Annotated in this window: 97 protein-coding genes (2 of these 97 cut by a window edge); 82 read left to right on the plus strand and 15 right to left on the minus strand. The window is 48.2% G+C overall.

All coding sequences use genetic code 11. The annotated features are described in order from the left end of the window. On the minus strand, window positions 1-1,182 hold the 5' portion of the coding sequence (locus CXK86_RS18560) for an endo-beta-N-acetylglucosaminidase (protein ID WP_076253240.1). Its footprint begins 1,641 nt before the window's first position; only the first 1,182 of its 2,823 coding nucleotides appear in the window; the start codon lies at window positions 1,180-1,182; the stop codon falls past the left edge of the window. A gap of 212 nt (window positions 1,183-1,394) precedes the next feature. Here CXK86_RS18560 and CXK86_RS18565 point away from each other — a divergent pair, with 212 nt between their 5' ends. The 11 genes from CXK86_RS18565 to dnaI all read left to right on the plus strand — a co-directional run bounded on the left by CXK86_RS18565 (window position 1,395) and on the right by dnaI (window position 22,828). Then, complete coding sequence (locus CXK86_RS18565) at window positions 1,395-3,224, plus strand: sensor histidine kinase (protein ID WP_076253241.1); 1,830 nt, start codon at window positions 1,395-1,397, stop codon at window positions 3,222-3,224. 1 nt (window position 3,225) lies between these two features. Continuing rightward, window positions 3,226-4,740 (plus strand): response regulator transcription factor, encoded by a 1,515-nt coding sequence (locus tag CXK86_RS18570; RefSeq protein WP_076253242.1) that lies wholly within the window; start codon window positions 3,226-3,228, stop codon window positions 4,738-4,740. Window positions 4,741-5,021: 281 nt separating this feature from the next. Further along, entirely contained in the window at window positions 5,022-6,494 is a 1,473-nt protein-coding gene (locus CXK86_RS18575) for an ABC transporter substrate-binding protein (protein ID WP_036605779.1), read from the plus strand. Between the two features lie 77 nt (window positions 6,495-6,571). Beyond that, window positions 6,572-7,501 carry an ABC transporter permease gene (locus CXK86_RS18580; RefSeq protein WP_036605780.1) on the plus strand — a complete coding sequence of 310 codons (930 nt, stop codon included), beginning with the start codon at window positions 6,572-6,574 and terminating at the stop codon, window positions 7,499-7,501. 23 nt (window positions 7,502-7,524) lie between these two features. Next, a complete protein-coding gene (locus CXK86_RS18585; RefSeq protein ID WP_036605781.1) occupies window positions 7,525-8,445 on the plus strand; it encodes a carbohydrate ABC transporter permease in 921 nt (306 codons plus the stop codon). Between the two features lie 36 nt (window positions 8,446-8,481). After that, on the plus strand, window positions 8,482-10,836 hold the full coding sequence (locus CXK86_RS18590; protein ID WP_076253243.1) for a glycoside hydrolase family 3 N-terminal domain-containing protein: 2,355 nt from the start codon (window positions 8,482-8,484) through the stop codon (window positions 10,834-10,836). Window positions 10,837-10,840: 4 nt separating this feature from the next. After that, window positions 10,841-14,047 carry an alpha-mannosidase gene (locus tag CXK86_RS18595; protein ID WP_076253244.1) on the plus strand — a complete coding sequence of 1,069 codons (3,207 nt, stop codon included), beginning with the start codon at window positions 10,841-10,843 and terminating at the stop codon, window positions 14,045-14,047. A gap of 292 nt (window positions 14,048-14,339) precedes the next feature. Further along, window positions 14,340-15,659: a glycoside hydrolase family 125 protein gene (locus CXK86_RS18600; protein WP_076253245.1), complete on the plus strand. Its 1,320-nt coding sequence runs from the start codon at window positions 14,340-14,342 to the stop codon at window positions 15,657-15,659. After that, window positions 15,656-18,835: a beta-galactosidase gene (locus CXK86_RS18605; protein WP_076253246.1), complete on the plus strand. Its 3,180-nt coding sequence runs from the start codon at window positions 15,656-15,658 to the stop codon at window positions 18,833-18,835. Before CXK86_RS18600 ends, CXK86_RS18605 begins: the two co-directional genes overlap by 4 nt. After that, complete coding sequence (locus CXK86_RS18610) at window positions 18,832-21,615, plus strand: alpha-mannosidase (RefSeq protein WP_076253247.1); 2,784 nt, start codon at window positions 18,832-18,834, stop codon at window positions 21,613-21,615. Before CXK86_RS18605 ends, CXK86_RS18610 begins: the two co-directional genes overlap by 4 nt. Window positions 21,616-21,877: 262 nt before the next feature. Continuing rightward, window positions 21,878-22,828 carry a primosomal protein DnaI gene (gene dnaI, locus CXK86_RS18615; protein ID WP_036605787.1) on the plus strand — a complete coding sequence of 317 codons (951 nt, stop codon included), beginning with the start codon at window positions 21,878-21,880 and terminating at the stop codon, window positions 22,826-22,828. 180 nt (window positions 22,829-23,008) lie between these two features. Here the strand turns inward: dnaI and CXK86_RS18620 are convergent, their stop codons facing one another. Continuing rightward, the gene (locus CXK86_RS18620) at window positions 23,009-23,164 is read right to left on the minus strand and encodes a hypothetical protein (RefSeq protein WP_017692450.1); all 156 of its coding nucleotides are present in this window, start codon (window positions 23,162-23,164) and stop codon (window positions 23,009-23,011) included. Window positions 23,165-23,426: 262 nt separating this feature from the next. Between CXK86_RS18620 and trxA the strand changes: the two genes are divergently transcribed. Together trxA and uvrC are read left to right on the plus strand one after the other, a co-directional pair. Further along, window positions 23,427-23,744, plus strand: a complete 318-nt coding sequence (gene trxA / locus CXK86_RS18625) for a thioredoxin (RefSeq protein WP_036605788.1) — start codon at window positions 23,427-23,429, stop codon at window positions 23,742-23,744. Between the two features lie 511 nt (window positions 23,745-24,255). Then, window positions 24,256-26,343, plus strand: coding sequence for an excinuclease ABC subunit UvrC (gene uvrC / locus CXK86_RS18630; RefSeq protein ID WP_076253248.1), 2,088 nt, complete (start codon window positions 24,256-24,258; stop codon window positions 26,341-26,343). Here the strand turns inward: uvrC and CXK86_RS18635 are convergent. Continuing rightward, a complete protein-coding gene (locus tag CXK86_RS18635; RefSeq protein ID WP_076253249.1) occupies window positions 26,312-28,009 on the minus strand; it encodes a CPBP family intramembrane glutamic endopeptidase in 1,698 nt (565 codons plus the stop codon). The genes uvrC and CXK86_RS18635 overlap by 32 nt on opposite strands. Window positions 28,010-28,530: 521 nt before the next feature. Between CXK86_RS18635 and CXK86_RS18640 the strand changes: the two genes are divergently transcribed. Together CXK86_RS18640 and CXK86_RS18645 are read left to right on the plus strand one after the other, a co-directional pair. Next, on the plus strand, window positions 28,531-29,850 hold the full coding sequence (locus tag CXK86_RS18640; RefSeq protein WP_076253330.1) for a TrkH family potassium uptake protein: 1,320 nt from the start codon (window positions 28,531-28,533) through the stop codon (window positions 29,848-29,850). Window positions 29,851-29,904: 54 nt separating this feature from the next. Further along, complete coding sequence (locus CXK86_RS18645; RefSeq protein ID WP_017692455.1) at window positions 29,905-30,576, plus strand: potassium channel family protein; 672 nt, start codon at window positions 29,905-29,907, stop codon at window positions 30,574-30,576. Window positions 30,577-30,630: 54 nt separating this feature from the next. On the opposite strand, the gene CXK86_RS18650 is transcribed toward CXK86_RS18645, so the two are convergent. Further along, the gene (locus CXK86_RS18650; RefSeq protein ID WP_036673385.1) at window positions 30,631-31,560 is read right to left on the minus strand and encodes a LysR family transcriptional regulator; all 930 of its coding nucleotides are present in this window, start codon (window positions 31,558-31,560) and stop codon (window positions 30,631-30,633) included. Between the two features lie 295 nt (window positions 31,561-31,855). On the opposite strand from CXK86_RS18650, the gene CXK86_RS18655 reads away from it, so the two are divergent. The 7 genes from CXK86_RS18655 (at window position 31,856) to CXK86_RS18685 (ending at window position 38,357) form a co-directional block, all read left to right on the plus strand. Further along, window positions 31,856-32,524, plus strand: coding sequence for a succinate dehydrogenase cytochrome b558 subunit (locus CXK86_RS18655; protein ID WP_036605792.1), 669 nt, complete (start codon window positions 31,856-31,858; stop codon window positions 32,522-32,524). Between the two features lie 43 nt (window positions 32,525-32,567). Further along, a complete protein-coding gene (sdhA, locus tag CXK86_RS18660; RefSeq protein WP_036605793.1) occupies window positions 32,568-34,310 on the plus strand; it encodes a succinate dehydrogenase flavoprotein subunit in 1,743 nt (580 codons plus the stop codon). 61 nt (window positions 34,311-34,371) lie between these two features. After that, window positions 34,372-34,605: a hypothetical protein gene (locus tag CXK86_RS18665; protein ID WP_076253250.1), complete on the plus strand. Its 234-nt coding sequence runs from the start codon at window positions 34,372-34,374 to the stop codon at window positions 34,603-34,605. Between the two features lie 247 nt (window positions 34,606-34,852). Next, on the plus strand, window positions 34,853-35,617 hold the full coding sequence (gene sdhB / locus CXK86_RS18670) for a succinate dehydrogenase iron-sulfur subunit (protein WP_036605794.1): 765 nt from the start codon (window positions 34,853-34,855) through the stop codon (window positions 35,615-35,617). Window positions 35,618-35,792: 175 nt separating this feature from the next. Then, complete coding sequence (locus CXK86_RS18675; protein ID WP_101314226.1) at window positions 35,793-36,767, plus strand: metallophosphoesterase; 975 nt, start codon at window positions 35,793-35,795, stop codon at window positions 36,765-36,767. Window positions 36,768-36,824: 57 nt separating this feature from the next. After that, window positions 36,825-37,556: a metallophosphoesterase family protein gene (locus CXK86_RS18680; protein ID WP_036605796.1), complete on the plus strand. Its 732-nt coding sequence runs from the start codon at window positions 36,825-36,827 to the stop codon at window positions 37,554-37,556. A gap of 168 nt (window positions 37,557-37,724) precedes the next feature. Beyond that, entirely contained in the window at window positions 37,725-38,357 is a 633-nt protein-coding gene (locus tag CXK86_RS18685) for a GNAT family N-acetyltransferase (RefSeq protein WP_101314227.1), read from the plus strand. A gap of 472 nt (window positions 38,358-38,829) precedes the next feature. Here CXK86_RS18685 and CXK86_RS18690 read toward each other — a convergent pair whose 3' ends face one another. Continuing rightward, complete coding sequence (locus CXK86_RS18690) at window positions 38,830-39,639, minus strand: histidinol-phosphatase (protein ID WP_101314228.1); 810 nt, start codon at window positions 39,637-39,639, stop codon at window positions 38,830-38,832. Between the two features lie 30 nt (window positions 39,640-39,669). Then, window positions 39,670-40,572 carry a LysR family transcriptional regulator gene (locus CXK86_RS18695; protein ID WP_036605798.1) on the minus strand — a complete coding sequence of 301 codons (903 nt, stop codon included), beginning with the start codon at window positions 40,570-40,572 and terminating at the stop codon, window positions 39,670-39,672. Window positions 40,573-41,029: 457 nt separating this feature from the next. On the opposite strand from CXK86_RS18695, the gene CXK86_RS18700 reads away from it, so the two are divergent. From CXK86_RS18700 to CXK86_RS18720, 5 genes are all read left to right on the plus strand, one after another. Beyond that, entirely contained in the window at window positions 41,030-41,488 is a 459-nt protein-coding gene (locus CXK86_RS18700) for a chemotaxis protein CheX (protein WP_036605799.1), read from the plus strand. Window positions 41,489-41,544: 56 nt separating this feature from the next. Further along, window positions 41,545-42,318 (plus strand): SDR family NAD(P)-dependent oxidoreductase, encoded by a 774-nt coding sequence (locus CXK86_RS18705; protein WP_036605800.1) that lies wholly within the window; start codon window positions 41,545-41,547, stop codon window positions 42,316-42,318. A gap of 434 nt (window positions 42,319-42,752) precedes the next feature. Beyond that, window positions 42,753-44,126 carry a DEAD/DEAH box helicase gene (locus tag CXK86_RS18710; protein ID WP_047841268.1) on the plus strand — a complete coding sequence of 458 codons (1,374 nt, stop codon included), beginning with the start codon at window positions 42,753-42,755 and terminating at the stop codon, window positions 44,124-44,126. Between the two features lie 27 nt (window positions 44,127-44,153). Next, window positions 44,154-44,906: an ABC transporter ATP-binding protein gene (locus tag CXK86_RS18715; RefSeq protein WP_036605802.1), complete on the plus strand. Its 753-nt coding sequence runs from the start codon at window positions 44,154-44,156 to the stop codon at window positions 44,904-44,906. Window positions 44,907-44,908: 2 nt separating this feature from the next. After that, entirely contained in the window at window positions 44,909-46,126 is a 1,218-nt protein-coding gene (locus tag CXK86_RS18720) for an ABC transporter permease (RefSeq protein ID WP_101314229.1), read from the plus strand. A 169-nt stretch (window positions 46,127-46,295) separates the two neighbouring features. Here the strand turns inward: CXK86_RS18720 and CXK86_RS32440 are convergent, their stop codons facing one another. The 3 genes from CXK86_RS32440 to CXK86_RS18730 all read right to left on the minus strand — a co-directional run bounded on the left by CXK86_RS32440 (window position 46,296) and on the right by CXK86_RS18730 (window position 48,736). After that, window positions 46,296-46,424, minus strand: coding sequence for a hypothetical protein (locus CXK86_RS32440; RefSeq protein ID WP_017692471.1), 129 nt, complete (start codon window positions 46,422-46,424; stop codon window positions 46,296-46,298). A 217-nt stretch (window positions 46,425-46,641) separates the two neighbouring features. Next, window positions 46,642-47,940 carry an aminotransferase class I/II-fold pyridoxal phosphate-dependent enzyme gene (locus CXK86_RS18725; RefSeq protein ID WP_101314230.1) on the minus strand — a complete coding sequence of 433 codons (1,299 nt, stop codon included), beginning with the start codon at window positions 47,938-47,940 and terminating at the stop codon, window positions 46,642-46,644. Between the two features lie 178 nt (window positions 47,941-48,118). Continuing rightward, the gene (locus CXK86_RS18730; protein ID WP_101314231.1) at window positions 48,119-48,736 is read right to left on the minus strand and encodes a pyridoxamine 5'-phosphate oxidase family protein; all 618 of its coding nucleotides are present in this window, start codon (window positions 48,734-48,736) and stop codon (window positions 48,119-48,121) included. 155 nt (window positions 48,737-48,891) lie between these two features. Between CXK86_RS18730 and pdxR the strand changes: the two genes are divergently transcribed. Then, complete coding sequence (gene pdxR, locus CXK86_RS18735) at window positions 48,892-50,349, plus strand: MocR-like pyridoxine biosynthesis transcription factor PdxR (protein ID WP_101314232.1); 1,458 nt, start codon at window positions 48,892-48,894, stop codon at window positions 50,347-50,349. Between the two features lie 182 nt (window positions 50,350-50,531). Further along, window positions 50,532-51,317 carry an AraC family transcriptional regulator gene (locus CXK86_RS18740; RefSeq protein ID WP_036605807.1) on the plus strand — a complete coding sequence of 262 codons (786 nt, stop codon included), beginning with the start codon at window positions 50,532-50,534 and terminating at the stop codon, window positions 51,315-51,317. 347 nt (window positions 51,318-51,664) lie between these two features. On the opposite strand, the gene asd is transcribed toward CXK86_RS18740, so the two are convergent. Together asd and CXK86_RS18750 are read right to left on the minus strand one after the other, a co-directional pair. Beyond that, a complete protein-coding gene (asd, locus tag CXK86_RS18745) occupies window positions 51,665-52,456 on the minus strand; it encodes an archaetidylserine decarboxylase (RefSeq protein WP_036605808.1) in 792 nt (263 codons plus the stop codon). A gap of 85 nt (window positions 52,457-52,541) precedes the next feature. Beyond that, window positions 52,542-53,672: a YheC/YheD family endospore coat-associated protein gene (locus CXK86_RS18750; protein ID WP_101314233.1), complete on the minus strand. Its 1,131-nt coding sequence runs from the start codon at window positions 53,670-53,672 to the stop codon at window positions 52,542-52,544. A 514-nt stretch (window positions 53,673-54,186) separates the two neighbouring features. On the opposite strand from CXK86_RS18750, the gene CXK86_RS18760 reads away from it, so the two are divergent. Continuing rightward, window positions 54,187-59,400: a WIAG-tail domain gene (locus CXK86_RS18760; protein WP_101314235.1), complete on the plus strand. Its 5,214-nt coding sequence runs from the start codon at window positions 54,187-54,189 to the stop codon at window positions 59,398-59,400. A 171-nt stretch (window positions 59,401-59,571) separates the two neighbouring features. On the opposite strand, the gene CXK86_RS18765 is transcribed toward CXK86_RS18760, so the two are convergent. Together CXK86_RS18765 and CXK86_RS31880 are read right to left on the minus strand one after the other, a co-directional pair. Further along, complete coding sequence (locus CXK86_RS18765) at window positions 59,572-61,137, minus strand: M4 family metallopeptidase (protein ID WP_047841259.1); 1,566 nt, start codon at window positions 61,135-61,137, stop codon at window positions 59,572-59,574. Window positions 61,138-61,181: 44 nt separating this feature from the next. Next, window positions 61,182-61,499 carry a hypothetical protein gene (locus CXK86_RS31880; RefSeq protein WP_144029806.1) on the minus strand — a complete coding sequence of 106 codons (318 nt, stop codon included), beginning with the start codon at window positions 61,497-61,499 and terminating at the stop codon, window positions 61,182-61,184. Between the two features lie 397 nt (window positions 61,500-61,896). Here CXK86_RS31880 and CXK86_RS18770 point away from each other — a divergent pair, with 397 nt between their 5' ends. The 30 genes from CXK86_RS18770 (at window position 61,897) to CXK86_RS18920 (ending at window position 93,426) form a co-directional block, all read left to right on the plus strand. Next, window positions 61,897-62,862, plus strand: coding sequence for a glycosyltransferase family 2 protein (locus CXK86_RS18770; protein ID WP_257467918.1), 966 nt, complete (start codon window positions 61,897-61,899; stop codon window positions 62,860-62,862). A gap of 41 nt (window positions 62,863-62,903) precedes the next feature. Next, window positions 62,904-64,016 carry a glycosyltransferase family A protein gene (locus CXK86_RS18775; protein ID WP_180361795.1) on the plus strand — a complete coding sequence of 371 codons (1,113 nt, stop codon included), beginning with the start codon at window positions 62,904-62,906 and terminating at the stop codon, window positions 64,014-64,016. Then, on the plus strand, window positions 64,016-64,789 hold the full coding sequence (locus CXK86_RS18780) for a glycosyltransferase family 2 protein (RefSeq protein WP_101314238.1): 774 nt from the start codon (window positions 64,016-64,018) through the stop codon (window positions 64,787-64,789). The genes CXK86_RS18775 and CXK86_RS18780 overlap by 1 nt, the downstream gene beginning before the upstream one ends. Beyond that, window positions 64,786-65,517: a sugar phosphate nucleotidyltransferase gene (locus CXK86_RS18785; RefSeq protein WP_036605812.1), complete on the plus strand. Its 732-nt coding sequence runs from the start codon at window positions 64,786-64,788 to the stop codon at window positions 65,515-65,517. Before CXK86_RS18780 ends, CXK86_RS18785 begins: the two co-directional genes overlap by 4 nt. A gap of 899 nt (window positions 65,518-66,416) precedes the next feature. Then, window positions 66,417-67,064, plus strand: coding sequence for a GT-D fold domain-containing protein (locus CXK86_RS18790; RefSeq protein ID WP_255319776.1), 648 nt, complete (start codon window positions 66,417-66,419; stop codon window positions 67,062-67,064). 66 nt (window positions 67,065-67,130) lie between these two features. Beyond that, window positions 67,131-68,858, plus strand: a complete 1,728-nt coding sequence (locus tag CXK86_RS18795) for a glycosyltransferase family 2 protein (RefSeq protein WP_257467905.1) — start codon at window positions 67,131-67,133, stop codon at window positions 68,856-68,858. A 352-nt stretch (window positions 68,859-69,210) separates the two neighbouring features. Beyond that, window positions 69,211-69,489 (plus strand): glutaredoxin family protein, encoded by a 279-nt coding sequence (locus CXK86_RS18800; RefSeq protein WP_036605813.1) that lies wholly within the window; start codon window positions 69,211-69,213, stop codon window positions 69,487-69,489. Window positions 69,490-69,811: 322 nt separating this feature from the next. Further along, on the plus strand, window positions 69,812-71,155 hold the full coding sequence (locus CXK86_RS18805) for an LLM class flavin-dependent oxidoreductase (protein ID WP_047841256.1): 1,344 nt from the start codon (window positions 69,812-69,814) through the stop codon (window positions 71,153-71,155). Window positions 71,156-71,284: 129 nt separating this feature from the next. Beyond that, window positions 71,285-72,928 (plus strand): ABC transporter substrate-binding protein, encoded by a 1,644-nt coding sequence (locus CXK86_RS18810; protein WP_101314239.1) that lies wholly within the window; start codon window positions 71,285-71,287, stop codon window positions 72,926-72,928. Between the two features lie 261 nt (window positions 72,929-73,189). After that, window positions 73,190-74,122 (plus strand): ABC transporter permease, encoded by a 933-nt coding sequence (locus CXK86_RS18815; protein ID WP_036605816.1) that lies wholly within the window; start codon window positions 73,190-73,192, stop codon window positions 74,120-74,122. A gap of 60 nt (window positions 74,123-74,182) precedes the next feature. Further along, a complete protein-coding gene (locus tag CXK86_RS18820; RefSeq protein ID WP_101314240.1) occupies window positions 74,183-75,100 on the plus strand; it encodes an ABC transporter permease in 918 nt (305 codons plus the stop codon). A 123-nt stretch (window positions 75,101-75,223) separates the two neighbouring features. Continuing rightward, the gene (ssuE, locus tag CXK86_RS18825; RefSeq protein WP_036605818.1) at window positions 75,224-75,772 is read left to right on the plus strand and encodes an NADPH-dependent FMN reductase; all 549 of its coding nucleotides are present in this window, start codon (window positions 75,224-75,226) and stop codon (window positions 75,770-75,772) included. A gap of 69 nt (window positions 75,773-75,841) precedes the next feature. Continuing rightward, the gene (locus tag CXK86_RS18830) at window positions 75,842-76,714 is read left to right on the plus strand and encodes a LysR family transcriptional regulator (RefSeq protein WP_036673424.1); all 873 of its coding nucleotides are present in this window, start codon (window positions 75,842-75,844) and stop codon (window positions 76,712-76,714) included. Between the two features lie 54 nt (window positions 76,715-76,768). Continuing rightward, entirely contained in the window at window positions 76,769-77,830 is a 1,062-nt protein-coding gene (locus CXK86_RS18835; protein ID WP_101314241.1) for an LLM class flavin-dependent oxidoreductase, read from the plus strand. A gap of 50 nt (window positions 77,831-77,880) precedes the next feature. Further along, window positions 77,881-79,107 (plus strand): amidohydrolase, encoded by a 1,227-nt coding sequence (locus CXK86_RS18840; protein WP_257467906.1) that lies wholly within the window; start codon window positions 77,881-77,883, stop codon window positions 79,105-79,107. Between the two features lie 331 nt (window positions 79,108-79,438). Continuing rightward, the gene (locus tag CXK86_RS18845; RefSeq protein ID WP_101314242.1) at window positions 79,439-80,299 is read left to right on the plus strand and encodes a histidine racemase CntK family protein; all 861 of its coding nucleotides are present in this window, start codon (window positions 79,439-79,441) and stop codon (window positions 80,297-80,299) included. 43 nt (window positions 80,300-80,342) lie between these two features. Continuing rightward, complete coding sequence (locus CXK86_RS18850) at window positions 80,343-81,137, plus strand: class I SAM-dependent methyltransferase (RefSeq protein WP_101314243.1); 795 nt, start codon at window positions 80,343-80,345, stop codon at window positions 81,135-81,137. Between the two features lie 66 nt (window positions 81,138-81,203). Next, window positions 81,204-82,490: an opine metallophore biosynthesis dehydrogenase gene (locus CXK86_RS18855; protein ID WP_101314244.1), complete on the plus strand. Its 1,287-nt coding sequence runs from the start codon at window positions 81,204-81,206 to the stop codon at window positions 82,488-82,490. 245 nt (window positions 82,491-82,735) lie between these two features. Continuing rightward, a complete protein-coding gene (cntA, locus tag CXK86_RS18860) occupies window positions 82,736-84,364 on the plus strand; it encodes a staphylopine-dependent metal ABC transporter substrate-binding lipoprotein (RefSeq protein ID WP_257467907.1) in 1,629 nt (542 codons plus the stop codon). Window positions 84,365-84,377: 13 nt separating this feature from the next. Next, window positions 84,378-85,310: a nickel/cobalt ABC transporter permease gene (gene opp1B / locus CXK86_RS18865; protein WP_101314245.1), complete on the plus strand. Its 933-nt coding sequence runs from the start codon at window positions 84,378-84,380 to the stop codon at window positions 85,308-85,310. Next, window positions 85,310-86,206: a staphylopine uptake ABC transporter permease subunit CntC gene (cntC, locus tag CXK86_RS18870; protein WP_101314246.1), complete on the plus strand. Its 897-nt coding sequence runs from the start codon at window positions 85,310-85,312 to the stop codon at window positions 86,204-86,206. The genes opp1B and cntC overlap by 1 nt, the downstream gene beginning before the upstream one ends. Next, a complete protein-coding gene (gene cntD / locus CXK86_RS18875; protein ID WP_101314247.1) occupies window positions 86,187-86,996 on the plus strand; it encodes a staphylopine uptake ABC transporter ATP-binding protein CntD in 810 nt (269 codons plus the stop codon). The genes cntC and cntD overlap by 20 nt, the downstream gene beginning before the upstream one ends. Beyond that, entirely contained in the window at window positions 86,997-87,749 is a 753-nt protein-coding gene (locus tag CXK86_RS18880) for an ABC transporter ATP-binding protein (RefSeq protein ID WP_101314248.1), read from the plus strand. Window positions 87,750-87,763: 14 nt separating this feature from the next. Beyond that, window positions 87,764-88,957 carry a staphylopine family metallophore export MFS transporter CntE gene (gene cntE / locus CXK86_RS18885; RefSeq protein ID WP_101314249.1) on the plus strand — a complete coding sequence of 398 codons (1,194 nt, stop codon included), beginning with the start codon at window positions 87,764-87,766 and terminating at the stop codon, window positions 88,955-88,957. Further along, entirely contained in the window at window positions 88,954-90,219 is a 1,266-nt protein-coding gene (cntE, locus tag CXK86_RS18890) for a staphylopine family metallophore export MFS transporter CntE (protein ID WP_373888071.1), read from the plus strand. The genes cntE (CXK86_RS18885) and cntE (CXK86_RS18890) overlap by 4 nt, the downstream gene beginning before the upstream one ends. A 235-nt stretch (window positions 90,220-90,454) precedes the next feature. Then, on the plus strand, window positions 90,455-91,651 hold the full coding sequence (locus CXK86_RS18895) for a GTP-binding protein (protein ID WP_101314251.1): 1,197 nt from the start codon (window positions 90,455-90,457) through the stop codon (window positions 91,649-91,651). A gap of 53 nt (window positions 91,652-91,704) precedes the next feature. Continuing rightward, entirely contained in the window at window positions 91,705-91,974 is a 270-nt protein-coding gene (gene rpsN, locus CXK86_RS18900) for a 30S ribosomal protein S14 (protein WP_036605831.1), read from the plus strand. 116 nt (window positions 91,975-92,090) lie between these two features. Continuing rightward, window positions 92,091-92,426 (plus strand): DUF3024 domain-containing protein, encoded by a 336-nt coding sequence (locus tag CXK86_RS18905; RefSeq protein WP_047841241.1) that lies wholly within the window; start codon window positions 92,091-92,093, stop codon window positions 92,424-92,426. Between the two features lie 280 nt (window positions 92,427-92,706). Further along, a complete protein-coding gene (locus CXK86_RS18915; protein WP_047841240.1) occupies window positions 92,707-93,183 on the plus strand; it encodes a DUF2975 domain-containing protein in 477 nt (158 codons plus the stop codon). Between the two features lie 9 nt (window positions 93,184-93,192). After that, window positions 93,193-93,426: a helix-turn-helix domain-containing protein gene (locus CXK86_RS18920; protein WP_076211193.1), complete on the plus strand. Its 234-nt coding sequence runs from the start codon at window positions 93,193-93,195 to the stop codon at window positions 93,424-93,426. Between the two features lie 81 nt (window positions 93,427-93,507). On the opposite strand, the gene CXK86_RS18925 is transcribed toward CXK86_RS18920, so the two are convergent. Beyond that, window positions 93,508-94,359, minus strand: coding sequence for a helix-turn-helix transcriptional regulator (locus CXK86_RS18925; protein WP_101314253.1), 852 nt, complete (start codon window positions 94,357-94,359; stop codon window positions 93,508-93,510). Between the two features lie 181 nt (window positions 94,360-94,540). Between CXK86_RS18925 and CXK86_RS18930 the strand changes: the two genes are divergently transcribed. Beyond that, window positions 94,541-96,613, plus strand: a complete 2,073-nt coding sequence (locus CXK86_RS18930) for a beta-galactosidase (protein WP_101314254.1) — start codon at window positions 94,541-94,543, stop codon at window positions 96,611-96,613. A 144-nt stretch (window positions 96,614-96,757) separates the two neighbouring features. Here CXK86_RS18930 and CXK86_RS18935 read toward each other — a convergent pair whose 3' ends face one another. Further along, a complete protein-coding gene (locus CXK86_RS18935) occupies window positions 96,758-97,801 on the minus strand; it encodes a substrate-binding domain-containing protein (protein ID WP_101314255.1) in 1,044 nt (347 codons plus the stop codon). A gap of 237 nt (window positions 97,802-98,038) precedes the next feature. On the opposite strand from CXK86_RS18935, the gene modA reads away from it, so the two are divergent. From modA to CXK86_RS19040, 21 genes are all read left to right on the plus strand, one after another. After that, window positions 98,039-98,911, plus strand: a complete 873-nt coding sequence (modA, locus tag CXK86_RS18940; RefSeq protein WP_101314256.1) for a molybdate ABC transporter substrate-binding protein — start codon at window positions 98,039-98,041, stop codon at window positions 98,909-98,911. After that, window positions 98,908-99,594 (plus strand): molybdate ABC transporter permease subunit, encoded by a 687-nt coding sequence (modB, locus tag CXK86_RS18945; protein WP_083669918.1) that lies wholly within the window; start codon window positions 98,908-98,910, stop codon window positions 99,592-99,594. Before modA ends, modB begins: the two co-directional genes overlap by 4 nt. A 273-nt stretch (window positions 99,595-99,867) precedes the next feature. After that, a complete protein-coding gene (locus CXK86_RS18950; protein WP_017692504.1) occupies window positions 99,868-100,200 on the plus strand; it encodes a hypothetical protein in 333 nt (110 codons plus the stop codon). A gap of 315 nt (window positions 100,201-100,515) precedes the next feature. Next, entirely contained in the window at window positions 100,516-101,337 is an 822-nt protein-coding gene (locus CXK86_RS18955; protein WP_373888072.1) for a transporter substrate-binding domain-containing protein, read from the plus strand. A gap of 23 nt (window positions 101,338-101,360) precedes the next feature. Beyond that, entirely contained in the window at window positions 101,361-102,104 is a 744-nt protein-coding gene (locus CXK86_RS18960; RefSeq protein ID WP_036673451.1) for an amino acid ABC transporter permease, read from the plus strand. 4 nt (window positions 102,105-102,108) lie between these two features. Further along, window positions 102,109-102,819: an amino acid ABC transporter permease gene (locus CXK86_RS18965; protein WP_036673453.1), complete on the plus strand. Its 711-nt coding sequence runs from the start codon at window positions 102,109-102,111 to the stop codon at window positions 102,817-102,819. Beyond that, on the plus strand, window positions 102,816-103,568 hold the full coding sequence (locus CXK86_RS18970; RefSeq protein ID WP_101314258.1) for an amino acid ABC transporter ATP-binding protein: 753 nt from the start codon (window positions 102,816-102,818) through the stop codon (window positions 103,566-103,568). Before CXK86_RS18965 ends, CXK86_RS18970 begins: the two co-directional genes overlap by 4 nt. A 121-nt stretch (window positions 103,569-103,689) precedes the next feature. After that, window positions 103,690-103,977: a hypothetical protein gene (locus CXK86_RS18975; RefSeq protein WP_017692509.1), complete on the plus strand. Its 288-nt coding sequence runs from the start codon at window positions 103,690-103,692 to the stop codon at window positions 103,975-103,977. A gap of 23 nt (window positions 103,978-104,000) precedes the next feature. Beyond that, entirely contained in the window at window positions 104,001-104,342 is a 342-nt protein-coding gene (locus CXK86_RS18980; RefSeq protein WP_017692510.1) for an alpha-helical endospore appendage domain-containing protein, read from the plus strand. Then, the gene (locus CXK86_RS18985) at window positions 104,339-104,638 is read left to right on the plus strand and encodes a hypothetical protein (RefSeq protein ID WP_017692511.1); all 300 of its coding nucleotides are present in this window, start codon (window positions 104,339-104,341) and stop codon (window positions 104,636-104,638) included. The genes CXK86_RS18980 and CXK86_RS18985 overlap by 4 nt, the downstream gene beginning before the upstream one ends. Before the next feature lies 1 nt (window position 104,639). Then, entirely contained in the window at window positions 104,640-104,984 is a 345-nt protein-coding gene (locus tag CXK86_RS18990) for a FliH/SctL family protein (RefSeq protein ID WP_101314259.1), read from the plus strand. A 250-nt stretch (window positions 104,985-105,234) separates the two neighbouring features. Then, window positions 105,235-106,329, plus strand: coding sequence for a CgeB family protein (locus CXK86_RS18995; protein ID WP_081745808.1), 1,095 nt, complete (start codon window positions 105,235-105,237; stop codon window positions 106,327-106,329). A 60-nt stretch (window positions 106,330-106,389) separates the two neighbouring features. Continuing rightward, window positions 106,390-107,529 (plus strand): CgeB family protein, encoded by a 1,140-nt coding sequence (locus CXK86_RS19000; RefSeq protein ID WP_076319759.1) that lies wholly within the window; start codon window positions 106,390-106,392, stop codon window positions 107,527-107,529. Between the two features lie 66 nt (window positions 107,530-107,595). Continuing rightward, window positions 107,596-109,221, plus strand: a complete 1,626-nt coding sequence (locus tag CXK86_RS19005; RefSeq protein WP_144029807.1) for a glycosyltransferase family 4 protein — start codon at window positions 107,596-107,598, stop codon at window positions 109,219-109,221. A gap of 14 nt (window positions 109,222-109,235) precedes the next feature. Next, window positions 109,236-110,327 carry a non-hydrolyzing UDP-N-acetylglucosamine 2-epimerase gene (wecB, locus tag CXK86_RS19010; RefSeq protein WP_036605946.1) on the plus strand — a complete coding sequence of 364 codons (1,092 nt, stop codon included), beginning with the start codon at window positions 109,236-109,238 and terminating at the stop codon, window positions 110,325-110,327. Beyond that, window positions 110,320-111,306 (plus strand): polysaccharide biosynthesis protein, encoded by a 987-nt coding sequence (locus tag CXK86_RS19015; RefSeq protein ID WP_017692517.1) that lies wholly within the window; start codon window positions 110,320-110,322, stop codon window positions 111,304-111,306. The genes wecB and CXK86_RS19015 overlap by 8 nt, the downstream gene beginning before the upstream one ends. Then, window positions 111,303-112,130, plus strand: coding sequence for a dTDP-4-dehydrorhamnose reductase family protein (locus CXK86_RS19020; protein ID WP_036605842.1), 828 nt, complete (start codon window positions 111,303-111,305; stop codon window positions 112,128-112,130). The genes CXK86_RS19015 and CXK86_RS19020 overlap by 4 nt, the downstream gene beginning before the upstream one ends. Beyond that, window positions 112,112-113,053, plus strand: a complete 942-nt coding sequence (locus CXK86_RS19025) for an NAD-dependent epimerase/dehydratase family protein (RefSeq protein ID WP_101314261.1) — start codon at window positions 112,112-112,114, stop codon at window positions 113,051-113,053. The genes CXK86_RS19020 and CXK86_RS19025 overlap by 19 nt, the downstream gene beginning before the upstream one ends. After that, the gene (locus CXK86_RS19030) at window positions 113,050-113,766 is read left to right on the plus strand and encodes a glycosyltransferase (RefSeq protein WP_074096304.1); all 717 of its coding nucleotides are present in this window, start codon (window positions 113,050-113,052) and stop codon (window positions 113,764-113,766) included. The genes CXK86_RS19025 and CXK86_RS19030 overlap by 4 nt, the downstream gene beginning before the upstream one ends. A 96-nt stretch (window positions 113,767-113,862) precedes the next feature. Further along, window positions 113,863-114,579, plus strand: coding sequence for a glycosyltransferase (locus CXK86_RS19035; protein WP_101314262.1), 717 nt, complete (start codon window positions 113,863-113,865; stop codon window positions 114,577-114,579). Window positions 114,580-114,828: 249 nt separating this feature from the next. Next, window positions 114,829-115,343, plus strand: partial view of a GNAT family N-acetyltransferase gene (locus CXK86_RS19040; RefSeq protein WP_101314263.1) — the 5' portion only. The gene runs 16 nt beyond the window's last position; 515 of the gene's 531 nt are visible here — the first part of the coding sequence; its start codon is at window positions 114,829-114,831; the stop codon falls past the right edge of the window.

Genomic DNA, 115,343 nt, shown 5'->3' on the forward strand with positions numbered 1-115,343 from the left:
CGCACGATGATTGGTGCTGCCATCGCCCATCTCTTCATCCAGGGCGTTGTGGGTGAAGTCGGCACCCAGTGTCGCAATGCTATTCATCGGTTGACCGTTCTCATCCAGGTTATGGCGCAGGTCATAGGATTGCTTCCAGCGGCCGAATTTGTCATGTCCACCTTCGACACCAGCAAATACGGTTTCCAGTGGATCCAGTCCCAAGCTAAGGGCATGATCACGGGAATCGCGGAGCATCTTGTGGTTCCACACATAGTTCAGGAAGATGGAATCCGAGACTCTGCCGAGAACGGAATCCTGTACAAACGGGCTATTAAGCCCATTAAATTGGTTCTGGTATTGAATTTTACCTGTTGTATTGATGGTAGAATCATACCACTGAACGTACAGGCCTTTATCTCTTAGATATTTCATGAATTTCTTGTAGGAAGCGATATCTTCCGGGGCTACACCCCGGGCAACTTCTTCCTGATTGAAGAAATATCCATCGTAGTTGTAGTATTCTGCCATCTCGGCCAGTTTCTCGGCCACAGGGAAATTACCGTTTTCATCCTGGATCAGCATTTGTTTATAGGTTTGTGGCCCGCGGTCATTGTCCGAGAAAAAGATGTTAGCAATGGACTTAACGCCATTTTTGTGGGCTGCATTGGTGTAGGCCGGATTCGGAATGTTCAAAATGCCAAACTCGAAGTATTTCTCCGTCCACTCTTTACTCGGATCGTATAGCTCCTCAGGTACTCCCGCAGAGGCCATGCCGTGCCAATAGCTGTAGTAGTCTGTATATTGCCAATAATTGAAGAGGTACTGGCTGAATTCATTGGTATAAGGTGTGCTATCGAAGAATGCATTGCCGTAATCACCACTCATTGTGAATAGCTGGGTGTCCGGGCTAAGCTCAGGATAAGCCTGTGTAGCAGCGAACGCTTCATTACGGGGCTGCAAGGGAACATGGGCACGAAGCAGGTCACCATGAATATCACTTTCCGGTGTCCAGTTCAGAATCTGGGCTGAGGTGTATCCGTGTTGATAGGGCTGATTCACCCCTTTGGCACTTTCACCGGTGTAGGGGAGCGTGTCTCCGGCATAAATGGATGATGCAACAACTTGTCCAAGCAGAGCCGTAGTCAGGACCATGGCAGTGACCTTGGGAATGATGCCTTTTGCTTTGAGTTTGCGTGTCATGCTGTTCCTCCTTCAAGTGGAATGAATGTAAGGTATTCTTTTACACAAAGCTAAACTTATGGTTAACGATAGTGGATGAAAGCGTTTTTAAATAGGGTGAAATTAAAGAAACACAGATATAAACTAAAGAAAAGTTGCAGGTGACAAGTTAATGTCAGAAGCCTGATGATATAATTCAAGTCAGGAAACCAGCATCGGAGGGAACATGCGAATTGAAAATTGTTAGCGTTTACAATAATTTCTTCAAAAATAATATGTTTATGAAAATGCTCCTGATCTTCTCGATGATATCGATTGTCACGATCATTACATTGTCTTATATCATCTTCCTGTCGGTGTCCGACTCCACGATTCGCCGGGAACTGGCGATCCAGAAAGCGGCGATGGAACATGTGGACCGGTACATTCATCGGCAGTATGAATCGGTACAAAACATGGTGAGGGATATGCATCAGAATGAGGCGCTGTCCGCTAACATTACTTATCTGATGAATCATTCGTACGCTGAATATGTTCAGCACATGACCAATGGATATTATGCTAATCAGGATGACTATTCGGCCGATGTATTGAAACATTTTCAGAACATTATGGATCGTAATTCGCAGATTAACCAACTCATGTTGTATAGCGCTGAGCAGCAGGATCTGTCTACCTTTAATCAACACAAGCAGTTCCGCAAGCTGGACGCCAATGTAGCTCATTCCTATATTCCGGACGTGATGGCGATGGAAACGCCCAATATCAGTGCACCCAACTACTGGATTCGCAAAGAGATTAATCAATGGGACCCTGCGCTCTACTCCATCCGCGTACCGATTAACAATACACAGACTCTTCGGAATCTGGGCCAATTTCTTGTCTTCTTTGACTCAGAAGGAATCGGTAATGCGCTGGATAACTACGAGAGTAATCTCAAGGGAGACATCGTGGTGTTATCGGCGAAAGGGACAGTGTTATTTGACTCCAACAATCATTATTACGGGAAGAAGTATCCCTACGTGAATGTGGCCGATTCCCTGTTTGATCAGACGGATATGGATTCAATGAAAAAGGAGCAGAACATGTACGTCAACAAGTTTGTCTCCGCCGATCAGGGGTATGTGGTCATTGGCACCGTTCCGGTAGAAGAGATGGCTGAAACCTATGCGGGCATTCGCAATACCATTATCTCGATCAGTATCGTATGTATTTTGTTTGCCGTGCTGGTTCCGGCATTTTTCATTATTAACTTTGCCAAACGAACCCGTCGAATTATCCGCTTCACCCAAAAAGTGAAATATGGAAATTTGACGGCTCGCATCGACGATCCGCGAGATGATGAACTGGGGCAGATCTCACATAGCTTCAACGACATGCTGGATGAGCTGAATCTGTATATTGAACGGGTCTACAAAGCCGAGATCAAACAGAAGGAGACCGAGCTGGTCGCATTACAGGCGCGCATCAACCCTCATTTTCTCTACAATACGCTTGAAGTGATTCGGATGAGGGCGATATCCCAAGGGGCGAGAGATGTTGGCGAGATGATCTATAGTTTATCCGTATTGTTCAAGAGCCTGGTACAGCAAAAGAAAAATTATACGCTGAAGGATGAGATGGAAGCTTGCCGCTTGTATCTGGAATTATTCCGAATCCGCTACAAGGATATTTTCATATATACGATCCAGATCGATGCTGCATATTATCAACACCCTGTGGTCAAACTTTCGCTGCAACCTATCATTGAGAATTATGTTGTACACGGCATTCAGACAGAACGTTCGGATAACCGATTATCCATTGTTGTGGAAGAGACAGATGATGTGGTGCAAGTGGAAGTCAAAGATAATGGCAAAGGCATTGATCCGGCACGCCTAACGGAAATCCTTGAAGAACTGGAACGTCCTGAAGAGTCTGGTCAGATGTTCGGGCTGCGCAGTGTCCATAGTCGATTGCGCTTCCTGTATGGGCCAGAGTTCGGTATCACCATAGAGAGCACCCTCGGAGAAGGAACACGAATCAGGGTGCGTTATCCACATACAGAAGGGACAGGTGTGTAATATGTACAAGGTGTTTATTGTGGACGATGAGCCATTCATCATTGAAGGTTTATACGATATTGTGGATTGGTCTTCATTTGGTATGGAAATTGTGAGCCATGCAGGTAATGGGCAAGCAGCGTTACAGGCGCTCTCTTCTCAGCCTGTGGACATTCTGATTACGGATATATCCATGCCACTCATGAATGGTCTCGATCTGATTCGGGAAGCAAGGCGAGTGCAACCTGAGCTTAAGGTCATTATCCTCAGTGGTTTCAATGAGTTCGAATATCTGAAGGAAGGCATGCAATTGGGGATCGAAAACTATCTGCTCAAACCGATTAATGTAGAGGAACTGGAATCCACGCTGAGCAACACGGCGTCCAAGCTGGATCATACGGTATCACCTCAAGCCGATGATGCGTATGGCATCCAGATTCTGAAAGATAACATTCTTCATCGATGGCTTACGGGACATATTGCAGCTACTGAATTTGAAGAACGTGCCCAGTTCATGAACCTTTCGCTGGATGCACCGGACGTTGCTGTGGCCATTCTGCGTGACAAAGGGCAAGTACCCGGCATGTTTGAACGTGTAGAAGAGATGCTGAGAGACAGACGCCATCTGAACGTATTTCATGATATCGATGGAGACATCGTCATTATTGCCAATATTCAGGGTACGAGTGACGAGGAACAGAAGTTGATGGATGGATTGCAGGCATTATCTGATGAGATAACCGTAACCCATCCGGCGGCACGCATTGGAGCAGGCAGATTGATGAAAGGGTTATACCATGCGCCGACCAGTTATGCGGAGGCCAAAAAAGCACTCCAGTATGTGATGATTTATCCCGACCTTAAAGTCATCGACCATGCCATGCTGGAAAGGTGCGGAAGTTCAACGGCGACCTTTTTCATTGAATGGAGGGAGTATGCCAAACTCATTCTATCCCGCAATACAGAACAACTTGCCGACCGGATTCGCATGGATTTTGAACAGCATCGCGATGGGCTTACACCTGGGGAGTTACAGAATACCGCACTGGAAGTTGTGATTCGCTTCAAAATGGAACTGGAGAGCATCAAACACTCGGATGAGTCTGCCATATACCAACAAGGGCTTCAACTTGTACTGGACAGTGGTACTTTTGATGAACTCGTGCGGGCGCTTCAGCAGGTTGGGTCGCAGACGATCCAATCCCTATTGCAGGATCTGAAAAATCCAATTGTGAACCAGGTGCTTCAGCATATCGACAAACACTACGCAGAAGAGCTCTCCTTGAAGCTGCTGGGTGCCCACTATCATCTGCATCCGGTCTATTTGGGACAATTGTTCCATAAGGAGACAGGGGAGACGTTTGCCGAATATATCAACAAATACCGGATTGAACGTGCGAAGGAGCAACTACGCAATTCCAATCTGAAGGTACATGAGATCGCCCGAAATGTGGGGTATTGGGAGACGGGGTATTTCTATAAACAGTTCCGCAAATATGTGGGGATTTCACCGACTGATTTCAAGGTGTTTGGTTAATTCGGTGACGGGTAGATCCAACCATGCGGACAGAGAGCCAAGAGACATATCGGGAACAGGAATGGCATGGTAGAAAATCATGGCATACGTTACCCGGCATGTCTCTTTCATGTAAGCGATTTATTTAAATAGGTACAAAAAAGTTGCCCAAGGACGATTTCTCTTTAATTTGTACCTCGAAAACTTAAGTTTATCTTCTTTTTGTAAATGCTTTCATTCGATAAGGTTAAAGCAGTTAGTAAGTAGAGCCTAAGGGAACACGAAAAGGGAGGATCAAAGAAATGAGTAAACAAAGAAAACGCTTCTCACTCGTTCTTGCATTGTTAATGGCCGTTACACTTGTTCTTAGTGCCTGTGGAGGAAGCAAAGATGCTTCAGAATCCGGGGGAGCTGGAGATGACGCGGTAGAGTTGATCTGGTATACCATTGGTACCCCTCAGAAAGACGTCAACAAAGTGATGGAAGAAGTGAGCAAGTATACCAAAGAGAAAATTAATGCCACGGTAACGATGAAGATGGTTGACTGGGGTGACTACCCGCAGAAAATGCAGGTTAACGTAGCATCCGGTGAGCCAATGGACATTCTGTTCACTTCTTCTGGTGGATTCGATTATGTACAAAATGCCAGAAAAGGTGCATTCCTTGAACTGGATGACCTGCTTGCTGAATACGGTCAGGATCTTACCAAGACCATTGATCCTGCATTCCTCAGCGGTTCCAAGGTAGATGGACACAATTACGGAATTCCAGCCAACAAAGAGTTGCCACAACAAGAGGTATGGCGCTTTAACCAAATGCTGGTTGATAAATACAAGTTGGACATCTCTGGCGTTCGTACGTTAGACAGTCTGGAGCCTCTGCTCAAAACAATTAAGGAAAACGAGGCGAGTGTAACACCATTTGCCATGGATAAAAACTATGTTCCTTACGTGCCTTATGACTATGTCATTCAGAATCTGCCAATGGCAATCAAGCTGGATACAACAGACTATAAGCTTGTAAACATACTGGAAACACCTGAAATGAAAGAAGCACTTACTACGATGCATAAATACTACAAGGCTGGTTATGTATCGGCAGAAGCGGCAACAACAGGTTCCACGAACGACCTGACAACATCGGGCAACTGGTTCCTGGATCGTGCACAGACTCAGCCGCTCGCGGACAATCAATGGTCTGCAAGTTACGGTTATCAAGTCGTTTCAACACCTGCAAGTGAAGCAATTATAACAAATACATCTGTACAAGGCTCCATTATGGCCATCTCGGCGAACTCGGAATATCCGGAGAAAGCGATGGAATTCCTGAACCTGCTGAATACAGATCCTGTGCTGCGTAATATGGTGGACTCCGGTATTGAGGGCACACACTACAAAAAAGTGGATGACACGCATATGGAAAATCTGCCTGAATCGAAAAACTACGATATGCCTTCATACTCCCTTGGGAACAACATGCTGCTCTATCTGAACAGCAATGACCCGGATAACAAATGGGATGAGTTCAAGAAGTTTAACGCTGAAGGTGTCAATTCCCCGATCCTCAGCTTTAACTTTGATGCAAGCAATGTATCGTCCGAACTGACGGCGGTACAGAACGTGAAAGAGCAATATTGGGCAGCACTGATGACAGGTACACTGGACCCGGCAGCCAATCTGGATCAAGTGATTGAGAAGTTCAATCAAGCCGGACTGGAGAAAGTAATGGCTGAAGCCCAAAGCCAGCTGGATGCCTGGAGAGCGGAAAACAAGTAACAGTACATCGTAAGGATCGGGCGGCTGCTTATCGCGTCCGGTCCTTTTTCATTCAAGCCTGAAGGAGGATCTCCACAATGACTACATTTTTGAAAAACCTGATTAGAAACCGAGTCATGCTGCTCATGGTGCTGCCAGGCGCCATCTGGTTCTTCTTCTTCTCCTACTTGCCACTCGTGGGTACAGTGGCTGCTTTCAAAGAATATCGGTTCAGCCGTGAAGGGTTCTGGGCAAGTCTGATGAAGAGTGAATGGGTTGGCTGGGACAATTTCAAATTCCTGTTCAGCACAAGTGACGCATGGCTCATTACACGCAACACCCTCTTTTATAACATCGCCATTATCTTCCTGGGACTGGTATTTGCTGTAGCATTGGCAATCCTGCTCTCGGAACTAGTGAATAAACGACTCGCCAAACTGTATCAAACCGGCATGTTTCTGCCGTATTTTCTCTCCTGGGTTATCGTTGGTTACTTCGCATTCAGCTTCTTGAGCATGGACCGCGGGATGTTGAATCAGATTATCGGCTGGTTTGGGATGGAACCAATTCAGTGGTACTCCGAGGCGAAATATTGGCCGTATATTCTGGTATTCGTAGCGTTATGGAAAACCATAGGTTATAGCAGTGTTGTCTATCTGGCTTCCATACTGGGGATTGATAAATCACTGTATGAAGCAGCCATGATTGATGGAGCAAGCAAATGGCAGCAGATTCGCAATATTACGATTCCGTTGCTGTCGCCCATCATCACGATTATGACCTTGCTGGCCGTAGGCCGCATTTTCTATGCCGACTTTGGACTCTTTTATCAGGTGCCAAGGGATTCGGGTACGCTTTATTCCGTGACCAATGTTATTGATACGTATGTATATCGAGGTTTGAAAACTAGTGGTGAGATCGGCATGAGTACAGCAGCGGGATTGTATCAATCCGTGGTGGGCTTTGTGCTTGTTATTATCTCCAACTATGTTGTTCGCAAAGTAGATAAAGACAGCAGCCTATTCTAGGACAGTGAAAGGAGTGAACCACTATGGCTCAAGCAGGGCTTGTTAAAAAACGCGACTTCCACCACGTATCCAACGGATGGAACGTGATCATGAACATTATCGCCGGTCTATTCGCTCTAATCTGTGTATTTCCTTTCATATTTGTAGTTATCATCTCGTTTACAGACGAGAAAGCACTGGCCCGTGATGGGTATCGTCTGATTCCGGCAGAATGGAGTCTCGCGGCATATCAGTTTGTCTGGCAGAGTGGGGACACGCTGCTGCGAGCGTATGGAGTTACCATTCTGGTGACGGTACTCGGTACCATTATCAGTTTGATTCTCATGTCACTGTATGCGTATGCGGTTTCCCGCAAGAGCTTCAGATATCGGAGATTTTTCTCCATCTTTGCAATTCTTACCATGCTGTTCAACGGCGGGATGATTCCAACCTATATGGTCGTATCCCAGCTGCTTGGGTTGAAAGATACGTTATGGGCACTGATTCTGCCGCTGGCGATGAACGCCTTCTATATTATGATCCTGCGTACATTCTACTCCACCAGTGTACCGGATGCAGTCATTGAATCGGCGAAGATTGATGGCGCCGGTGAGTTCTATACCTTTATGAAAATCGTGGTTCCACTCTCCTTGCCGGGACTGGCAACCATCGGGTTGTTCAGTACACTCGGTTACTGGAATGATTGGTTCAATGCGCTGTTATACATCGATAATCCGAATCTGGTACCACTGCAATCTATGTTAATGCGGATTGAGTCGAGTATCCAATTTATCCAGCAGAACTCTGCTAACAGTTCGATGAGTCTGGCAGCCATGCAGTCCATTCCGCAGGATACGTCCCGAATGGCGATGGTTGTGCTTGCTACGTTGCCGATTATATTCGCTTATCCGTTCTTCCAGCGTTATTTTGTACAGGGTCTGACGGTGGGCGCGGTCAAAGAATAACCGGATCACGTTATAGGATTGGAGAGATGCAGATTGATGACTTATAAGGACCAAAGCAAATCCGTAGAGGAACGGGTACAACACCTGCTTAGCCTGATGACTACGGAAGAAAAGGTAGGTCAACTTACGCAGCCATTTGGCTGGCAGACCTATACGAATGATCAAGGGAACATCACGTTAAACGAATCCTTTAAACAGCAAGTGGAAAATGGGGGCATCGGCTCCCTCTATGGTGCACTTCGCGCAGATCCGTGGACGGGCGTTACGCTGGAAAATGGACTATCCGCCAGAGAAGGCGCTGAGGCGGTCAATCTGATTCAACGTTATGCAATAGAACATTCCAGACTGGGGATTCCCATTCTGATCGGGGAAGAGTGCTCGCATGGTCATATGGCTATTGACGGAACGGTCTATCCTGTCCCTCTTTTACTGGGGAGCACCTGGAATGTGGATCTGTATCGGGAGATGTGCCGGGCAGTAGCACGGGAGACACGTGCTCAAGGTGGTGCGGTCACCTATTCTCCGGTACTGGATGTTGTGCGTGATCCGCGCTGGGGACGTACGGAGGAATGTTTCGGTGAAGATCCGTTTCTCATTGGAGAGCTGGCAGTTGCTTCCGTAGAAGGGCTTCAGGGTGAAAGTCTTGACCGTGGAGATACAGTAGCGGCAACGCTGAAACATTTTGTTGGTTATGGCAGCTCAGAAGGCGGACGTAATGCAGGGCCTGTACATATGGGCTGGCGCGAGCTGCTGGAAGTGGATCTCTATCCATTCCGCAAAGCGGTGGAAGCGGGCGCTGCGTCGATCATGCCAGCATATAACGAAATTGATGGCACGCCTTGCACCGTGAATACGGAATTGCTGGAAGATGTTTTGCGTAAGGATTGGGGCTTTGACGGTCTGGTCATTACGGATTGTGGTGCGATCAACATGCTAGCAAGTGGGCATGATGTCGCGGCAGATGGAATGGAAGCTTCCGTACAGGCGATTGAGGCAGGCATCGATATGGAAATGTCCGGTGAGATGTTTGGGCAATATCTGGTGCAGGCGGTGGCAGAAGGCAAACTTGATATGCAGGTTCTGGATCAGGCTACCTCTCGCGTGCTGGCCTTGAAGTTCAGACTGGGCTTATTCGAACATCCTTATGTGGATGCCGATCGGGCAGCAGAAGTAATTGGAAGTGAAGCGCATATTCAACTGGCACGCCAGTTGGCTGCGGAAGGGGTTGTACTTCTCAAAAATGAGGCTGACACGTTACCTCTCTCGTTAGCAAATGTGGGCCGGATTGCCGTGATCGGCCCAAATGCGGATCAGGCCTACAATCAACTGGGCGATTACACATCTCCGCAACCGAAGTCGAAAGTGGCGACGGTACTAGATGGGATTCGCATTAAGCTGGCTAATCATGTGGATGGGCAAACGGAGAAGAGTTCTGTTGGTGCTTTGACTGGTGACAGCAGTACAGATCAGGTTCTTTATGCACCAGGCTGCCGGATCAAAGGTGATTCGAAAGAAGGATTCGAGCGTGCGATCGAAGTTGCCAGTCAAGCGGATACGGTCATTATGGTGGTTGGCGGCTCAAGTGCACGTGACTTTGGAGAAGGAACAATTGATCTGAAGACGGGGGCTTCCAATGTGTCGGATAACTCCTGGAATGATATGGAGTGTGGCGAAGGGATCGACCGGATGACGTTGGATCTTGCCGGAGTACAGTTGGAACTTATTCAGGAGATTCACAAGCTCGGCAAAAAACTTGTCGTTGTTTACATTAATGGTCGTCCCATCACTGAACCTTGGGTGGATGAACATGCCGATGCAATTCTGGAGGCGTGGTATCCGGGTCAAGAGGGCGGTCGTGCCATTGCAGATATTTTATTCGGTGATGTGAATCCATCGGGTAAATTGACGATCTCCATTCCGAAGCATGTCGGTCAGTTACCGATCTACTATAACGGCAAACGGTCCCGAGGCAAAAGGTATTTGGAAGAGGATTTGGAGCCACGTTATGCATTTGGATACGGACTGAGTTATACCACATATGAGTACAGTGAACCGCAGTTGAGTGCTGCATCCATGACAGCTGGTGATATGGTTTCGGTATCGGTGAATGTGACCAACACTGGCCGTTATGCAGGTGCAGAAGTTGTACAGATGTACATCTCTGACATGGTCAGCTCACTAACTCGTCCGGCCAAGGAACTGAAGGGGTTTGCAAAAGTGAACCTGGAGCCAGGAGAGACACAGACCGTGGAATTCCGAATCGGAGCCGAGCAGCTGCAGTATATTGGTCGTGATTTGAAGCCTGTCGTTGAACCTGGACAATTCCATATTCATATCGGCAGCAGCGTAAACGATACGCAAATAGCCGAACTGACCGTAAGGGAGGCGTAAGACGATGGAACGTATCAGACGATTTATTCGCGAGTTGTCCGAACATCAGTGGCTGGAGCAAATACAGCTGCGCAGCTGGGGCATTACCCGCGCTTATTATAATGTGCCAGGACAGTATGAGGATCAGGGTGAGTACCCGGAAGGCCAAGATTTTGATCGTTTTCCGAGTAAACAGGGTACGACTTATTTCTTTAGAACACGTTTGGAGATTCCTGCTACATGGCAGCAAACACCTTATGGGCTTGTATTTGAGACAGGCGGAGAAGGCTTGCTTCGGGTAAATGGGCACTCTTATCAGGGTCTGGACCGCAATCATACCTACGTCACGCTTGATCCATCCAAAGTCGGAAACGCTCCAGAACTGGAGATCGAGATGTTTGATCCGGTACCTGAACCTGTAGACCCGTTGAATCAACAGGCGGTTATTCAGCCGCCAATCACATCAATTACGAGCTTGCTGGTGAGACCCAATGAAGCGGTTCGTAGTCTGATGTATACCGTCATTATTGTCCGTGATTCGGCTGTGTTGCTACCGGAAAGTGACTTTCGGCGGGTTCGCCTGTTAGAACTGGTGTATCGTGCGATGGATCAATTTGTAGGCATGTCAGCAGAAGAGATTGAGCAGGGAGAGGGTATTCGTCAGATTGAGAATAATCTGAAGCATCATGTGCGTGAGATTGGCGGAAACGCGGAAGGTCTGGAGCATATGGTGGGACAGTCCCATATTGATATTGCCTGGCTGTGGCCTGTACGTGAGACGGTACGCAAAACGAGCCGTACTTTCTCCACCGTGGATACACTCATGAATGAATATCCGGACTATGTTTATTCCCAGAGCCAACCCTTACTATATGCGTTTCTGAAGGAGCATGATCCCGAGCTGTACGCACGGGTGAAGCAGCGGATTGTAGAAGGCCGCTGGGAACTGGTTGGCGGCATGTGGGTTGAGCCGGATCTGAACATCCCAAGCGGGGAGTCCCTGATTCGCCAGATGTTATATGGTCAGCGTTTCTATATGGAGGAGTTTGGCAAGACATCACAGATTGAATGGTTGCCGGATACGTTTGGGTATTGTGCCTCCCTGCCACAGATTTTGAAGCATGGCAATGTGGAATATTTCATGACAACAAAGCTCGGATGGAACGACACAAATGTGTTTCCATACGATCTCTTCCACTGGGTGGGCATTGACGGCACACCGATCCTGTCCTACCTCAATCATGGTGTTAACGAGCATACGTTGCCGAAGGACATTCATGATCACTGGCAGTCCTACCGTGAGAAAGCGGCTCATCCGGAGCATATGCTTCTATACGGACACGGAGATGGCGGCGGTGGCGTAACACGCGAGATGCTGGAGTATGTGGATCGCGCAGACCTGATGGTAGGTCAGCCTGCGAGCCGATATAGCACAGCTGGAGCTTTCTTTGCCGGAATTGAAAAGGAGCAACCTGTACTTCCGAAGTGGCATGGCGATCTGTATCTGGAGTTACATCGGGGAACCTATACGACCCATGCGCGCAATAAGCGTAACAACCGGAAAGCGGAGGTTCTGTATCGAGAAGCTGAGCTGTGGAATACACTCGCTCTGCCAGATATGGAGGCAGATGCAGAAGCTGAAGTGCGTTCGAATCTGCATGAAGGCTGGAAATTAATTTTGCTGAATCAATTCCACGATATTATACCGGGATCGGCGATTACGGAGTCCTACGTCACTTCGAATGAGGAATATGTACAGGTATTTGAATTAGGCAGAACCGGACTGGATCAAGGCATTGCAGCATTGACAACGGGTATCAATACAGAGGGACCAGAAGGTTCAGTAGCCTATGTTGTATTCAACAGCCTGGGCTGGAAACGGAGTGCAGTCGTTCAACTTCCTGTGCAGGAGGGCTTGGATCGCTACGGCATCGATGAAGAAGACCAGCGCTTGCGGATGGATCGGGAGGATGGCAACATGTCTATTCTCGTGACAGACATTCCGGCGTTTGGATATAAGACGATTTGGCTGGTACCGGAAAATACAAGGGAAACGAATGTACGGGAAATGAAGAACCTTGCCGCACAAACAACCTTTAATGATACATGGGATACTGCCTTTTATCATGTGCAGTTCAACGAACGTGGGGAGATCACCCGTCTGTGGGATAAAACCGCAGAGCGTGAGATGCTGAAGCCGGGTGAACGAGGAAATCAACTTCACTTCTTCCACGATCGTCCAACGCTTTGGGATGCATGGGATATCGACAGTCGTTATGAAGAACAGATTGCTGGCGAAGTGGAACTTTTGGAGAAAAAGCTGGTGCTGGCGGGTTCAACGAAAGATGTCCTGCGCTTCCGCTGGAAGCTACATCAATCGGTGATTACACAAGATATCGTCTTTTATCATGACTCACGGCGAATTGATTTCCAGACACAGGTGAACTGGAACGAGAATCACAAACTTCTAAAAGTTGGTTTCCCGATTGATGTGGTGACCTCCAAGGCCACATTTGAAATTCCATTTGGCTCACTGGAACGCCCAACACATCGCAACACAAGCTGGGAACAAGCCCAGTATGAAGTCTGTGGACACCGCTTCGCGGATGTCTCCGAATATGGATACGGCGTGAGCATGCTCAACGACTGCAAGTACGGGTATGACGTGCAGGGCAGCACCATTCGTTTGTCCTTGCTGCGTGCACCGAAATGGCCTGATCGCACAGCCGATCTGGGAGAACATGAATTCACCTATTCCCTCTACCCTCACGACGGAGACTGGCGAACTGCACACACCGTACGTCAGGCTGCCGAGCTGAATCATGAGGTGACAGTACAGCAAGTGAAACAAGTGCAACAAAAGGGCCAGATACAACAAGAGCAGCAGATAGAGCAGGTGCAGCCAAGCACAGGGACTGGAGTCGATCCAATTGCAGATGCAACTGCAATTGCGGCACCTGTACGTCCAGCAACAGGCTCCTGGATTAACTTCAACAGTAGCCACGTGATTCTAGATACCGTCAAATTGGCAGAGGATGGGCACGGAACAGTCCTTCGTTTCTATGAATCATCAGGCAAACGCGAAAACATCACATTGCAATGGCCACATGCCTTTGAACAGGCGTATCACTCCAACGCACTGGAAGAACCGGTCCAACCACTGGCCCATACCAATGGCCAGATTACATTATCTTTTAAACCTTACCAAATACAAACCGTGTTACTGCGGTAAACCTTTTTGAAAATTTTTGAGCTATATATGTCCAGCTCTTTATTCACACGTTAACGGAGAGGACAGAAATAACCAGAAGAAGCGAAGCGTTCGCCTAAAAGCTTTCTGAAAGAAAGCTACATCGGAAGCATACGCTATCCCCAGATTTTACCCTTTAGAAAAGGGAATCAAAAAAATCTGGGGATAACAGCGATCGGAGGATATTTCTGACCGCGCAGTGGTCCCGTGTAAATTTTTTGTTTTATCCTGTATAGCTACACCATTCAATTTGTTTAAGGAGTTGCACTCATCCATGGAACAGTTCAGATTACCCAAAATACCCATGCCACCGGTTGCTTTGCCACAATCCATTCAGGCTGTGCTCGAAGAAGCAGAACAGAAACTGGCTCACCGACCAAAACTGCTTCAATTATTCAAAAACTGCTTCCCCAACACCATCGAAACAACAACCAAGTTGATGGAGGACGGTACGACTTTTGTTATCACAGGGGATATTCCGGCTTCATGGCTGCGTGATTCCGTGGAGCAGGTGGTACATTACATTCCGTTTGCAAAAGAAGACGAGGACCTGCAACGCATTATTGGCGGGCTGATCAAACGTCATATCCAGTATGTTCACATCGATCCATATGCCAATGCCTTCAATGAGACTGCTAACGACTGGCATTGGAACACCACGGACGAAACCAAGATGTCGCCTTGGGTGTGGGAACGCAAATTTGAGATTGACTCATTATGTTTTGTTGTACGTTTGGCGTATTTATATTGGAAGGAAACCGAGCTGACCGACATTTTCGATTCAAGCTTCAAGGCAGCGATGCGTAAAATTGTGGACCTGTTCAAAGTCGAACAGCATCACATGGAACAATCTCCATATCGCTTTACTCGTAATAACGGCATCCCAACAGATTCCCTGCGCAATCACGGAAAAGGTATGCCAGTCAACTACACGGGTATGATCTGGTCCGGTTTCCGTTCCAGTGATGATGCGTGTGATTTCCACTACAATATCCCTGGCAACATGTTCGCGGTTGTCGCTCTGCGTCAAATGCAGGAGTTTGCCGAGTGGGTGTTCCGGGATATGGAACTTTTGCAGGAATTGAAGGATCTGGAGCAGGATGTGGATCACGGCATTCAGTTGTACGGGATTTATCGTCATCCGGAATTTGGACCGATTTATGCGTACGAGACGGACGGTTATGGCAACCACTGTCTCATGGACGATGCGGGTACACCGGGACTTATGTCCATTCCATATCTGGGTTACGTCACAGCGGATGATCCGATCTACCAGAATACGCGCCGTTTTGCCCTGAGCAAAGAGAACCCGTTCTATTATGAAGGCAAGGTTGCCAAAGGGATTGGTAGCCCTCACACCCCACCAGATTACATCTGGCATATGGGATTGTCCATGCAAGGACTGACTGCGCAGTCTGCCGAGGAGAAACTGGAGATTATTCGCATGCTCGAAGCGACAGATGCAGATACGGGTTATATGCATGAAGGCTTCCACGCCGATGATCCAACGATTTTTACACGAAAATGGTTTGCATGGTCCAACAGCCTGTTCTCCCAGTTGGTCTATAAATCCATGAAGGATGGCCTGTTATGAGTATCCAACCTAATGATAAAAAGCTGATTATCTTCGCTGACTCTACGTTTCCTTTGGATGGTACTTTTCCAACTGAGCAGGCTCTGAATGCATGGAAAGCAGTAGAAGAGATCACCGTTGTAAACGCTGAAGAACTTGCAGAGGCTTTGAAGACCACAGCAGGTGAAGGATGTCTGGTGAATCTGCATGCACCCTATTTCCCTAAGTTCGCCTGGACGGAAATTGCAGCTTACCTGCATCAGGGCGGGAGCCTGATTAGTGTTGGTGGTGCGCCCTTCAAACGTCCGGTTCGATATGAAAATGGGGCATGGGTTGTAGAGTCCGAGCAGACCGCGTATCATCAGGAACTCTATATTCATGAGGCACTGAACGTATCTTCTGCCAATGTGCAATCGTACACTTCATCCGAACAGATCCCGCTTCTCACTGGGAAAGAGGGGCTGTTTGAGAAGGCAGATACATGGAATCTGGTTCCACATACAACCAAAACAAGTGATCTGCCCCACCAGATGGGGTCATCAGGACCGATGAGTACGCAGATTTATCCATTGCTTCGTGGCATGAGTAAAGACGGGCGCAGTGTCGCCGCTCCGGTCGTTCTGTGGGAAAACTCGCGCGGGACTTTCGTAGGTTCACGCTGGATGTTTGTACATCTGCCGCTGACCACCTCATTCTGGACGCAGGATGGCGCTGCCGAGATTGTGAAATGGGCGCAATTCTGTGCGCAAGGTGTAACTGAGTTATCCCTCAAAACGAATTATGCTTCGTATGAGCCAGATGAGCGGGCTATACTCACACTTCAAGGCCAGATTTTACAGCGAGCAGGGAACAGACTTACCGAGTCCGAGCTGTGGGCATTCGACATAACAGTCGAGCATGAAGATCGCACAAGTGGCACGACGGAGAAGGTATGGAGCCATCGACTGGAGATGGAACTTTCCGGTGAGCAGCGTTTCGAACGTATACTTCTCCCGGTATCCATTGAAAGTGGGCTGTATCGGATCGTATGCCAGGCGCAGGCTCCTGACGGTGAAGTTCGGACCTTGCGTCAAGGCTTCTGGGGACAGGATGCTGCACTGCTGGCAGAAGGGGAAGTGATTACCCGCAGCAGGGACTATTTTGTAAAAGACGGACGTCCTCTCCCAGTTGTGGGCATGACCTACATGACCTCCGACGTGGCACGGAAATTTCTGTTTTTGCCGAACGTAGATGTTTGGGATCGAGATATGGCTCAGATGGCGAAAGCAGGAATCAACTGGATTCGGACCGGAATCTGGACCGCCTATCGCAACATGATGCAGGTGGACGGACATATGGCAGAGGATGTGCTTCGTGCCATTGATGCATTTATTTTAACGGCGAAACGCCACGGCTTACAGGTCACGTTCACTTTCTTCTCCTTTACACCAGAGACATGGGAAGGCACGAATCCGTATTTGGACCCGCAGAGTGTCGAAGCACAGAAACGTTTCATCCGCAGCATCGTCAGTCGTCACACGCATACAACACATGTGGACTGGGATCTGATTAATGAGCCATCGATGTTCGATCCAGTACGTATCTTCTCAGCTGGCCCACGCTCGGCGAGGGATTCGTATGAACAGCAGGCTTATATCGCTTGGCTTCAGCAGCGTCATGAGACGATTGAAGCGTTGCAGGAGGCATGGAACATGTCGCCGAAGCAGCTCCCCAACTTTGCAGCCGCAGTGATCCCGGAGGCGGAAGAGATTAATTTTGATGTACAGGACATGCACAAGGCCAAAAAGGGAACACGCTGGCTCGATTACTGTCTCTTCTCTATGGAGATGCACAATGTTTGGGCAAGAGAGCTTGTAGGTACGATCAAGGATCTGGTACCGAATCATCTGGTTACTGTGGGACAGGACGAAGCCCTTGGTGCACAGCGTCCTTCGCCTTTCTTCTATGAACGTGAAGTGGATTATACAACGGTGCATTCCTGGTGGTTAAACGATGATCTGATCTGGGATGGCATTTTCGCTAAAACGCCACATAAACCAAATCTCATTCAGGAGACGGGCATCATGTATGTGGAAACCCCGGATGGACGAGCCAAACGTACGGAAGAAGAGCTTCGTGGCATTCTCGAATGCAAGTACGCCTATGCGTTCTCGACAGGCGGCGCAGGAGCGGTGCAATGGATCTGGAACACCAACTTTTATATGGATAATGCCAATGAGTCTCATATCGGAGCCTTGCGTGCAGATGGTACGGAGAAACCAGAGGCAGATGTGTCTTATGATTTTGGCCGATTCATGCATGGCATTCGTGATCTCTTTGAAGACCGCGAGCTGGAGGATATTGCAGTCGTGTTCCCGTATTCCAATGACTTCTCCAACCGTGCCCTGGCCTATGATGCTACAACAAAGCTGACTCGTGTAATGTCCTATGATCTGAAATTGCCATTCCGTGCGTTATCCGAATATCATCTGGAAGCGTTGGAGCAGCAGCCACCGAAACTGATCATCGTACCGAGTCCGCATAATATGGACAGCGATGCACTTCAACAATTGCTCACGTTTGCGGAGAAGACAGGTACAAGTCTGCTCATCACTGGACCACTGGGACTGGATGCATACTGGAAGGCAACTGACCGGGCAGATCATATTGTCGGCAAACGCAGTCTGGGTAACGTGCAGCGGGAAGAACTGCTGAATATTAATGGCGTGAATCACCGTGTGACCTATGGACGGCGTCGTATCGCCGAGGTGGCAAAGGAGACGTTGCTTCATGGGGATAAAGGTACAGCAGATGAAGTAACCGTTTTGCCTTTGGGTAAAGGGAAATTAATCTGGACTCCACTGCCGCTCGAGTTAAATGGACGGGACGAGCCACTTGCTGAATTGTATCGTTATGCAACCGAGATTTCGGGCATCGAACAGGAGTTGGAATGGATATCTGGCGGAGATATCGCAGGGATCTATGGCCGGAAGCTGAGTTTTCCAAAAGGAAATCTGTATGTATTTGTATCGGAATTTTCCTTGAACCATGAAGTTCACGTGAGAGATCAACGTACAGGTGTATCGTATTCGTTCCAATTGGAGAAAAATCGTTCGGTGCTGTTTGCGACAGATGCTTCCGGTAAGCTGAATGGCGTGTATCGCCCTGATGAGGTTGAGATTGTACAACAAGATGAAAGAGGTGGGATAACACGATGACCAAGAAAAAGAGAGCACATATTATTTCGCATACCCACTGGGATCGGGAATGGTACTTGCCGTATGAGAAGCATCATATGCGACTCATTCAGCTCGTCGATTCACTGTTGGATCAGCTGGATGAGGGATCGGACTATAAAAGCTTTTATTTGGATGGACAAACGATTATCATCGAAGATTATCTTCAGGTTCGACCGGAGCAGAAAGAACGACTGGAGAAGCATATCCGCAATGGGCGGATTGTGATTGGACCATGGTACATTTTGCAGGATGCGTTTCTGACGAGCGGAGAAGCCAATGTGCGCAACATGCAGGTTGGACATAAGGACGCCAAACGTTACGGCACCCCTTCGAAAATTGGTTACTTTCCCGATACATTTGGATTGGTCGGGCAGACTCCACAGCTGATGCAGCAATCAGGCATTGATAATGTGTTTTTTGGACGTGGTGTGAAGCCGACGGGATTTAACAATACGGTATCGGATGCCGGATATGAATCAAGCTTCTCGGAGCTGATGTGGGAAGGACCAGACGGATCAAAAGTGCTCGGCGTATTGTTTGCCAACTGGTACTCCAACGGAAATGAAGTTCCTGTAGACGAGGAATCGGCCCGCAAGTTCTGGGAAACCAAGCTTGCAGATGCCGAGAAATATGCATCGACCAATGAGTTGTTGTACATGAACGGATGTGATCACCAGCCGATTCAGCGAGATCTGCCAGAAGCGATTCGCATGGCTGAACAATTACATCCCGATATCGAGTTCATTCACTCGAATTTTCCAGATTATCTGGAGGCTCTGAGAGCATCTTCTGAACATGAGTTGTCCACGGTCAAAGGAGAACTGCGCAGCCAGCGTACCGATGGCTGGGGAACCTTGGTGAACACCGCCTCGGCTCGTGTGTATCTGAAACAGATGAACCAACTGGGCCAGACCATGCTGGAAAAGGTGGCTGAACCCCTGGCATCCTACGCCTATCTGCTTGGACATGCCTATCCACATGATCAACTGACGTATGCCTGGAAAACGCTGATGCAAAATCATCCGCATGACAGCATCTGTGGATGCAGTGTGGATGAGGTGCATCGCGAGATGGTGACACGGTTTGATAAGAGCCGTCATGTAGCAGAGGCTTTAATTGAAGAGAGCACCAGCCAGATTGCTACAGCTGTCGATACCTCCATCTTTGAGCGTTACGGCGAAAATGCCCGGCCTGTTGTAGTGTTTAATACAACGGGGTGGGAACGCAGCGGTGTAGTTCAGATGGAACTGGACGCGACTCGGTTGTATTTCCGGGATGGACATACATTGGAGGAAATGGCGGCACAGATGAAAGCCGTTGACCTGTCAGATCGCATACTGGTAGATGAAGATGGTAATCACATTCCATGTACGGTGGAGGATCTGGGTCTGCAATTCGGCTATGATCTGCCGGATGATCGCTTCCGTCAGCCGTATAGCTGTCGGCGCGTTCGTATTCGTTTTGAAACAGAGAATGTGGCTGCATTTGGCCTGAAAACCTATGCATTGATCAACGTTGCGGATGATGCTAAGAGTGGTACTCCTTCGAAAACGACTTCGCTGTTGCGTGGTGAACGTGGTATGGAAAATCAATATATGATCGTCACGATTGCAGACAACGGTTCATTCACAATCACAGACAAACGAACAGGCCGGACTTACAAGGACCTTGGCGTATACGAAAATGTGGGTGATATCGGCAATGAATACATGTTCAAACAACCAGAGAATGAAGTTGCATCGACAACACACGAGCTTCAGGCCGAGATTCGGGTTCTTGAGGATACATCATACTTGGCCTCGTTTGAAGTTATTCATCATTGGGAAATACCGGAGTCAGCGGATGAGATGCTGGATCAGGAACAGCGAGAACTGATTTATTATCCACATCGCAAAGCCCAGCGTTCAACGAAGATGATTCCGCTCCAGATTCGCACGGTTGTATCCCTCAGTCGTAGTGGAAAAGGAGTGCAAATGGAAACAACCTTCAACAATCAGGCGAAGGATCATCGGGTGCGTTCTCTTTTCCCAACCGATCTGGTATCTGCTGTTCATCATGTGGATTCCATGTTCGAAATTGCAACACGTGATAACAAGCCTGCACCGGAGTGGCAAAATCCAAGCAATACACAGCATCAACAGAGTTTTGTAGATGTAAGTGAACAAGACGCAGGATTGGTCGTAGCCAATCTGGGTCTGAATGAATATGAAGTCCTTCAGGATGGACGCAACACCATCGCCGTGACGCTGCTTCGTGCGGTAGGCGAACTCGGAGACTGGGGTTTGTTCCCGACACCGGAAGCACAATGTCTTGGTGAACATACATTTCAGATCGAGATCACTCCGCATGATGGCAATGGTGCAGCATCAGGTGCATATATCGAGGCGTATCAGTTCCAGGTTCCTTGGACGCTGGCACAAACCGAAGTACACCCGGGTTATCTGACACCTAGCAACACACCGTTTGCATGGCAAGGAGACGGTTTAGCATTTTCTTCACTCAAGGTAAATGAAGATTCCGGTGATGTGATGCTCCGCTGGTTCAATATGACCACCGAATCTGCTACGTTGAAGTTTGCTGCATCGCAAGCGAATCCACAGCCATTCGAAACGGCATACAAAAGCAACATCCTGGAGGAAGAGGGCGAAAGGCTTATTGCCCGCAGCATAGAAGAGGCGTCGACATTATCATTTGCCAATAAAGAATGGACCATACAGACAGGCTCATGCGAGATCGTTACTGTCGGCTTGCGGCGCTAATAAAGGTTGTTCAAAAGGTCGAAAAACAGACTTTTGACCACGTAATAAAAGGTACAGGACTGCAGTGTGCTCTAAACTAGGCATTACGTACGGTGGTGGAAGGGTTACGCTATTTACCAGATCTATGAGTTGAGTTATTGGTTGTTTTTCTATAGAATGAACAGTAGAATTGCAAATGATCGAAAGTTCCTATGCCATCAAGATGGTCAGGGGTACACTTCATTGTTCATTCTATATTGAAACATTAAGGGGGCTTGAAGCCATGGAATCCTTGGGAGGACTGCTTCAGCAGCTGAACCCTGCCTTTCGTGAGCAATCGCGGCGGATTGCGGCGGAATTGATGGAAAATCCGTACGTACGCGAATTCCGCGCAGGTCATCCTGAACTGCAAGATGCACAGCTCATGACCGATCTGAGCAAGCTATTTCAGTACGCTAAAGACTCCAAGAACTGTGCGAATTGTCCGGGACTCGACAACTGCCCTAACGATTTTCAGGGCCACTTTTGCAAACTGGAAGTAGAACATTTTAACGGTAAACCCGAAATCATAGATATAAAAGCACCTTGTTCCAAACATATCGCCCGGCAAAATGAACATATCATTAAGCAACGAATTCGCAGTTTCTATGTGGACGAGCGTGCGCTCAGTGCCGGATACAACGATGTAGAGATTATGGGCAAGGATCGGATGCGTGCTCCGGCTGTGAATCAGGTGCTTCGGTATATTAGCGAGACCAAGGAGAACGGACTGTCTCCACAAGGACTGTTCCTGGAAGGGACATTCGGGACGGGTAAGACGTTTCTGATGTGTTATCTGCTGCATGAACTGGCGGTTGCAGGCCACACGGGTGTCATTATCTATATGCCTGACTTTGTGGAGGATCTGAAATCTATGATCAGTGAAGGGCAGAAGCTGAAGGAAATGACGGATATTCTGAAAAGTTGTGATCTGCTTATCTTTGATGATATCGGGGCAGAGAATTTGAACCCTTGGGTTCGAGATCATGTGATGGGGTCCATTTTGAACTATCGGATGAATCGCAAACCAACGTTTTATACGTCCAATTACAATCTGGATGGGCTTGAAAAACATCTTAGTTTCACCAATCGGGACGGCGAGGAAATGAATAAAGGTCAACGTTTGATGGACCGTATTCGTCCATTTGTGGATGTTATCTCCGTTCGGGGTGAGAATCAGCGCGGTAAACGTTAAACCGATCTAATTGAACGAAACGGTTCTGGACAAGGTTAATCTTCAAATTATCGGTGGAGTTTACGATTTAGAAGCTGAGCTGATTGCAATCAAAAGCTAAAGTAGTCCCAAAAAAAGCCTGGCTTTCGCATTGTTGCGAAAACCGGGCTTTTCTGGTCCTGCGTGAGACCTGTGAGTGTCCTATTCGGTGAGGAATTTGAAGATAACCATACCGAAAAAGATCACTGTCATCAGGCCGGCCATGCCGGCAACACCCGCGATCAGATCAAATAGATCGTTGCGGGGTTCCTCGTTCACATGTTCACGCGGGTCGCTGATCCGCACATTTGCATCCATGTTATTGCCTCCTTATGGGGAAACAGCTTGCCCGTATGGGGGCTGAAACCCGGAGTAATTTTAGTATACTTGGAAAAGAAAGCGTTTGTAAAGATTTTGCAGTTAGTATCCCACATCCTGTAATTGTGAAGATTTGATGTTGGGAAGATGAACATTGCAGCGTTCAATTCACAAGTTTGACGTACCTGTGTTATACTGGAAGTGTCGTTCACGACGTTACAGGTTAAAATAAACCGTAAGTATATATAAGGAGGACAATTTCATGGCTATTGTTAACGTATCCGATCAATCCTTCAACGCTGAAGTAGAAGGCGAAGGAACGGTTCTTGTTGATTTCTGGGCGCCTTGGTGTGGTCCTTGTAAAATGCTCGCTCCAATCTTGGAAGAGCTGTCCACAGAAGTTGGCGATGCAGTGAAAATTGCTAAAGTTAACGTGGATGAAAATCCGGAATCTGCTTCCCGCTTTGGCGTAATGAGCATTCCAACTTTGATCTTCTTCAAAGACGGTCAACCGGTAGATAAAGTGGTTGGTCTGAACTCGAAAGATGCGCTCAAAGGAATTATCGAAAAACACCAATAATTTACAGGCTTACACATACGCCTCCGGTTTACATGCCGGGGGCGTTTTGCGTCGAATACCTTTATATAGGACAATATAAAGTAAAAATATTTTTCACACTTGAATGTAGAGTACAGAACCGATCTGGAGAAGCGAAGTGCTCGCGTTTATCCCGGATTCATCTCTGATATATAGATGGAACTAATTATTTACACAGTAACGGAGAGGACAGAAAAAACCTGAAAAAGCGAAGCGTTCCCCTAAAAGCTTTCTGAAAGAAAGCTGCATCGGAAGCATACGCTATCAACAGATTTTTCCCTTGAGAAAAGGGAATGAAAAAAATCTGGGGATAACAGGGATTGGAAGGTTGTTCTGTCATCGTAGTGTCAGTGTGAATTATCTTTAGTTTCTTCTTATAAAAAAGGTGACTCAGAGACAATCCGATAACGGATTGGAAGACGGTACTGTAATCAGAATGGCTTAGTGTAACCTTTTATTTATACTTTTTTCGGGAAGGAGGATTCACCGAATTATGGACCAATTCATCAATGATTTGCAGGATCAGGAGAAGGCATTGGAGCAGATTCGTCACAAGCTCGCTTTGCTGCCAGACATGTCTGGATGTTACCTGATGAAAAACAGTGAAGGCACCATTATCTACGTAGGTAAGGCCAAAGTGTTGAAGAACCGCGTACGCTCTTATTTTATCGGCAGTCATAACGGAAAGACGCAGCGTCTGGTGTCCGAAATCCGTGATTTCGAATATATCGTGACGGGCAGTAACATGGAAGCACTCATTCTGGAGTGTAACTTAATCAAGAAACATATGCCGCGGTATAACGTGTTGCTCAAGGATGACAAGACATTCCCATATCTTAAAATTACCAATGAAAAGCACCCCCGGTTGGAAGTAACCCGGCGTGTGCTGAAAGATAAAGCCAAATACTTCGGACCTTATCCGAACTCGTATGCGGCACACCAAACAAAAAAACTGCTCGACCGCATGTATCCACTGCGCAAATGTGGTGTAATGCCCAAAGAAGTGTGCCTGTACTATCACATGGGACAGTGTCTCGCCCCTTGTGTGAAGGAAGTGGAGAAGGAGCAGTACGACCAGATTTCCCAAGAGATTGGTTCATTTCTGAGCGGTGGTCACGAAGAGATCAAGAAGGATTTGCAGCGTAAGATGCAGGAGGCCGCGGAAGATCTTTATTTTGAACGAGCCAAGGAACTGCGCGACCAGGTGATCGCCATCGATGCGATGATGGAAAAACAGAAAATTACGATGGCCGATGCCAGAGACCGTGATGTATTTGGTTTTGCCATTGATAAAGGCTGGATGTGTGTCCAGATTCTATATATGCGTCAGGGTAAAATGATTGAACGTCACGTATCAACCTTCCCGTTTTACGGTGAGGCGTATAGTGACTTCATGTCCTATGTAACACAGTATTACAGCGATAATCCGGCATTGCCACAAGAAATTTTGTTGCCGGAAATGCCCAAGGATCTTGCAACGGATAACGAAAGTTTGGATACAGTATCTGATGCTGAGGGATCGGTGCCTGCCGCAGTTACGGTAGAATTCGAGCAGATGGGACAAGTGGAGCGCAGTAACGCTTCCCAGCCACTGGTTGCTGAGAGTCGTGCAGCTTACGGAGGTTCCACTGAGGCAGAAGGTGAACAACCTGACAGTATGCAAGAGGATGCTCCAATAACGGATATAACTGCTTCAAATGAAAAGCTTCCATCAGGACTGGAAGACCCAACTCAGGTTGCTGCTGCTTTACAAGAGTGGTTGGAGATCAAAGTGCTCATTCCGCAACGTGGATTGAAACGGCAGATGATCACGATGGCCGTGGACAACGCACGTGTGGCATTGGAAGAGAAGTTCCGTTTGATTGAGCGAAATGAAGAACGTACCTCCAAAGCTGCCGAAGGACTGGGACGTTTTATTGGACTGGATCAGCTTCACCGTATTGAAGCGTTTGATAACTCGAACATTCAGGGTACAAACCCGGTATCTGCCATGATCGTATTTACCGATGGTAAACCGGATAAGAAGGAATATCGGAAGTACAAGGTCCGTTCGGTTGAAGGGCCGGATGATTATGAAACGATGAGAGAGGTCATCCGTCGCCGTTACGAACGGGTATTAAAAGAAAACCTGACCCAGCCTGACCTGATTGTGGTCGATGGTGGTAAAGGACAGATTTCGGCTGCGGTCGATATTTTGGAAAATGAGCTGGGGCTGTTTATTCCGGTATGTGGTCTGGTGAAGGATGCGAAGCATAAGACTTCACAGTTGATGATCGGTAATCCACCGGAAGTCATCTCCCTGCCACGGGATAGTCAGGAATTCTACCTGTTGCAGCGGATACAGGAAGAGGTCCACCGTTTTGCGATCTCGTTCCACCGGGAACAGCGTGGCAAATCCATGGTGACATCACGTTTGGATGCCATTCCGGGTATTGGAGAGAAGCGGCGTAAGCTGCTGTTGAAGCATTTTGGTTCTTTGCGCAAAATAAAAGAGGCCAGCGTTGAAGACTTCCGGCCTCTATCTATTGGTGACAAACTGGCAAATCAGATTATTGCAGCACTTCGGGATGAGGAGTCGTAACATACGGCTTCTCTTTTTGTTTTGGATTGAATTTGTAGACCACATATCCAACAATTGCCGGGAGTACAATCCAGAAGAGTCCAGCTGTCATATTCAGGGCATCGCCCATAAAGACCAAGCTGAGTCCCATCAACAAGCTGTCGAAGATCACATGGGCGAATACAACGGCAATGAAGCCGTGACGCAGCATGATCAGACTGAACAGCAATCCAATCACCAACAGCTCAATGGGACGGGTGATTACTGGATAGATCGGATACAATGTGTGTCCAAGTGCCCAAATGATGGTTGGAATCAAACAGGCAATAAACGTGTTACGCACAATCTTTTGCATCATGCGAATGCCGAACAGTCGATAAACAGTTTCTTCACCAATACCGGCCATCCAGGCCATGATCGGGAAGAGCCAGGCATAGGTCATATTAAATGTAGATTGATCTGCTGACGTTGTTGACCATGTGCCAATGCTTCGCTCCAGAATGAAGAACAGGATGGATTGCACACCCAGTAGAATGAATGCCCACAGGTAACCAGCAACCATGCTGTGAAGTACATATTTTCCATATCCGGGTTCTTTGGCACGAGGCCATGGGTTCAGACCTATTTTGCGCCACATGCCGTCACCAGCAACAAGAGACAGATAGATGGTTGCACTCATGACCAGTGTAATTCCCGCCTGCATTAACATCAGGAACGCTAACATGAAGTTGGAGAGCCCTTGTGCCTGAAAGAGTGGAATCATGTTCAGCGTACCAATTACCGAAGCTGCGAAATACACCAGCGAGAGGATGATCCCGCGTTTGAAAGACGTATGTGCTCGGGTCAGAATGCTATAGATGATTGCCAGCACGCCCAGAACAAAGGTCAGGAATGCATAGCCGCCATAGGTCATCCAATTGGCTTGGCGCGTTTGATCTTTCACATAATCGGTATGGGATTCAGGGACAGAGAATCCAGGATCGAAGGATCGTACCGCACCCTCTTCAAACGTAAAATTCAATTCAAGCTTAGAGTCTCCAATGGCTTTTTCAGAATCCACATACTTCAGTCCCGCTTCACCATCGCGAGTCTCCAGTTGAAGTACCGGCACTTCATAACCGAATTCGGTCAGAACGCCAGCCGCGAGCTGTTGTTTCTCGTCCAGAGACATATTGCCTTCAGCAAGTACTTGCGATGTGGTCACTCGTCCACTAACCTGCTCCGCCTCAATGGCGGTATAGAGTGAAGAAGGCAGTTCCCGTTTGAAGCCGACGACTTTTCCTGTTTTCATATGTACGTCAACATTAAGATAACCGCCCTTGTCTTGATCAGGCAAACGAACGCGGAATACATCGTAAGGATAGCTTGTTTCCCATTTCTGGTTATAGGTATCAAGTTGTTTGGTTTTGGCCATATACCCGTAGATATCCGAATGTGTCTGGTAGGTGACCAGGGTTTTTGCATCATCATTTGGCAGTGTATAGTCATTCACAGAAGCTGCGAATGATCGTGCGGATTGCTTCGCCTGCTCCTTGGTTATGAAGGACGTAGACGAAATTTCTGTCGTTTGTGATGAGGTAGCAGGAAAGATCTGAAATACAAAAAATAGAATCAGGCCAATCGCCGCAAGCAACCCCAGCCGCTTGAAGTTAGCCTTGAGTTGCAAAGGCTGCCCTAAGGGATTCATGTAATGGTGTTCCTCCTTTATTGATAGAGGTAGTTCAAAAAGTTTCTATCTTCATCCCATCTTCTTGGTACTGAAAACCGCCCTTTTTGAACACGCACTAATATGGATATTAAAGTTAACATAGCACAGGCCAAGCACCGAATGCCAATGATGTAACGAAAACAGGTGTAAATCCTTGAAAATGAATGAAAAGGACCGAAAGAATCTGATCCATCCGTCGCGATATCTGAGTTCTTCCCTTTTTGGCTGAATTCGATCCGATTTACACAAAAAACGTTTTGTCTACAAACGTCGCAGCGCTTATAATTTTGAAACAAATGTGCAATGATTCGCATGTCTTTCGCCCAACAAGGGAACGAATAGGATATATTCCAACTTCATTATATATGTCGTTTTAATCTGAATCATACTTGTTTAACGTTTGGCAACAGCATTTCAAATGAAGAACGCTCCACGGGTGTGGAGTTATTTTCATTTTAGAAGAGGTGGAAGATACTCAAGTGAAACTGAATGTGCAATGGATGCGATTATCGCCACCCCGTATTCTTGTGTTAGGGTTTGCTGGCATCATATTGGTAGGCACAATGTTGTTAATGCTTCCGGCATCCAACCGTAACGGAGACAGTCTTGCATTTATTGATGCGCTCTTTACAGCAACTTCGGCTGTTTGTGTCACTGGTTTGGTTGTGGTGGATACAGGGACTCATTTCTCGGTGCTGGGTCAGGTTGTAATCGCGATTCTGATTCAGATTGGCGGACTGGGCTTCATGACAATGTCCACATTGGTTGCCATTGCGTTCAAACGGCGGATTTCGCTTAGAGAACGGTTGATTCTACAGGAAGCGATGAATCAGAGCACGATGGAGGGCATCGTCCGGCTGATCCGTAAAGTTGTGATCTACTCACTCATTATCGAAGGCATATGTGGCACACTGTTTGCCATTCGCTGGTCGTTCGACATGCCGATTGGACAGGCGATCTATTATGGCTATTGGCATGCGATCTCCATGTTCAACAATGCGGGCTTTGATATGTTTGGGGATTTCCGCAGTCTGACCGGTTATGTGTATGACCCGTTGGTTAATTTTACAGCAATGTTCCTGATTGTCTCTGGCGGTATCGGTTTTGTGGTGTTGTCAGACCTGGTGGATTACCGCAAAACGCGGAAGCTGTCTCTGCACTCCAAAGTTGTACTGTTAATGACTGGATTGTTAATTGTGTTTGGTGCACTTGTCATTTTCGTATTTGAATTTAGCAATCCACGGACACTGGGTGGCCTGAACTGGGGTGGCAAAATTCTCGGTTCATTCTTCCAGTCCGTTACGCCGCGAACAGCAGGAGCCAATACGGTAGATATTGCCGGACTCAGGCAGGCAACACAGTTCTTTATGATCATTCTGATGTTCATTGGTGCTTCGCCAGGTTCTACCGGAGGCGGGATCAAAACAACGACATTTATGATTATGGCGGGAGCGGTCATCGCCATGATGCGTGGGCGTGAAGATATCGTGTTTTTCCGCTACCGGCTCGTACAGGAACGGATTTTCAAGGCGCTTACCATTACATTGCTGGCACTCTTGTTCATCATAGCTGTAACGATGGCATTAAGTACCACAGAAGACGCCAGTTTTATGATGATCTTATTTGAAACGACATCGGCCTTTGGTACCGTTGGATTATCGCTTGGACTGACGCTGAAACTGACTACATTGGGCAAACTCCTGATCTGTTTTACGATGTTTGCAGGAAGGCTTGGACCGATCACATTAGCGTATGCACTTGGGCAGAAAAAGGGTAAAGAGTTATACAGGTATCCGGAAGGCAAAATGATTATTGGATAAATCTATTTTTAGTGAGTTTTGAAATTGATTTGGATAAGGGGTTCGTGAAGAACAATGAAAACACAGCAGTTTGCGGTGATTGGGCTTGGGCGATTTGGCTCCAGTCTGGCACAGGAATTAATGGAACTCGGCTACGAGGTGCTCGGGATCGATAAAAATGAAGAAGTCGTCGAAGACATTAGTGAATTGGTCACCCATGCCGTTGTAGCCGATGCCACAGATGAGGAAGTGCTACGCTCCCTGGGTATTCGAAATTTTGACTGCTGTATCGTTGCTATCGGGGATGATATTCAGACGAGCATTCTCACCGCGATTCTGTTAAAAGAGCTGGGCGTCAAGACGGTTGTGGCCAAGGCCATATCCGTCCTTCACGGACGCGCATTGGATAAACTGGGGATTGATCGTGTCGTTTATCCTGAGCGGGATATGGGCATTCGGGTTGCCCACCAGCTGGTTACCCCGAACTTGCTGGATTACATTGAATTATCCAATGATTACAGTATTGTCGAGATGAAGGTTCCCGCCTGTCTGCACAACAAAACCCTTTCCACCCTTAATGCACGCGTACGTTTTGGTTGCAGTATTGTGGCGTTACAGAAAGAAGCTGGGGTCATTATCGCTCCGACGGCACTGGATTCGCTTCAGATGGGGGATATCATGGTCATTATTGGTAATAATGCAGATATCGACCGATTTGAAGAAGAGGTTATCAGCCAAGAGAGCTGATAATTATCATGAGTTAAATATGGAAGCCAGGCGTTAGAGCCTGGCTGATTCAGATCAAGGCAAAGGCGTCGTAGCCCTCCGTGAGGGCAATGGCGCCTTTGCTGTAAAGAGTGCAGCCGTCTCCTTGACCCATTGTCTGGAGGTCTCGCTGAGGTCCTCTTTTTCCCCATAGATCATACAAGTTGTTCTGCGGGTCTGCTGTAATTGAGGCAAATGAACAGAAACAAGATCATTGTCCGCGAGCAATTGTGGACGAAGATATGACTTGGGCAATAGAGCAGCAGCTTTGGCGGAAGGCAGAAGTCGGATGATCGCTTCGAAGGAATCAATCTCCATGCGAATATCCGGCATCACGGCACAGCGCTGGAAGAGATCGTCCGTTAATTTGCGGTACCAGGTGCCTTTGGAGAACGTGATCATCGGCAGATCTTGCAAATGTTCCATCCCGGCTTCCTTACCGGACAAGGGGTGTGTAAGCGGCACAACCAGTTCCAGGTGATCGTCAAAGAGCGGCACACAGTTAAGCCCCACTTCGCTGATGGAGGAGGCGACAATGCCCACATCGGCTTTTTTGTCACGCACAAACGACACAATCTCATGTGTTTTACCCGTCAACAGTTTCAGTTCGGCATTTGGATGTTTCTCCATAAAGGCATTGACGAGAGGTGGTAACGTAGTTTGAAGCGTCGTCAGACTGGCTCCGAGTGTAATGGTGCTCTGTTCTTCGTCTTTATACTGGGCCAGCATAGTGAGGAACTTCTGTTGTTGCTGCTTCTGTTCTACAGCATAGGTATAGGTGAACTGGCCCACACTGGTTAACTCCAGCCGTTTGCCACGGCGGTGGAACAGGGCAACCCCGAGTTCATCCTCCAATTTGGCAATTTTGCGTGAGAGTGCGGGTTGGGACAAGTTCAGTAACTTGGATGCACGGTTGAGGCTGGACTGCTCCACGACCGCTGCAAATGCATTTAACTCCTCAAACATGAACAATAACCTCTTTTCCATGAATGTGATTCTTGCCCTTGCTCAATCGTTTTCCATGTTGTATAGCCTGTAAACCCAATGTTTCACTGCTTATACCTATAGGTTATAACATTTAATAATTATATTGCAATTCCCTTATAAGAAAAAAAGGAGTAACATGAACCGTGACACAAGTTGTTCACACCTGGGGAAAACGGAACAATTTGTCGAACCTTTTCATGGAAAAGGATTCGTGTCATGATAAGTGAAATCATTTATGAAAACGTTGTATTTAGCGAAAGGGGATCGACATTTTATGAAAGGGTTTTACTCCAGAAAGCTGCACTCCTTGCTTGGCGTCATTCCGCTCAGTTTGTTTTTTGTTGAGCATTTGGTGACGAACTTCACGGCAGTTGAAGGCGGCAAAGAAGCTTTTTACGGTGCCGTTGCATTTCTGAACGGTTTGCCTCTTGTTATTGTAATTGAGGCATTACTTATCTGGTTGCCGTTGTTCTATCACGGTGTTTATGGTCTTTACATTGCCTATCAGGCCAAGCCTAACGTTGGGCGTTACGGTAATGAGCGCAACTGGCGCTACACGTTACAGAGGGTAAGCGGTATTATTACGTTTGTATTCGTCATCTGGCACGTATGGGAGACGCGAGTACAGATTGCGCTGGGTAATGTATCCCATGAAGAGATTGGCGGCGTCATACATGATGCGGTGACGAATCCGATAACCTTTGCGATATATATGATCAGTGTGGTTGCGGCGTCATATCACTTTGCCAATGGTCTGTGGTCGTTCCTTGTTAGCTGGGGAATTACGGTTGGTCCGCGTGCGCAACGTGTATCCTCTTACGTATGTATGAGCTTGTTCGCTATTGTTTCCATCATGTTTATTGCTTCACTATTTGCTTTCCGGAGCATTGATTTCCAAACAGCTACTTCGATGATTGACGCAGTAAAAACAGTTCTAATTTAAGCATTTAGCGTATAAATGCTGACTTATAAGGGAGTGAACAGCAATGGCATCAACGAATGTAATTATTGTGGGCGGCGGTCTCGCGGGATTGATGGCGGCGATCAAATCGGCTGAAGCCGGAGTCCATGTTCATTTATTTTCACTGGTTCCTGTTAAACGATCCCACTCTGTATGCGCACAAGGCGGCATTAACGGAGCGGTAAATACCAAGGGTGAGGGTGACTCCCCATGGGTACACTTTGATGATACGGTATACGGCGGTGACTTCCTTGCGAACCAACCTCCTGTTAAAGCGATGTGCGAAGCAGCACCTGGCATCATTCACTTGATGGACCGTATGGGCGTAATGTTCAACCGGACACCGGAAGGTTTGCTTGATTTCCGTCGTTTCGGGGGAACGAAGCATCACCGTACGGCATTTGCCGGAGCGACAACAGGACAACAATTGCTCTATGCATTAGACGAGCAGGTACGTCGCTGGGAAGCAGCGGGTCTTGTTACGAAATATGAGAACTGGGAGTTCCTGCAGGCGGTTTTGGATGATGAAGGCGTATGTCGCGGGATCGTGGCTCAGGATCTGAAAACGATGAAGGTACAGACCTTCCCAGCTGAAGCGGTTATTCTGGCGAGTGGTGGTCCGGGGATCATCTTCGGTAAAACGACCAACTCTGTAATTAACACAGGTACAGCAGCAAGTGCGGTGTATCAGCAAGGTGTAAATTACGCCAACGGGGAGTTCATTCAGATTCACCCAACAGCCATTCCAGGGGATGACAAGCTGCGTCTCATGTCTGAATCCGCGCGTGGTGAAGGTGGACGGATCTGGACGTACAAAGACGGAAAACCTTGGTACTTCCTTGAAGAAAAATATCCATCCTACGGTAACCTGGTTCCACGTGATATCGCGACTCGTGAAATCTTCAGCGTCTGCGTTGATATGGGTCTGGGTGTGAACGGCGAGAACATGGTTTATCTCGATCTGTCGCACAAAGATCCGAAGGAACTGGATGTTAAACTGGGCGGAATCATTGAGATCTATGAGAAGTTCATGGGTGATGACCCGCGTAAAATCCCAATGAAAATCTTCCCGGCAGTCCATTATTCCATGGGCGGCATGTGGGTAGATTACAACCAAATGACTAACATTCCGGGACTGTTCGCAGCTGGTGAATGTGAATATCAATACCATGGTGCGAACCGTCTGGGTGCAAACTCATTGGTATCTGCGATCTATGGTGGTATGGTGGCTGGACCAAAAGCGGCTGAATATATCAAAGGACTCAAAAAATCGTCCGCTGATATCCCATCTTCCGTATTTGAGAAACACACCAAACAACAAAGCGACAAATACGAAGGCATCTTGAAAATGCAGGGCACGGAAAATGCCTATGTCATTCATAAAGAGCTTGGCGAGTGGATGACAGCCAACATGACGGTTGTGCGCTACAACGACAAGCTTGAAGCCACGATTGGCAAGATCAAGGAATTGAAAGAGCGTTATGGCAAAATCAATATGTATGACAGCTCTGGTTGGAATAACCCGAGCGCAGCATTCACTCGCCAACTGTGGAACATGATTGAACTGGCAGAAGCAATGACTCTCGGTGCTCTACTCCGTAACGAAAGCCGCGGCGCGCATTACAAACCGGATTTCACGGAACGTAATGATGAAGAGTTCCTGAAAACGACCATCGCAAGCTGGTCGAAGGAAGGCCCGAAAATCTCGTACGAGCCAGTAGACGTATCCTTGATCCCACCACGTATCCGGGATTACTCCAAGGATTAAATATCACGGATTTATTTATAAAGTTAAATATTAAGCACCTGAACGGAGAGGCAGGACAACTTTGGAGAAGCAGAGCTTCTTCAAAGTTACTGCCATCAAAGTGAGGGAAATACCCAGAAGAAGCAAGCGCCTAGCGATGCTTCAGAACTTTAATACTGCCATCCACAATGAATTGGAGAGCAGTTTCCAGCAAAGTGACCAACGTGCACAACATAGCGAAGGAAACAACAATACCCAGAAGAAGCAAAGCGCCTTAGCGATGCTTCAGAACTTCAATACTGCCCATCCAGCATGAATGGAGTGCAGTTTCCAGCAAAGTGACCCTGCGTGCACGACGTAGCGGAGGAAGCGGAAATGCCCAGAAGAAGCGAAGCGCTCGCCTTTATCACCGGATTTTAACCCTGGGAAGGGTTGATCAAAAAAATCCGGGGATAACAGCGATCAGAGGGGCATTCCGCTGACGAAGCGTCTCCCGTGCACCAAACCAGTAACTTTGCGTATCAGCAACACCAATCATCGTCACCAGAGGAGGGGACTACGATATGGCGGAACAAGCTACAGCCAACAAAACCGTCAAGTTTATCATCACCCGTCAGGATAGCCCGGAGTCATCTTCGTACAACGAAGAATTTGAGCTTCCGTACCGTCCCAACATGAATGTGATCAGCGCCCTGATGGAGATTCAGCGGAACCCCGTCAATACAGATGGCAAATCCATTGCACCCGTTTGCTGGGATTCCAACTGTCTCGAAGAAGTCTGCGGTGCCTGCTCCATGGTCATCAACGGCAAGCCACGTCAAGCATGTGCAGCCCTGATCGACAAGCTCGAACAGCCCGTTCGTATCGAACCGATGAAGACATTCCCAGTGGTTCGTGACTTGGTCATCGACCGTAGCCGGATGTTTAGCGCCCTGAAACGCGTAAAAGCATGGATTCCGATCGATGGTACCTATGACCTCGGTCCAGGTCCACGGATGCCTGAGAAGAAGCGTCAGTGGGCATATGAGCTGTCCAAATGCATGACATGTGGTGTATGTCTGGAAGCATGTCCGAACGTCAATGAGAAAACAGACTTTATCGGTCCAGCAGCACTGTCCCAAGTGCGCCTGTTCAACGCTCACCCAACAGGGGAGATGAACGCCGACGATCGTCTGGAAGCGTTGATGGAAGACGGAGGCATTGAGGGCTGTGGTAACTCACAGAACTGTGTGCAATCCTGTCCAAAAGGTATTCCACTGACAACCTCCATTGCCGAAATGAACAAACAAACGACCAAGCATATGTTCAAACGCTGGTTGGGTGTATAATCTCGTCATAACATGTGCAGAAGTGTAATCTGCAACTTAGAAGAAGTCGTGATCCCGTGCAGAAACATGCCGGAGATCCCGGCTTCTTTTTGTAATGAAGCAGAGGAACCGGGCTACCCATGCAGAATATGATATACTAAGGGGATGGATTAAGAGCGTAGAAGGAGGGGGAGATATGGCAGAGACACCGCGTCAGGGCAGCAACAACTCGCCGTCCCAGCGCTCGCACAAAGCATCAGGTGCAGAAGAGTCTGTGTTTCCTGGGGAAGAAAAGGATCATGATCCCTCTCGCCGAAGTTTCTTATTGCGCATGGTTTTGATGACAGCGGGTGCCAGTTTGCTTACAGGAGGTTATGCCTGGCTATGGGAACCGCGTCGTCTGGAGATCAAGCAAGTGGCGCTGAAACTTCCGAAGTTTCCAAAGGCATTTGACGGTTTGCGTGTCGTTCAGTTCAGCGATGCCCATCTTGGTTTTCATACCGGGGTGAAAGAGCTGAAGAAGCTGGCAGCAACGATTGAGGAGCAGCAACCGGACTTGATTTGTTTTACCGGAGACATAGTCGAGAGGGAAGCAGAGCCGATGCGTGAATGTATTCCGGTACTCGCCTCCATGCAAGCGAAGTATGGCAAATTTGCTGTTTTGGGGAATCATGATTATCGGGGCGGACAGCAGAATGAAGTGACAACCATGTTCCGTGAAGCGGGATTCACTTTGTTACGGAACGAACATGTGGTGATTGAACAAGGGGGCGAACGTCTGGCCATAGCTGGTCTGGATGACGCACTTACAGGCAGGCCTGATCCTGTCCAAGCCATCAAGGGTTTGGATCATGATGTGTGGAAATTGTTACTTATGCATGAACCGGATTATGCGGACATTGCCACTCCCTATGGTTTCGGATTACAACTTTCCGGTCATAGCCATGGTGGACAGGTACGTTTTCCCTGGATCGGGGCACTGACAACTCCGCGAGGTTCACACAAGTATGTTCAAGGGTTGTATTACACGGATGTCCAGGGGGTATATTACACCACCCAGACACAGATGCCGGTGTATGTGAATCGTGGTTTTGGCATGACTCAACTGCCCATTCGTTTTCTGTGCAGACCAGAATTAACGGTTTTTGAGCTTAAAGGATCAACCACATAAAAGAATATAAGATGAATTTAAAACATAAAGGATTGAACATGAATGGAGGTTATCCAGATGGAAAGAATTGCGATTGTATCCGACATTCATGGCAACATGACTGCCTGGGAAGCAGTGTTAAAAGATATCCGAAGTCGTGGCGTGGAGCGAATCTTTTGTCTTGGTGACCTCGTGGGCAAGGGGCCAGAACCGGTACAGGTTGTGGATCAGGTGAGAGCGACGTGCGAACTTGTTATCCGTGGCAATTGGGATGAACTGGTTGCGGTTAACCAAGACAACGAGAACTTTACGTGGCAAGCAGAGCGGCTGGGTGAGGAACGATTGGCGTACTTGGCAGGCCTACCCTTCAGTCATCAATTTCAACTGAGCGGTCGCACCATCCGTCTGGTCCATGCTTCACCTCAAAGTGTATACCATCGTGTACAGCCGTGGGACGCGATGGAAAAGAGGTTGGCAATGTTTGATCCTCCGGCTGATGAGCCTGAGCAAGGTGTTGCAGATGTTGTAGGTTATGGGGATGTGCATAACGCATACTTGCAGTATATGAACGGCAAGTTACTGTTTAATGCAGGGAGTGTTGGTAATCCACTCGATCTTCCCCAAGCTTCCTACTGTATTCTGGAGGGTGAAGACAGCAACGATAACAATACCCCGTTCAATGTTCAATTCGTGCGGGTGCCTTATGATATTGAGCGAGAAGTACAGGTTGCACAGTCGGCGAATGTTCCTGCATTGGATTTCTATATTCGTGAGATTCGTACGGGTATCTATCGCGGGCTGCAGGAGTAGTCAGCATCTGGACCTTTTAGCGTGATGAATTGAATGATGCAATATATTAATACTAAAATGCGAATACTAAAGTTCGTGGATCAGTTCAAATGGTATTACGCCGGATCATCATCAGAGCATGCTTGTCTTACCGGACTAGAGCCCGTTTAGGCAAAAGGAGCGATTGTCATGCTTACCCGAAAAATGCTGGTTCAAGGTCTGCCGGCTTTGTGGACAGAGCGTCTTGTCCTGCGATCATTACGTCAAAGTGATTACAGCACATTATCGGAACTCTTTTCCGATCCTCAAGTCATAAGATATGTGAATAGGGGAAGCCAGCCCACGCCAATCAGGGCGAGACGCTTATTGAACCAGATACGGAGCAGCAGCGCCAAGCTGGATTCGTTACATTATGGGATCTGCTGGAGAGGCAAGGAACAGGTGATTGGGATCACCTCATTCCAACACTGGAATGATCAGAATGGTACCGCACAGATTGGTTACATCCTGAACAGGTCCTGTTGGGGCAGGGGTGTGGCTACCGAGGCGGTACAGCGGCTGTTGCAGTTTGGATTTGACGATCTTCATCTGGGGAGGGTGGAAGCACGTTGTTATGAGGCCAATGTATCTTCACAACGGGTGCTAAGCAAAATAGGGATGTCCTATGAGCGGAGTCTTCCCTCGTTCGGACTGAATGATGAGGATGACGAGGAATCAGAATCCCTGATGGATGTTAAAGTTTACAGTATGTACCGGGAACAATACGTCAGACCGCTTCAGGAAAAAGACCTGCAAACTCTGGTATCTGACAAGCCGAAATGACATAGAGTAAGAGTAGTCAAACGTGAATGAATCGAACTTCAATCATTTGTTACACAATTGAAATATAGCTGCAATTGAACTCTAACAGACAGGGGGTAAACTTATCTCATGACCCCCTTTTTGATAATAGATAATGCTGTTGGGACCCGCGCGAGCGGGTTCATTTTTTTTGTCCATATAAGTTAACTGTGGAATATTTACACTGGCCACTCCGATGACAGAATAACTTTCCGATCGCTGTTATACCCGGATTTTTTTGATTCCTATATTTTAGAAGGGGAAATCCGGGGATAGCGTATGCTTCCGATGCAGCTTTCTTTCAGAAGCTTTTAGGCGACCGCTTCGCTTCTTCACGTTATTTCTGTCCTCTCCGTTATCGTGTGAAATATAATTATATTTCCTTATATAGGGCAATAAAAGGCCCCCACGGCGTGAACAAGCGCGCTGTGGGGGCCTTTGTGTTTGCTATATTTTACAGTGATACAACCTGCATCTGTTTCTGCTTGAAGTATACCCAGTCGGTGAATCCGATCTCCTTGAGACGTGTACGAACGTCATCCAGCTCGTCTGCAACCCGCTGTGGTTTATGAGCGTCCGATCCAAATGTCACCTTCACTCCATAGTGATGGGCGCGTTCCAGAATGGCATCCGAGGGATACCAGCCACCGCTGAGTTTGGTTTTGCCAGATGTGTTAATTTCGATCGCTACGTTGGATTCTGCAATGACCTGCAACGTTTCATCAATGGCCTGATCAGCGATAATTTCGGAGAAAGGTGGATAGTTTCCTTTCATCGCATCAATATGTCCAAGAATCTGGAACATACCGCTGCGAGCCGATTCCCGGATTAATGAATAATAGCTCTCTTTCACTTCAACTTTGCGAGCATTGCTTAGGCCATTCCACCGGGTTTTGTTGAAGATACTCACATCCTCGGTATGATGAACTGAACCAATAATATAGTCAAAAGGATACTGTCCCAGTGTGGTACGGTACAATTCTGCATGAACAGGGAAGTAGTCGGATTCAATGCCGAGCAGCACATCGATTTTACCAGCGTACTCTTCTTTCAGAGCAAGGACTTCTTCCACATAATGCTGCAATTCAGACTTGCCCATTGCGATCCGGGGAAATGCCTGCTCAAGCTCACTGCCAAAGTACGGCGTATGATCCGAGATACCGATCGCCTGAAGTCCTGCCTTAATACCTGCCTCTATATAATCGCGGATGTTGCCGTCTGCGTGACCACAACGAAAATGATGTGTATGAAGATCAAATTTCATATGGAATCCTTCCTTTCTCATGGCTCATTGTCATTCTGAACTGATGAATTGGGTTTCCGGCATACCTTTGAGGTCACTTATGAACTGCTGCATCGCTGAGTTAAGGTATCGACTGGACTTATAGATGACACCAACAGGGTGACTGACCTCCAACTCACTTAAGGGTATCATTCGCAATGTACCTTGACGCAACTCATGCGCAACAGATTGTTTGGAGATGACAGCTGCCCCGAGATCAATCTCGACCATCCGTTTCACTTCTTCGCTGCTCGACAACTCCATTACAATATTAGGTTCAATATTATGTTTCTTGAAGATAGTTTCCGTAAACCTTCGTCCTACGGTATCAGGGGACAGCAGAATCAATGGTGTACTCCGGAGCACATCCACTGCAGCATGTTTTTTCTTTGCCAGCGGATGGGAAGGAGATACCACGAGTTCAAATGTGTCATAGTAGAGCACAGATGTATTCAGGTTGGGATTACGCTCCGTGAGATAACCGATACCAATATCAACCAGACCATTTTCGACCTGGGTATAGATCTGTGATGAAGGAAGGGACTGGATACTGGTTTTGATCAGCGGGAATTGATCTTGGAAATAGGATAACACCCTTGGCAAGATCTGAATAGCAATGGAAGTTGTTGTGCCTAATACGATACGTCCCTGAGGCGTTTCATCAAGATCAGACAATTTTTGTTTCAACTCATCAACGATGTCGAGCATCCGTTCAGCGTGCTCCAGGAATACCTGTCCACGGTCTGTCAGGGTAACGGGTTGGTTACGATCCACAAGAACGGTGCTGAATTCGTCCTCCAGACTTTTGATCTGGGCCGAGACGGCAGGCTGGGTCAGGTTCAGAAGTTCTCCCGCTTTGCGGAAGCTCATCGTTTTGGAAATGGTAATCAGTGTCTCCAGTTGGCTTATGTTCATAGGTGACCTCCTTGCAGGCAAAATTTCTTGATTATGTAGTGTTTGGTGCGATGTAATCCCGTAACTGGTCATTGTTCCGTTATCTTAAATTATAGGTGATTCAGGACAGCAGAGCAATGAAGGTAATTATCAGGATCAAAAGTAGTTCAAGAGACTGTGAAAAAAACGCGAATACAAGAATTTGATTTTTTTTACAGTTGCGAGAAAGCAGTAATAAAGTCCTAAATGCCCTTTGCCACGCACGATGATCGAAATGCTTTCTTCAAAAGAAGTGAAAAGCGCTGTTTATTCGCTAGAATCAGCTATAAACATTTGCCCCACGGATGACGATAAATTATAGTACACATGGTTTAACGAATTCTTAATGAATTCTTGTACGTGATAAAGTATAATAAATTTAATGAATATGGGACTTTTGGTGTGTGACCAATAACCCAGTGCGAGGGGGACATAGACAGTGAAAGCGGAAGTGATTAATCCTTTCCTGGAATCGGCACGGAACGTATTCGAACAGCTCATCCAGGTTTCGCCTTCCACCGGGAGTCTTGGCGTGAAAAATGTAGAGTATATTGCAGACCATGTCTGGATCGTGATCGGAATGACCGGACAACTTAGCGGAAACATTGTATTTGGAATTAATGAACAAGTTGCATTGAAAATTGTATCTGCGATGATGGGTGGTTTTGTCATTACAGAAATGGATGAAATGAGCAAAAGTGCGATTTCTGAACTGGGGAATATGATCAGTGGTAACGCCAGCACGATCCTGTCAAACCAGGGTGTTGTGGTCGATATTACACCTCCACAAGTGATGAAGTCCGAACATCTGACTACATTTAGTGCAACGAAAGCACTGAGTATTCCTTTGCTGATGGACGGCATTGGTGAGATGGATATTCAGGTCATGATCTCGTAGAATAGAACCATACGCCTAAAAAGGCAATATGTGTTCAATACGGGAGGACATCACGGATGCTGAAAGATCAGGTAGTGTTTATCACAGGTGCATCGAGTGGTATCGGTGCGCTGTGTGCGCAGATGCTGATAGAAGAAGGAGCCATCCCAATTCTGGCTGCCCGTTCACGGGACAAGCTGGAAGAGATTGGTGCCTCGCTGAAAGGGCCGCATGAATTACTCACACTTGATGTTACGGATAGTGAGCAGGTTCAGGCAGCTGTGGATGCGATATTGCATAAATACGGACGAATCGACATTTTGCTGAACAATGCAGGTTACGGGAAATTCGCAGCGATGACAGAGATGTCTGTACAGGAATTCGATGAGATGATGGACGTTAATTACATGGGCATTGTCCGCTGCACCAAAGCAGTGCTTCCACAAATGCTGGAACGTGGCAAAGGTCAGATTGTGAACGTGGCCTCCATGGCTGGCAAAATCGGTACAGCCAAATCCGCTTCCTATACAGCTACGAAACATGCTGTCCTCGGATTTAGTAATGCGCTGCGTCAAGAGCTTCGCAAGACTGGCGTCCTGGTGACAACGATTAATCCGGGTCCGATTGATACACCATTTTTCCATCGGGCTGACCCTTCTGGCAATTATGTGAATAATGTACGCTGGATGATGTTGAAACCGGAAGACGTTGCGGGTCATATGATTCGGGCGATGAAAAAGCGCAAGGAAGAAGTGAATCTGCCAAGACTTGCTTCTGCTGGCATATGGCTGTACCAGCTATTTCCTCGTCTTGCAGATCGATTGTCGCACGGTGTAATGAATCAGAAGTAAATGTGATACGAGGCATCATATACGGAATGAAAGAAAGGCTCCGCCGAGGGGCTTTTCTTTTTTTTGGCGTGTATACATACAATTCTGGAATAAGATTTGGTACACGGGCTTTTTTCGCATATAATGAAAGGTAATGTGATGACAGGCTTCGGTAATATACAAGCAACTTATATGTTCAACTAAACTTTTACACAATAACGGAGAGGACAGAAATAACCTGAAGAAGCGAAGCTAAAAGCTTTCTGAAAGAAAGCTACATCGGAAGCATATGCTTCGCCTTTATCCCCGGATTTTTCCTTTTGAAAAAAAGGAATCAAAAAAATCTGGGGATAACAGTGATCGGAAGGTTGTTCTGTCCTCGTAGTGTCAGTGTAAATATTCATTAGTTGAACTTATATAACATCAAAATGAATAAATTAAAAGGATGGACATACATGACGAATCAAACATTTGCTTCAATTGGCGTGGAACAGGATCTGGAGGCCGTTTTGGCGAAACATGGCATTAACGAACCTTCACCTGTACAGGCTCAGACAATCCCGGTTATTTTGGAAGGCCGAGATGTCGTATCCAAATCCCAGACGGGAACAGGAAAAACGCTGGCATATCTGCTGCCACTGTTACAATCCATCAAAATGGATATCAAAGGTACGCAGAAACTCATTATTGCACCTACACAAGAGCTGGCGATGCAAATTGTACGTGAAGCGCAGCGTTATGCGGAAGAACGTAAGATTGGCGTATTGGGTCTAATTGGTGGCGCAGCGGCTAAACGTCAGATCGAGAAGCTGCGTGAGCATCCCCAATTGGTTGTGGGTACACCGGGACGACTGAAGGAATTGATTACACTCAAAAAACTGAAAATGCACAACGTTTCCACCATTGTCATTGATGAAGCGGACCAAGTGTTCCAACTTGGCGGCGTAAGTGACGTGAACTTTGTACTCAAGAGTGCATTGCGGGACCGCCAGCTGATCTTCCTGTCAGCAACCATTGATGAGCATACAGCTGGACTTGCAAAGCGTGAGATGAAAGAGCCTGTGCAGATCGGAATTGAACCGGATCGAGCTACGGCTGCGGGCCTTGAGCATTATTATTTTGTAGAAGAAAACCGTAACAAAATTGACATGCTGCGTCGTCTGGTTAGACAGTACAATCCGGATCGGGCAATCGTATTTGTGAATGCAACCGAAGATATTGGTGAAGTTGAAGCAAAAATGAATCATCTGGGCTTGTCCGCTGCTGCGCTGTATGGAGATGCTGACAAAGTGACCCGCAGTAACGTATTGTCTGCCTTCCGTAATGGCAAACTTCAGTTGCTGATTGCCAGCGAAGTGGCTGCCAGAGGACTGGATATCGAAGGTTTGCCAATGGTCATTAACTATGACCCTGCCTTTGACTCGGAGCACTATGTTCACCGTGCAGGTCGTACAGGCCGGATGGGACGCTCGGGTATCGTTTTGTCCATTGTGGATGAAACACAGATCTTTATTATGCGTAAATTCGCACGCGAACTCGGAATCGAACTGTCAGAACGTGTACTCTTTGGCGGTAAAGTACTGGAGGCTGACCCGCGTCCGGACACGCGGCCTGAGGGACATTCGTTCTCCAGAAAACCAGGACAATCCAGAGATCGCAAACCAGGTCAGGGCAATCGTAATGGGGGAACCAGAGCTACAATCTCCAATTCGCGTCCAGCAGGTAGCAAACCAACGGGTAATACTGGCCGCACGGAGCGCGACCAGGATCGTAAAAACAAAGGAGCACCCAAGTGGAGTAAAGATAAAACGCCACGCTCCGAAGAATAGAATCTGACGAAAGGGGTGCAGGGATAGATGGAAAACGTTCAATCGCCTGTTCTGCAAATCAGCGGGTTAAGCGGAGGTTATAGTGCCAAACGGCCGGTCCTTCACGGCATCGATCTGGAAGTTGGACGTGGAGAGATGGTCGGACTAATCGGCTTAAACGGTGCTGGCAAAAGCACAACCATGAAACACATCCTCGGCTTGATGACACCTCAACAGGGCGAAGTACGAGTGATGGGCAAGAAGCGGGACGAGGATGCGCAGATCTACCAATCGGCTATGGCATTTGTACCGGAATCACCCGAACTGTATGATGAGATGACAGTGATGGAGCACCTGGAGTTTACGGCAAGAGCGTACAATGTGTCGGAGGCTGATTTCAAACAACGTACGGAGAAACTGCTGGAACTGTTCCGTATGAATGAGAAAAGTACAAGTCTGTCGACTCACCTGTCCAAGGGGATGAGACAAAAGGTCATGATCATGTGTGCTTTTGTGGCAGGACCACCACTGTACATCATTGATGAGCCTTTCCTGGGACTGGACCCGCTGGGTATTCGCTCTTTGCTTGATTTTATGCTGGAGATGAAAGCTTCGGGATCATCCATCCTGCTCAGTTCACACATTCTGTCCACGATTGAAAATTACTGTGACCGTTTTATCGTTCTGCACCGTGGGCAGGTTATTGCTCAAGGGACGCTGAATGAACTGCGCTCCCAATTCGGGGAATCCGATGCCACGCTGGAGCACATGTTCTATTCCCTCGTACAAGGCAGGGATTGAGCATGGATCTCAAGCTGCTATGGAAGCAAAGACGCACAGGATTCTGGAACGGAATTCTTCCTTATCTGGGTTATGTGATCCAGAGCGGTGTAGCTATGGTCTTTTTATTTCTCGTCATTGCGTTCTCCGCCTGGTATACATCGTTTGTCCAGAACATTCCGGCGGAATTTCCGATTCGCTGGGTTGCATTGCTGCTGCTGGCACCGCTAGTGCTGTTTAGCAGTTATCGTACATATCTGCTTCCGGCAGATATTGTGTTCCTGCGACCACAGGAATACCGGATGCAGGAATATTTGAAGAACAGCTTTGCCCGGGGCATCATCTATAAAACTCTGGGCTTGCTGCTTGTATTTGTTACACTGTGGCCGCTCTATGTCAGAGCAGATCTGGATGCACGGCCATTTGGCTGGTTCATCGTATTCCTGTTGCTGTGGAAAGGGTTGTCCAGTTATGGAGCGTGGCAAGAGCTAAGAATGGTTCAGGTCGGGGCAGCAAGAGGATATCGTCTCTTGCGATGGGCTCTGGCAGTGCTGGCGGTTGGCGCATGGCTGTGGCAGCCACCGCAGCGCAGCGTCTGGTTCCTGCTGTTGCTGGCTGTTGTCTACATCGTCGCCTTGCGTATACCGGTGAAACATCGGGTAGCGTGGGAACGACTGATTCAGGTAGAGCAGGGTCAGGCTGGCAGGGTTATGCGGACGCTTGGCTGGTTTGTGGATGTACCTTCATCCGGACAGAAAGTAAGTTCGCGTCGCTGGCTTAGCAAATTGGGGAGTGGTCTTCCCTGGAATGCAGGGAAAGCTTACCGATATCTGATTACCAAAACGTTTATTCGAACCGAAGTGTTCTCAATCGTGTTACGCTTAATTGTACTGGGCATGTTACTATCCTGGTGGACAGCAGGCAGCTACTTTGGTGTCGGGGTGTATCTGTTCTTCCTGTTGCTTGCAGGTGTTCAGTTAGGTGCGCTGCGTCGCAGTCATAGTGAATCGTTCTGGATTATGATCTATCCAATCTCGGGTGAGAGTCGTCGTTCTCAGGTGTTAGGATTCATATTCCATCTGCACGCACTGGCTGCATTGCTCATGTGGCTGCCTATGCTGGCTGCCGGAGCAAGCGGACTGACTGTCACCGGAGTAGCGCTTATTTTGGGTATACTGGTGATTGTGATCATGCGGCGTTCGCAAGGTAACAAGTGGTTGAAGGAAGAAGAGGACGACTAAACGATCGGACACCTGACCAACTCGGATTATTACATTGGGCTCATCAGTGAGAGGTACAAAAGATAACAAAAGAAGGGTATGCCGGGCTGTGTCCCGGAATACCCTTCTTTGTGCTGTAATGGAATCATGCAATCAGATCACTTGGTTATCGCGTAAGTGTGTATTGGTACTAACAGAGGAACGATTTAGTGATAATCACGAGCAAGATGAACAGAACGAGAATGGCACCTGTGTTTGTAAATCCTCCGCCGTAACCGCCGCATCCATAACCGCCTCTTGTATCTTCAACTCCAGACATGGTCATTCCCCTTTCAAGTGGTTGTTTGGCACGCCCTTGCGTACATCGTATATTATGTGCCGTGGGGGTAGGCTGATTGGGCCGATGCCCGGTAAAGCCAGAAATTAAAGCTTTTGGGCTGATAAAACACAAAAGAACCCTTCGTATATTCAGTGACATGAAGCGTCGCCGTTATACAAAGGGTTCTTATAACATTCAGGGTACAGGTCTGTGTTAACTAAGTCGTCCGCAGATCCTGAACTCCACGATAGATGGTTTCATACAGATCTTCCAACCCGGATTCTTCAATACAGGAGAAGGCGATTCGAAGATCCGATTCACCCAGCGCGATTGTACCCACACCATATTTGTGCAGCAAATGGCTTCGAAGTTCTTCAGCGCCAACTTCTTTCAGCTTCAGGCACATGAAGTAACCGGAGTTGAACGGATAATAGTCCCATGCATCTCCATACTTGCCGCTATCGAGAATGGCTTTTACCTTATTGGCACGGCCTTTCATAATCTCGAACTTCTCCTGTTTCTGTGCTTCAAACTCCGGTGCTTTGAGCGCATCCAGTACAAAAGTCTGGGAAGGATGCGGGCCACTGGAGATCGTTGCCCGGATAATACCGAGTGTTTTTTGCTCCAATGCATGCAGAACGGCTGCATCTTCATGGGCATACGTAATGAATCCAACGCGGAAGCCCCATACAAACTCCTCCTTGGTTGCACCATCCACTTTTATGGTCAACACACGTGGATGAATGTTGGCAAGTTTGCCAAACAGGGATTCATGAATGGAATCTTCGAAGAACAGTCCAAAGTAGGCATCATCTGTTACAGCAACCACGTTAACGCCGGCTTCAGCTGCCTGAAGAATCGTGTTCACAATGGCATCTGCTTCTTCGGCTCCAGGCGTATAACCTGTAGGGTTATTCGGGAAGTTGAGCAGAACGATGGCTTTACCTTTGTCCTTTTGATCAAGCAAAGCCTGAAGCAGACCATCACTGTTGAAGTTCAACTGATCATCGAACAGGGGATAATGAACCAACTGGCCATGACGACGAATTCCGAAGGTCAGCTCGTAATTTTCCCAGTTTTTATCTGGATATATGACAGCGTCCCCTTCATCGGCGAACAGGTCGGCTACGATACTAAGTCCATGGGTTAATGCATTGGTTACAATCGGATTGCCAAACGTTTTGCCTTCCAGAGAAGGCGTTTCCTTCAGCATCTTGTCTCTCCAAACGGTCCGCAATTCAGGTTTGCCTGCAGGTGGAGCGTAAGGATACAGATCCTTTGGTTGGAATGCAGACAGCTTCTCCTGAATAACCTGAAGATGCATCGGCACACCACCCTCCAGGGCGATACCAATCGTGGCATTATGGGTCTTGGCCAAGCTTGCTGCTTCAGCAGATTGACTCAAAATCCCCTCTTTAGGAAAATAAATTTCTTTGCCAAGCTGTGACAGCATGGAGTAGACGTGACTGCTGCCTGTCTGAATACTTTCGTTCAACTGTTCAGCCAGTGGATTCATTCTTTTCATCCTTCCAAGTCTTTGTGATTCAACTGCCTAACATTATATCACCTTGACATGCCCCCGTCACGGAAATTACGCAATATGACAGTTATATCACTTTACCGCGTTGTTGCAGAGGGTTTTCGGGTGGGTTATCGTTGTATTCGACCTTGGAGTAATCCTCAAGAAATGAAACTTATTGCTGATGAAATGGACAGTATTTCCGCATCATTTCAGCAGTTTCGGCATCTCTTCCTTCATTGCGCTGTTCCAGTTCACCACTGATATGATCGAATCGTTCACTCGAGAGGTTTTGTCCAAATTTAAACTTGGCGCTGATCCGTTCAGGACTAATTCGGACTACGGCTACAGCTTTGAGGTTTCCTGTGTAACGCGAGTCAGTAGCGTCAATGGCTACATATCCGCCTTGCGGCTGGAGTTTCTCCATGAATCGTTGCAGTACCTTACCTTTGATGTCCAGATCTTTAACCGGTTCAGCCTGACCAAAGGCCATAACACTTTTGAAGAAAGAAGTCGCTGGACAAGCAAGCTCAGGATCACTGAAATAAGATGGAATCAGGGAGAACTCTTCAGCTACTGTGAAACTGACCAACGAATCCTGTTTGATCTGTTTCATCTTCTCGCCAGCCAGACTGCCGTGAAAATAAAAGCAACCGTCCATATATACGAAGTTCAGCGGTGTAACCCGTGGTTGTCCGTCCGGACTGACCGTTCCCAGAAACCCGAAGGAGCACTGATCCAGAAATGCGGTAATTTCCTGTTCTTCATCTACTGTGAATTCTTTCCGTCTCATGTGTATTCCCCCATCATTGAATGTATAATAGAACGCCATATCTTATGGATAACCATAGTTCATACATTGACAATGAAATAGATCCAATTTACATTCACTTTAGTAGGCCAATTAGTCAGGGATCACAGATGAAGACAAATGAAGAGAGGTGCATGATGGAATTGTGGCTGCCGATGGATACCTATGAACTTCAGCATCGATACAAGTATGAGGCATTGTACCATGCGTTACGTGATGCCATTCATGCAGGCACATTGGTGGGAGGCACGCGGCTTCCTTCCACCCGTGAGTTGGCAAAACAATATGAGATGTCACGTGGTTCGGTAGCTCAGGTATACGACATGCTGCTTGCGGATGGTTATGTCCATGCACATCGGGGAAGAGGTACATTTGTCACCGAAACATTATCCACTCAGGAAAATGAAAAACAGGAAGCCGTTCTCAAGTTGTCTCCCTGGGGCGAACGAGTACGGAGGTTGAATACACAACATGAAATCCTGCGGACTCAGATGTCTTCACCGAAGCCGTCCGTCATTAATTTTCAAATGCAGCGCATGCCTGCCGAACATTTCCCGTTAGGGGAGTGGAAGAGTGCACTCGCTGCGGTTCATCGTAGTGGTTGGCGAGAATCAAGCGGTGTAGCCGGTGATCCGGAGCTGCGTGAGGCCATCGCCTCCCATCTCAGATGGACACGTGGTATCCAGGCTGAACCATCTCAGATTGTATTGTTCAGTGGTTCAATGCAAGGCATCACCCTGCTATCTCAACTGCTGATTACGGAGAATACAGCAGTTGTATTGGAGAATCCGGGTTATCCAGGCATCGCCCATGCCGTCAAGTCCTGTGGTGGGCATATCATCTCGGCAGAGGTGGATACCGCAGGCATTATACCTCAGCCTTGGGAGGCACAGACGTTATTTGTCACCCCTACCCGGCAGTTTCCAACAGGGGCCGTGCTGGGATTGGACAGAAGACGTGCCTTGCTTGCTTGGGCCTCAAAGCGGAATGCGGTCATCATTGAAGATGATTATGACAGTGAATTCCGATGGGGTGGAAGACCAATTGAACCCCTCAAAGTGCTTGATCGTGAACAGCGCGTCATCTACGTTGGTTCATTCTCACAAACGATGGTGGCTTCGTTTCGACTTGGCTACGCCGTCCTGCCACCTGGTCTGGTAGAACCTCTGCTTGCCGCCAAGGCGTTGTATGAACCGGTACCTCCGGCACTGCTGGAGCAACGCGCACTGGCAAAGTTTATGACCAGAGGAGGTTACCTGAGACACTTACGGCGGTTAACCCGGTTATATGGGGAACGGCATGATTTTTTTGTCCGAGAGATGGAACTACAGTTGCCGGAAGCATTCAAGATGCAGCTTGGTGATGCAGGACTGCATATCTACGCTACCTGGAATGGGGATGTGGACAGTTATCAGCGATTTAAAAAGCTTGCTGAGGAGGATGGCGTATTGTTCCGTGATGCAGAGCGATATCGTTTGACTTCAGGTCATCCGGCGGCCTGTTTTGCTTTTGCACATCTGGAGAAAGAAGAGATGACAGAGGGAATCCGGCGAATGCGGCTAGCCTGGGAGAAGTGCACATTTTCGTTTCGGTGAATTCCGCTGTATAATGGGATAAGACATTTCGCTCCTTCCTGTAGGAGCAGAGATTATATATGAGCAAGTTGTATTTAATCATGCAAGATACTGAAATACATATGGCCTGGATTGAAGAAGTGAGATTCAGATCAGAATGATGCCATATGCAGAGAGATTAACTATCAAGGGGGAGTGGCGACATGCTGCAGGCATCGCCGTCATCATTTGTTATTTTGCCCGCTGTCGCCAAAATTGTCTGTGAACCGGGCTGGAAGTGGCAGAAACGGGAAAAACCGATGCAAAACTATGATTTATTTTATGTATGGAGTGGTGAAGGAACGCTTGTACTGAATGACCAGTCGTATGAAGTTGGCAAGGGGAGTTGTTTTTTGTTCAGGCCAGGAGATCATCCTACTGCAACACATAATAAGCAAAAACCGTTGGTACTTACGTATATTCACTTTGATGTGGACGTGCCTGTTGCTGACGTTCCCCAGTCCTATCGCGAGGTACAGGAAACGGTAGAGTTTGAGCACTTGCTGGCACGTTATGTAAGACTGTTCTTATCGGATGTGTACGGACGTGATGAAGAGAGCCGATTGATTCTGAAACAATTGATGATTCATTTGCTTCGCGCTGATACGGAAGAACCTGTGGAGAAAAAGGTAAGCAACCAGTTGTCCGATGTCATCCAGGAGGTCGCCAATTATGTGCGTCAGCATCCCGGGATTACGCATCGGGTGGAAGATCTGGCTGCGCGGGCTGGCTTATCGCCCCGATACTTCTCGATTAAGTTCAAGGAACTGGTGGGATCATCGGTGCAATCTTATATTATCCGCATGCGTATTGAACGGGCGGAACATCTGCTGGTGCATACCGGCATGAATGTGACCGAAGTGGCGGATGCTCTGGGCTACCGGGATATTTTCTTCTTCAGTCGTCAGTTCAAGCAGTATACCGGCAAAAGCCCGTCCGAGATTCGTTAAAATTCTGATGAGAAAAAAAGGAAACCGTTTCAAGTCTGGAATGCAAGGGTAATTATCTAGCATTCCAGATGACCAAAAGGGGGAACTTGTGATGAACGGAAAACGTCGGGTCCGCAACCGGGGATGCTCTACGAAGGGATGCAATATTTTCCGGAACCGTCTGCGTCGCTTCAAACCGGCAGAGGACTTGCAAGATGTGTGGTTTTGAGGAGAACTCAGCAGACCAATAACGACGGAGCGAAGCTTCGTATTGCATGTATATATGGATGAATATGAATTCATAAAGAGGATGGCGCAATACCTGGTTACAGGTGGTGCGCCATCCTCTTTATTTGCGTATGGACTCATTAGTTCTTCGGTTTTAAACGACCAAGCAATGCACCCATTTTGACCGAATCGCCTGGCTGTAAGCCCGGGTTTGGTTCGAATGTGCCACTCTGCGTCAGCAGAACAACGGTGGAACCGAATTCAAAATAGGCCAGATCATCGCCTTGTGCCCAGGTACTTATGTCCGTATCAGCATATTGTATGCTACTCACGTTCATCGCACCTACTTTGACAACCGCCACTTCACCGTAATCATGTGCGATATACGTAATGAGTCGTTCGTTTCGACTAAGCACGGATCTCATATGGGTCAGGCCAAAGTCATTCACGGGATAAACTTTGCCTTTGATGTGTTCGCTCTCTATTTTGCGGCCGCTGACAGGTGCATGAATGCGGTGATAGTCGCGAGGGCTGAGATAGAGGACGAACCCGTACCCGTGCTTGTACTTCTCCAGATGGGGAGAATGGTTTAATAATTCAGCAAGTGTATAATTTTGTCCCTTAACATTCAGGAGTGTCCCTGCAGATATTGGACCGGCTGCCGTAATCTTGGCATCTACCGGGCTGATCAGTGCATGCTCTGAAAGTTCCAACGGGCGCATGCCCGGCTTTAATTTGCGGGTAAAGAAATCGTTCAGTGAACGGTATTCCTTCCAGTCTTTCTCGGCCTCCTGAACAGGGATGTCGTAGGTCCGGACAAAATAAGGGATAAATGCCTTACTTCCCCGGCTTTTGGAGAAGGCTCCCACGGTCCGGGAGATCCATTTGCGCGAAGAAAGCTCGGTCATTAATCGCAACAGCGTTTTTGCCATGAATATCCCCCTTAGGGTTAATGCGAACTTCAAGGCCGGCAAGACCGGCCGTTCTGCATAATATTGACACAGAATGCACACGAAATCAATATAGTCTCCTATCGTATGTCTGCGGTTGTCTCGGAATTCTTGAATTCTGTTCCAGCAGCAGACGCCCATAAGCCATCGGTTTGCTGTACGTTGCCTTCCAGTGTTCCGACATTCCCGCCTTGCGAAAACCGTAACGCTGATCCCGTCCATTGCATTCAATAAAATAGATCTGGCCGCTGCGCGTTATCCCGAGATCAAGACCCAGATCAGCCAGATGTGGCAGACTGGCCGACAGGTTCTGAGCAATCCGAAGTGCAACGAGTCCGATTCTGTATTCCAGCCGAGCCAACTCGAAGCCAGATTCTCCTAATCCAAGGGCCTCTGCGAGCTTCATGACTTTACCGCCCTGGGCGATATTGCTGACAAACGTATGGGCAGGAGCCGCTTTGGCAAACATGCCTGTTATTCCCCAAAGACCATCGCTGCCACGTTGTACAGATACCCGCAAATCTACCGGCCTGCCCTCATAACGTACCAGTGGGATACGCTCTTCAATGAGGTAGGCATGGCGAAAGATCCGCCTTAGGGTGGCGGAAGGAAGCTGTCCTTTGCTCAATCGGAAGGTAGCCCACCCTTTGCGTGCCGCCTTCGTCTCACAAGTTAGTTTCCACTGTCCATCTCGCTCAAAGACTCGCATAATCCCATGACCAATGCTACCGCTACATGGTTTGATGACGAGGTCATCATATTGTTCCATCATATAGACCAGAGACTCTGGCGTAGCTTTGACTGCACGGGGCAGGTGTTCTCGCAAGGCGAGGTCCTGATGAAGCATGTCATGAATGTGATCTTTACGGTACCGGTTGCGAACGTTGAATACCTGGATACCCTGCAACATCAGCTTGGTAATCTGATGCTGTTCCGTCCGGCGAAGCTGGAGTGAGCGGTTATGAATGACGGAGGGCAGTGGCATACGCTCGCGAACATATCTGCCTTCTTTTTTAACATAGGCAAGACATGTTTTTTGATCCGAATCGATATCTTCCAGCCTCAAAAAGCAGGGGGTTAATCCATAACTGGCCGCTGCCTGTTCATAATTCGCGAGTGATTCCTGACCGGTCCTTCCGGCCGGTATCCCCCGGTACATGCGTGAATCGAACATAATGCCGATCGTTTCTTGGAGCATGACCGTTCCTCCTTCGATGTTATCGCGACCATGGATCGTCCATTCATGGAATGCCGGCCTGTCACCGCATGGCTCAGACATCGCGATAACGCAGACCGGTGTGTAAGATGCATCGCCAAGCACTAGTGCTTGCTCAGGGCGTGTCTAAAACTCCGAAGGAAGCAGGTTTGCCGAATCTTCGTTCCAAGCAAGGAAGTTTTTCGCAGGCGTGCCGGGGCACGTCAAGGGAAAGTGACGTAGTAGGGGGCGAAAAGACGGTGAAAGATGCACTTCAGCGAGTTTTCAGACACGACCTAGATATAATATCCTATGACATAACTGGGACGGGGGCGTGGACAGCCGCCTTTCCTCTGCAGCCCTGACACGCCTATTTCCACGAAGATCATCGAACCTTCCTGTCTTGACGCCTGTACATCCGTACTCTGGAATCCGCAAAAGTCATAAATGAAGTGGCAGATGCCCATATGGAAGCATATGATGCCGGAGACGAACGTTAGAGGAAGGAGCAAGCTGCATGAGTAAAAATGGCAAAAAGAAGGTTCCAACGCCGAAACTGCGGCATGTGAGCCCGAAATACAAAGAATTGGAACTGACTGATCGCCGGGCAGACAAGATGAACTCAGGTTTCACTGTGAATAGGGAAGAACGTTTGAATACGAATAAAAGGGAATCAAGGGCTGTTCAGGAGTCGGAAGAATTCCTATTCGACTCAATGGAGCTACCTGCTTCAACAAACGAGCTGGAAGAGGTGGAGATCGAAGCCGAAATCAAGCCGGAACCCGTAGAGTCTGATAGCAAGGAAATCGAGACAGAAGATAGCTCGGATAAGCAAATTCAGGTTAGCAGCGTGGCTCCGCTTGTTCTGGAAGAAGAGGTGGATATCATCAAGCAAGAAACAACAAGCAAGGACCGGTTGCAGATCCTGAACCAGAACCAGATGCCGGGTCATACCGGACATTACATCTACACGGACGACTTGAGTGAATTTGCTGTTACGGAGAGCAAGTTGGCTCCTTTCTCTGTGGATGCCTCCAAGCTGAAACCGGATGCGGTCGGCAGTGAAGCATTGCAGGATTATGCGGTGACCAGCATTCACATTGCAGACGGGGCCATTGTTTCAGCGAAACTTGCGGAAGCGTCTGTATCTGAGGAGCACCTGATTGACGGTTCTGTGTCTGGTCACAAAATACGAAATGCTTCTATTGCCGGTGAGAAAATCAGAGATGGCAGTATTACTTCTCAGAAGCTTGGCAACCAGGCCATCGATTCGGCCAAAATTGCCGACGGCTCCATCAGCACAAGACATCTCAGCCGCATGCTGGTAACGGAAGAATTAATCAAGAATCATGCCGTAACTGGAGACAAGATCGCGATTAGCGGGGTGGATACAAGACATCTCACGGGGGGAGCTGTGAATACCTCCAAACTGGCTGACGATGCAGTGACTACATCCAAAATTCGGGAAGCTGCTGTCACAGGCAGCAAAATCGAAGAACACTCCATCGAGTCTCACCATATTCAGGCAGGTGCTGTTAAACAGACACATCTGGCAGAAGGGTCTGTCGGTCGTTCACAACTATTAAATGGAAGTATTGGAAGTGACCAGATAGAGGATGGATCCATACAAACAAGACATTTAGCTGAGGGTTCACTAACTGGAAGACATCTACTGGATGGTTCAATCGGTTCAAGCCAGATTCGAGCTCATTCCGTTGGCAAGGAGCAGATTGGCAATGGAGAAGTGGGCAGTGAGCATTTGACAGAAGGTGCAGTAACCAGTAGCAAACTGGCAGACCAGTCTGTTGGAACAGCAAAATTGCTGGAGCAGTCCATTACGGCATCCAAGATCTCTGATCAGAGCGTCATATCTTCCAAAATTGCGGATGAAGCCGTACAGGGTAAACATCTTGCCAAAGGGTCCATTCGTGCGGAACACATTGCGAATCGGGGAATTACGCCAGTACATGTGGACAATTCCGCAATTCACTCTATTCACATTGCAAGTGGAAGCATCGAGGCAGCTCATCTATCTGCCGGAAGTGTGTCCGGAGACGCTCTTGCAGACGACGTGGTGTGTGAGCGGCATCTTGCAGAGTCGGCCGTGGGTACGTATGAATTGCAGGATGGTGCCGTTACAGACGTTAAACTTGCGGATGGAAGTGTGACAACAGAAAAGCTTGGAACGGCATCGGTGAGTAGCAGAGCGCTTGCCCCGGGAAGTGTTATATCCTCGCATCTTGCGAGTGGTGGAGTCACAGGGACACATCTGGCTCCAGGCAGCGTGGGTTCCGAGGCCCTGAGACCTTATGCAGTGAAATCGGAACACTTGACAGAACATGCCGTAGGTGTACCTCATCTTCAGCCGGGTAGTGTTGAAACGGATGCGATTGCACGGGCCGCGGTCACAACAGACAAATTGGCTATTGATAGTGTAACTTCAGCCCAGCTGGCTGGCGGGTCCATTTTTCCGCCTCATCTAACAGATCATGCGGTTACCTCCCCCAAGCTTTCACCAGAGAGTGTTGCAACAGATAAACTGGCGGATTTTGCTGTCACATCAGCTAAACTGGCAGACGGCAGCGTGACTTCTTCCAAGATTATGGCAGAGAGTATTAACGCCAAACATATTCCAGCAGGAACCATTCGCGGATATCACTTGAAGCAGCATGCCGTTTCCCTGGAACATTTGTCGGAAGAAATACGCTCGCCGGAATTATTTGCTGATGGTAGTATTACCGGCAACAAACTTCAACATGGCTCCATAAGTGCGGACCATTTGACAGCAGAGTCGGTATCCGGGACAGAACTGCAACAGGCTGCTGTAGGTAGCGAGCACTTGCAGCCATCCGTTGTACAATCCGTCCATCTGGCTGAAGGCAGCGTGAAATCTGACCATTTGGGGACTCAAGTAGTGAGCTCACAGCATCTGAAGCCAGACATCATTCATGAGGAGCATATTGCTGAACAGGTGGTAACATCGCATCACTTGGCACCCGGATCTGTCGAAACAGACCATCTGGCACCTTTATCCATTACAGCGGCCCACCTTCAGCCAGGTTTGATCAGTGGTTTGCATCTTCAGGCAGAGTCGACAAGTGCTGTTCACCTGCAGCAAGGAGCTGTGCATTCCCGTCATATTCAAGATGGTGAAATTCTTCCTCATCATATCCATGAACGCAGCATCGGAACATCTCATCTGGAAGAAGAAGCGGTAAGTACAATTATTTTGCAGGATGAATCTGTAACACGCTCCAAACTAGCAACGGGTAGTGTGGATGGCAGCAAATTAGCTGCAGGAACCGTATCGGCTACTCACCTTGCCAATGAAAGTGTGCAAACCCATCATATCCAAGAAGGAGCAATCCTTGCTGATCATATTCAAGAGTGCAGTATTGGCTCAGTTCATCTGGATGAGCAGTCTGTAAGTGCAGTTCATTTGCAAAATGGATCTGTAACAAGTGCCAAACTGGCGGATGGCAGTATCAACGGCAGCAAATTGCTTGAAGGAACCGTATCGGGGGTTCATATTGCGTCCGAAAGTGTGCAAACCGGGCATATTCAGGCAGGGGCCATTCATGCTGACCATATTCAGGAGCGGAGCATCGGCACAACCCATCTGGAGGAGGAAGCAGTAAGTGCGATTCACCTGCAAAATGGGTCTGTCATCAGTACCAAACTGGCCGACGGCAGTGTAACGGGCAGCAAGTTGATCGAAGATGCGGTGTCGGGAATCCATATCGCATCGGAAAGTGTGCAATCCCGCCATATTCAGGAAGGAGCAATCTTTGCTGACCATATTCAGGAGCACAGCATTGGCATGCTTCACTTGGAACAGGAAGCAGTAAGTGCCATTCATCTGCAAAATGGATCTGTAACAAGTACCAAGTTGGCCGACGGCAGTGTAACCGGCAGCAAGTTGCTTGAAGGTGCAGTATCAGATATCCACATTGCAGACGATAGTGTGCAATCCAGTAAGATTCAGGCAGGAGCCATTCATGCTGATCATATTCAAGAGCGGAGCATCGGCACAGCACATTTGGAAGAGGAGTCTGTAAGTGCCATTCATTTGCAAAATGGATCTGTAACGAGTGCCAAACTGGCGGATGGCAGTATAACTGGCAGCAAGTTACTCGAAGGTACGGTATCCGGGGTTCATATCGCATCGGAAAGTGTGCAATCCAGGCATATTCAGGCAGGAGCTATTCATGCTGGTCATATTCAGGAGCGAAGCATAGGCACAGCCCATCTGGAAGAGGAAGCCGTAAGTGCGGTTCATCTGCAAAATGGGTCCGTAACAAGTGCCAAATTGGCTGACAGTAGCATTAGTGGCAGCAAATTGCTCGAAGATACTGTATTGGGGAGCCATATCGCGTCGGAAAGTGTGCAAACTCGCCATATCCAGGCAGGAGCGATCCTTGCTGATCATATTCAGGAGCACAGCATTGGTACGTTCCATCTGGAAGAGGAAGCAATAAGTGCGGTTCATCTGCAAAATGAATCTGTAACGAGTGCCAAACTGGCGGATGGCAGTGTGAGCAGCAACAAACTGCTTGAAGATGCGGTGTCGGATGTCCATATTGCCAATGGAAGTGTGCAATCGCGTCATATCCAAGAGAAAGCCATACATGCTGACCATATTCAAGAGCGAAGCATTGGAATCTCCCACCTCAAAGCCGAATCGGTAAGTTCGATTCATCTGCACAATGGTTCCATAACAAGTGCCAAAATGGCTGACGGCAGTGTAAACGGTAATAAATTGCTTGAAGGTGCGGTATCGGCTATCCACATAGCAGACAAAAGTGTGCAAACTCGTCATATCCAGGATGGAACCATTCTTGCTGATCATATTCAAGAACGCAGCATTCGCACAACTCATCTGGAAGAGGAAGCAGTAAGCGGGGTTCATCTGCAAAATGGGTCTGTCACCAGTGCCAAATTGGCCGATGGCAGCGTGAACGGCAGCAAACTGAGTGAGCAGAGTATTACCTCTAATCATTTGAATGCGGGGATTGTAGGTCCAGCGCATCTGAGCGAAGAGATATGGAATGCGATTCGTCAGTTCAGTGGAGAAACGCTGGAGCAACTGGCAGCTATCAAAAGACAAGAGGGATTGCTTCAACCAGAAAATGAGGTTGTACAGCAATCACAGCAGGTAATCGTCGAGGCATTACCGAGTGCTGGTCTGGAGCAACAACAAGAGCTGATATCCCAAACAGATCAGCTTGGCGAACCATCGGCAGCTTTGTTCACAACAGAGCCGGCAGTGCAGGCAGATCAGGAAGATCAGGCTCAGCAACCACAGCTTGAACAGTCACAGGAGATCGCTGGAACTACGGAGTTTATGTTAAGTGAACAATCGATTAAACAGGAGCATCTGTGTGATGATGCCGTGGGCAGCAGCCAGTTGCAATCGGGGGCAGTTCAGGCCAAACATCTGGCCTTCCAACCCGTTCGCAGCGTAAGCAAACAACCGGTTGTACAACAATTCGGGATGGAAGCTTTTGTACTGCCAGAGAGTGAAGTATGCACAGAGGTAACTGTTGTTTTTGAAGAATCATTTGCTTCAGAACATTATGTGATTGTGGGCATGAGCAATGATCGGGGATTCCAGATTTCCTTGCTCTCGCAGAGTGAGGATGAAGCGGTACTTGAAGTGTCACGTACAGCAGATTGCAAGCATACGTACGGATTGTTGTCATGGATTGCTGCGGGACCTTCGCAAGGATAGTGCAGGATTGTATCCGTAATAAACAAATGACAAAAGCGGTGTCCAGAGTTGTCCGGGACACCGCTTTTGATTGATATCAGCTTAATCCGTTCGGACGGTGAGGGGTGTCTGAACGTTTTGTTACCATTATGATGAGTACATTATAAGTTCAATTACAATAAAAATTAGATTTTACAGGCCTACAGCTTGATACGCTTTGGTAATAGCAGTAGCTTCAGCGGAAGTTGCTCCGTACAGATCTTTGGCTGCTTGAATGGTAGCTGTTTTGGCAGCGGCAAATTTGGACGTTGGTGTCAGGTAGTTCACCAGTGTGCTGTAGAAAATCTGGATCGCTTTATCCCGACCGATTCCGGTAACAGTCACACCATTATGTGTTCCGCCTTGAGCAGCAAGGAAATAGGCTTTATTGATGATACCACTGTTGATATGGACACCGCCGTTGTCCTGTGAGCCTGTGTAGCGATCGCTGTATTTGTCAGGTTGACCATACAATGTAGGGTTGGAGAGGGAGCGCAGCGCATCTCCTGGAGTGTTAGGTGTGTAGATATCATCACCGAGCAGCCAGTTTTTGCTTTGGATCGTATTACCGAAAATATCGGCAAAGGCTTCATTGAGTGCACCTGGTTCATTGCGATATTCCAGATTGGCTGTATATTCAATAACACCATGCGTCAATTCATGGCCCACAACATCCAGATCACCAGACAGGGATCGGAACATCGTTCCATCTCCGTCACCAAAGACAATCTGTGCCCCGTTCCAGAAGGCGTTATTGTAATTGGAGCCGTAGTGCACGGTTGATCTGATCAACAATCCGTTACCATTAATACCGTTACGGTTGAATTTGTTTTTGTAGAAATCATACGTAGCAGCCGCATGAGCGTGAGCATCTACACCTGCACGATCGGTCCATACATTATCCGAATCCGTGAGCAAGCTACCAGGCAGTGAGGAGCCATTGTTCGCCGTGTACGTTTGGATGCCATTGCCGCGAGTGGTGTCTTTCAGTTGGAAGGTGCTGCCGGATTGAGTGGTTGTCAGGGTTTTGGTATCACCGAGTACACCTGTACCTGTTCCAGTAGCGAAGTTAATGAGGTCAAACTGGGATACGATACTGCCATCCACTGCGTTAATGAAATATTTGGTCCGTAGAGGGGCAGGTTCCAGTACGTTTACTTCCGTAATGTAAACCAGATATGTCTGACCATCTTCTTCATGATGATAGATGTTCAATTCAGCTTGAGGTGTGATTTCCGCGGCACCAAGCTCTCCAATCCGGGAGGTTGCTTCTTCGGTTGCAATACGGATCGCGTCTTCTCCGCTGATCTCGGCTACACCATCATTCGGAATGGCCTGCTCTTCAATCGGTGGAAGATCGCCAAGTGCGGAGCTCACGGCTCCGGTTTTGTCCAGGTGGACCGTCTGTTCTGCACCATAAACCGGGATACCTTTAATATACTGTTTCAGGCGGAAGTGTCTTACGCCAGATGTATCTGTGTTTCTTTTGACAATTTTGAGCTGGGATTTCACATCGGAATTCAGAAATTGTTCCTGCTGTCCAAGATAATTAAAGATAGTGTCATCTGTTCCACTGTTCAATGGAATACCCTCCTCAGAGGCATAAGGGGCCTGAAGTGGAATGGATTGATCAGACACTGGAGCTGCAGTAGCAGAGGATACGGAAGCGAGCAAAAGAGCTCCTCCAAGAATTGTTGGCATAACTTTGGCAAATTTCATAGTAAACTCTCCCATTCTTAAACTTATTTTTGGTTGGAAAATGTTCATGCCAGTCTCGGTTGGAATTCCGTCTGCAACTTGGGCAGCGCGGAGCGTGGGGCTAGACCTGAAGCGTGGAATGAGACAAGAAACGATTGGAACAAAATCGGCTTGGCCTTAGCTCGGGAAGTGTTAAGCACGACACCAAACAAAAAGGATAACCGTTTATTCAGTTCAACCCGAAGGTTTAATCGTCTATTGTGTTCCTCTTTCAGAAAGCCGGGGGTTGTCCAATTGCGCAGGTAGAAGATACGTTCACGGAAAACTGGGGTGTTCAATCCGGGTTTGCGTAAATGACAAAGGCAGTGTGTTCTGAACGGCATCACTCCTCTCAAGAGTAGAATGTATCTGCTTAACAAGTTCTGTGAATGAGGTCATAATCTAATCAACCTAAGGTCAATAAATTGGTTTAAAAAATATAGGGGAACTTATGTTCACCACAAGGTTATTTTTGTAAATAAAACTGCTTGGAACGTATATTATCACAATGTAAAACTTTGGAAAAGATACAATTTTAGATTTTTGTTAAATTTGTGTCTGAAGTAGGGGAGAGGTAGCGTTTTTCACATAATTTGACGTATTTTGTCTAAAAGCAAGGCCTGTACCCTCGTGTTCACAGAGAGAACCTGCTTAGTGCAAGGACAAACGCCGTTTCCACTGCTCCACGAATACATAGAATAACGTGTACTCCCTTGGCATGCCGATGATCGAATGCGGGAGGTGAAACTGTTGCGCAAAACCCGTACCACAGCACGTTATGCAACCCGATCGAATGTGACACGAAGAAAAACAGTGCTGAAGAAACGAAGATGGAAGACTGGACACAAAAAGGGTACAAAGGCCTATACGTTCGTTATTCCATCCAAACAGCTGATGTCACAGGCTAAGGATGGAGTAGAGAATGGAGCGGAAAATGGCATGAGTGATGCTCCTTCACACAGGGATGTTTCTCAGCGACCGATGCTCTCGGTCATTATCCCTGCTATGAATGAGGAGAAAAGGATTGGTGCAGTTGTACGTGAAGCGCTGCGGATATGCCGTGATGCTGAAGTGCTTGTCGTTGTGAATGGTTCAACAGACGGTACAGCTAAAGCAGCCAAACGGGCTGGAGCACGCGTGCTCACGTATGCCGAAGCGCTGGGGCATGATGGAGGACGAAAAGTAGGCGCAGCGGAGGCGCGCGGTCAGGTATTGTTATTTACTGATGCAGATATCGCAATTCCCGCAGAGCATCTTGCACCTTACGTGAAGGCTGTGCTGAAGGGAACGGATGTGGCGCTTAACGACTACCATGGGCCGGTCACTCATCATCCCGTTCATCCCGTAGTGGAGGCCAAGCACATGTTGAACAGCATACTCGCAAGATCCGATCTCCGGGGGGCTTCCATGACAGCTATTCCACATGCAATAAGCCGAAAAGGACTTGAGGTCATGGGGATATCCTCACTGGAAGTTCCGCCACTCGCACAAGCGAAGGCAGTGATCGGCGGACTTCGGGTACGCGCTGTTCATCACGTACCTGTGGGTAGAATGAATGCAGTACGAATCAAGAAGCGAAGCGGACCTGATCCGCTAAGTCAAGTGGTACTGAATGATCATATGGCAGCAATCAAGTGGATTACGGATACGCTCGGTCCCCGCGGAGGTTATACCGATCTGCAACGTGTTCGCAACCTGGCGAGGTAAGCATGTCGCATCGGATGATGCAGCATGCTGGAGGTGAGGAAATGAAGGGACGTTCAGGGGTTGTCCGCCGCAGGCGGACAACAAGTAGACCAACGACAGCAGGAAGAACAGTAATGAACAAGCGTCATAGGAACAAGAAACATGTAGATATTCAAAAAAAAAGAAGAAGCCGAGCAAAGTCTGGCCCAGTAAATCTGAACTTGATGTGGAAAGTGGGGCAAGTTGCAGGAAGCGAGGCAAAGGCAAACAACACAGTATCAGAAGAACATGCACGTCTCGTATGGAATGCACACGCGGCGAACATTGCGGAGCTAAGCAACTTCGAGCTAGCTCTGAAGGCAGGTAAGGCATTTATGCAGGGTTATGCTCAGGCCTCGGGGCATTCATTCCAGATCGTGCCGCTACCTCTTCGTCATTCGGCTGCTGCTGTTGTCTGTGCCTGTAATGAGGAACACACACTGGGGCAGGTGTTATTGCAACTAAAGCGGTTGCCTCTGACGGATATTATTGTGGTACTGAATGGAACGACAGATGACAGTTTGAAGCAGGTACTAAGGCAGCCGGGACTTACAGTAATCTATGAACCGGATCGGGCAGGACATGATGTGGGCCGGGCACTTGGAGCCAAGATGACGGATGCGGAGACGGTACTTTTTGTGGATGGAGATATGGTCGTCTCGGCTGAACAGCTTGCACCCTTTCTGTTCGCGGTTGATCGAGGACAGGATGTGGCGTTGAATAATCTGACGTCTTTGCTGCCTGCGTTTGCAGGGCAGGATGAGGTAAGCCGGATCAAAGCATATCTGAACCGAACATTAGGCAGGGCAGATCTTGGTTCCAATTCCATGACAGCCGTGCCTCATGCATTATCTCGTCGTATGATTCAGACCGTGAAGCCAGCATCACTGGCCGTTCCACCTAAGGCACAAAGTCTAGCTATTCAGCATGGAATGAACGTCTCGGCACCAAGTCAGGTGGATGTTATTCGTTCCAATCGGTTGCGTCCTGGTAACACGGGAAGTGGGAATGATGTCGCCAAATTGATCATCGGGGATCATCTGGAGGCACTGGCTACATTGCTGGGTACAGGTTGGAATCCAGCCCAGGCACATACACTCTCCCGTGTAGAAGTGGCCTACAGGAGGAACGCCTAATGACACTGACGAGTATGATTATCCCAACTTACAATGGTCTGGATCTGATCAGGCCCTGCATCGATGCCATACGTCAATACTCGGGCGCTCCTGCGTCATATGAAATTATCGTGGTAGATAACGGTTCGACGGATGGAACGGCTGAATATTGTGCGCTGGAGCGAATTCGATTTGTAAGGTTCCCGGACAACCGGGGGTTTCCGGCAGCGTGTAACGCTGGACTTCGTGCAGCTTGCGGGGATGAGCTGTTGCTGTTGAACAATGATGTTACGGTCACGCCCCGTTGGCTGGAGAACCTGCGAACGGCTCTGTACAGTGACGCAAGTATTGGGATCACGGGGCCTGTTACGAATTATGCAAGCGGCATCCAGCAGATTAAACTGCAGTTTCGGGATATGGAACATTTTCAGGAGTTGGCCAATTCCAATAATGTTGTGGATTCTTCAAGGTGGAAGGAAGTACGCCGGATCGTCGGTCTGTGCATGCTGATGAAACGAGATGTGGTGGAATCGGTTGGACTGCTTGACGAGGCATATTCTCCGGGACACTATGAGGATGACGATTATTGTTATAGAGCAAGATTGCAGGGATACCGCCTGCTGGTATGTGGAGATGTTCTCGTGCATCATCAGGGAAGTGCCAGCTTCCAGAAGACAGATCCGGTAGCGTGGAAACAGCTGCTTGAGCGTAATCGTTCGATTTTTATGAACAAATGGCATGTCGATCCGCTTGAATATATGGACATATCCGATGAAGGAGGGAACGTGGAATGAAAGGTGTAATTCTTGCCGGCGGAACAGGAACTAGACTGTATCCGCTGACCCGGCTCATTAACAAACATCTGCTTCCAGTCGGTAAACATCCGATGATTATGTATGGCATCGACAGGCTCCGCCAGGCAGGCATTGATGAACTATTGATTGTGATCAACAAACATTCCGCCGGGTTATACACAGAGTATCTTGGTGGCGGAGCAGATCATGGGGTCAAGTTGACTTATCGCATTCAGGAAAAGGCAGGCGGGATTGCGGAAGCATTGGATCTGGCAACTTCTTTTATTCTTCCTGGCGAAAAATTCGTTGTGCTTCTCGGTGATAATCTCTTCAGCGATGATCTGAAGCCTTATGTGGACCGTTACATGCAGCAACCTGCTGGTACAGCGCGAGTTCTACTCAAAGAGGTGGATGATGCACGACGTTACGGGGTGCCTGTTTTTGATCCAAAGCATCCTGAGCGAATCTCGTACATTGAGGAGAAGCCAAGCCAGCCGAAAACCTCTTATTGTGTGACGGGCATATACATGTATGATGATCATGTATTTAACCTGATTCGCAACATTGCGCCGTCTGCGCGCGGAGAACTTGAAATTACGGATGTGAATAATCACTACGCGTCTGCTGGCGGACTGGAATACGACATTTTGCAGAAATACTGGAGTGATGCAGGTACATTTGAATCGCTCCAGGAAGCAGCTGTCCGTATGAAAGGACAATTGCCCTAAAATATATGCGACTGATGCTGCCGCTGTGCGGTGCCCCATGCGAGCAGAACACTCTGCGCCGGAGCTGGAAGGATGCTCCGGCGCTTTGCGCAGCGACAATCCTCGTGCATGCCAAAGGAGGGAATGGCGTGAGAGTAGTGACACGCACCGGGGCCGCTAGGGCCTCCGTGTCGGGTAAACCCCGGGGCATCCACCCGGCCGTATTTATGGGCAGTGGCACTCCGGCAGCAGCAGGTACAGGGTCTGCTGGAGTCAAAGGTGTGAAGTCAGGGAAACGGAGTACCCTGACCAAAGCGGGTACATCTGCCGGCGCATCGCATAAGGCTGCTGCAAGGAAAGCCAGCAGCACAGGCAGTGTTGTTGGCAGAGTAGGCAAAGCTGGCTCTGCGGGCGCGAGCAGAGCGGCAAGAGCCAGCCGCACCGGCAAAGGCAAAGCCGGCCTGCGCCAGGCCACTGCTGGGCGCAGGCCGGCATCCGCGCGGGGCCGGCGTGCCGCTGCCCGCGCCAAGCAGCGCACGGCGATGCGCCGTGCGCCCTTGCCAGCACCGCAAGCCAGCACGCCACAGGCGATGCCTGCCAGCGGTGCTGGCCCCGCCCCGCGCCAGGCGACACACCCGAAGGGTGTCGCCCCCGCGGGGCGGGGAGGCGCTGCCGGCGCGAAGGCGGGCAGCGCGAAGGGCTTGCCGCCTCCGCCCGCGGAGCACGCAGTGCAGGCGGAGGCCGTGCCCGGCGGCTACGCCGAGGGCTACCGCGACGGCGTATTCGCCGGCGGGGAGGCGCTGGTGGCGCAGCACATCCCGCCGGATCACATTCTGCCTGCCGTGGCGGCGGCAGATCTGATCGCGGCGGGATTCCGCCAATATGCGCCCAGCCTGGCCCGGCTGTCCAGCCCTCATGAGATGGCTGGACACATCACGGCGGCGCTGGATGCGCAGCGCCCCTTGTCTGTCGTTCGCCTCGGAGATGGCGAACTGCTCACGCTGGCAGCCGATACGGTGCTGCCAGGCCACGAAGTGCAGGAGCTGGCACCGTTTCTGCCCTATGCAGGGGTGCCATGCTCAACCCCCGACATCCGCGCGATGCTTGCGGAAGCCATACAGGCCGCCGACTGGGTTGGCGTGCCGATCTCGCGGGCACCGACATTCCAGGGGCTGTTGTTCCCGGTATTGCGCCACTTCGGGATCGACTGGTCCCGGCTGAAATTGACCAGCTCCACGATCAATTACAGTCTGCATCAGTCCGGCCTGGTGTTGCCCTTGCTGCAAGGTCGGCGGGTTCTGCTCATAGGCAGCCAGGCACCAGAGCTTGCGGCACTGCTGCATAACCGGGGGATTCATGTCACAGGCATCATTGGTTCTGTGGCGGGAGTTATGGATATTCCGAGGGTGATGCAGCAAACCTCAGAACATGCTTTTGATATCGCTTTGGTGGCGGCAGGAATTCCGGCGGTCATTCTGTGTCGGCGAATTGCAGGTGAACTCGGCAAGGTCGCTCTGGATTTTGGACATTTGGCTGACAAACTGGTAACAGGAGAACTTCAACTCTAGTGGACCGTCCGGGGGCTGGTCATGTGCGTGTTTGCCTCACGGACAAGTGGAAATGGAGGGAGCAACATGAGCACACCCGATCAACAGCGCGGGGAAAAACGTCATAGCCGCAACAACAAGGTTAAGGCTCGAAACGTCATCCGTCGAAAGGGCCACAGTCATCACAACATCACTCCAAATATCAGCACTCACAGTGACAACAGCCGCGGTGAAAACAACCGGAATCGCAGCATAAGCAGCGAAAAAAAAGCGGCCCGCCGTGCCACACAGCACGATGTCTCGCGATCTGACATGGCAGTCCTGCATGCAGCAGGTCGTCGCTCTATACGGAAATCCAGACGTAAAGGCAAAAGCAGGCGCACACCCAAAGGTGCCAGGCTCTACAAACAGGGGTATACCAGAGGATACAAAGAAGGTGTTCGCCAGGGACAGAGCTCGTTTGGTCTTGTATTTGAAGGGGTCAGCATCATTATTCCCACGTACAATCAGCGGGAGTATGTGCTGAAGTGTGTGTCCAGTATCGAGAAGCATACCCCTGCTCCCTACGAAATCATCGTCGTGGATAATGCCTCCAAGGATGGAACTGCCGAGGCCATGCTTCGCAAAGGCGGCATGGTGAGGGTGGCTGCCCTGGATAAGAACCGGGGGTTTGCCGGAGGTGTCAATCATGGGCTGATGATGGCGAGAGGACGACATATCATCGTGCTGAACAACGATACGCTCGTTACTCCGGGCTGGCTGGATAACATGATGACTTGTCTTGCCAGTGATCCGAAGATTGGTGTGGTGGGCCCGGTGACCAACTATATTGGCGGGGATCAGCAGATTCAGGTTCCGTACCGTGAGGTAGAAGAGATGTGGTCTTTTGCCGCCACACATAATCGTCCGGATGCAGACAAACATCGAATAACCGATCGCTTGGTCGGATTCTGCTGGTTGTTCTCACGGGAGCTGCTGGAACGGGTAGGTTATCTTGACGAAGGGTACGCGGTGGGCAATTTCGAAGATGATGACTGGATCATCCGAGTGAAGCTGGCAGGATACCAACTTGCGGTAGCCGGGGATGCTTTTATCCACCACTTCGGAAGTGTCAGTATGAAAGCCTTGGGTGAGCAAGACTTTGCTGTAGTGAATAAGGATAACGAGCAGTTTTATAGCCAAAAGTGGGGAGATCCCCATGCGCTGGTTGCCGAAACCTCCCGCTTGGCTAGACAACAAACCTCTGGTACCCCATCCGATCAACAAGAGGAGGGTGACACAAACCCAATGGATCCGCGTCAGCGAATCTCAACGCAGGGCAGCCAAGATCCAGCATTACAGTTCAGACACAGTTATGACTTCTACCCGGAAGGTTCGTTCCTGTCCGATGCCAAAGGAGATGTCTATACTTTAACCGGCGGTCGGCGGCGGAAGCTGAATATCCCTGTACCGCGTGGAATATCTCCTGTTCAGGTTGCCAAACCGGACCTGCTCGCCATTCCTGCCGGAGAAGCACTGATATCAGCGGGGGACGTGCAAGGATGGCCGAGGGAATCACAACAGGTGCATACGACAGCGGTTCATGGTTCTCACAATGGCTGGGCAGAAGGAAGTATTGTTGCTGCAGTGGATGCACCCGAGATTCGATATCAGATCAGCGGAGACAAGCGGAGACGATTTGTATCGGTCTATGCGGCAGAACGTTGGGGTGTACATTCTGGGCATATTATCAGCGTGTCTGCGGACCAACTTAATTCGATGGAAGAAGGCTGGCCCATTATCGCCCCACCTCAGCTCTTGAACCCCGATCTGTAATGTCAGGCGATCTGTTTATGCGAATCAGCAGCATGATGCGGAATGGAAAATGTAGCGGTACCCTGTGTAATCGCTCTGATTCATTCCGCATCCGAATATTACATATGAGTTGGTAGCTAGACTACTGAAGCAGTGCGATTCATTCCTGTAAAATAAGCCATCTTTCAAATTTATAATTTAATCTTTCTATTTGGTTATAGGTTTATTCTATTAGCAGATCCATTGACGCCTGAAGGGTGCAGGAGTACATTTATAGCCATAATTCTTATTTAACAGATGGGAATTGAAGGTCTAGGGCGTTCATATTCAATCGCCCAGATCTTGATCTTAAAACTAATCAGGAGGTATGTCGATGTCATCATCAACCAAAAAAGTCGTGCTGTGGAGCAAAACAGGCTGTCATTTCTGCGGGGAAGTAAAAGCATTTCTGACAGAGCGAAACCAGCCTTTTGAGAACATTGAAGTGCAGGGTAATGACGTGCTGCGTGATGTGCTTGAAGCAAAATATGGCATTCGGCATGTACCTGTCATTGAAGTGGGAGGGGACGGCAAGTTTGAAGCCTTGCTGGAACCTGATCTGGAGAAGCTGGCTGAACTTCTGGCACGAGCGGACGAAGCGGCAGCAGTCTAACGGGAGTTGATATATACCTTTGGAGCAAGCCGTTCCGGCTGCTGCATGATGCAAGATCGCATTTGTACAGCAGCTGGAACGTTCAAAAGCTATGGCTCACTTGGGATGTAAATGGTCATATTTACATCTTCAATGTTCATATAGAAAAAATCTATTAGTCGCGCTGTTGACCCTTTTACGGGGCAGTGATAAGATTTGTGAAATTAAAACAAACCAAACTCATAGGAATAGTTAACTTTTAAGTTATTTCGCTTACGTAATCAGTTCAGTTGGCCCTTGATCATTCTTTTGAAGATTCTAATCCAAGGAAGGCGGAGTGCATATGACAGCGAAACGCAGTTTGAAATTTGGAGCCATTATTCATGGGGTTGGAGGAAGCAACACCACATGGAGACACCCGGAGGTTCTGTCGGATGCCAGCGTTAACTTTGGATTCTACAAACGTCAGGCACTGAAAGCGGAGGAAGGCAAGTTCGATCTGGTCTTTATCGCAGACGGTCTGTATATTACCGAGAAATCCATTCCGCATTTCCTCAATCGCTTCGAACCAATCAGTATCCTCTCCGCTTTGGCTGCCGTTACTTCACATATTGGACTGGTAGGCACCCTCTCGACATCCTATAGTGATCCGTTCACCGTAGCCAGACAGTTCGGTTCCCTCGATCAGATCAGTGATGGCCGTGCAGGCTGGAACGTCGTGACTTCTCCGCTGGAAGGTACAGCGAAGAACTATAGTAAGAGCAGTCACCCTTCGCATCCGGAACGTTATCGCATTGCCGCGGAATATTTACAGGTAACCAAAGGGTTGTGGGACTCTTGGGAAGATGATGCCTTTGTAAGAGACAAAGAGAGCGGCGTATTCTTCGATCCATCCAAGCTGCACACGCTTAATCATGAAGGAGAGTTTTTCTCCGTACAAGGTCCGCTCAATATTGCCCGTTCACGGCAAGGACAGCCGGTGATTTTCCAGGCAGGTTCATCGGAAGATGGCAAAACGCTGGCGGCGCAAGAAGCGGATGCTGTCTTTACCGGACACGATACGATTGAAGATGCACAGGCATTTTATAAGGATGTGAAAACACGAGCGGCTTCCTATGGACGTTCTTCACAGGATATTGTTATTCTGCCAGGCATCAATCCTATTGTTGGACGGACGGAAGAGGAAGCGGAACAGAAATATCAGGAGATCGCAAGTCTGGTTACCATTGATAAAGCGCTGGATTATCTGGGACGTTTCTTCGAACATCATGATTTCTCCCAATATCCACTGGATGAACCGTTCCCGGAGCTGAATGGCATTGGAAGCAACAGTTTCCGCAGTGGAACTGACAAGATCAAGAAGGATGCCAAAGAGCAAGGATTGACGTTGCGTGAAGTGGCTCTGCGGGCAGCAACACCGCGCAGCAAATTCCTGGGCACACCGGAGCAGGTTGCTGACAAGATTCAGGAATGGTTCGAGACGGAAGCGGCGGATGGTTTCATTATTGCTTCGGAGCTGCCAAGTGGATTGTCTGATTTTGTGGAACTGGTTGTTCCGATTCTGCAAGAACGCGGTCTGTATCGTACGGACTATGAACACGATACATTGCGAGGTAACCTTGGGGTACAGATTCCGGTTAACCGTTATACGGCTGCGAAGAAGCAAGTTGTATCTGATTTGGCATAACGGAGATGAACCCTATTCAATTTACACTACGTTTCGTACTACTTTAAAACCGACTTAACTCATAGGATATATAGAGTATTGGTATAAACATCAATTAATGACACCTGTATACACAGAGGGGGAAGCGATATGAACAGGTCTATCTCATGGATGAAATATATGGCATTGGCAGCAGTATTGGTGATGGTATTATCCGGTTGCGGAGCGGCGGGAGGCAGCACGAACAGTACGGCGCAGGCATCAGGCGGGGGGCAGGCCGGGCAAGCTGAAGGAGGCAACCTGACTTTTGCACTCGCGACTTCACCGGATACGCTTGACCCTCATCGTAGTGGGCTTGCCGTAACGGTGCGTGCCATCCGGACGATCTACGATAATCTGGTCGTGCAGCTGCCTGATGGTTCCATCAAACCTTGGCTTGCCACGGAATGGAGCGTATCCGAGGACGGCAAGAGTTATACATTCAAGCTGCGTGAGGGCGTGAAGTTCCATGATGGTACACCGTTTAATGCGGAAGCCGTGAAATACAATCTGGACCGGGTGATCGACCCGGCCACCAAAGCTGCCAATTCTCTAGCCCTGATTAGACCTTATAGCTCCTCCGAAGTCATTGATGAATATACCATCAAGGTAAATCTGGAATCACCATCGCAAGCTTTTCTCGGTAACTTGAGCCAGGCACTTCTGGGGATCGTATCCCCTACGGCTGCCCAAAAATATGGCGACCAGCTGGGTAAAAATCCGGTGGGCACAGGCCCGTATACCTTTGTGAAATGGGATGAAAATGCGGATATCGTCGTTGCCAAAAACAAGGATTACAACTGGGGACCTGAGACGGTTGAAAATAAAGCCGCACCCCATGTGGATACGATCACATTCAAGATTGTACCGGAAGAAGCGACGCGCATCGGAAGTGTACAGAGTAGTCAGGTACTCGCTGCCGAGACGGTTCCCCCGCAAAATGTTGCTGCATTGAAAAACGATCCGAACCAGCAACTGTTGCAGGCCAACACGGTTGGGTTGCCATATACACTCTTTTTCAATCTGCGCAAAGCGCCTTGGGATGATGTGAAAGTAAGGCAGGCGGTACAATCCGCCGTAGATGTGGAATCGATTGTCAAAACATTGTATCTGGGCAACTACGAACGTGCATGGTCCGCACTGTCTCCTGGAATCCTGGGTTATGATGCATCGCTGGAAGGTAGCATTAACCCGGACATCAACAAAGCCAATCAGCTGCTCGATGAACAAGGCTGGGTGAAAGGCGCTGACGGTATTCGTGCCAAAGACGGCCAGAAACTGATCCTGCGTTATGTCGATGGTTCGCCCAATCGGGAGAAACGCAATGACATTGCCGCCATTATCCAGCAACAGTTGAAACAGGTTGGCATTGCTGTTGAAGTCGAGATTACAAAAGACGTAGCAACGGTCATCTATCAGAACTGGGATTATGATCTCTATGGCAACAGTCAGGTCAATTCTGATCCTAATGCCTTGTACGCTTTCTATCATACGAGTGCAGAGGGCGAGCGCCCGACATTGTCCGGTTTGTCTGATCCAAAGATCGATGAATTGCTGGAGCAGGGAGCGGTCGAGACGGATCCTGATAAACGTGTTCAGATCTACAATCAAATCCAGCAATACCTGATTGAGCAAGCGGTAATTCTGCCGATCTATGTATTCCCGTATACCGTCGCTGCATCCAAAAAGGTCGAAGGCATCAAGTTTGATTCATTAGGTTATCCACTCTTTAACGACGTCCGCATTCAGCCCTAACAGAGGTTGTTCAAAAAGTCCACTTTTGATTACGAGTCATGCCTAATGGCATGATCAGCATCGAATATGAAATTCAGCCGAAATAAGCGGGGGGCTTACGAAGGATGTTTCCTTCGGAAACATTTCAGTTGCTCACGTAGTTTCCTACGCTCCGCTACTCCATTTCTAGCTTCATTCCATCTTCTCGGTACTGAAAACTGGTCTTTTTGAACACGTACTATAGGAACGACCAATCCAGATTCAGGAAGGAGATATCCCGGTATGGTTCAAACGATACTGTCACGACTCGCAACATCGCTTCTGGTTATTTTCGGAGCTTCGGTGCTGGTGTACTGCATCATGTATCTTCTGCCGGGTGATCCGGTTCTGCTCATGCTGGACCCGTCCTCGGCTACCCCGGAGATGATCGAGAATCTGCGGGTTCAACTTGGATTGGATCAACCGTTTTATATCCAGTTTGCGAACTATTTTGGTGATATGCTGCGTGGGGATTTCGGTAAATCAATGATCAATTCCGATCCGGTTTTGCCGAAAATACTGGAACATTTTCCAGCCACACTGGCTTTGACCGCACTCAGCTCAATCATTGCCATCACGATTGGAATTACACTTGGTGTATTGTCTGCGATTCATCGCAATGGCGTGATTGATTTCGTCGCCCGGCTCGTTGGACTGTTCGGCATTTCCATGCCAACCTTCTGGACGGGGATACTGCTCATCCTGTTATTTTCAGTACAGCTTGGCTGGTTCCCGGCGATGGGTTCCGACGGATTCAGCTCACTGGTTCTTCCGGCTGCCACACTGGGTCTTGTGGGTGCAGGATTTATTGTACGGATGGTGCGTAACAGCATGCTGGAAGTGATCAATGAACCATTTATTGTGGCGTTACGGGCCAAAGGACTTTCGGAACGTGCCATCATGTATGGTCATGCACTGCGTAATGCGCTTATTCCTGCAGTAACGGTAATCGGCATGCTGATCGGTGATCTGCTTGCGGGAACCGTTGTGGTGGAGACCGTCTTCTCTAGACAGGGGATCGGCCGAATTATTGCGGATGCGCTAATGGCCAAGGATCTGCCAGTGGTGCAAGGCGTTGTTTTCTTTACATCCATTATCTATGTGGTCTTGAACCTGCTGGTGGATATCTCGTATTCGTACATTGATCCCCGGGTTCGGCGTGCAGTCCGCACATGATGACAGCTGGAACAGTCAGAAGTGTCCTGACGCGGAGTATGAAAGGAGGAGTTGTTGCTCATGAGCATGAAACCTTTGGCTGGTGACAAAAAAGCATGGGCCGGCAGTATAGGACGTATCCATCTGTGGAATCGCCGCCCTTGGCGTTATCGCGTCTCATTCGCGGTATCCCGATTATTCTTTTATGTAGCATTGCTGGTGGTAGTGTTTACCGTGGCATGTGCGATTGTACCGGGCTGGATTGCGCCCTATGATCCAACTCAGATGATGACGGATGCCATTCTGCAGGCTCCTTCTGCTGCGCATCTGTTCGGGACGGACTATTTTGGCAGGGATATCTTCAGTGTAGTTGTGCATGGAAGCAGGGATTCGCTGCTCATTGGATTTGCTTCGGTGCTTGTGGGCGGTATTGTTGGTAGTGCTCTTGGTATTATCTCCGGTTATGCCGGAGGAATTGTTGATACTATCACGATGCGGGCTGTCGATATTCTGATGGCTGTACCCGGCGTGCTCTTGGCACTGTCTGTTGCAGCTGCTCTCGGGCCAGGATTGATGAACATTGCACTGGCTGTTGCGGTTTCCTCCATTCCGGGTTACGCACGGGTGATGCGTGGGCAGGTCATATCAGTTAAAGGTCTGCCTTTTATTACAGCGACACGTTCACTGGGCGGTTCCAATGCACGTATTTTCTGGAAACATGTACTGCCACATTCGTTGTCACCCTTGCTGGTCATGGCTACGCTTGGTGTAGGGACATCAATTCTTACGGGTTCCGGACTCAGTTTTCTGGGACTTGGGGTGTTGAAGGAAATACCGGATTGGGGCGCATTGCTCTCACAAGGTAGAGGGTATCTGACGGTTGCCTGGTGGATCTGTACGTTCCCGGGTCTGGCGATCACGTTGTTTGTACTGGCGGTTAATCTGATTGGAGACGATATTCGCGATCGGCTGGACCCCAAAGTAAAAGGAGCGGCTTGACCGCTATTCCAAAATATAAGAATTTATAAGTTTCACCCTATCCATTTTTATATTTCACTGCGAAACGGTAGCTGTGCCACCAGAGGACGGCGACAGCCGTTTACGCTTGAGGAGGAGAAATTCATGTCACATGTTGTCATTATTGCCGGATCACCTTCCAAACGTTCGCGATTGACAGGTCTGACGGATTACAGCAGCCAAAAATTAACGGAGGCAGGCATCACCGTTGAAGTCATTCACGTTGTGGATCTGCCCGCTGAGGATCTGGTGCAAGCCCGGTTTGACAGCTCATTCATTCGTGATGCACTTGCTGTCGTGGAAGCGGCGGATGCAGTTATTGTGGCAACACCGGTATACAAGGCATCGTACTCGGGAGTGCTCAAGCTGTTCCTGGATCTGATTCCGCAAGAAGGGTTGCGGGGCAAGTTGACACTTCCGCTCGTTATCGGTGGCTCTATAGCTCATCTACTCGCGATTGATTATGCATTGAAGCCTGTTCTGGCAGCCCTTGGTGGAAGACATATCTTGGGTGGCGTGTATGCTGTGGATCAGGGAATTGAACGATTGGATGATGGAAAATTTGTACTCTCGGCAGATGTGACTACACGTTTAGATCGCTCGCTGGATGAATTGATATTGACACTGGAAAAGGATGGGATTACGATATCATAAAACCAAGTAAGTGTATTGGATAAATCAATATAAGATCAAACGTCTGCGGACGTGGATACGGAGGCGCTCATGAATATCGAGAATATTGAAGCATTTGTATATATCAATCATTATGGAAGCTTCAATAAGGCTGCCGAAGTACTCTTCTTGTCCCAACCTTCGGTCACAGCTCGCATTCAGTCACTGGAAAGGGAGCTGGGCTGCAAGTTGTTTGATCGGCTTGGCAAACAAATTGTGCTGACAGATGAAGGTCGGAAATTCCTGCCATATGCGCAGCAAGTGCTGCAAGTGATTCAGAAGGGCAAGCAGAAGATTCAGCAACGGCGATCAACACCGGATGCGCTTCGACTTGGTAGTACAGTATCGGTATCCAACTATGTCATTCCTGATTTTCTACCCAAGATCAAGGAAGCTTACCCCGAAATTAACATCAAATTGACGACAGCAACGACGGATCAGCTGATTGCCAAACTGCTTGGTCAGGAGATCGATCTTGCCTTTGTACGCAAGGTCATGCATCCTGCGATCCGTACGGTTGCTTTTTATGAAGATCCGATTCAGCTCTATGTGTACAAAGGGCATCCATTCATTGAGAGCGGGCATGTCAGCATGGAAGCCATCCGGAATGAGCAACTGGTCTTTTTTGAATGTGGTTCACTGGACTGGCTTCGCATTCACCGGGCTTTCGACTCGCTGGAACACCCGCCGAATATTACATACCATGTCGATAATTCGGAGACAGCGAAGAAACTGGTTATGCAAGGGGCAGGCATTGCTTTTCTCCCGGGACTTACGGTGAAGAAGGAAGTGCAGAATCAGGAGTTGTTCCCCATTCAGGTACATGAGGTAGCAGGTGTATCGTTGCAGATCAGCGTCGTTACTTTAAAAGAAGAATATTCGCCATTGGCAGAGCCCTTCGGGGAACTGCTTCGGAAGTTATAGATTGTTTGTAAGATTCAACAACAGCGGTTCAGCACAATCAAGGAGGAGAAGGATATGAGTATTCGTGTTGGCATTTTGGATCAGACTCCCATCTATGAAGGGGAAACGGCGGTGGATGCTTTTCGGCATACGATTGAGCTGGCACAGCGGGCAGAACAGCTTGGATTCCATCGATTCTGGGTGTCGGAGCACCATGATTCAGGGCATGTTGCAGGTTCCTCCCCGGAGGTACTCATCTCCCACTTGCTTGCGCATACAAAGCGGATTCGGCTGGGGTCTGGCGGAGTAATGCTCCAGCATTATAGTCCATACAAAGTCGCCGAGAATTTCAATATCCTCGCAGCGCTCGGACCCGGAAGAGTTGACCTGGGAATCGGTCGTGCACCAGGTGGATTACCCCGTTCAACACAGGCGTTACAGGAAGGTATTCAGGAAGCTGCATCTCTGCAAGAGAAAATTGTTCAGGTGAAACGATACATCCACAATGAGCCGCTTGAAGATCCATCACATCCACTTGCAGGTCTCAGCGCTTCGCCTGTGTCGGACATTCCAGCGGAACTGTACGTACTTGGAGCCAGTGTTGATAGTGCAAGCATGGCTGCGGAACTGGGACTCCCATATGTCTTTTCACTGTTCATTAACAGTAATATAGAGGTAGCGCTTCAAGCGATCCGTGTATATCGTGAACAATTTGATCGTTCCCAGGGACGGGAGCCTTACGCTGCATTAGCCATATCGTTAATTGTGGCCGAGAGTGAGGAAGAAGCGGAAGGACTTGCGAGTGAGCATATGCTGGTGAAGATTCATCTGGAGAGTGGAAAGGTGCTGACCGTTGGTTCTGTGGAGCAGGCGGAAGAATTCGGCTGTCAATCAAACGAAACCTATCGGATCGAGATTTTGGAGCCAAGTGTGACCCGGGGTACGAAGGAAAGCGTAGGTCAGGCACTGCTGAAGTTCCAGCAGGAGTTTGCTGTGGAAGAGTTCATTGTGACTACAGCTACACGGGACTTTACCAAGCGAATTCGTTCATTCGAATTGTTGCGTGAGATTCTGGCAGAGCAGGGACTCAGTGAATTTGCACTGGAATCCAAGGAACAGGAAGCTGCAATCGGATAGAATTAGGTAGTTAATATAGCAGTAAATATATACGAATGGGAGGCCATGTGATGAAAAGTGATCTGGAACAGCCCAAGCAGCATTCTGAGCAACAAGTACAGGGCCCCGAGCATGAACTTCATGGTGAACGGGCGGAAGAATTTGCGGAACGTTTAATCACCATTCGGCGACATCTGCATCGTAACCCGGAATTGTCCGGCGAGGAAAAGGAGACGACAGCTGCCATTCGCAGTTGGCTGGAAGAGGAAGGCGTCCGTATTGCAGACGAATATGCGCTGCGGACAGGGCTTGTCGCTGAAGTGGGTCAAGGGGACGGTCCTGTTGTCGCCCTAAGAGCAGATATTGATGCGCTGCCCATTCAGGAAGAGACAAAGCTGGAATTTGCCTCCCAGGTAGATGGAAAGATGCACGCATGCGGACATGACGCACACACGGCAATTCTGATTGGTGCTGCACGATTACTGAAACAGCGTGAGTCCATTCTACCGGGAAAAGTACGGTTGATATTCCAGCCATCGGAGGAAAAAGCAACGGGTGCTCGGCAAGTGATCCAGAGCGGCGCATTATCCGATGTTCGGGCCGTATTTGGTTTGCATAACAAGCCTGATCTCCAGGTAGGTACGGTGGGCATTCGGGAAGGCGCATTGATGGCAGCAGCAGACGGTTTTGTTGTCAAAGTGGAAGGTGTAGGCACCCATGCAGCTGTGCCTGAAGCCGGCATTGATCCAATTGTGGTTGCCGCACATATTGTTACGGCATTACAGGCCATTGTGAGTCGCAATGTGGGAGCACAGGAGAGTGCTGTAATCAGTGTCACCAAGCTCCACAGCGGCACAGCCTGGAACGTTATTCCGGATGAAGCGATCCTCGATGGCACAGTGCGTACCTTTGATGAGAAAGTGCGTGCACGAATTCGCGAGCGTTTCAATCAGGTAGTCGCCGGTGTGGCCGCAGCCTATGGCACACGGGCTACGGTTCGCTGGATTCAGGGACCACCTGCCGTGGTCAACGATGAAGCTCTGGCATCTGCGGCGGAGCAAGTTGCAAGTCAGATTGGGCTGAATAGCATCAGACCGCTGCCTTCTCCGGCAGGAGAGGACTTCTCTTTTTATCAAAAAGAAGTTCCCGGCCTGTTCCTCTTCCTGGGCACCTCTGGCCCGCATGAGTGGCATCACCCTGGCTTTGATGTGGATGAACGGGCTCTGTCGCTGGGAGCACATCTTCTGGCTGCACTGGCTGAGAAAGCACTGCACAATGTGCAAGCACATCAAGCGTGATGAGTACAGTGAATCACGGGATCATATCCAGATCGAAACGGTTCCGTTCTGCGGCAACCGTTTTTCGTATTCCCTTTTTAAGTGAGAGCGAGGTAGGAACGACGATTCGTTGAATCTTATCAGATGGTGTAATTATGGCTAGGGCTGGCGCAGAAGCGCCAGCTCTGTTTGCGTTTTCTTACAGGAGGTGCAGCTAAAGGTATTATGAAATTTTATTTTTTTAAATGGAAATATTTGTTGACGCTCCCCAAAAAGATGTGCTATATTTTTCTCGACCTTTAATCGTAATAATTACTATTAGATAAAAAGAAGAACAGGAGTAGTCGCTGCGATGAAACAGGAGATCGATTTTATCAAGTTCAGTCCCACCCAAAACATGACGATTCTGGTTAAAACGGATCATGCAGCAGAGAAATACAATCATATTGCAACTCGTCTAATGTCGTATGATAACGTTTACGCTGAACAAGTGGGATTCATTGAACCAACGAGGAGACCGGAAGCTGTGGCCCGCCTGGAAATGGCCGGAGGAGAGTTCTGTGGCAATGCCTGTATGGCACTTGCAGCACACCAAGCATCTGAAGCAGGACTGGCACAAAAGGAATCTATGGACATCATGCTGGAGGTTTCCGGAACCGATCAATTGATCATGTGCCATGTGAAGAAGCAGCAGAACGAATATGACTGCCAGGTAACTATGCCGATACCAAAGCAGATCGAACAACGAACAATCCGATACGAAGGCATCGAACTCGATATGGTGATCATCCGGTACGCTGAGTTCATCCATATCGTGATTGAAGTCGATGACTTCGACGATACGATGAAGAAGAGGGCACAGACCCTTGCAAGATTACTGGGACTAACCCTAGGGGATAAGCTGATTGGTATCTTGTTATATCAATCACACTTGGAAGAAATGGCCCCACTCATCTATGTTCCGGAGCTGGATAGTCTGATCTGGGAGAGAGGGTGTGGCTCGGGTACGGCCTCCGTGGGAGCGTATCTCGCATGGAGCCAGCAGAGGCAGATTACGCAGTACATCAAGCAGCCTGGTGGTGCGATCAAAGTGGTAGCCCAGTGGGATGGCACAGAACTTGAGAGTATTACGATTGAGGGATCTGTTGGCATCGTGGCTCAGGGCAAAGCCTTCATAGATGCTCCAGCAGAATGGAGCGTTGTAAACGCATGAGGTACATGATACATGATCGAGACAACGTATAGGGGGAAAAGAAATGATCACATTGGTCCATTTTCAGACATGTTTGAGTGAATTTGCAGAGAAATTCGATAAGCTCGCGAGCAAGTATGATCATACGATTCAGCATAGTGCAGAGCTGGAGGCTGTGATCAATGACTATTCCCGCTTTGTGACTGATCAGGACAATAAGGCAACCTGGGAACAGTTGGAGCATTCGGAGCTGGAAGAACTGGATTCGCTTGTGTGGGCGTTAAGAAATAAATCCGCCCAGTGTGTGGCGATCATGGAGAAATATCGTGCATTAAAGTTAGAGAACGGGGATGTGCAGATTGCCGATTATTTCAAAAACATAGAAGAGTGTATCGATAAAGAATTCGGCAGCTTCCATGTCACCTCCGATTCCAACGTATTGTTGGTAGGCTCCGGTTCATTCCCAATGACACCATTACTCATCGCCAAGCGAACAGGTGCACAGGTTGTCGGGATCGATATTGATGAAGAGTCCATTACACTCGGGCGAAAAGTGGTGGAGACACTGGGCACGGGTTTGAAGATTCGTTTGGAGTCAACATTGCTGGAAAATCTGGAGTATACCAAGGAAGCAACCCATATCATTTTCAGCTCTACGGTGGCCCCTAAATATGAGCTGCTTGATCAACTGCATGCCCTGACGAATGCACAGGTGGTTGTAGCCATGAGATACGGTGATCAGTTGAAGTCCTTGTTCAATTATCCCATGATAGAGACGGACAGCAGCAAATGGAAGCTGGTGGATACGATCCTGCGCCCGGATGATGTGTTTGATATTGCGTTGTATCAAAAAGCATAGGTATGCAATTGCATCCAAGTGCGTCCAAATGGATTACAGATTGAACATTGAATTAAGGAGGCTTATATGAGCAATCTTCAGCGAATCCTGATACTCGGAACCGGACCTGCATCCATTCAGCTTGCGGTAACGCTCAAAGATCATCTCAACTGCTGTATAGGCATTACGGGGAGACAATCGGTTCGTTCAGCGTCCGTATTCTCAGCCCTCGAACAGAGCAAGGGGCGTATTCAGGTCAGCATTCAAAATGAGAAACATCAATCGCTCGCAGGTGAGTGTTACGTTGATCATGTGTTCAAGGGATATGACACCATTGATGGTAAATGGGATACACTCATTTTGGCGGTTACCACCGATGCGTATATCGATGTACTGGAACAAATGAATGATGAATTCATCAAACAACTGAAATGTGTTATTTTGATTTCTCCAACGTTCGGGTCGAATCGACTCGTGACCCATTATATGAGAGAGCGGAATGCAGCGACGGAAGTGATCAGTTTCTCTACCTACCTCGGAGATACCCGTTGGATGCACGAACATCCGTCCAATCATGTGATCACAACAGGGGTCAAGAAAAAGGTGTATATCGGTTCAACTCGTTACCCGTCTGAACAGGTTAGTAAGCTACGCCAAGGTTATGAGCGTTTGGGTGTTGCGCTGGAAGTGATGCGATCCCCACTGGAGGCGGAAACGAGAAATATCTCGTTGTACGTACATCCACCCTTGTTCATGAATGACTTCTCATTAGAATCCATCTTCGGAGCTCCAGATACTCAGAAATACGTATACAAGATGTATCCTGAAGGTCCGATTACACAAATTTTGATACGGGAAATGCGGGCACAGTGGCAGGAGATTATGAATATTACGAACCGACTTGATATTCAGGGAGTCAACCTGCTTCAGTTCATGACGGATGACAACTATCCGGTTCGATTAGAGAGTATATCACGCCAGGATATCGAGAATTTCAATCAGCTGCAGGTCATTCATCAAGAGTATTTATTGTACATACGATACACCTCATTATTGATTGATCCATTCTCGGAACCCAATTCGGAAGGGAAATATTTCGACTTTTCAGCAGTCCCATTCCGTCAAACGTTCATGAACCGCGAAGGGGAACTGGACATTCCCCGTATGCCCAAGGAAGATTACTACCGCATCAAAATCATTCAGGGCATAGCCGGACATCTCGATGTGAGCTGTCCAACCATTGATCAATTTATCGCCAGATATGAAGCTAAGCTTCAGGAAGTGGCTGACGCACACCCGGATCAGCGCTTGTCCAGCGCCTTTTCAATCCAATCCTTTGAAGAGGATATCCGCATGATCTGCACCGGACTTTGACTTTGAGTAATAGGGTTAATTACATCTCAAATTAATCAAGTTGAACCTGATGTTTACATCATAACGGAGAGTGCAGAACCAATCTGAAGAAGCGAAGCGTTCGCATTTATCACCGGATTTTCTCTTTGGAAAAGAGAATCAAAAAAATCTGGGGATAACAGCGATCGGAAGATGGTACTGCAATCGGAGTGGTCTGATGTAACCTACAAGGTCTGCTTGTAACTTAATCATCAGGAGGAAATGTTGTGAAAAAGGGTCTTACTTTTACGTTCATACTATTGCTGGTGTCTGCCATTGCGCTGCTCGCCGGATGCGGACAGAGCACAAAAGAGAAAGAGAGCGCCCAAACGGAGCCTGTTAATAGCCAGGTACAAACAGAACTTATCTATGCTTCTGCCAAAGATATTAATGATATGAACCCACATCTGTATACAGGCTCCATGCCTGCACAAGGAATGGTATATGAGTCTCTGGTGGAAAACACGCCTGACGGAATCAAGCCATTGCTGGCGGAATCATGGGATATTTCCGAGGATGGCAAGACCTATACCTTTCATCTGCGACAAGATGTGAAATTCCATGATGGAGAGCCGTTCAACGCAGAGGCGGTTAAACAAAATATCGATGAAGTACAGGCGAATGCCGAAAAACATGCCTGGATCAAGCTGTCTACCAAAATCACAAGTGTAACGGTTATCGATGAACACACGGTGGAGCTGACGCTGTCGGAAGCCTATTATCCCGCACTGGTGGAATTGTCCATGACAAGACCTTACGTCTTCATATCACCCAAGGATTTCAATGATGGCGGAACCAAAGACGGAGTGAGTGGTTTCCACGGCACAGGACCTTACAAGCTTACAGCTCATAAAGTCGAAGAGAATGCCACGTTTGAAGCCAATGAAGACTATTGGGGTGGTGCACCTGCAATCAAGAAAATCACATCCAAGGTTCTTCCCGCAGGTGAAACGACATTCCTGGCATTGCAAAAAGGAGAGATCAACTTTGTGTTCACCGATGACCGGGGAGCAGATAGTATCGATGTCGAAGCCATGGACCAATTGGCTGAATCCGGTGGTTATCAAGTGGTTCGAAGTGAAGCGATGAATACCAATATGATCGTAGCCAATAGCAGTCGCGAGAATAGTCCAGTTCAGGAAACGGCAGTGCGGGAAGCGTTATGGGTTGGCATTGATCGGGAAACGATCAGTAAAGATATTTTCAACGGAACGCAGACTGTAGCGGACACGCTATTTTCAGCCAATGTCAATTACGCCAAGGTGGATCTTAAGAAACGGGAGTATGATCCGGAATTAGCTAAAAATCTTCTGGACCAAGCAGGCTGGACATTGGCAGACGGTAAAGTGGTGAGAACGAAGAACGGTCAGCCTTTAGCCACGAATCTCTACTATGACAGCAACTCGTCTTCACAGAAAATACAGGCCGAATTGATCCAGTATTCCATGAAAGAATTGGGTGTTCAGCTTGAAATCGTGGGCGAAGAATCCACTTCCATTGCGAATCGGAGAGCCACCGGGGAATATGATCTGCTCTTTAATCAAACCTGGGGACTGGCTTATGATCCACAGAGTACCATTGCTGCATTTACATCAGATTCGGCATACAAGCATACAACAAGCGGAATTGCCCAAGCAGATGAATTGTACAAAAAAATTGATGCGGTTATGTTCTCCACGGATGAGGCTTCACGCCGATCCCTATATGCCGACATTATGAAGATTGTCCATGATGAAGCAGTCTTCATCCCGATTACCAACGGACGTGTTACCGTAGTCGCTCCCGAGAATCTTAATGGAATCTCATTCAAGCAGACCCAATATGAACTACCTTTTGAAAAAATGAATTTTAAATAGAGCGGAGATGGATATGGGAAGTTATATCATCAAAAGGATTCTGTTAACCATCCCTTTACTGATTATCATTTCATTTATAACGTTTGTCCTGATTAATCTATCTCCCTTGGACCCGGCGGTTGTCGTGTTACAGGCACAGGAAGTTCCGCAGATTACAGATGAACTGATCGCGCAAACGAATAAAGCGCTGGGGTTCGATCAGCCGTTTATGATACAGTATGCGAACTGGATTATGGCTGTTGTGCAGTTGGATTTTGGCAACTCTTATGTATCTGGTGAACCCGTATGGTCATTGATGGGGCCTGCTTTTATGAACACATTGAAGTTAACACTTGTCTCATCGGTATTCATTATTGCGCTGTCCATCCTGCTGGGTGTGATCTGTGCCATGAGAGAAGGCAAGCTGCTGGATCGATCGGTCAGAGGCGTATCCTTTTTCCTTACCGCCATGCCATCCTACTGGCTTGCAGCCATGATGATCTGGTATTTTTCCGTCAAGCTGGATCTGCTACCTACCAGCGGCATGGACTCGTATCGAAGCTACATTCTACCGGTGATTGTAATCACGGTGAGTTATACGGGCATTTACTTCCGAACGGTTCGAAGTTCCATGCTGAGCAATATGAATGAGGACTATGTGTTATATGCACGGGCAAGTGGTCTGAGCGAGAAGAAAGTCACCCTGCATATTCTGAGAAATTCATTACAGGTGGCTGTGTCTATCTTTTGTATGGCGATCCCGATCGTGTTGGGCAGTACGGTGGTCATCGAAAATGTATTTGCCTGGCCGGGGCTCGGGAGGCTCAGCGTGAAATCCATTTTAAGCAGGGATTTTCCGATTATTCAGGCGTATGTTCTGATGTTGGCTGTCACCTTTGTCTTGTTTAACACGTTATCCGACATCATTAATGCGGCGATGAATCCCCGTTTGAGAAAGGAATTCTGATGCGAATATTGAAAAATCTGTGCAAAGACAAGCTTGCGTTGACCTCTTTGGTAGTAATTATGGTCACGATTATGGCGGGCGTACTGGCTCCGCTTATTGCGCCGCATGATCCTGGACAAGTGAACATGAAGCTTCGTTATGCCTCCTCATCCTGGGAGTATCTATTAGGCAATGATCATCTGGGCAGATGTGTATTATCCCGGCTTATCTATGGTATCCGTCCAAGTGTCTTATGGGTTCTGGTTGCGCTCAGTCTATCTGTTCTAATCGGGGCTATTGTTGGATTCATCGCAGGTTACTTCAAGGGAAAAGTGGATGCATGGATCATGAGAGTCTGTGATATCATGCTGTCTTTTCCCGGATACGTGATGACACTGGCGGTGGTTGGCATTTTGGGTGCAGGACTGGAGAATATACTGATTGCCTTTGTGTGGATGAAATGGGCCTGGTTTGCCCGTGTTATTCGCACATCTGTGATGCAATTCTCTGATATGGATTATGTAAAATTCGCCAAAGCCTCCGGCACACCCAATCTGAGAATTATAACCAAACATATTGTTCCGGTTACCTTTGCCGATATTGCCGTCATTGCGAGTGGTTCCATGTGTTCAATGATGTTGCAGATCTCCGGCCTTTCCTTTCTGGGGCTTGGCATTCAGGCTCCGCATGCGGAGTGGGGGATGATGCTCAATGAGGCGAGGGAAGTCATGTTCTCCCGACCTGAATTGATGTTGGCACCGGGTCTGGCCATTGTGGTGGTCGTGTCTGCTTTTAATTTTCTATCGGATGCGCTTCAAGTGGCTCTGGACCCCAAATTGATGACCTCTCAAGGTAAGTCTGACAAGTCTTACGAAAGTGAGGTGAGAAAGGCCACTTATGAATATAGTCGAGGTTGAACATTTGAAAGTATGGGATACCAATACAGGTAAAGTGATCATTCATGACAGTTCATTCGAAGTTAAGCAGGGAAGCTGCATGGCCATCGTAGGGGAAAGTGGTAGTGGGAAGTCCGTTACGTGCAGGGCTATCATGCGACTGAACAAGCCATGGATTCGTCAATCAGGCAGGCTGTTATTTCAGGGCGAAGACCTGAACCAGCTTTCGGAACCGGAGATGCGGCGTAAGCGGGGCAAGCATCTGTGTATGATTTTGCAAAATGGCATGAGTGCATTTGATCCTTCCTGTGTCATTGGTGTTCATATTCGGGAGACGCTTCAGCAACATTTTGGCCGGAACACCCGCGAGATTGAACGGAAAATCATCAATGCCATGGAAAGCGTCATGCTCAGACATCCGCGCGAGATTCTGAATCAATATCCACATCAGCTGTCCGGTGGAATGCTGCAACGAATCATGATTGCACTGGCATTGGTGCTTGAGCCTGATCTGATTATTGCGGATGAGCCGACAACAGCACTTGATACGATCTCTCAATATGAAGTGGTGGAGCAATTGATTCAATTACGCGAACGCATGGGCTGTTCCATGATGTTCATCTCCCATGATCTCGGCGTTGTCCAGAAGATTGCAGATGACGTGATGGTCATGAAAGACGGAATCATCGTAGAGCGCGGCAGCATGCATTCTGTTTTGACAGAGCCGGAGCATGCTTATACGCAGTATCTGGTCTCTACCCGGTTGGAGCTGAGCAATCATTTTAAGGCGTTGATGCAGGAGGACTTATAGATGCTAAAGGTGGAGGGTATCGAAAAATCATATAACCAAGGCGGACTGTTCTCCAAGCACAGACAACAGGTATTGAAACAGGTTACCTTTGAATGCCAACAGGGTGAATGTCTGGGTATCATCGGTGAAAGCGGAAGCGGTAAATCGACGTTGGGCCGTCTGATTCTGGGCATTGAACGCCCAGATATTGGAACGATCTTGCTGGATGGTCAGGACGTACAGAATCGGCGTGTACGGATGGGTAATCTCAGCGCCGTTTTTCAAAATTATACATCCTCCATCAATCCATTTCTTACTGTGGAAGCTGCCATTATGGAACCGATGCAAGCACAGCAAAAGCTGCGAAAGGATCAGGGTAACTCAGAGAAGGTGGATCTGTTGCTGAACCAAGTTGGACTGGACCCTTCTTATAGATCCAAATATCCGCATGAACTATCCGGCGGGGAGGCTCAGAGAGTGTGCATTGCGAGGGCCATCTCTACCGCCCCTAAATGCATTGTGTTTGATGAAGCGATCAGCTCACTGGACGTGTCTGTTCAGATTCAGGTGCTGAAATTGTTGAAAGAGCTGAAAGAAATCTACAAGCTGAGCTATGTCTTTATCACGCATGATATACAGGCGGCAGCCTATATCTGTGACAGGGTGATCATTTTCAGAGAGGGACAGGTTGTAGAGATCGTTCCGACCAAGCAACTTAAGGACGTACAGTCAGACTATGCGAAGCGATTATTGAAGCATTTAATACCATTTTAGGGGGAGCATCCATTGTGAGTGGAGCGATGTCTTGGCCTTTTCTGCGCTTGTACATACTGGTTCTTCTATATTTCAGTGCCAATGCCATTCTTAACGTGATCATCCCATTACAAGGGGAGTCCTTGGGCGCGAGCGGTACAACGATTGGACTGATCATGGGCGCTTATATGTTCACAACGATGTTTTTCAGACCCTGGGCAGGTCGGATTATTCAAAAGCACGGTCCGATCAAAATATTGCGTTTGATTCTGATCATCAATGGATTTGCCCTGATTTTATATACCTTTACGGGACTCGAGGGTTATTTGGTTGCTCGTATTTTGCAGGGGGTATCGACAGCGTTTTTCTCCATGGCCTTGCAGATTGGCATTATTGATGCACTTCCGGAGAAAGATCGGTCACAGGGAATTTCGTATTATTCGTTGTTCAGTTACATACCGGGGATCGTGGGGCCTGTTATCGCGTTAGGAATCTGGCAGACGGGTGGTATGGATTATTTTACAGTGGTTCTGATCGGCATTGCCGTCTGTACGGGTGTCTTCGGATATACCGCCAAAATGGAACCAAACAAGGAGCAACCTGCTGAGAATCTTTCGGAGCAGAACGTGAGTATGTGGGAATCCTTTGCTCAGTTGGTGAAGAATCCGTTGCTGTTTCGATGCAGTGTATTGATGCTTGCTGCTTCCGTTGTATTTGGTGCAATTACGACCTTTATTCCGCTGTATGCGAGCCAAGTACCAAATGGGAATGCGGGTGTGTATCTGATGCTTCAGGCCGGGACAGTTGTGCTGGCTCGAATCATGCTCCGGAAAAGGATTCCTTCTGATGGGAGATGGCATTCTCCTTTTATCATGGGTACCCTGTTTCTTTTGGCCGTTGCTGCCCAATGTGTGAGTTTTTCGGTGACAGGAGGCGTAGTCTTTTTCTATGTCGGGGCTATATTCATGGGCATTGCTCAAGCCATTCTGTATCCGACGCTCACGACCTATTTGTCTTTTGTGTTGCCTAAGCTGAACCGGAATGTCCTGATCGGGTTATTTATCGCGATGGCTGATCTGGGTATTTCTCTGGGTGGTGTGATTATGGGACCCGTCGCTGACTTCTCTTCCTATTCATTTATGTACATGATCTGTGCTATCCTAGGAGCGGTAATGATCGTTTTTGCCTATGAACGGCGAAGACCCGTGACAGGTACATCTGTGAGTTGACTGCCAGGAGAGAAAGTGGTGAAGAACGTTTGAAGTCTTCGATGAATGCAACATCCAATGGAAAATTAAATCCGGTATCCTTTTCGTTTATCCGGTTTTATATGCTGGCCTTTTTATTTTTTGCGGCAAATTCAGCTTTGACGATTATTCTGCCTTTGAGAAGCGAAGCCGCTGGATTAAATCAGGCTGAGATTGGTCTGATGATGGGGGCATATATGTTCACCTGTATGCTCTTGAGACCTTTTGCAGCGCAGTTGCTGGGTAAGCATGGGCCACTTCGAGTGATGCAATGGCTATTGCTTTTGCATGCGGGAACGCTGCTGTTATTTGTTGTTTTTGGTGTGGAGACGTATCTGTGGTTGCGGGCCCTGCAAGGGGTAGCTACGGCCTTTTTCTCCATGACGATGCAGGCAGGCATTGTGGAAAAGCTGGAGGACAAAGACCGGGCACAAGGGCTGTCCATGTACACCCTGTTTACGATGGTTCCTTCTCTGGTCATTCCGATCCTCGCCATACAAATCTGGGAAAATGCCAGTGATCTGGCGTTTACGCTGCTGATGATCGGACTGGCGGCGCTGCCACTTCTGATTGGATATAATGTGGATTTGCCGCGGAGTACCGTGCAGAACAAATCGTACACCTTGGGCGACATGTTTCGTTCATTCGGCGGCATCTGGCGCAGTACGCCACTGCTGATTAGCAGTGTGGTGATGTTGTTTGCGTCCTGCGTCTTTGGGGCGACAGCGACCTTTCTTCCCCTGTATATGGTATCCACCGGAATGGCGAGTGCAGGGGTATTTCTGACGATACAGGGATTGGTTGTGATCCTGTGCAGGTTTATTTTGCGTAAAAAAATTCCGTCCGACGGTAGCTGGAATACCTGGCTGATGGCAGGGTTAATGCTGTGTGCAGCACTGGGAACCCAGTTACTCAGCTTAATGGAGATCATCGGGCCATTGGTGTATCTCTCCGCGGTGTTCAGCGGTTTTGCCCTGGCACTGTTGTACCCGACATTAACCACATATCTGTCCTTTGTGCTGCCTGCGGATTCCAGATATGTACTCATGGGGATCTTCATGTCCTCGTATGACCTCGGATTCTCTCTGGGTGGACTGGCGATGGGGCTCATTGTGCAAGTGAGTTCGTATTCGACCATGTTTATGATCTGCACGTTGCTCTCTGTTTCAGCGATGGTACTGGTGTTGGTGTTCAGGCAACGGATGGAAGCGGGCAATAAGGCCAGACCTGGGGTGACTATATAAATTGAACTAAAGAACATTTACAGAGGAGGTTTATGACTCACTTCTTGCCAAAACGTATCCTCAGGATGCGAAAGTGCAAGGGCTGGTCGTCAGCCTTTTTTTGTATTTTTGCAGGTTGAAATCAAAAATAGTTTGACAATGACCGTCTAACAGGATTATAGTCATTGTTGTTAATCGTAATAATTACTATTAAAGTCTGAATTACACAGACTGCACATATAAGGAGTAGACTTCTATGACACAAAAGCAAGTTCCGGTAACCGTACTAAGTGGTTACCTCGGTTCAGGGAAAACGACGGTTTTGAATCATGTGTTAAACAACAGACAGGGGCTCAAAGTTGCGGTGATCGTCAACGACATGAGTGAGGTCAATATTGATGCAGCGCTGGTCAAGGGGGAGGCAACCTTGTCTCGAACCGAAGAGAAGTTGGTGGAGCTGTCCAACGGCTGTATCTGCTGCACCTTGCGGGATGATCTGATGCAAGAGATTGAGAAGCTGGTGAACGAAGGCAAGTATGACTATATTTTGATCGAATCCACCGGCATCAGTGAACCTGTTCCAGTTGCACAGACCTTTACATATGCCGATGAGGAGTCGGGTATTGACCTGACTAGTCTGGCCCGATTGGATTGTCTGGTAACGGTGGTGGATGCCAATCGATTCTGGCATGATTTTGGATCAGGACAGAGTCTTCTGGATCGTAATCAGGCGACCGGAGATGAGGACACCCGTGACGTCGTAGACTTGTTGATCGATCAGATCGAAACCTGTGATGTGCTGCTGCTGAACAAATGTGATCTGATCGATGACACCGAGCTGAACAAGCTCGAAGGTATCATCCGGAAGCTACAGCCTAACGCCAAGATCATTCGGACCGAGAACGGACAGGTGAATCCGTCCGAGATTCTGAATACAGGCCGCTTTGATTTTGAGAAAGTGAGCATGTCCGCTGGGTGGATTCAGGAATTGGAGAAGGAGTCTCATACCCCAGAGACTGAGGAATATGGCATTGGTTCCTTTGTATATCGCCGCAGAAAGCCGTTCCATCCTTCCCGTCTGGCTGAATTCATGAGTTACTGGCCGGAAGAAGTGGTACGTGCCAAAGGTTTGGTATGGCTCGCGGCCGAGGGGGATGTTGCGGCAAGCCTCAGTCAGGCAGGACCATCCATTCAGTTCGGTCCTGCGGGACATTGGGTCGCGGCGTTGCCGGAAGCGGACAAGGAAGAAATTTTACGTAACGAGCCGGATGTTCTGGAGAAATGGGATGCCCAGTGGGGAGATCGTCAGACGGAGCTTGTCATGATTGGGATCGAAATGGAACGTGCAAGCATTGAAGATGAGCTGGACCAGTGCCTGCTCAGTGATGAAGAAATGCTGGGAGACTGGGGCCATTTCGACAATCCACTGCCATGGCCTGTGGAAGCCGTATAACTCGGAGGTTGATGTTCTAAACATAAATTTAATGGATAAAGGAGCTGTATTTCATGGCTAAAAAATCAAAAGTGGTACGTGAGAAGCAACGTCAGGCGATCGTGGCAAAATATGCGGACCTGCGCCGGGAACTGAAGGAGAAAGGGGATTACGAGGCATTGCAGAAATTGCCGCGTAATGCATCTCCGACCAGACTAAAGAATCGTTGTGAAGTGACAGGTCGCCCGCGGGGTTATCTACGCAAGTTCAAGGTATCTCGGATTAAGTTCAGAGAACTGGCTCATCAAGGACAGATTCCTGGTGTAACAAAATCCAGCTGGTAAAATGATCAAGGGATGTAGCTGACCACCATTGCATGAAGGCAGGTTGTTGTGTGCTTGGAGCTGCATGTGGTGCGTAGAACAGAGGTGGTATTTTGCTGAAAGGATGTACATACTTCATGCTGGACTTGTTTACGTTACGAAGAATTCAGTCCGTAATGAACGGATATATTCACGAGAAGGTACCCGCGCCACTACTTACGATGGTGAAGTTGACATATGAGATGAATGATAATGAATTGATCTTGACCGAAGAAAGACCCGCCGAGGAACGGTATCAATGGGATAAGCTGCATATTGCCCGATTTTACTGGGAAGAAAATCAGTGGAAAGTGTATGCCAGAGATGAACAGAGCAGCTGGAATCCGGTAGATGTTATTACACCTTGTTCTGATTTTGAGAATGTGCTCGAGCAGGTGGAACGGGATGAGGCTGGACTGTTCTGGCGTACGTGAGCGAGATCGGTTAAGAGTATATTTCATTCGTGAAAATTAATGTTAACTCAGACAAATATGGCGTATATGCAACCGAGTTCGAAGCTAGCGAAACAGTGGCTAGCATCGGGCTTTTTTTGTGTCCAAAAATCATTGAAGCAAAGAGGGGGGGGCGATCTTTTGGTCTGCCTTCCTTAATGGGCAAAAGAATAAATAAAATCTGTTTTACAATAAAAATTTATTGTAAAACGATAAATATTATGATAAATTCATATCACTTAAAACAAGTGAGGTGCTTTTTGTGAAGCGAGGTACAACCATCTTTTTAAAATTGGCTGTGTTGCTTATTGGTGTTCCCATTCTTGCCTTATGTATATTCGGCATACCCTGGTTAGCAAACAATCCGGTGAATCCGAATTATGCAGGTGCACTATACCCCATAGTGATTATTATGTATGTGTCAGTTATTCCGTTTATTGTTGCACTGTACCAGGCATTTCGTCTGCTGAGCTACATCGACAAAAATGAAGCCTTCTCTCTAATGTCAGTGAAATCCTTAAAAACAATAAAATATTGTGCTATTGTAATCAGTAGTCTCTATTTTGTGATGTTGCCATTTGTTTATGTTGTAGCAGAGAAAGATGATGCCCCAGGCCTCATTCTTATGGGAATGGTTCCTATTTTTGCTTCATTGGTCATTGCAGTATTTTCCGCGGTGCTCCAAAGATTGTTACAGGAAGCGATTGATATCAAATCAGAAAATGACCTAGTGGTCTGAGGTGAATATATGGCCATTATAATCAATATTGATGTGATGTTGGCAAAGCGGAAAATGACGGTTACCGAGCTTGCAGAGAGAGTTGAGATCACAATCGCCAATATTTCCATATTAAAAACAGGAAAAGCAAAAGCGATCCGTTTATCCACTCTGGATGCGATCTGTAAAGCACTGGATTGTCAGCCTGGAGATATATTGGAATATAAGGCTGATGAGGACGAAGATACAAATGAGCATCTATGAAAAATGATCAAAGAAGACTCTGCATGTTGTATGCAGAGTCTTCTTTTACGTCAGCGCTTGATCAAGAAATACGTGCCGTACCTATAACGAATGATTGTGCATCATTCGAAATTGCATAGGCGTTACGTTTTCTTGGGTTTTAAAACATCGGATGAAGTAGCTTGATTGAGAGAACCCTGTTTCCAGCGTAATTTGTTTAATGGAAAGATTGGTTGTTGCGAGCAGCTGTTTCGCATGTAGTAGCCTGGATTCCATCAGGAATTCAGGGAAGGAGATTCCAAACGTCTGACTGAACTTGCGGCTAAAGTATGTTGTACTGTATCCGGCAATCCCGGCAGCGTGCTCTAGTGTAATGTGCTCGTTACTATGGGAACGAATATAATTCCCTGCTTCACGAATTCGCTCGGAAGTGTGATTTAAAGAAACATTGATTTGACTCGCTGCGGATTGCAATCGGGTCAGAAGTTCATATAGAGTAGCTGCCACACTGTGCTCATCCTCCACCTGATAGCCTCTTCCGAGCTCCAGCAATCGATCCATGAGCGCGGTAACCACCGGAAAGTTGGAACATTGAAACAGCCAGGGCTCGTCAACGCCTTTTCCATTTAACAGTTCTTCGAGACGAATACCGTAGAAGTGAATCCAACGAATACTCCAAGGGTCATCCAAATCTGAATAGTAGGTTTGTCTGAGACCGGGACCGTAGAGGAATCCCTGCCCTCGTGTTAGCTCATAACGAGTGGTTCCCGTGTCCAGGAATCCTTTACCTTCAAGTACAAGGTGCAAATTATAGCAATGATCCAAGTTGATATCTTTCGTTCGATATTCCCGATTCACATAATGTTTCGGAAAGTCACTGTACCCTCCAATAAAATCGGGAAAGCATACATGTCTGGGGAAAACCGGCTTGGGGAGAAAGATGTGTTCTTTCACGTGCATCCTCCATTTAAACGCAATATTTTTATGTAGTGAACTGAAATAGATTCAGCCTACTGTCATTTGAATCTTGGACAATGACAATATTTTATTATAAGTCGCATAATCTTGTCATTTATTATATGTGAAGGTTCCAATAGAATGGAGGCAATATGGCAGGTTAAGGGGGCAATTAAAGGTGGCAAAATCAATCCAAATGGATGAATTAAAAATGGGGGTCTGTTATTACCCTGAGCACTGGTCGGAAGCGTTGTGGGAGGACGATTTCCGTAGAATGAAAGAGATGAATATCACAGTTATTCGGATGGCTGAATTTGCATGGTCCATCTTTGAACCGGAAGAAGACCAGTTCGATTTTAGTTTTTTTCAGAAGGCACTGGATCTGGCGCATCAATATGGTTTAAGTGTTATTTTGGGAACACCGACTGCAACTCCACCAGCGTGGTTAACATCCAAATATCCTGAAGTATTAAACGCAAATAAGGACGGGGTATTGTATCAACACGGCATGCGGCGTCATACCAACTACAGCAGCCCAATCTTCAGACAGCAATGTGAAAAAATCGTGCGCAATATGGTGATTGCCTATAAAGATCATCCGGCTCTCATTGGATGGCAGATCGATAATGAATTCAATTGTCATATGGATGTTTTCTATGCTGAGGCGGACCATGTCGCCTTCCGTGAATGGTTAAAGGATCGTTATGAATCGTTAGAGAATCTGAACCAAGCATGGGGAACCGTTTTCTGGAGTCAGACCTATACTGACTGGGAGCAAGTTCACCTTACCCGAAATATGGTCAGTTCATCGCCCAATCCTCACCTGGCACTAGATGAAAAGAGATTCATCTCCGCCAATACCATTTCATTTGCCAAGCTTCAGGTGGACATCATTCGGGAACTGGACCCGGAACATTGGATCACAACAAACGGTACGTTTGGACACTTGGATAATCATGAAATGACAGAGGAGCTATTGGATTTCTTCTCCTATGATTCGTATCCGCAGTTTGCCACGATCTTCCCAGGGACAGACGATAACTCATTACAAGATCGGGCCTGGAGCATGAAACTGTCGAACGTACGTAACATGTCACCGAACTTCTGCGTCATGGAACAACAGTCTGGGCCAGGAGGCTGGGTCGACAGTATAGGCATGGGTACGCCAAGACCGGGACAGATCCGATTATGGTCGTATCAATCTGTTCTTCACGGAACAGATCTACTCGTCTACTTCCGCTGGCGGACGGCAACATTTGGCACGGAGATGTACTGGCATGGCATCAATGATTACCATAATCAACCCAACAGAAGAGTACGCGAGGTTGCACAAGTAGGGGAAGAGTTTGCCAAGATCGGGCGTGTTATTGCGGGCACTACATATCAAGCCGATGTTGCGATCCTACAGGATTACGATAACCTGTGGGACGGAGAGTTGGACGAATGGCACGGCCCGCTTCAGCAACAGAGTGTTCGCTCCTGGTATAAACAGCTCCAGTATCGTCATATTCCGACGGACATGGTTACACTGCAACCAACGACAACACTGGAAGAGTTATCCGATTATAAGGTGATCATCTATGCTCATCCGGCCATCATGACAGACGAGACAGCAGAACTTCTGCAAGCCTATGTCAGTCAAGGAGGCACTCTGTTTTTCGGTGCGCGCACTGGATATAAGGATCTCAGGGGGCATTGTTATATGAGACCGTTCCCTGGGGCTGTCGCTGAGTTGTGTGGTGTAACCGTAGAGGACTTTACCTTAATCAAAGGAACCATTCCAGCAGCCAAACTGCAATGGAATGGGGCGAGTGAGCGACTTCAGGAGGGAACGTCAACGGCCGGATTTAACGAAGTTCTTTATGTAGAGCATGCTGACGTGCAGGTCATGGCTGAGTATACATCTGAATATTATGCAGGTAGTCCTGCATTGACCAAACGTACGGTAGGTCAGGGGCAAGTATGGTATTATGGAGCGGCTTACAATGAACCGGTCGTAGATGCTCTCCTGGAAGAAATAGAGCTATCTTCACCTGTGGGTGACCTGGTAGAGGTACCGTCCGAAGTTGAGCTTGGTATCCGTTCCGGTAAGGATAAAGCTTATGTATTTTTACTCAACTACTCGGATCAACAAGTCCCCATTAAACTTAAGAAGCAAGCAAGAGAGTTACTGTCAGGTACAACACTTCAGAATGAGATCAACATGCCCGCGTATGGTGTATTCATCCTGGAGATCGATTTGCCACATTAAAAAATTCAATCATCCATATCATGCATTATTTATAGAATGAAACACCAAAAGCGCCTTGCAGCCATTGCAAGGCGTTTTGTATATGCATGATGTAATGTTAAATACACATTAAGTATGGGCTGTTATTGTCTACATTTCGTTTAACTATGCTTCGTACAAAATCTCACCTGTCCGGGATACGTCATATCCCTCGAATGATTGCAGTTCCTGCCTGAACTCCGGCGATTGGAGAATTCGCAGTACAGATTCTGTCCAAGCTTCATTACCTTGCTTCCTCAGCATGACCAGATCATAGCGCTCCTGAGTGAGCGGAACAAAATCAACCTGACCCACAAGTCGTGCAGCTTTTTCAATGCCAACTCCGACATCAGCTTCACCTGAACTGACTTTGGCAGCCACGCCCATATGACTGGTTTCCTCGGTTTCATATCCGATCAGACCTGCGGCAGGAATTCCATGCAGTCGAAGTTGCTCATCCAGCAATACTCTCGCGCCAGAACCTATCTCCCGATTGGCTAGTCTCAGTTCAGGCTTGCTCAGATCGGTCCAATTCTGCAAGTTCTGTGGATTGCCACGCTGTACATATAGTCCGGCAGGTCGTGATAGCAAGTTCACCACAACATAAGATCGTCCTGTCAGAATTTTGCGAATATACGGCAGATTATACTCACCGGTATCTCCGTCGAGCAGATGCGTGCTGACCAGATCGGACTCACCGCGATACATCGAGATAAGCCCATCCAGACTGCCCATGAACGAACGTAGCGGACGAATGTCCCGAGTTTGTTTTTCCATATGGCGCATTAGAATATCCAGACTGACATCCTGACCTGTTATGACCAGATGCCGTGGTACAGCAGTCATTGCATGAGCAGAACTCGCTGGAGTAATCGCATGCGTAGACCCAACGGGTGTAGTCGATTGTAAGGAAGTTCCCTGAAAATCACCCTGACCTGGCTGGGTCCCTGATGCCGAGGTCTGATGAGGAGTCGGGATACGCTGCCCTGAGGACTGAAGTTGCTTGGAGCGACGTTTATATGCCTCCAGATCGGTTGCATCAATTCGCATTTGTTTACCCACACGGTATGCGACGAGGTCTCCTTTTTTGATCAGGTCATAGACCGTCAGTTTCGATATTTTGAGTAGCTTGGATATTTCTTCGGTTGTGTAGGATTGCTCCTCCGTCATAAGTGAAGATCCTCCTTCAAAGGTATAGAGCAATTATGGTTTTATTATGAATGTTTCTTGTACTATATCATTAATTGAGGGATGCCATAAACTTGAGAACACGCAATAAACGCATAGGACAGATAACAAAAATCAAATGTGATCTTAATCACCTTCCCATTTTTTTTGTCTTGTGTATAATTAGATATAATCAATTATAACTAGTTATATCTAAAGATAACGTTGGGAGAGAAATGAATGAGAAAGAGAATCGGATATGTGTTGGGAAGTATGTCACTGGGACTGGCTCTTGTATTGGCTGGTTGCGGCGCAAACACGGGCACTACGGATACATCCACAAGTGCAGAACAAACGACCTCAACGCCAGCGGCATCAGGTGAAAGTTCATCAGCAGGCAATAACGATCCTCAGGAAACGGTAGATCTGACGATCTCTGCGGCGGCCAGTCTGACCGATGCAATGAAAGAGATTGAAACCAATTATGAGCTAGCTAATCCTTATATAGAACTTAATTTTAACTTTGGCGCCTCGGGTGCCTTGCAACAGCAGATTGAACAGGGTGCCCCGGCTGATGTCTTTGTATCGGCGGCAACGAAAAATATGAATGCGCTAGTGGATGAAAACCTGATTGCATCGGGCGATCAGAAGAATCTGCTACAGAATTCACTGGTGGCCATAGTGCCAGCAGATGGGACCCACACAGTAACCAGTGAAACGGATCTCACCAGCGACTCCATCAAGACGGTAGCCATTGGGATTCCGGAAAGTGTTCCTGCGGGAACCTATGCCAAGGAAGCTCTGACCAATGCCAAGCTGTGGGATGAACTGGAAAGTAAGCTTGTGCAGGGGAAAGACGTTAGACAGGTTCTTCAATATGTAGAGACGGGTAATGCAGATGCAGGATTTGTATATAAAACGGATGCTCTTACTTCGGATCAGGTGAAAATTGCGTTTGAGGTGGACAAGAACAGCTACACACCAGCCAATTATCCAATAGGCATTATTGAAGGAACCAAACACCGTACAGAGGCCGAACAATTTTATGCGTATTTACAAACCCCTGAAGTGCTCGATATCTTCGCGAAATACGGATTCACAATTCCGGAATGAATGTGAACGCCATAGACTGGTCCGTATTCTGGTCACCGGTGCGCCTATCGCTTCAGGTAGCGTTATTATCCAGCGTAGTGGCCACTGTGCTCGGAATTGCGATAGCCTGGAAGATGTCACGTTCTTCATTTCGGGGAAAGATTCTGCTGGAAACGGCATTTATGCTGCCGCTAGTCCTTCCTCCGACGGTGGTTGGATTTCTGTTACTTGTCATATTGGGGCGTAAAAGTCTGTTTGGACAATGGATTGAAGCCATATTCTCCGCACCGGTTATTTTCACCTGGTGGGCTGCGGTGATTGCTTCGGTGGTGGTTGCTTTTCCACTGGTGTATCAGACGATGAAATCGGGATTCAGTGGTGTGGATCGTGATCTGGAGGATGCGGGTCGTTCGATTGGGGCGAATGAGTGGCAGGTCTTTCGTTACATTTCCTTGCCGCTCGCAGGCAGAGCATTGATGACCGCCTTCATCCTGGGCTTTGCCCGGGCACTCGGTGAATTCGGAGCCACACTTATGATTGCAGGCAATATTCCGGGCAAAACACAAACGGTACCCACGGCAATCTATGTCGCTGTGGATTCGGGCAATCAGACCATGGCTTGGGCATGGACTGTTTCCATTATTATCATCTCATTTCTCATGTTACTGATGACCAGACAGCAGCGAGATGGAAAAAATGACTAATTTGATATGTGTTAATATTATATATAAAATGATGAAAAACCCGTTTTGAGGAAAAAACTTTTTTCCTCAAAACGGGTTTTTATTACCAATTTCATATGTACCAATATCAATATCCTGCCAAATTGGTCTTTATGGAAATGTAAAGCTGTTTTAACATAAAAAAATAAAAATTTTCCCGAAATTTAATCGTTCAGTACTCGCTTTCAGTGGGCTTGTTCCTGTAAGATAGAAGTAATGGATTCCAGCCAAGTACTGAAATAAGGAGAGACGACGATGAACACTAAATCTGATTGCGGCGTTTCGTTGCAAATTGATGACTATCTGGATCTTTTGCATTTTGCCATCCAAATTCAGGATCAGGAATGGCAACAATCCCTTATCCGCCAACTCAAAATATTTCAGACGGCGACGGAGCAGCAACGCACACCTGAAGAGGAACTATGGACACGGTTTGATTACATCAACAGCAAACTGACAGGTCTGTGCCACCAGATTCATGCCGCTCATTCCATGGACGAACGCAAGAAGTTCGAGGAACGGATCGGTCTCTTACAATTACAGCGAGTGGAAGTTGCACGTAAAATTAAATGGGCGAGTCGCAGATAGATGAGTAGTGTACACACCAAGTGATGCACCGCCAAAATGGTATAACCAGTGAGAGTCATACAAGAAGAAGCCATCCGCCAATCGATATGGGGGATGGCTTTTTCTTGTACTATAGAGAAGTCCTATAACCATATCAGGATGTCCTATTAGTTTAGTTATTGCCCTAAGATGACTTGTAATGATATTCTTTGTTCAACCTAATTCCGACTATACAAGTAAGAATGGTTTGTTAATAGGAAGAGGAATGGGAGTACACATCATATTTGCTGTGATAACAGCCTGTGGAGGAGATTGGGAATGGTTAAAAAACGGGGGATTCAAAAATTCCGGACAGCACTGCTGTTCATTACAATGCTGGCGGTACTGGCTGGATGCAGCACAGGAACTGCAAGTAATGATTCAGAATCTGCTTCGGCAGCAGGCGACACCAAAGTGAAAAAGATCATTGTAGGAACAGGTACACAGTTTCCAAATGTCTGCTTCATTGATGAGAATGGCAAGTTAACAGGTTATGATGTGGAACTGATCCGGGAGATCGACAAACGTTTGCCTGAATATGAATTCGAATTCAGCACGATGGATTTTAAAAATCTGTTGCTGAGTCTGGAAACAAAAAAAATTGACCTGATCGCTCACCAGATGGAAGTGAATGATGAGAGACAGGCCAAGTTCCTGTTTAATGATGAAGCCTATAATATTTTTCCAAATAAAATTGTCGTAAGTCAGAAAAATGAGGAAGTAAAATCGATTGAGGATCTCAAAGGGAAAAAACTGATTGTTGGTGCTACAAGTAATGCGGCTGTACTTGCTGAGAAATGGAATGCAGCGAACGGCAACGGGATTGATATCGTTTATTCCGGAGCGGGTGAGGATACCATTACCCAGATCAAAACAGGCCGGGTGGATGCCACCATCAGCACGCAGTTTGCCATTGATTATCAGAATAAGGCGGTTGATGCTCAGCTGAAAACGGTAGGAGATGCCCTCTCCAACTCCAAAGTATACTTCATTCTGAACAAAGATGAGCAGGAGCTCAAAACCAAAGTGGACGAAGCGCTCAAAGCGATCAAAGAAGATGGAACGTTAGGCAAACTGAGCAAAGAGTGGCTTGGAGCTGACTATACGGTTGAAGAGTAGTCTGAGAAAGGTGTGCAGCGGTAATGGGAAAATCATTTGATCTGTCATTGGTTCTGGATTTCATCCCGGAACTGCTACGATATTTGCATATAACACTGATTGTACTAGGTGGTTCCATCGTGCTCGGACTGGTGGGCGGCGTGCTTCTGGCCGTTCCCCGGCTGTATCGGATTCCGGTACTAAGCCAGTTGGCCACCCTGTACGTCTCATTCATGAGGGGCACACCGATCCTGATCAAATTGTTCCTGGTGTATTACGGACTTCCCGAGTTGCTCAAACCCATTGGCATCGACCTGTCGAGAACCGACCCGTTGTTATTTGTCATTGTGACCTATGCGCTTAGTGATGCGGCATCCTTTGCCGAGATCTTTCGCGGAGCGGTGCGCAGTGTGGATAAAGGTCAGACGGAAGCAGCCTATGCTGCGGGTATGACCACATTCCAGTCTTTTCGGCGGATTGTTGTTCCGCAGGCACTGATTGTTGCTTTTCCGAACATGGCTAACACGTTAATCGGTTCATTAAAGGATACTTCTTTGGCCTTCTCCATTGGTGTCATGGATATGGTGGGCAGAGGGCAGACGTTAATTTCGGCTACATCGCATGCACTTGAAGTGTATATCAGTCTGTCTGTGGTCTATTATGTCATTGTTATTGTGCTTGAAAAAGGATTTGCCTTTGCAGAACGCAGACTCCAGCGTCATGAACGCAAAAGAGTCGTACACAAACCGGCAATTCGAGCCAAACGCCTGAAACGAATAGCGGGGTGAGCATATGTCGATTGATCTCCAGTTTATCTATACATCTTTTTTTCAAATCCTGAAGGCATTGCCACTGACACTTGTCATTACGATTGTTCCGTTGATTGCAGGCTTCGGAATCGGTCTGGCTACAGCTCTGATCCGTATCTATCGCGTGCGGTGGATTCACCGCATTGCTGACTTCTACGTTTCATTCCTGCGTGGAACACCGATGTTGATGCATCTATTCCTCATCTATTACGGTATTCCGATGATTATCGATAAGCTGGCGGAACGTTACGGTTGGGCTTTCCAATCCTCGTCGATTCCAATTCTCGTATTTGTACTGATTGCTTTCTCACTCACTGCGGGCGCTTATATGTCCGAGATTATCCGTTCAGGCATTCTTGCTGTGGATATCGGCCAGATGGAGGCGGCTCACGCTGTAGGTATGAGCACATTCCAGGCTTTAAGACGTATCATCATCCCTCAAGCGATCGGGGCGGTATTGCCTAACCTGTGCAGTATGTTTGTTGGGTTCCTGCATGGATCAACACTCGCTTTTACCGTGTCTCAGATGGACATCCTCGGTAAAGCGGATGTGGTGGCATCCGTCAGTCTGAAGTTTCTGGAGGCCTTTATCGCCGCAGCGTTCATCTATTGGGGGCTGACCATCATTGCCGAGCGGATCACTGCTCTGCTTGAACGTCGGGTTGCCGTGTACAGCAAAGGAGGCGTGTCATGATTACACTAACCAACATACACAAAACTTTTGGCAAGCAGGAAGTATTGAAGGGAATTGATCTGACCGTGGAACAGGGCGATGTCGTAGCGATCCTTGGACCGAGTGGATCAGGCAAAACAACGCTGCTGCGCTGCGTCAATTTTCTGGAACGTGCCGATGAGGGCGAGGTTCAGATCAGTGGATTAACCGTCGATTGCAAGCATGCACGCAAACATGACATTGTGCAGTTGAGACAAAAAACGGCGATGGTGTTCCAGCATTATAATCTGTTCAAACACAAGACGGTGCTGGATAACGTCACGGAGGGATTAATTATTGCCCAGAAAATGTCCAAAGCCGATGCCCGCACGCGTGCCTTGCGCGTGCTTGAACAAGTCGGACTGTCTGCCAAAATCAATGAGTATCCAAGTATGTTGTCAGGTGGACAACAGCAACGGGTGGGCATCGCCAGAGCATTGGCACTGAATCCCGAAGTGATTTTGTTTGATGAACCGACCTCGGCGCTGGACCCCGAGCTTGTGGGAGAAGTGTTGTCTGTCATCCGCTCCATTGCTCAAGAGGGGATTACCATGATTGTAGTCACCCATGAAATGGGGTTTGCCCGTGAGGTGGCAAATCGGGTTGTTTTCATGGATGGAGGTTCCGTTGTGGAGGAAGGGACCCCGGAGGAGGTGTTTGTACGTCCCAAGCAGGAACGTACTCGCCAATTCCTCAGTCGATATTCTTCCGACTGGAGTTATGTCATCTGACGATATAGGCGCAAGCTGTAGTAACTGACGATCCCGGCCCGGCATATGCTGTAACAGGCAAATGCTGATAGGCCGGGTTTTTCTATGGGTGAAGCAGGCCGTGACGGTAAGGAGGAGGACCATGCAGAGCAAAATCGATGAAATCATCACACATATTGCACACTCTCACCAGCAGATCGCACGTGTGCTGGATGCCAAACGCCAAGTCGCTGTACGCATGTCTGAAATCATCAATCATTTGCCAGATATCGAACCGGAGTTGGACGGCGTTGACGGTCTGCTGGATAGCTCTGGGCAAATCAACAAAAGCATTATCTCTTACTTGGGGGGCCTTGCAGATCTGGAAGAGGCTGTAGCCGAAACGCTGACCCAAGTCATGCGGGAGATCGCGGTTCAAGAGGAAGAATAAGCCCGGAAGGCGGGTGAAGGAACATGAGTAGAGAACAGAGCCTCATTCTGATGCTGGACGCAGCAGCCAAAATGCAGTGGAATATTGCCCTGATCCTGGAGGCAAAAGCGATTGAGGCCGAGAAGGTACGGAACTGGACGCTGAATCATTTGAATGGGGATACCTTTCTGACGCATGGGGATCAGGTAGGCGAGCCGCTTAAAATGCATGATCAGCTGGTGGAATTACTGGAAGGATTAACCCGGATGGAGACCGGACTGTGCAACAATCTCAAAGCGGTGATGGTGCAGAACGATAGCGAAGATGGCGGCGGTATGGACGGTGGCATGTTTGGCGGCATGGATCTGGGAGACATGGGAAAATGAGTCTGATGCGGCGTGAGCAGGAAGCCAAACTGGCGCTCATTGAATCCATTGCACACAGTCAGCAGGCGCTGGCACGCATTCTGGACAGTGTAGCCAGTGTAACCGCTCATTCGGAAGTATCCGCCCGCAGTCTGGCCGAAAACATTCGTTTGCTGAGTCGCTATCAGGCAGAAATGTCTCGTATGGTTACGGGAATCAGGCTGGCCCGAATCCAGCATGGGGAGCCTGGCTTGCCGTGGCTCAAAGACCCCGGGTGTGCAATTCGTATCGTTCGGGACATACAGGAGGAATGTTGACATGTTAAAGAAGAAGAAGAAAATACGACTGAGAACCAAAAGAGCTTTGTTAATCCGTGGAGCCCGTCTGCGCAAAATTCGCAAACTGCGTGCGCTCAGAGCCAAACGTGTTCTTCACAAACGTCCACTTAAAGGACGCAGTGCGTGGCTCAAAAAAAAGAAACGTGCGGTACGGCGGCACCGGAGTCCAAAGCCCGTACAACCAGTCGTCCCGGCTACCCCTACCGATCCGAACCCGGACGGTGCGTACAGCCAGGGATACAACGAGGCGTACAACGAGGGATTCAACGCGGGTTTCGCCAAGGGATTCGAGGACGGACATCAGCTGGCTTACAAAGCACAGTAACCGAGTAGATAGGATTATTACTGTATGGAATGATACCTGTATACAGTTAGCCCGGGGGACAAATCCCTCCGGGTTATTTGCATCGCCGCAAAAGCGGACATGCCCGTACAGGCGGATGTGGAGGGCATGCGCCAATTTTGCGCCTTGCAGGACACCCGTCCATGATGCATCTGACCCCGAGGCATATCCTTTAGAGGGAAGACCAATCTCGGGGAGAGTCTGGAAGTGAGATCTCCTGAAGGAAGACAGGGTGAATAATGTGGCAAAACGAAGGCACCGTCCGCTGACCGAAGCGGAAACGGCTTACCGCGGCGGATATGCAGAAGGCCGCAGATTTGGCGGCTGTCAAGCCATGATGGAGCGGGTGCAGATGTTTGAACCGACCCTGCGGGACATGAAGGTGTTATATATCCCGCAAGGATTCGACGCCATCGATGAAGGTGTCACCTTGGCTCTGCAGCAATCTGTACGTGAATGCGTTGTTGGATCGCCAGCAGCGATGTTGCAGGAAGCCAGTCAGCATCGGCCCGATGTTGTGCTCGTCATGAATGGTCTGCATGTATTCCCCGCAGATCATGTAGAGCAGGTGAATGGCATACGTGCACTCGGTATCCGAACTGCCGTGTGGTTTGTGGATGATCCGTATTTCACCGAAGATACAACGTCCCTTTGCCAGCACTATGATGTCGTGTTTACGCATGAAGAGGCCGCGGTGCCCTTCTATCTGGGACATGGAGCGAACCAGGTCATCTATATGCCACTCGCGGTGAATCCAGGCATGTTTCAACCGCGGCGCGCGGCACCGCAGCATCAGCACGACATTTGTTTTATCGGTACCGGATTCTGGAACCGGATTGCCTTGTTTGATGAGCTGGCCCCTTTTCTAGCGGACAAAAAGGTATTCATTGCGGGTAGCCAGTGGAATCGGTTGACACGCTATGATGTACTAGGCCGTTTCATCCACGAAGGATGGATTGCTCCTGGAGAGACAGTAGATTATTACAATGGCGCCAAGATTGTCATTAACATTCACCGGACTTGCGAGAATGGGGAAGACAATCGTAATACACATCATCTTAAAGGTCACTCGATTAATCCACGCACGTATGAGATCAGCGCCTGCGGCACAATGCAGATTACGGATGCACGTGCAGATTTACCCCGTTATTATAAGCCGGGATATGACATCGAGACGTTCACCAACGCAGCAGAACTTCAGCGCAAGATCCACTATTATCTGAAGCATGAAGAAGAACGACAGGCGATGGCGTGGCGTGGACTTCTCACCACGATGAACCAGCATACATTCACTCGCCGGATCGGTCAGTTGCTGGAACATTTGTAATTCCCGTCTGAAGTGCAGCATCAACAAGAATCCTATCCCAAAAAATAAAGGAGTGGCGGTATGTCTCTCAAACACCGTAAAACTAAAAAGATTCATGCACCCGTACTAAGCCTGGCTGATCAAGCACGCAAAAATGGGCAACATGCCGGATATGACGCAGGTAAGGAAGAAGGATATCTGCGCGGTCGCGCCAACTATATTGTGAATTGTGCACAGGAACCGTTGCCTTTCCGACAGCTTCACGTGCTGTATGTATCCTCGGGTAAAGGCTTCCCTTACTCCCCGTTGGATGAGGCCATTATGGCCACGCTACAGGGTATGGTAGCTCAAGTAACCCTCTCTGATCCGCGTCAACCGATTTCTGAAATTGCGCTGCAGACGCGTCCTGATCTTGTGCTTGTGCTGGATGGAATGGATATCCCCATCGAGCATATCGATGCGATTCGCCAAGCGGGCATTCAGACGGCGATCTGGCTCACGGATGACCCGTACTATACAGATATGACGCTGGATATTGTGACACATTTTGACCATGTCTTCACGTTGGAACTGAACTGTATCGATCTATATCGACAAATCGGCTGCGCGTCCGTTCACTACCTCCCTTTTGCCGCATTTACTAATCATTACTTTCCGATTACAACTCCTTCCCCGTTAAAACGGGATGTCAGCTTTATCGGCTCGGCCTACTGGAACCGGGTATACTTCTTCAATCCGATCATGCCTCAGTTGATGTCACACAATACGGTATTTAACGGAATCTGGTGGGACCGTCTGCCTGACTATACTGCCTATGGCGAGAAGATTGAGCTCGGGCGCTGGATGAGTCCGCCGGAGACCAATGATGTGTACAATGGCACCAAAATTGTCATCAACCTGCATCGATCCCACGAAGATGATTCCGTCAATAATAATCACCTCAAAATCGCGCCAGCTTCACCGAACCCGAGAACGTTTGAAATTGCCGCGTCCACGACGCTACAGCTGACCGACGCCCGGGATGACATTGCGCGTTTCTACAAACCGGGTGTGGAGATTGAGACATATTCCTCGCCGCAGGAGTTACTCGACAAAGTGGAATATTATCTTACTCATGAAAAGGAACGTCGTGAGATTGCACTTCGTGGACTTGAACGTACACTGAAAGACCACACGTATGGCAAAAGAATTAATGAAATGTTAACCATCATATTCCCTTAATTCTGGCCGGGAGGAGGTGTGCACAGTACCCTGTATCGGATAATCGTGTACAGGGTCCGTGCGGCCATGGCAACGAAACCAAAGATGATGTTATTTTCACATGTGTGTAATACTCGCAGCATTACAGGCGCCGAGAAGCTGCTGCTTCATTTTATGAGAGAGATCGGTACGATCTTTGAATGTGTGCTCGTAGCCCCTCAGGAGGGGAAGCTTGCGGGGCTTGCGCGAAGATTCGGTATTCAGGTCAAAATATGCACTCTGCCGATGCTTCACGGTGTGTACACACCTTACCTGGGCATTGCAGATGATGCGGAGCATCTTCGCCATACACCAGCGTATCAGGAAGCAGTCTCCCTCATACGGGAGACTGCTCCCGATATGGTGTTAACGAACACCTGCGTTAATGTGATGCCGGCTGTAGCGGCAAAGTCCCTTCAGATTCCGGTCATCTGGAAAATTACCGAGATCATTCATACAAATGAACATACAAACGAGGCAATCCAGATGATTGGGCGTTACGCGGATTGGATTATCGGTATATCCGAGACAGCGGTAGCCCCATTCCACGAAGCCGGCATAGGTGACAAAGTGACCATTATCTCCCCAACTTGGGAACCCGCGCTACCAGCACCGGACCGCTGGGTTCATCTGCGCGAACGCAAGCGTAAGGAGCTTGGTTTCAAATCATCACAGACCTGTATCGGTTATATTTCTTCATTTATATATGATGCCAAAGGGTTGAAACCTTTTGTAGATATGGCCTTGAGGATCTGTGAAACACATTCGCGCTGTCGTTTCTGGATCATCGGGGCACCATCGGATAAAAAGTATTACGACGAGTGTGTATCACGGGTGAAAAAATCTGGGTATTCACGCCGGTTTACCTTCACCACATTTGAAGAGAACGTATCTCTGGCGTATACCGCGATGGATATCCTGGTCATCCCAAGCATGGTCAAAGAAGGATTTGGCATGACCGCACTGGAGGGTCTCTATTTTGCCAAACCGGTCATCGCTTTTGCTCAGGGTGGACTGAAGGAGTTAATGGAATCTGTAGGCAGTGATGCATTTCTGGCCCCTCCGGGTGATACCGAAGCGCTTGTCACCTTGGCGACAACCTTGCTGAATGATGCAGAGCTGGCCTCAAATACGGGGTGGCGCAATCGGACAGAAGCGGAAAGGCTCTACGGCGTTGAAACCTACCGAACGAAACTGCATACGATGGTGACACAGTGGTTATTGCGTTTTCCCGGATGGTTTGCTTATATCCAACCTCCGAATGGACCTGTGTATACCCATGGGGAGGGAGGACTGCGCACTGTACTGGTTCTGGAGCCAACTACGGTTCGGGCACTATTATTCCCACTGACCGTCATACAGGCGTTGCCACATTCCTCATTACCTCCAATCGCATTGGGTCACGATGCTCCTGTTGCCTCAGGTACTGTCCCGGCTGCAAAGCCGATTCAACAGAGGGGCAAAACGCGGAAACGTCGTCGCAAGCCACTTGCACCTCATTCACGCCGAGACCGTGAGGGGCTGAAACGTACTTCCGGAACTGGCAGACGTAAGGGGAGAACCCGTACAACCAAGGGACCGCGTCCACATATGGGGAAATCGGCTAGTCGCAGACGCAAATCTGCCAAAGCGGGACGTAGCCGAGCAGGGCGCAAGGGTTCCAATACAAGATGAAGGCAGGGATTACGATGAAGATCATGACGGTGCTGGGTACGAGACCTGAGATCATACGGCTCAGCCTGATCATCTCCAAGCTGGACCAGTACGCGTCCAAACATATTCTGGTGCATACGGGACAGAACTTCACGGAAAGTCTCAGCGGTCTCTTTTTCAAGGAAATGGGCCTGCGCGCACCGGATTACGTTCTTCAGGATGAAGCGGCCACTCTGGGACGACAGCTATCCTCGATGTTTACGCAGATGGAAGATCTGATATTGCAGGAGAAACCCGATAAATTGCTGCTGCTCGGCGATACCAATAGCGCATTATGTGCAGTATTGGCTGAGCGCATGGGTGTTCCTGTTATTCATATGGAAGCAGGCAATCGTTGCTTTGACCTGGATGTGCCTGAGGAGAAAAATCGTAAGGTTATTGATGCCATCTCCACCGTTAATATGCCTTACACGGAACAGAGCAAGAAACATTTGGTCAGCGAAGGGGTACCAAGCAGGCGCATCGTGCTAACGGGCAATCCCATCTATGAAGTCATGCAACACTACGACGCGCAAGTAAGTTCCAGCAAAATACTGAAGAAGCTCAAGCTGAAGTCTGGGCAATACTTCCTGGTTACTGCCCATCGAGCTGAGAATGTGGATCATGCCCCTCATTTGCTGGAGATTATGAAAGGACTGAACCAGGTCGCAGAGGAACACGGGTTGCGTGTGATCTGCAGTATTCATCCGCGTACAGCAATCCGGATTGCGGAGCATCTGCATCTGGAGATGAACCCGCTGGTGGAGTTTCACGAGCCGTTTGGATTCTTCGACTTTGTAATGCTTGAACGTCATGCACGCTGTGCACTTACGGATAGCGGTACCGTGCAGGAGGAGTGTTGCATTATGGGCGTGCCGACCGTAACGATGCGTCGAACTACCGAGCGGCCGGAAACGGTCGATTGCGGCAGCAATGTAGTCTCCGGTCTGGATGCCGCGCGCATCGCAGATTGCGTGAAAGTCATGACAAAGATGTCTAGCGACTGGGATTGCCCGCAAGGTTACAAAGCCACAGATGTATCCAGTAAAGTGGTTAAATTTCTGCTTGGAGGGAAAATGCATGTTTGAAAATAAGCGTATACTCGTGACTGGTGGTACGGGATCATGGGGTTATGAACTTGTGGCTCAACTACTGCCCCAGCAGCCCAAAGAAATTATTGTATATTCCCGGAACGAGTCTAGCCAAGTCGCTATGAGTCGTGAATTTGAAGACCCACGTCTTCATTTCCGGATTGGAGATATTCGTGACAAGGACGCCTTGACGGCGGCTTGCCAGCATGTGGACTATGTATTTCATCTGGCTGCGCTCAAGCATGTTCCGGTGTGTGAAGACCAACCGTACGAAGCACTCAAAACCAATGTGATTGGTACACAGAACGTAATTGAGGCCGCTATTGAGAACAAGGTGGAAAAAGTAATCTATATCTCGACTGACAAGGCTGCCAATCCGTCCAACTTCTATGGCATGACAAAAGCGATCGGCGAGAAATTAATTGTATATGCAAACTTGTTACACAGCGATACCAAGTTTGTTACGGTACGGGGTGGAAATGTACTGGGAACAAACGGAAGTGTAGTACATCTGTTCAAGAATCAGATCCGCCAGAAAGGGCAGGTCTCCATCACGGATATGAGTATGACTCGATTCTTTCTTACGCTGAAGGACGCAATTACCTTGCTGTTCAAAGCTTCGGTGGAAAGTGTCGGTGGAGAGATCTTTGTCATGACGATGCCTACCTGCAAAATCGTTGATCTCGCGGAAGTACTGATTGAGGATTCCGGTGTGGAGAATGTGAGCATTGTAGAACGGGGCATTCGTCCAGGGGAGAAAATCCATGAAATATTGATGAGTGAATTCGAGAGCATGACCACCGTTGTCTACGATGAGCAGTACCTGGTAATTCTTCCTACCCTGGGCATACCGGGCCTGCGTGAACATTATACCAATTGTCCTCCGGTCTCCTTTAACAGTTTCAGTTCTGAACACCAACTCATGACCAAAGAGGAGATTCGTGAAATTCTGAAACGCGGAGGATTCTTGTCATGAAACTGCTGATACTTGGTGGAAACGGAATGGCCGGCCATATTTTGGTCGACTATTTCCGCCGTCAAGGTGTACACAGCGTCTTCTACACATCTCGGGATGTAACAGACCCCAATGGTCTGCTCCTGGATGTGAACGACAGCTTCATGGTTGATCGATTGGTAGAAGCTGTGCACCCGGATGTGATTATTAATGCTGTAGGTGTGTTGAACAACTTCGCAGATGAGGACAAAATTACTGCATATCATATTAATGGTTTCCTGCCACATCGTCTGCGGCGGGTTGCAGATACGATTGGTGCACGCCTGATTCATATCAGCACGGACTGTGTGTTCAGTGGAGAACGGGGAGCATACCGGGAAGATGATGTTACGGATGGGACTTCAGCTTACGCTATCACCAAAGCACTTGGCGAAGTTCAGGATGAAGGTCATCTGACGATCCGTACGTCCATCATTGGACCCGAGATTCGCCAGGGCGGCATTGGTCTGATGCAATGGTTTATGTCCAGCACAGGTGAAGTTGGGGGGTATACCCGCGTATTTTGGAACGGTGTGACCACCCTTGAGCTGGCCAAATGGGTAGACCATTACCTGGCCTCATCGGTTAGTGGTCTGATCCACTTAGCTCATCCGGCACCTGTCAGCAAGCATGACCTGCTTGTATTGTTCAAGCAGACCTGGGATAAGCAGGATGTGACGATTGTGCGTGATGACAGTGTAGTGCAGGACCGTACGCTGGTGTCCACTCGCGAGGATGTGAAGACAGACCTGCCGGATTATTCTACAATGCTGAAGGAGTTGGCATTATGGATGGAGCAGAGCTGAGAGGCAAAAAAGTGCTGATTACAGGCGCTTCCGGTTTTACCGGGCGACATGCCGTATCTTATTTTCGGGAAGCGGGTGCAGTGGTTGCAGCGGTAGTCCGGAGGCCGGATGTGTATTCATTCGGTAAAGGTGCACAAGTCCATGTCTGTGATCTGAACGATAAACAGCAAGTACGTCATCTGATCGGCGAGGTGCAGCCCGACTATGTGCTGCATCTCGCTGGCAAAAATTCAGTGCCTGATTCGTGGTCTGATCCACTACTGGTCCTGGAGACCAATGTGATGGCCGTGCTGTATCTGCTGGATGCGCTTCGCAGTTGTCCGACAGCACGAACCGTTATTGTAGGATCGCGGTTAAAATATACGCCGGAACCTGGCCAGATTCCCCAGCCTCCGCATCCATACAGTCTCAGTAAAGCGCTGGAAGAGATGGTGTCCTTGTCGTGGATGTCGCTCTTCGGACAACAGATCATGCTGGCGGAGCCAGGCAATCTGATTGGTGCGGGTCCTTCCACAGGCATCTGTTCACTGCTTGCACGCCATGTTGTTGCCTGTGAGCAGGCGGGCAAAACCGAGGCATTCCGTCTGTCCGGACGGGACAATACCCGTGACTTTCTGGATGTGCGGGATGCCGTCAGAGCGTATGCGACCCTCCTGGTACACGGGTCCAGCGGTACAGTATACTCGGTGGTGTCTGGAGTTGAGCGCAGTCTTGGTGAAATTGCAGATCTGCTGTTATCCATGACAGAAGCGGAAGTTCCTGTTCGCTGGGATGGGGCATCTTCTGGTCCGGATGGTTCGGGGAAACAGGAGGAATTATCACTGCTGCGCAAGCTTGGCTGGCAGCCGATGATTCCATTTGCCACATCACTTCAGGATATCCTGAGTGATGTTCGTGTCCAGCAAGGGAGGACGACAAGTTGAATCCGAGAGTATCCATTGTCATTCCATTCTACAACTGCCCTTATGTGCCTCAGGCGATTCAAAGTGCGCTGAACCAGACGTATCCTGATGTGGAGATCGTTGTTGTGAATGACGGTTCAACCCGGCATGCAGAGTTGCTTCAACCCTATCTTCCTTATATTAATGTGCTCGGCAAAAGCAATGGCGGGACGGCTTCGGCACTTAATCATGGCATCCGCCATGCCTCTGGTGATTATGTAGCCTGGCTCAGTTCGGATGATTATCTGTACCCGGATAAAATTCGTTACCAGCTGGAGTTTATGCAGCGTGAGAATGTGCTCGTCTCCCATACGAACTTTCATTATATCAACGAGCATTCGGCAGTTACCAAAATGCATGGTGGGCCTGAACCGATGTCGGATATGGATTTACTAAGACGGTTTGTTAACGGCAATCCAGTGAATGGCTGCACGGTCATGATTCGCAAGGATCTCTTTAGTGGAGTGGGGCTGTTCGATGAACTTCTTCCCTACACCCATGATCTGGATCTCTGGATGCGGATTGTACTGAACGGTCATCGGTTCCCATACCTGAATGAACCGCTTACTGCCTATCGGTGGCATGGTGGAATGGGATCGGTACGTCATGCGGATGTCATCGGCAGAGAGGCATCCATGGTATGGTCCAGATATCGGGAACCGCTGTTGCAGCGAATAGCGACGCTTGGTGGGTAGCGTAGGGAGGGCAGTTAAGAAAGCCAAAAGATGGCTGATTAACGCCCTCTTTGCGCAGCATTTTACCTAAGACAGTAAGAGGAGGGGAAGACCCGAATGGAGCCAAAAGTATCGATCGTCATTCCTTTTTACAATTGTGCTTATATCGAGCAGGCTGTTCACAGTGCCATTCACCAGACGTATCCGCATATCGAAGTCATCGTGGTGGATGATGGGTCAACCGAGCACGTGGAGCGGCTACAGCCATTCATGGATTCCATCCACTATATTCGCAAAGAAAACGGTGGAACCGCGACAGCATTAAATGAGGGCATCAAACATGCAACAGGGGATTACTTTGTCTGGCTCAGCTCAGATGATGTGATGCTGCTGGACCGGGTGGAGAAACAACTGAAGTTTATGCGCGAGGTTAAGGCTTCATTCTGCCATGGTGCCTACCATTATGTGAATGAGAAGAGTGAATGGTTGGATACGGTGCATCCGGAAGTGGGAAGTCGTCTGGAGATGTTGCAGGTACTGCTGGAAGGTTGTCCGATCAACGGCTGTACTGTCATGTTAGAGATGGAAGCATTTGAGCGGTTTGGACTGTTCGACACTGATTTTCGCTACACCCATGACTATGAGATGTGGATGAGGCTGTTTCCAATGTATGAGCTGTTCTACTACAATGAACCTCTGATGTGTTACCGATTGCATGAGTCAATGGGAACCAAACGTCACTTCAAGGCACTGGTTGCCGAGATGGAAAAAGTTCAAGAGAAGCATCGGCCTATTCTGTTTAACTTACTTCAGGTTGGCGGGTACTGGAAGTAGATGGATTTGGCAACGATGGCTGAATGGAATAGGTATTAAATGGACAGGAGAGCACCCTTATGAAACACTTTTTAAGTGTTATAAGTGGAAGCTCTTTTTTTGCTTTATGGGCAGATACGTGGACACAAAGGGTGATCGATTGCTGAAGTCTCTGTATAATGAAATGATTCATACACGGAAGGGACTGGACTATGCGCAGATATCAATATCTTAAACCCAACTATTAATAAACTAATGGAGGTAAGAGTATTGATTACAGAGTTATACACAGAACGGTTATATTTGCGAAAAATGAACGTATTGGATGCGGCCAGCTTGTTTAAAATTTGGTCTGATCCGGATGTAACTAGATTTATGAATATCACTCATTTTACGGATGAAAATCAAGCTATAGCCATGATTAATCTTCTGAATGATCTTGCTCAGGAAAACAAGGCCATTCGGTTCTCTATCCTTGTGCAAGAGTCCAACGAAATCATAGGTTCATGTGGTTATAATGCACTGGATTTTGACAATCTCAAAGCAGAAATTGGGTATGACATTGCCAGATCACACTGGGGGAAAGGATATGCTACGGAAGCGATCTCTTCTTTATTAGCTCATGCATTCTCGACTATGAAGCTGAATCGTATTGAGGCAAAGGTTGACCCCGATAATGTGAATTCTATCAAGCTATTGCAAAAGCTCAATTTCACATACGAAGGCACCCTCAGAGCATACGAGAGGGTAGGTGAAACGTTCAGTGATCTGAATATGTATTCCAA

Origin of the sequence: Paenibacillus sp. BGI2013, assembly GCF_002843485.1 — a bacterium.
Lineage (GTDB): Bacteria > Bacillota > Bacilli > Paenibacillales > Paenibacillaceae > Paenibacillus > Paenibacillus amylolyticus.

What these genes read in the sequence shown, in the direction of transcription:
- CXK86_RS18570 (WP_076253242.1), top strand. Translation starts at nt 3,226, where the DNA reads ATGTACAAGGTGTTTATTGTGGACGATGAGCCATTCATCATTGAAGGT.
- CXK86_RS18575 (WP_036605779.1), top strand. Translation starts at nt 5,022, where the DNA reads ATGAGTAAACAAAGAAAACGCTTCTCACTCGTTCTTGCATTGTTAATG.
- CXK86_RS18580 (WP_036605780.1), top strand. Translation starts at nt 6,572, where the DNA reads ATGACTACATTTTTGAAAAACCTGATTAGAAACCGAGTCATGCTGCTC.
- CXK86_RS18585 (WP_036605781.1), top strand. Translation starts at nt 7,525, where the DNA reads ATGGCTCAAGCAGGGCTTGTTAAAAAACGCGACTTCCACCACGTATCC.
- CXK86_RS18590 (WP_076253243.1), top strand. Translation starts at nt 8,482, where the DNA reads ATGACTTATAAGGACCAAAGCAAATCCGTAGAGGAACGGGTACAACAC.
- CXK86_RS18595 (WP_076253244.1), top strand. Translation starts at nt 10,841, where the DNA reads ATGGAACGTATCAGACGATTTATTCGCGAGTTGTCCGAACATCAGTGG.
- CXK86_RS18600 (WP_076253245.1), top strand. Translation starts at nt 14,340, where the DNA reads ATGGAACAGTTCAGATTACCCAAAATACCCATGCCACCGGTTGCTTTG.
- CXK86_RS18605 (WP_076253246.1), top strand. Translation starts at nt 15,656, where the DNA reads ATGAGTATCCAACCTAATGATAAAAAGCTGATTATCTTCGCTGACTCT.
- CXK86_RS18610 (WP_076253247.1), top strand. Translation starts at nt 18,832, where the DNA reads ATGACCAAGAAAAAGAGAGCACATATTATTTCGCATACCCACTGGGAT.
- dnaI (WP_036605787.1), top strand. Translation starts at nt 21,878, where the DNA reads ATGGAATCCTTGGGAGGACTGCTTCAGCAGCTGAACCCTGCCTTTCGT.
- CXK86_RS18620 (WP_017692450.1), bottom strand. Translation starts at nt 23,164, where the DNA reads ATGGATGCAAATGTGCGGATCAGCGACCCGCGTGAACATGTGAACGAG.
- trxA (WP_036605788.1), top strand. Translation starts at nt 23,427, where the DNA reads ATGGCTATTGTTAACGTATCCGATCAATCCTTCAACGCTGAAGTAGAA.
- uvrC (WP_076253248.1), top strand. Translation starts at nt 24,256, where the DNA reads ATGGACCAATTCATCAATGATTTGCAGGATCAGGAGAAGGCATTGGAG.
- CXK86_RS18635 (WP_076253249.1), bottom strand. Translation starts at nt 28,009, where the DNA reads ATGAATCCCTTAGGGCAGCCTTTGCAACTCAAGGCTAACTTCAAGCGG.
- CXK86_RS18640 (WP_076253330.1), top strand. Translation starts at nt 28,531, where the DNA reads ATGCGATTATCGCCACCCCGTATTCTTGTGTTAGGGTTTGCTGGCATC.
- CXK86_RS18645 (WP_017692455.1), top strand. Translation starts at nt 29,905, where the DNA reads ATGAAAACACAGCAGTTTGCGGTGATTGGGCTTGGGCGATTTGGCTCC.
- CXK86_RS18650 (WP_036673385.1), bottom strand. Translation starts at nt 31,560, where the DNA reads ATGTTTGAGGAGTTAAATGCATTTGCAGCGGTCGTGGAGCAGTCCAGC.
- CXK86_RS18655 (WP_036605792.1), top strand. Translation starts at nt 31,856, where the DNA reads ATGAAAGGGTTTTACTCCAGAAAGCTGCACTCCTTGCTTGGCGTCATT.
- sdhA (WP_036605793.1), top strand. Translation starts at nt 32,568, where the DNA reads ATGGCATCAACGAATGTAATTATTGTGGGCGGCGGTCTCGCGGGATTG.
- sdhB (WP_036605794.1), top strand. Translation starts at nt 34,853, where the DNA reads ATGGCGGAACAAGCTACAGCCAACAAAACCGTCAAGTTTATCATCACC.
- CXK86_RS18675 (WP_101314226.1), top strand. Translation starts at nt 35,793, where the DNA reads ATGGCAGAGACACCGCGTCAGGGCAGCAACAACTCGCCGTCCCAGCGC.
- CXK86_RS18680 (WP_036605796.1), top strand. Translation starts at nt 36,825, where the DNA reads ATGGAAAGAATTGCGATTGTATCCGACATTCATGGCAACATGACTGCC.
- CXK86_RS18685 (WP_101314227.1), top strand. Translation starts at nt 37,725, where the DNA reads ATGCTTACCCGAAAAATGCTGGTTCAAGGTCTGCCGGCTTTGTGGACA.
- CXK86_RS18690 (WP_101314228.1), bottom strand. Translation starts at nt 39,639, where the DNA reads ATGAAATTTGATCTTCATACACATCATTTTCGTTGTGGTCACGCAGAC.
- CXK86_RS18695 (WP_036605798.1), bottom strand. Translation starts at nt 40,572, where the DNA reads ATGAACATAAGCCAACTGGAGACACTGATTACCATTTCCAAAACGATG.
- CXK86_RS18705 (WP_036605800.1), top strand. Translation starts at nt 41,545, where the DNA reads ATGCTGAAAGATCAGGTAGTGTTTATCACAGGTGCATCGAGTGGTATC.
- CXK86_RS18710 (WP_047841268.1), top strand. Translation starts at nt 42,753, where the DNA reads ATGACGAATCAAACATTTGCTTCAATTGGCGTGGAACAGGATCTGGAG.
- CXK86_RS18715 (WP_036605802.1), top strand. Translation starts at nt 44,154, where the DNA reads ATGGAAAACGTTCAATCGCCTGTTCTGCAAATCAGCGGGTTAAGCGGA.
- CXK86_RS18720 (WP_101314229.1), top strand. Translation starts at nt 44,909, where the DNA reads ATGGATCTCAAGCTGCTATGGAAGCAAAGACGCACAGGATTCTGGAAC.
- CXK86_RS32440 (WP_017692471.1), bottom strand. Translation starts at nt 46,424, where the DNA reads ATGTCTGGAGTTGAAGATACAAGAGGCGGTTATGGATGCGGCGGTTAC.
- CXK86_RS18725 (WP_101314230.1), bottom strand. Translation starts at nt 47,940, where the DNA reads ATGAATCCACTGGCTGAACAGTTGAACGAAAGTATTCAGACAGGCAGC.
- CXK86_RS18730 (WP_101314231.1), bottom strand. Translation starts at nt 48,736, where the DNA reads ATGAGACGGAAAGAATTCACAGTAGATGAAGAACAGGAAATTACCGCA.
- pdxR (WP_101314232.1), top strand. Translation starts at nt 48,892, where the DNA reads ATGGAATTGTGGCTGCCGATGGATACCTATGAACTTCAGCATCGATAC.
- CXK86_RS18740 (WP_036605807.1), top strand. Translation starts at nt 50,532, where the DNA reads ATGCTGCAGGCATCGCCGTCATCATTTGTTATTTTGCCCGCTGTCGCC.
- asd (WP_036605808.1), bottom strand. Translation starts at nt 52,456, where the DNA reads ATGGCAAAAACGCTGTTGCGATTAATGACCGAGCTTTCTTCGCGCAAA.
- CXK86_RS18750 (WP_101314233.1), bottom strand. Translation starts at nt 53,672, where the DNA reads ATGCTCCAAGAAACGATCGGCATTATGTTCGATTCACGCATGTACCGG.
- CXK86_RS18760 (WP_101314235.1), top strand. Translation starts at nt 54,187, where the DNA reads ATGAGTAAAAATGGCAAAAAGAAGGTTCCAACGCCGAAACTGCGGCAT.
- CXK86_RS18765 (WP_047841259.1), bottom strand. Translation starts at nt 61,137, where the DNA reads ATGAAATTTGCCAAAGTTATGCCAACAATTCTTGGAGGAGCTCTTTTG.
- CXK86_RS31880 (WP_144029806.1), bottom strand. Translation starts at nt 61,499, where the DNA reads ATGCCGTTCAGAACACACTGCCTTTGTCATTTACGCAAACCCGGATTG.
- CXK86_RS18775 (WP_180361795.1), top strand. Translation starts at nt 62,904, where the DNA reads ATGAAGGGACGTTCAGGGGTTGTCCGCCGCAGGCGGACAACAAGTAGA.
- CXK86_RS18780 (WP_101314238.1), top strand. Translation starts at nt 64,016, where the DNA reads ATGACACTGACGAGTATGATTATCCCAACTTACAATGGTCTGGATCTG.
- CXK86_RS18785 (WP_036605812.1), top strand. Translation starts at nt 64,786, where the DNA reads ATGAAAGGTGTAATTCTTGCCGGCGGAACAGGAACTAGACTGTATCCG.
- CXK86_RS18790 (WP_255319776.1), top strand. Translation starts at nt 66,417, where the DNA reads ATGGCTGGACACATCACGGCGGCGCTGGATGCGCAGCGCCCCTTGTCT.
- CXK86_RS18795 (WP_257467905.1), top strand. Translation starts at nt 67,131, where the DNA reads ATGAGCACACCCGATCAACAGCGCGGGGAAAAACGTCATAGCCGCAAC.
- CXK86_RS18800 (WP_036605813.1), top strand. Translation starts at nt 69,211, where the DNA reads ATGTCATCATCAACCAAAAAAGTCGTGCTGTGGAGCAAAACAGGCTGT.
- CXK86_RS18805 (WP_047841256.1), top strand. Translation starts at nt 69,812, where the DNA reads ATGACAGCGAAACGCAGTTTGAAATTTGGAGCCATTATTCATGGGGTT.
- CXK86_RS18810 (WP_101314239.1), top strand. Translation starts at nt 71,285, where the DNA reads ATGAACAGGTCTATCTCATGGATGAAATATATGGCATTGGCAGCAGTA.
- CXK86_RS18815 (WP_036605816.1), top strand. Translation starts at nt 73,190, where the DNA reads ATGGTTCAAACGATACTGTCACGACTCGCAACATCGCTTCTGGTTATT.
- CXK86_RS18820 (WP_101314240.1), top strand. Translation starts at nt 74,183, where the DNA reads ATGAGCATGAAACCTTTGGCTGGTGACAAAAAAGCATGGGCCGGCAGT.
- ssuE (WP_036605818.1), top strand. Translation starts at nt 75,224, where the DNA reads ATGTCACATGTTGTCATTATTGCCGGATCACCTTCCAAACGTTCGCGA.
- CXK86_RS18830 (WP_036673424.1), top strand. Translation starts at nt 75,842, where the DNA reads ATGAATATCGAGAATATTGAAGCATTTGTATATATCAATCATTATGGA.
- CXK86_RS18835 (WP_101314241.1), top strand. Translation starts at nt 76,769, where the DNA reads ATGAGTATTCGTGTTGGCATTTTGGATCAGACTCCCATCTATGAAGGG.
- CXK86_RS18840 (WP_257467906.1), top strand. Translation starts at nt 77,881, where the DNA reads ATGAAAAGTGATCTGGAACAGCCCAAGCAGCATTCTGAGCAACAAGTA.
- CXK86_RS18845 (WP_101314242.1), top strand. Translation starts at nt 79,439, where the DNA reads ATGAAACAGGAGATCGATTTTATCAAGTTCAGTCCCACCCAAAACATG.
- CXK86_RS18850 (WP_101314243.1), top strand. Translation starts at nt 80,343, where the DNA reads ATGATCACATTGGTCCATTTTCAGACATGTTTGAGTGAATTTGCAGAG.
- CXK86_RS18855 (WP_101314244.1), top strand. Translation starts at nt 81,204, where the DNA reads ATGAGCAATCTTCAGCGAATCCTGATACTCGGAACCGGACCTGCATCC.
- opp1B (WP_101314245.1), top strand. Translation starts at nt 84,378, where the DNA reads ATGGGAAGTTATATCATCAAAAGGATTCTGTTAACCATCCCTTTACTG.
- cntC (WP_101314246.1), top strand. Translation starts at nt 85,310, where the DNA reads ATGCGAATATTGAAAAATCTGTGCAAAGACAAGCTTGCGTTGACCTCT.
- cntD (WP_101314247.1), top strand. Translation starts at nt 86,187, where the DNA reads ATGAATATAGTCGAGGTTGAACATTTGAAAGTATGGGATACCAATACA.
- CXK86_RS18880 (WP_101314248.1), top strand. Translation starts at nt 86,997, where the DNA reads ATGCTAAAGGTGGAGGGTATCGAAAAATCATATAACCAAGGCGGACTG.
- CXK86_RS18895 (WP_101314251.1), top strand. Translation starts at nt 90,455, where the DNA reads ATGACACAAAAGCAAGTTCCGGTAACCGTACTAAGTGGTTACCTCGGT.
- rpsN (WP_036605831.1), top strand. Translation starts at nt 91,705, where the DNA reads ATGGCTAAAAAATCAAAAGTGGTACGTGAGAAGCAACGTCAGGCGATC.
- CXK86_RS18905 (WP_047841241.1), top strand. Translation starts at nt 92,091, where the DNA reads ATGCTGGACTTGTTTACGTTACGAAGAATTCAGTCCGTAATGAACGGA.
- CXK86_RS18920 (WP_076211193.1), top strand. Translation starts at nt 93,193, where the DNA reads ATGGCCATTATAATCAATATTGATGTGATGTTGGCAAAGCGGAAAATG.
- CXK86_RS18935 (WP_101314255.1), bottom strand. Translation starts at nt 97,801, where the DNA reads ATGACGGAGGAGCAATCCTACACAACCGAAGAAATATCCAAGCTACTC.
- modA (WP_101314256.1), top strand. Translation starts at nt 98,039, where the DNA reads ATGAGAAAGAGAATCGGATATGTGTTGGGAAGTATGTCACTGGGACTG.
- modB (WP_083669918.1), top strand. Translation starts at nt 98,908, where the DNA reads ATGAATGTGAACGCCATAGACTGGTCCGTATTCTGGTCACCGGTGCGC.
- CXK86_RS18950 (WP_017692504.1), top strand. Translation starts at nt 99,868, where the DNA reads ATGAACACTAAATCTGATTGCGGCGTTTCGTTGCAAATTGATGACTAT.
- CXK86_RS18960 (WP_036673451.1), top strand. Translation starts at nt 101,361, where the DNA reads ATGGGAAAATCATTTGATCTGTCATTGGTTCTGGATTTCATCCCGGAA.
- CXK86_RS18965 (WP_036673453.1), top strand. Translation starts at nt 102,109, where the DNA reads ATGTCGATTGATCTCCAGTTTATCTATACATCTTTTTTTCAAATCCTG.
- CXK86_RS18970 (WP_101314258.1), top strand. Translation starts at nt 102,816, where the DNA reads ATGATTACACTAACCAACATACACAAAACTTTTGGCAAGCAGGAAGTA.
- CXK86_RS18975 (WP_017692509.1), top strand. Translation starts at nt 103,690, where the DNA reads ATGCAGAGCAAAATCGATGAAATCATCACACATATTGCACACTCTCAC.
- CXK86_RS18980 (WP_017692510.1), top strand. Translation starts at nt 104,001, where the DNA reads ATGAGTAGAGAACAGAGCCTCATTCTGATGCTGGACGCAGCAGCCAAA.
- CXK86_RS18985 (WP_017692511.1), top strand. Translation starts at nt 104,339, where the DNA reads ATGAGTCTGATGCGGCGTGAGCAGGAAGCCAAACTGGCGCTCATTGAA.
- CXK86_RS18990 (WP_101314259.1), top strand. Translation starts at nt 104,640, where the DNA reads ATGTTAAAGAAGAAGAAGAAAATACGACTGAGAACCAAAAGAGCTTTG.
- CXK86_RS19000 (WP_076319759.1), top strand. Translation starts at nt 106,390, where the DNA reads ATGTCTCTCAAACACCGTAAAACTAAAAAGATTCATGCACCCGTACTA.
- CXK86_RS19005 (WP_144029807.1), top strand. Translation starts at nt 107,596, where the DNA reads ATGGCAACGAAACCAAAGATGATGTTATTTTCACATGTGTGTAATACT.
- wecB (WP_036605946.1), top strand. Translation starts at nt 109,236, where the DNA reads ATGAAGATCATGACGGTGCTGGGTACGAGACCTGAGATCATACGGCTC.
- CXK86_RS19015 (WP_017692517.1), top strand. Translation starts at nt 110,320, where the DNA reads ATGTTTGAAAATAAGCGTATACTCGTGACTGGTGGTACGGGATCATGG.
- CXK86_RS19020 (WP_036605842.1), top strand. Translation starts at nt 111,303, where the DNA reads ATGAAACTGCTGATACTTGGTGGAAACGGAATGGCCGGCCATATTTTG.
- CXK86_RS19025 (WP_101314261.1), top strand. Translation starts at nt 112,112, where the DNA reads ATGGATGGAGCAGAGCTGAGAGGCAAAAAAGTGCTGATTACAGGCGCT.
- CXK86_RS19035 (WP_101314262.1), top strand. Translation starts at nt 113,863, where the DNA reads ATGGAGCCAAAAGTATCGATCGTCATTCCTTTTTACAATTGTGCTTAT.